Source organism: Niveispirillum irakense DSM 11586 (assembly GCF_000429645.1).
GTDB lineage: Bacteria > Pseudomonadota > Alphaproteobacteria > Azospirillales > Azospirillaceae > Niveispirillum > Niveispirillum irakense.
Map to the genome: position 1 here is coordinate 57,672 of NZ_AUCG01000022.1, position 115,343 is coordinate 173,014.

General features: G+C 61.6%; 97 protein-coding genes and 1 riboswitch (1 of these 98 only partly in view). Of the genes, 53 read left to right on the forward strand and 44 right to left on the reverse strand.

Annotation, left to right across the window (positions count from 1 at the left end):
• Positions 1 to 106: 106 nt before the first annotated feature.
• Complete coding sequence (locus G473_RS0110895; RefSeq protein WP_245580040.1) at positions 107 to 589, reverse strand: flagellar assembly protein FliX; 483 nt, start codon at positions 587 to 589, stop codon at positions 107 to 109.
• 219 nt (positions 590 to 808) lie between these two features.
• Between G473_RS0110895 and G473_RS0110900 the strand changes: the two genes are divergently transcribed.
• The 6 genes from G473_RS0110900 (at position 809) to sciP (ending at position 6,351) form a co-directional block, all read left to right on the forward strand.
• Positions 809 to 1,951 carry a flagellar basal body P-ring protein FlgI gene (locus tag G473_RS0110900; RefSeq protein WP_029013123.1) on the forward strand — a complete coding sequence of 381 codons (1,143 nt, stop codon included), beginning with the start codon at positions 809 to 811 and terminating at the stop codon, positions 1,949 to 1,951.
• Positions 1,951 to 2,301, forward strand: coding sequence for a rod-binding protein (locus G473_RS0110905; RefSeq protein WP_029013124.1), 351 nt, complete (start codon positions 1,951 to 1,953; stop codon positions 2,299 to 2,301). Before G473_RS0110900 ends, G473_RS0110905 begins: the two co-directional genes overlap by 1 nt.
• Positions 2,298 to 2,741 carry a flagellar protein FlgN gene (locus tag G473_RS0110910; protein ID WP_029013125.1) on the forward strand — a complete coding sequence of 148 codons (444 nt, stop codon included), beginning with the start codon at positions 2,298 to 2,300 and terminating at the stop codon, positions 2,739 to 2,741. The genes G473_RS0110905 and G473_RS0110910 overlap by 4 nt, the downstream gene beginning before the upstream one ends.
• A 225-nt stretch (positions 2,742 to 2,966) precedes the next feature.
• Complete coding sequence (locus tag G473_RS0110915; RefSeq protein WP_029013126.1) at positions 2,967 to 5,282, forward strand: flagellar hook-length control protein FliK; 2,316 nt, start codon at positions 2,967 to 2,969, stop codon at positions 5,280 to 5,282.
• A 29-nt stretch (positions 5,283 to 5,311) separates the two neighbouring features.
• Positions 5,312 to 5,980 (forward strand): flagellar hook assembly protein FlgD, encoded by a 669-nt coding sequence (locus G473_RS26380; RefSeq protein ID WP_051330152.1) that lies wholly within the window; start codon positions 5,312 to 5,314, stop codon positions 5,978 to 5,980.
• Between the two features lie 80 nt (positions 5,981 to 6,060).
• On the forward strand, positions 6,061 to 6,351 hold the full coding sequence (gene sciP / locus G473_RS26385) for a CtrA inhibitor SciP (protein ID WP_281169917.1): 291 nt from the start codon (positions 6,061 to 6,063) through the stop codon (positions 6,349 to 6,351).
• On the opposite strand, the gene G473_RS0110930 is transcribed toward sciP, so the two are convergent.
• Positions 6,352 to 7,644, reverse strand: coding sequence for an MFS transporter (locus tag G473_RS0110930; protein ID WP_029013127.1), 1,293 nt, complete (start codon positions 7,642 to 7,644; stop codon positions 6,352 to 6,354).
• A gap of 237 nt (positions 7,645 to 7,881) precedes the next feature.
• Positions 7,882 to 8,068, forward strand: a riboswitch (yybP-ykoY riboswitch).
• 4 nt (positions 8,069 to 8,072) lie between these two features.
• On the opposite strand from G473_RS0110930, the gene G473_RS0110940 reads away from it, so the two are divergent.
• The 3 genes from G473_RS0110940 to G473_RS0110950 all read left to right on the forward strand — a co-directional run bounded on the left by G473_RS0110940 (position 8,073) and on the right by G473_RS0110950 (position 11,863).
• Complete coding sequence (locus G473_RS0110940; RefSeq protein ID WP_029013128.1) at positions 8,073 to 8,645, forward strand: manganese efflux pump MntP; 573 nt, start codon at positions 8,073 to 8,075, stop codon at positions 8,643 to 8,645.
• A 120-nt stretch (positions 8,646 to 8,765) separates the two neighbouring features.
• A complete protein-coding gene (gene glpK, locus G473_RS0110945) occupies positions 8,766 to 10,271 on the forward strand; it encodes a glycerol kinase GlpK (protein ID WP_029013129.1) in 1,506 nt (501 codons plus the stop codon).
• Between the two features lie 26 nt (positions 10,272 to 10,297).
• A complete protein-coding gene (locus tag G473_RS0110950) occupies positions 10,298 to 11,863 on the forward strand; it encodes a glycerol-3-phosphate dehydrogenase/oxidase (RefSeq protein ID WP_051330213.1) in 1,566 nt (521 codons plus the stop codon).
• Positions 11,864 to 11,872: 9 nt separating this feature from the next.
• Here the strand turns inward: G473_RS0110950 and G473_RS0110955 are convergent, their stop codons facing one another.
• Positions 11,873 to 13,288 (reverse strand): purple acid phosphatase family protein, encoded by a 1,416-nt coding sequence (locus tag G473_RS0110955; RefSeq protein ID WP_051330153.1) that lies wholly within the window; start codon positions 13,286 to 13,288, stop codon positions 11,873 to 11,875.
• A gap of 111 nt (positions 13,289 to 13,399) precedes the next feature.
• Positions 13,400 to 14,182: a penicillin-insensitive murein endopeptidase gene (mepA, locus tag G473_RS0110960; RefSeq protein WP_035706865.1), complete on the reverse strand. Its 783-nt coding sequence runs from the start codon at positions 14,180 to 14,182 to the stop codon at positions 13,400 to 13,402.
• Between the two features lie 161 nt (positions 14,183 to 14,343).
• Between mepA and G473_RS30290 the strand changes: the two genes are divergently transcribed.
• The 8 genes from G473_RS30290 to G473_RS0110995 all read left to right on the forward strand — a co-directional run bounded on the left by G473_RS30290 (position 14,344) and on the right by G473_RS0110995 (position 24,326).
• The gene (locus G473_RS30290; RefSeq protein WP_154667367.1) at positions 14,344 to 14,541 is read left to right on the forward strand and encodes a hypothetical protein; all 198 of its coding nucleotides are present in this window, start codon (positions 14,344 to 14,346) and stop codon (positions 14,539 to 14,541) included.
• Positions 14,542 to 14,739: 198 nt separating this feature from the next.
• Positions 14,740 to 15,918, forward strand: a complete 1,179-nt coding sequence (locus tag G473_RS0110965; RefSeq protein WP_245580041.1) for a fumarylacetoacetate hydrolase family protein — start codon at positions 14,740 to 14,742, stop codon at positions 15,916 to 15,918.
• A 60-nt stretch (positions 15,919 to 15,978) separates the two neighbouring features.
• Positions 15,979 to 16,743, forward strand: a complete 765-nt coding sequence (gene xylB / locus G473_RS0110970; RefSeq protein WP_029013134.1) for a D-xylose 1-dehydrogenase — start codon at positions 15,979 to 15,981, stop codon at positions 16,741 to 16,743.
• Positions 16,740 to 17,624, forward strand: coding sequence for an SMP-30/gluconolactonase/LRE family protein (locus tag G473_RS0110975; RefSeq protein WP_035706721.1), 885 nt, complete (start codon positions 16,740 to 16,742; stop codon positions 17,622 to 17,624). Before xylB ends, G473_RS0110975 begins: the two co-directional genes overlap by 4 nt.
• A complete protein-coding gene (locus G473_RS0110980) occupies positions 17,621 to 19,402 on the forward strand; it encodes an IlvD/Edd family dehydratase (protein ID WP_029013136.1) in 1,782 nt (593 codons plus the stop codon). Before G473_RS0110975 ends, G473_RS0110980 begins: the two co-directional genes overlap by 4 nt.
• A gap of 66 nt (positions 19,403 to 19,468) precedes the next feature.
• Positions 19,469 to 20,929, forward strand: coding sequence for a sugar porter family MFS transporter (locus tag G473_RS0110985; protein ID WP_084437968.1), 1,461 nt, complete (start codon positions 19,469 to 19,471; stop codon positions 20,927 to 20,929).
• Between the two features lie 125 nt (positions 20,930 to 21,054).
• A complete protein-coding gene (locus G473_RS26390; RefSeq protein ID WP_051330156.1) occupies positions 21,055 to 22,143 on the forward strand; it encodes a LacI family DNA-binding transcriptional regulator in 1,089 nt (362 codons plus the stop codon).
• 5 nt (positions 22,144 to 22,148) lie between these two features.
• Positions 22,149 to 24,326 carry a SulP family inorganic anion transporter gene (locus tag G473_RS0110995; protein WP_029013138.1) on the forward strand — a complete coding sequence of 726 codons (2,178 nt, stop codon included), beginning with the start codon at positions 22,149 to 22,151 and terminating at the stop codon, positions 24,324 to 24,326.
• Positions 24,327 to 24,391: 65 nt separating this feature from the next.
• Here the strand turns inward: G473_RS0110995 and G473_RS0111000 are convergent, their stop codons facing one another.
• From G473_RS0111000 to G473_RS0111040, 9 genes are all read right to left on the reverse strand, one after another.
• Positions 24,392 to 26,101, reverse strand: a complete 1,710-nt coding sequence (locus G473_RS0111000) for a long-chain-fatty-acid--CoA ligase (protein WP_051330157.1) — start codon at positions 26,099 to 26,101, stop codon at positions 24,392 to 24,394.
• A gap of 97 nt (positions 26,102 to 26,198) precedes the next feature.
• Complete coding sequence (mnhG, locus tag G473_RS29890; protein WP_245580042.1) at positions 26,199 to 26,639, reverse strand: monovalent cation/H(+) antiporter subunit G; 441 nt, start codon at positions 26,637 to 26,639, stop codon at positions 26,199 to 26,201.
• On the reverse strand, positions 26,626 to 26,952 hold the full coding sequence (locus G473_RS0111010; protein ID WP_029013140.1) for an MrpF/PhaF family protein: 327 nt from the start codon (positions 26,950 to 26,952) through the stop codon (positions 26,626 to 26,628). Before G473_RS0111010 ends, mnhG begins: the two co-directional genes overlap by 14 nt.
• Positions 26,949 to 27,422 carry a Na+/H+ antiporter subunit E gene (locus G473_RS0111015; protein WP_029013141.1) on the reverse strand — a complete coding sequence of 158 codons (474 nt, stop codon included), beginning with the start codon at positions 27,420 to 27,422 and terminating at the stop codon, positions 26,949 to 26,951. Before G473_RS0111015 ends, G473_RS0111010 begins: the two co-directional genes overlap by 4 nt.
• Positions 27,419 to 28,987 carry a Na+/H+ antiporter subunit D gene (locus G473_RS26400; protein WP_051330158.1) on the reverse strand — a complete coding sequence of 523 codons (1,569 nt, stop codon included), beginning with the start codon at positions 28,985 to 28,987 and terminating at the stop codon, positions 27,419 to 27,421. Before G473_RS26400 ends, G473_RS0111015 begins: the two co-directional genes overlap by 4 nt.
• Positions 28,984 to 29,346: a Na+/H+ antiporter subunit C gene (locus tag G473_RS0111025; protein ID WP_029013142.1), complete on the reverse strand. Its 363-nt coding sequence runs from the start codon at positions 29,344 to 29,346 to the stop codon at positions 28,984 to 28,986. The genes G473_RS26400 and G473_RS0111025 overlap by 4 nt, the downstream gene beginning before the upstream one ends.
• Complete coding sequence (locus G473_RS0111030; RefSeq protein WP_210163287.1) at positions 29,346 to 29,771, reverse strand: Na+/H+ antiporter subunit B; 426 nt, start codon at positions 29,769 to 29,771, stop codon at positions 29,346 to 29,348. Before G473_RS0111030 ends, G473_RS0111025 begins: the two co-directional genes overlap by 1 nt.
• Positions 29,768 to 32,092 (reverse strand): putative monovalent cation/H+ antiporter subunit A, encoded by a 2,325-nt coding sequence (locus tag G473_RS0111035; RefSeq protein ID WP_029013144.1) that lies wholly within the window; start codon positions 32,090 to 32,092, stop codon positions 29,768 to 29,770. The genes G473_RS0111030 and G473_RS0111035 overlap by 4 nt, the downstream gene beginning before the upstream one ends.
• 132 nt (positions 32,093 to 32,224) lie before the next feature.
• Positions 32,225 to 32,773, reverse strand: coding sequence for a gamma carbonic anhydrase family protein (locus tag G473_RS0111040; protein ID WP_029013145.1), 549 nt, complete (start codon positions 32,771 to 32,773; stop codon positions 32,225 to 32,227).
• A 420-nt stretch (positions 32,774 to 33,193) separates the two neighbouring features.
• Between G473_RS0111040 and G473_RS0111045 the strand changes: the two genes are divergently transcribed.
• From G473_RS0111045 to G473_RS30295, 3 genes are read left to right on the forward strand one after another with little or no spacing between them, the layout of a single operon-like run.
• Positions 33,194 to 33,643, forward strand: coding sequence for a DcrB-related protein (locus G473_RS0111045; protein WP_029013146.1), 450 nt, complete (start codon positions 33,194 to 33,196; stop codon positions 33,641 to 33,643).
• Between the two features lie 49 nt (positions 33,644 to 33,692).
• Positions 33,693 to 38,117 carry an RHS repeat-associated core domain-containing protein gene (locus G473_RS29230; RefSeq protein ID WP_029013147.1) on the forward strand — a complete coding sequence of 1,475 codons (4,425 nt, stop codon included), beginning with the start codon at positions 33,693 to 33,695 and terminating at the stop codon, positions 38,115 to 38,117.
• A 13-nt stretch (positions 38,118 to 38,130) separates the two neighbouring features.
• Positions 38,131 to 38,484, forward strand: coding sequence for a hypothetical protein (locus tag G473_RS30295; protein WP_154667368.1), 354 nt, complete (start codon positions 38,131 to 38,133; stop codon positions 38,482 to 38,484).
• Between the two features lie 363 nt (positions 38,485 to 38,847).
• Here G473_RS30295 and G473_RS0111060 read toward each other — a convergent pair whose 3' ends face one another.
• From G473_RS0111060 to G473_RS0111090, 7 genes are all read right to left on the reverse strand, one after another.
• The gene (locus G473_RS0111060) at positions 38,848 to 40,344 is read right to left on the reverse strand and encodes a PepSY-associated TM helix domain-containing protein (protein ID WP_035706725.1); all 1,497 of its coding nucleotides are present in this window, start codon (positions 40,342 to 40,344) and stop codon (positions 38,848 to 38,850) included.
• Positions 40,341 to 40,919, reverse strand: coding sequence for a hypothetical protein (locus tag G473_RS0111065; protein ID WP_035706728.1), 579 nt, complete (start codon positions 40,917 to 40,919; stop codon positions 40,341 to 40,343). Before G473_RS0111065 ends, G473_RS0111060 begins: the two co-directional genes overlap by 4 nt.
• Positions 40,916 to 43,090 carry a TonB-dependent receptor gene (locus G473_RS0111070; RefSeq protein ID WP_210163288.1) on the reverse strand — a complete coding sequence of 725 codons (2,175 nt, stop codon included), beginning with the start codon at positions 43,088 to 43,090 and terminating at the stop codon, positions 40,916 to 40,918. Before G473_RS0111070 ends, G473_RS0111065 begins: the two co-directional genes overlap by 4 nt.
• A gap of 189 nt (positions 43,091 to 43,279) precedes the next feature.
• On the reverse strand, positions 43,280 to 44,368 hold the full coding sequence (locus G473_RS26410) for an ABC transporter ATP-binding protein (protein ID WP_245580043.1): 1,089 nt from the start codon (positions 44,366 to 44,368) through the stop codon (positions 43,280 to 43,282).
• Position 44,369: 1 nt separating this feature from the next.
• On the reverse strand, positions 44,370 to 45,209 hold the full coding sequence (locus tag G473_RS0111080; RefSeq protein WP_051330159.1) for a carbohydrate ABC transporter permease: 840 nt from the start codon (positions 45,207 to 45,209) through the stop codon (positions 44,370 to 44,372).
• Positions 45,210 to 45,211: 2 nt separating this feature from the next.
• On the reverse strand, positions 45,212 to 46,081 hold the full coding sequence (locus tag G473_RS0111085; protein WP_029013153.1) for a carbohydrate ABC transporter permease: 870 nt from the start codon (positions 46,079 to 46,081) through the stop codon (positions 45,212 to 45,214).
• A 44-nt stretch (positions 46,082 to 46,125) separates the two neighbouring features.
• Positions 46,126 to 47,271, reverse strand: coding sequence for an ABC transporter substrate-binding protein (locus tag G473_RS0111090; protein WP_245580044.1), 1,146 nt, complete (start codon positions 47,269 to 47,271; stop codon positions 46,126 to 46,128).
• Between the two features lie 287 nt (positions 47,272 to 47,558).
• Between G473_RS0111090 and G473_RS0111095 the strand changes: the two genes are divergently transcribed.
• On the forward strand, positions 47,559 to 48,911 hold the full coding sequence (locus G473_RS0111095) for a GH1 family beta-glucosidase (protein WP_210163290.1): 1,353 nt from the start codon (positions 47,559 to 47,561) through the stop codon (positions 48,909 to 48,911).
• The gene (locus G473_RS26415) at positions 48,880 to 50,013 is read left to right on the forward strand and encodes a LacI family DNA-binding transcriptional regulator (protein WP_245580045.1); all 1,134 of its coding nucleotides are present in this window, start codon (positions 48,880 to 48,882) and stop codon (positions 50,011 to 50,013) included. The genes G473_RS0111095 and G473_RS26415 overlap by 32 nt, the downstream gene beginning before the upstream one ends.
• A 118-nt stretch (positions 50,014 to 50,131) precedes the next feature.
• On the opposite strand, the gene G473_RS0111105 is transcribed toward G473_RS26415, so the two are convergent.
• Genes G473_RS0111105 through G473_RS0111120 form a run of 4 tightly spaced genes read right to left on the reverse strand, consistent with a single transcriptional unit; the run spans position 50,132 to position 54,377 of the window.
• On the reverse strand, positions 50,132 to 51,055 hold the full coding sequence (locus tag G473_RS0111105) for an ROK family protein (protein WP_154667369.1): 924 nt from the start codon (positions 51,053 to 51,055) through the stop codon (positions 50,132 to 50,134).
• A 16-nt stretch (positions 51,056 to 51,071) separates the two neighbouring features.
• Positions 51,072 to 51,938 (reverse strand): ABC transporter permease, encoded by an 867-nt coding sequence (locus tag G473_RS0111110; RefSeq protein ID WP_029013157.1) that lies wholly within the window; start codon positions 51,936 to 51,938, stop codon positions 51,072 to 51,074.
• 8 nt (positions 51,939 to 51,946) lie between these two features.
• Positions 51,947 to 52,867 (reverse strand): ABC transporter permease, encoded by a 921-nt coding sequence (locus tag G473_RS0111115; protein ID WP_029013158.1) that lies wholly within the window; start codon positions 52,865 to 52,867, stop codon positions 51,947 to 51,949.
• A gap of 1 nt (position 52,868) precedes the next feature.
• Positions 52,869 to 54,377, reverse strand: a complete 1,509-nt coding sequence (locus tag G473_RS0111120) for an ABC transporter substrate-binding protein (protein ID WP_210163291.1) — start codon at positions 54,375 to 54,377, stop codon at positions 52,869 to 52,871.
• Positions 54,378 to 54,541: 164 nt separating this feature from the next.
• Here G473_RS0111120 and G473_RS0111125 point away from each other — a divergent pair, with 164 nt between their 5' ends.
• From G473_RS0111125 to G473_RS0111140, 4 genes are read left to right on the forward strand one after another with little or no spacing between them, the layout of a single operon-like run.
• Complete coding sequence (locus G473_RS0111125) at positions 54,542 to 55,678, forward strand: ROK family transcriptional regulator (RefSeq protein ID WP_029013160.1); 1,137 nt, start codon at positions 54,542 to 54,544, stop codon at positions 55,676 to 55,678.
• Between the two features lie 13 nt (positions 55,679 to 55,691).
• Positions 55,692 to 57,125, forward strand: a complete 1,434-nt coding sequence (locus G473_RS0111130; protein ID WP_029013161.1) for a M81 family metallopeptidase — start codon at positions 55,692 to 55,694, stop codon at positions 57,123 to 57,125.
• Entirely contained in the window at positions 57,125 to 58,150 is a 1,026-nt protein-coding gene (locus tag G473_RS0111135; RefSeq protein ID WP_035706731.1) for an ABC transporter ATP-binding protein, read from the forward strand. The genes G473_RS0111130 and G473_RS0111135 overlap by 1 nt, the downstream gene beginning before the upstream one ends.
• Positions 58,147 to 59,121, forward strand: coding sequence for an ABC transporter ATP-binding protein (locus tag G473_RS0111140; RefSeq protein ID WP_029013163.1), 975 nt, complete (start codon positions 58,147 to 58,149; stop codon positions 59,119 to 59,121). Before G473_RS0111135 ends, G473_RS0111140 begins: the two co-directional genes overlap by 4 nt.
• Positions 59,122 to 59,163: 42 nt before the next feature.
• Here G473_RS0111140 and mog read toward each other — a convergent pair whose 3' ends face one another.
• From mog to G473_RS0111160, 3 genes are all read right to left on the reverse strand, one after another.
• Complete coding sequence (mog, locus tag G473_RS0111145; RefSeq protein ID WP_029013164.1) at positions 59,164 to 59,688, reverse strand: molybdopterin adenylyltransferase; 525 nt, start codon at positions 59,686 to 59,688, stop codon at positions 59,164 to 59,166.
• Between the two features lie 109 nt (positions 59,689 to 59,797).
• Complete coding sequence (locus G473_RS0111150) at positions 59,798 to 61,831, reverse strand: TonB-dependent receptor (RefSeq protein ID WP_210163292.1); 2,034 nt, start codon at positions 61,829 to 61,831, stop codon at positions 59,798 to 59,800.
• Between the two features lie 665 nt (positions 61,832 to 62,496).
• The gene (locus G473_RS0111160) at positions 62,497 to 63,210 is read right to left on the reverse strand and encodes a cyclic nucleotide-binding domain-containing protein (RefSeq protein WP_029013167.1); all 714 of its coding nucleotides are present in this window, start codon (positions 63,208 to 63,210) and stop codon (positions 62,497 to 62,499) included.
• Positions 63,211 to 63,515: 305 nt separating this feature from the next.
• On the opposite strand from G473_RS0111160, the gene napE reads away from it, so the two are divergent.
• From napE to G473_RS0111190, 6 genes are read left to right on the forward strand one after another with little or no spacing between them, the layout of a single operon-like run.
• The gene (gene napE, locus G473_RS29895; RefSeq protein WP_084437974.1) at positions 63,516 to 63,674 is read left to right on the forward strand and encodes a periplasmic nitrate reductase, NapE protein; all 159 of its coding nucleotides are present in this window, start codon (positions 63,516 to 63,518) and stop codon (positions 63,672 to 63,674) included.
• Between the two features lie 13 nt (positions 63,675 to 63,687).
• The gene (locus G473_RS26420; RefSeq protein WP_051330160.1) at positions 63,688 to 63,996 is read left to right on the forward strand and encodes a 4Fe-4S dicluster domain-containing protein; all 309 of its coding nucleotides are present in this window, start codon (positions 63,688 to 63,690) and stop codon (positions 63,994 to 63,996) included.
• A complete protein-coding gene (locus tag G473_RS0111175) occupies positions 63,993 to 64,262 on the forward strand; it encodes a chaperone NapD (protein WP_029013168.1) in 270 nt (89 codons plus the stop codon). The genes G473_RS26420 and G473_RS0111175 overlap by 4 nt, the downstream gene beginning before the upstream one ends.
• The gene (napA, locus tag G473_RS0111180) at positions 64,259 to 66,760 is read left to right on the forward strand and encodes a nitrate reductase catalytic subunit NapA (RefSeq protein ID WP_029013169.1); all 2,502 of its coding nucleotides are present in this window, start codon (positions 64,259 to 64,261) and stop codon (positions 66,758 to 66,760) included. Before G473_RS0111175 ends, napA begins: the two co-directional genes overlap by 4 nt.
• A gap of 2 nt (positions 66,761 to 66,762) precedes the next feature.
• Complete coding sequence (locus G473_RS0111185) at positions 66,763 to 67,293, forward strand: nitrate reductase cytochrome c-type subunit (protein WP_029013170.1); 531 nt, start codon at positions 66,763 to 66,765, stop codon at positions 67,291 to 67,293.
• Entirely contained in the window at positions 67,293 to 67,928 is a 636-nt protein-coding gene (locus G473_RS0111190; protein ID WP_029013171.1) for a NapC/NirT family cytochrome c, read from the forward strand. The genes G473_RS0111185 and G473_RS0111190 overlap by 1 nt, the downstream gene beginning before the upstream one ends.
• 83 nt (positions 67,929 to 68,011) lie before the next feature.
• Here the strand turns inward: G473_RS0111190 and G473_RS0111195 are convergent, their stop codons facing one another.
• The gene (locus G473_RS0111195; protein ID WP_029013172.1) at positions 68,012 to 68,494 is read right to left on the reverse strand and encodes a DUF3237 family protein; all 483 of its coding nucleotides are present in this window, start codon (positions 68,492 to 68,494) and stop codon (positions 68,012 to 68,014) included.
• Positions 68,495 to 68,540: 46 nt separating this feature from the next.
• A complete protein-coding gene (locus G473_RS26425; protein WP_051330161.1) occupies positions 68,541 to 70,205 on the reverse strand; it encodes a CocE/NonD family hydrolase in 1,665 nt (554 codons plus the stop codon).
• A gap of 300 nt (positions 70,206 to 70,505) precedes the next feature.
• On the opposite strand from G473_RS26425, the gene G473_RS26430 reads away from it, so the two are divergent.
• From G473_RS26430 to G473_RS0111235, 7 genes are all read left to right on the forward strand, one after another.
• Complete coding sequence (locus tag G473_RS26430; protein WP_051330162.1) at positions 70,506 to 70,994, forward strand: DUF3237 domain-containing protein; 489 nt, start codon at positions 70,506 to 70,508, stop codon at positions 70,992 to 70,994.
• Positions 70,995 to 71,016: 22 nt separating this feature from the next.
• Entirely contained in the window at positions 71,017 to 71,409 is a 393-nt protein-coding gene (locus G473_RS0111210; RefSeq protein WP_029013173.1) for a nuclear transport factor 2 family protein, read from the forward strand.
• Positions 71,406 to 71,837 (forward strand): nuclear transport factor 2 family protein, encoded by a 432-nt coding sequence (locus G473_RS0111215; protein ID WP_029013174.1) that lies wholly within the window; start codon positions 71,406 to 71,408, stop codon positions 71,835 to 71,837. Before G473_RS0111210 ends, G473_RS0111215 begins: the two co-directional genes overlap by 4 nt.
• A 41-nt stretch (positions 71,838 to 71,878) precedes the next feature.
• Positions 71,879 to 73,609, forward strand: coding sequence for an acyl-CoA dehydrogenase family protein (locus G473_RS26435; RefSeq protein WP_084438045.1), 1,731 nt, complete (start codon positions 71,879 to 71,881; stop codon positions 73,607 to 73,609).
• Between the two features lie 105 nt (positions 73,610 to 73,714).
• Positions 73,715 to 75,313: an FAD-dependent oxidoreductase gene (locus G473_RS0111225; protein ID WP_029013175.1), complete on the forward strand. Its 1,599-nt coding sequence runs from the start codon at positions 73,715 to 73,717 to the stop codon at positions 75,311 to 75,313.
• Between the two features lie 15 nt (positions 75,314 to 75,328).
• Positions 75,329 to 75,505, forward strand: coding sequence for a DUF2783 domain-containing protein (locus G473_RS29900; RefSeq protein ID WP_084437977.1), 177 nt, complete (start codon positions 75,329 to 75,331; stop codon positions 75,503 to 75,505).
• Positions 75,502 to 76,452, forward strand: a complete 951-nt coding sequence (locus G473_RS0111235; protein WP_029013176.1) for an MBL fold metallo-hydrolase — start codon at positions 75,502 to 75,504, stop codon at positions 76,450 to 76,452. The genes G473_RS29900 and G473_RS0111235 overlap by 4 nt, the downstream gene beginning before the upstream one ends.
• 13 nt (positions 76,453 to 76,465) lie before the next feature.
• On the opposite strand, the gene G473_RS0111240 is transcribed toward G473_RS0111235, so the two are convergent.
• Positions 76,466 to 77,272: a helix-turn-helix transcriptional regulator gene (locus G473_RS0111240; RefSeq protein WP_029013177.1), complete on the reverse strand. Its 807-nt coding sequence runs from the start codon at positions 77,270 to 77,272 to the stop codon at positions 76,466 to 76,468.
• Positions 77,273 to 77,328: 56 nt separating this feature from the next.
• Here G473_RS0111240 and G473_RS0111245 point away from each other — a divergent pair, with 56 nt between their 5' ends.
• The gene (locus G473_RS0111245) at positions 77,329 to 78,447 is read left to right on the forward strand and encodes an alpha/beta hydrolase (protein ID WP_035706734.1); all 1,119 of its coding nucleotides are present in this window, start codon (positions 77,329 to 77,331) and stop codon (positions 78,445 to 78,447) included.
• 15 nt (positions 78,448 to 78,462) lie between these two features.
• Complete coding sequence (locus G473_RS26440) at positions 78,463 to 79,011, forward strand: VOC family protein (protein ID WP_051330164.1); 549 nt, start codon at positions 78,463 to 78,465, stop codon at positions 79,009 to 79,011.
• Here the strand turns inward: G473_RS26440 and G473_RS26445 are convergent.
• The 3 genes from G473_RS26445 to G473_RS29235 form a co-directional block, all read right to left on the reverse strand.
• Complete coding sequence (locus G473_RS26445; protein WP_210163293.1) at positions 78,967 to 79,845, reverse strand: alpha/beta hydrolase; 879 nt, start codon at positions 79,843 to 79,845, stop codon at positions 78,967 to 78,969. The genes G473_RS26440 and G473_RS26445 overlap by 45 nt on opposite strands.
• Positions 79,845 to 80,399 carry a nuclear transport factor 2 family protein gene (locus tag G473_RS0111260; RefSeq protein ID WP_029013179.1) on the reverse strand — a complete coding sequence of 185 codons (555 nt, stop codon included), beginning with the start codon at positions 80,397 to 80,399 and terminating at the stop codon, positions 79,845 to 79,847. Before G473_RS0111260 ends, G473_RS26445 begins: the two co-directional genes overlap by 1 nt.
• 143 nt (positions 80,400 to 80,542) lie before the next feature.
• On the reverse strand, positions 80,543 to 81,100 hold the full coding sequence (locus G473_RS29235) for a MarR family winged helix-turn-helix transcriptional regulator (protein ID WP_051330165.1): 558 nt from the start codon (positions 81,098 to 81,100) through the stop codon (positions 80,543 to 80,545).
• Between the two features lie 296 nt (positions 81,101 to 81,396).
• Between G473_RS29235 and G473_RS0111270 the strand changes: the two genes are divergently transcribed.
• On the forward strand, positions 81,397 to 82,743 hold the full coding sequence (locus tag G473_RS0111270) for an MFS transporter (protein ID WP_029013180.1): 1,347 nt from the start codon (positions 81,397 to 81,399) through the stop codon (positions 82,741 to 82,743).
• Between the two features lie 60 nt (positions 82,744 to 82,803).
• Here G473_RS0111270 and G473_RS0111275 read toward each other — a convergent pair whose 3' ends face one another.
• On the reverse strand, positions 82,804 to 84,249 hold the full coding sequence (locus G473_RS0111275) for a carotenoid oxygenase family protein (RefSeq protein WP_029013181.1): 1,446 nt from the start codon (positions 84,247 to 84,249) through the stop codon (positions 82,804 to 82,806).
• A gap of 537 nt (positions 84,250 to 84,786) precedes the next feature.
• Here G473_RS0111275 and G473_RS0111280 point away from each other — a divergent pair.
• From G473_RS0111280 to G473_RS0111300, 5 genes are read left to right on the forward strand one after another with little or no spacing between them, the layout of a single operon-like run.
• A complete protein-coding gene (locus G473_RS0111280; protein WP_051330166.1) occupies positions 84,787 to 87,702 on the forward strand; it encodes a TonB-dependent receptor domain-containing protein in 2,916 nt (971 codons plus the stop codon).
• A 56-nt stretch (positions 87,703 to 87,758) separates the two neighbouring features.
• Positions 87,759 to 89,123 carry a spinster family MFS transporter gene (locus G473_RS0111285; RefSeq protein ID WP_029013183.1) on the forward strand — a complete coding sequence of 455 codons (1,365 nt, stop codon included), beginning with the start codon at positions 87,759 to 87,761 and terminating at the stop codon, positions 89,121 to 89,123.
• 37 nt (positions 89,124 to 89,160) lie between these two features.
• The gene (locus tag G473_RS0111290) at positions 89,161 to 90,621 is read left to right on the forward strand and encodes a carotenoid oxygenase family protein (protein WP_035706741.1); all 1,461 of its coding nucleotides are present in this window, start codon (positions 89,161 to 89,163) and stop codon (positions 90,619 to 90,621) included.
• A gap of 33 nt (positions 90,622 to 90,654) precedes the next feature.
• Positions 90,655 to 92,097 (forward strand): NAD-dependent succinate-semialdehyde dehydrogenase, encoded by a 1,443-nt coding sequence (locus tag G473_RS0111295; protein ID WP_245580046.1) that lies wholly within the window; start codon positions 90,655 to 90,657, stop codon positions 92,095 to 92,097.
• 17 nt (positions 92,098 to 92,114) lie between these two features.
• Positions 92,115 to 93,179, forward strand: a complete 1,065-nt coding sequence (locus G473_RS0111300; RefSeq protein ID WP_029013186.1) for an amidohydrolase family protein — start codon at positions 92,115 to 92,117, stop codon at positions 93,177 to 93,179.
• A 149-nt stretch (positions 93,180 to 93,328) separates the two neighbouring features.
• Here the strand turns inward: G473_RS0111300 and G473_RS0111305 are convergent, their stop codons facing one another.
• The 7 genes from G473_RS0111305 to G473_RS0111335 all read right to left on the reverse strand — a co-directional run bounded on the left by G473_RS0111305 (position 93,329) and on the right by G473_RS0111335 (position 102,124).
• Positions 93,329 to 95,020, reverse strand: a complete 1,692-nt coding sequence (locus G473_RS0111305; protein WP_029013187.1) for an FAD-dependent oxidoreductase — start codon at positions 95,018 to 95,020, stop codon at positions 93,329 to 93,331.
• Positions 95,021 to 95,025: 5 nt separating this feature from the next.
• The gene (locus G473_RS0111310; protein WP_029013188.1) at positions 95,026 to 95,577 is read right to left on the reverse strand and encodes a gluconate 2-dehydrogenase subunit 3 family protein; all 552 of its coding nucleotides are present in this window, start codon (positions 95,575 to 95,577) and stop codon (positions 95,026 to 95,028) included.
• 12 nt (positions 95,578 to 95,589) lie between these two features.
• On the reverse strand, positions 95,590 to 96,741 hold the full coding sequence (locus tag G473_RS0111315; RefSeq protein ID WP_245580047.1) for an MFS transporter: 1,152 nt from the start codon (positions 96,739 to 96,741) through the stop codon (positions 95,590 to 95,592).
• A gap of 210 nt (positions 96,742 to 96,951) precedes the next feature.
• Positions 96,952 to 98,193: an FAD-dependent oxidoreductase gene (locus G473_RS26455; RefSeq protein ID WP_051330167.1), complete on the reverse strand. Its 1,242-nt coding sequence runs from the start codon at positions 98,191 to 98,193 to the stop codon at positions 96,952 to 96,954.
• A gap of 155 nt (positions 98,194 to 98,348) precedes the next feature.
• A complete protein-coding gene (locus G473_RS0111325) occupies positions 98,349 to 100,685 on the reverse strand; it encodes a TonB-dependent receptor (RefSeq protein WP_161630973.1) in 2,337 nt (778 codons plus the stop codon).
• A gap of 91 nt (positions 100,686 to 100,776) precedes the next feature.
• Positions 100,777 to 101,181 carry a C-glycoside deglycosidase beta subunit domain-containing protein gene (locus G473_RS0111330; RefSeq protein ID WP_029013191.1) on the reverse strand — a complete coding sequence of 135 codons (405 nt, stop codon included), beginning with the start codon at positions 101,179 to 101,181 and terminating at the stop codon, positions 100,777 to 100,779.
• Positions 101,174 to 102,124, reverse strand: coding sequence for a sugar phosphate isomerase/epimerase family protein (locus G473_RS0111335; RefSeq protein ID WP_210163294.1), 951 nt, complete (start codon positions 102,122 to 102,124; stop codon positions 101,174 to 101,176). The genes G473_RS0111330 and G473_RS0111335 overlap by 8 nt, the downstream gene beginning before the upstream one ends.
• A gap of 308 nt (positions 102,125 to 102,432) precedes the next feature.
• Here G473_RS0111335 and G473_RS0111340 point away from each other — a divergent pair, with 308 nt between their 5' ends.
• A complete protein-coding gene (locus G473_RS0111340; protein ID WP_029013193.1) occupies positions 102,433 to 103,059 on the forward strand; it encodes a TetR/AcrR family transcriptional regulator in 627 nt (208 codons plus the stop codon).
• A 72-nt stretch (positions 103,060 to 103,131) separates the two neighbouring features.
• Here the strand turns inward: G473_RS0111340 and G473_RS0111345 are convergent, their stop codons facing one another.
• The 3 genes from G473_RS0111345 to G473_RS0111355 form a co-directional block, all read right to left on the reverse strand.
• Positions 103,132 to 104,754 (reverse strand): ABC-F family ATP-binding cassette domain-containing protein, encoded by a 1,623-nt coding sequence (locus tag G473_RS0111345; RefSeq protein WP_029013194.1) that lies wholly within the window; start codon positions 104,752 to 104,754, stop codon positions 103,132 to 103,134.
• 469 nt (positions 104,755 to 105,223) lie between these two features.
• Positions 105,224 to 105,883, reverse strand: coding sequence for a response regulator (locus tag G473_RS0111350; RefSeq protein WP_029013195.1), 660 nt, complete (start codon positions 105,881 to 105,883; stop codon positions 105,224 to 105,226).
• Complete coding sequence (locus G473_RS0111355; protein WP_029013196.1) at positions 105,883 to 107,328, reverse strand: sensor histidine kinase; 1,446 nt, start codon at positions 107,326 to 107,328, stop codon at positions 105,883 to 105,885. The genes G473_RS0111350 and G473_RS0111355 overlap by 1 nt, the downstream gene beginning before the upstream one ends.
• A 191-nt stretch (positions 107,329 to 107,519) precedes the next feature.
• Here G473_RS0111355 and G473_RS26460 point away from each other — a divergent pair, with 191 nt between their 5' ends.
• The 5 genes from G473_RS26460 to G473_RS0111380 form a co-directional block, all read left to right on the forward strand.
• On the forward strand, positions 107,520 to 108,428 hold the full coding sequence (locus G473_RS26460) for a MipA/OmpV family protein (protein WP_161630974.1): 909 nt from the start codon (positions 107,520 to 107,522) through the stop codon (positions 108,426 to 108,428).
• A gap of 215 nt (positions 108,429 to 108,643) precedes the next feature.
• Positions 108,644 to 109,681: a LacI family DNA-binding transcriptional regulator gene (locus tag G473_RS0111365; protein WP_035706745.1), complete on the forward strand. Its 1,038-nt coding sequence runs from the start codon at positions 108,644 to 108,646 to the stop codon at positions 109,679 to 109,681.
• Between the two features lie 208 nt (positions 109,682 to 109,889).
• A complete protein-coding gene (locus tag G473_RS0111370; RefSeq protein ID WP_029013198.1) occupies positions 109,890 to 112,730 on the forward strand; it encodes a TonB-dependent receptor in 2,841 nt (946 codons plus the stop codon).
• Positions 112,731 to 112,806: 76 nt separating this feature from the next.
• Positions 112,807 to 114,312 carry a tryptophan halogenase family protein gene (locus G473_RS0111375; protein WP_029013199.1) on the forward strand — a complete coding sequence of 502 codons (1,506 nt, stop codon included), beginning with the start codon at positions 112,807 to 112,809 and terminating at the stop codon, positions 114,310 to 114,312.
• 231 nt (positions 114,313 to 114,543) lie between these two features.
• Positions 114,544 to 115,343, forward strand: partial view of a beta-glucosidase gene (locus G473_RS0111380; RefSeq protein ID WP_029013200.1) — the 5' portion only. The gene runs 1,489 nt beyond the window's last position; only the first 800 of its 2,289 coding nucleotides appear in the window; it begins with the start codon at positions 114,544 to 114,546; the stop codon falls past the right edge of the window.

A 115,343-nucleotide genomic window follows, 5' to 3' on the forward strand; every position in this document is an offset into this window, starting at 1 on the left:
CAAAAAACAAGGGCTTATGTCCGATGGCCGCACGGCTAAGACGAATGGCCGCAAAGGCGCGGTAGAAACATCCCGCACCGCTGCATGATTTTGTTCTGGGGACCGGTCAGGGGCCCGGCGTGAGCTTCGCGATTTCCACCTGCGCCCGCAGGTCGATTTCATCCAGCAATTCCTGAAGGCGGGGATCTTCGACATTTTCCCGCCGTGCCTGGATGGTGCGCACGAGTTCATGCAGCTTTTCCACAGGGAAGCTGCCGGTCAGCAGGCCGAGGCGCAATTCCTCGAGCCGGTCCAGGATATCTTCCGCCCGGGCCGTGGCACGACGGCGCTTGCCGGAAAGTGCATCATCCACCTCCTGCAAGGCGAATAACGGGTTGATCCCGCCGGCCGTCTGGGAGCCGGAGACACGGGCGCCGCCCTCTTCCTCACCATCCTGCAGGTGGCGCATGAATTCGCCGCTGCCGCTACGCTGCGTCGTCTTGCGTACCTGTCCGGGGCGGGTGGAACCTGGACCCTCAATCTTCATGGCCGTGGCAACAATCCCATCACGGAAAACATGCCTTTCCAACCGATAAGGAAAGGCTGACATGCTGCCATCATTGGTACCATCCGCCAGAGCCCGATACCTAGGGCAATTTTTGCCCCTATCCGCTCGCACCGGGTAAAAGGCGGCGTTCCCTGCCCTGCCCTGCCAGGCCAACTGGCGGAAAAGCGCCATTGGCATGAAACTCGCATACCATAATTCCGCATAAAGGGCGCAAAATGCCCGTTGAACCGGAAGACTTGTTGTAGAATCGGATCGACCGCCATGGTGACGACTCCCGCCCCCCGCCTTATCCGTTCCGTCCGCCTTCTGGCGCTGCTGCTGGCCGCTTTGCTGATGCTGGCACCACAGGCCGCCCAGGCCCAAAGCCGGATCAAGGACATCGCCGATGTCGAAGGGGTGCGAGACAATATGCTGATCGGCTACGGTCTTGTGGTCGGCTTGAACGGCACGGGCGATACGATCAACAATTCGCCTTTCACCGAACAGAGCCTGATCGGCATGCTGGAGCGGCTGGGCGTCAATATCCGTGGGCAGACCCTTCGTACCAAGAATGTGGCGGCTGTCATGGTCACGGCCACCCTTCCGCCGTTCAGCGCCCAGGGCACCCGGATTGATGTGAGCGTCGCCGCCATGGCCGACGCCAAGAACCTGTTGGGCGGCACCTTGCTGGTGACACCGCTGCTGGGTGCGGACGGGGAGGTTTATGCCGTTGCCCAGGGTGCGGTTGCGGTCGGTGGCTTCTCTGCTCAGGGTGCGGCGGCCTCTGTCACGCGGGGTGTTCCCACCAATGGCCGTATCGCCGGTGGGGCCATCGTTGAACGGGAAATAGATTTCCGGCTGGCCGACATGCCCTATCTGCGGCTTGCCCTGCGCAACCCGGACTTCACAACGGCCATGCGTATGGCGGAAGCCATCAACAAGCAATTCGGTGCCCGTGCCGCCCGTGCCATCGATCCGGCAGCGGTGATGATTGATGTTCCCGCCGCTCGCAAGGCCGATCTGGTCAGTTTCATCCGGGACGTGGAGCAGCTTCCCGTCGTGCCCGACCAGCCGGCGCGCGTGGTGATCGACGAGGCGTCCGGCGTCATTGTGATGGGTGAGAATGTGCGGATCAGCACCGTCGCCATTGCCCAGGGCAACCTGACCATCCGCATCACTGAAACCCCGCAAGTTTCCCAGCCCGGCCCGCTGAGCCAGGGTGGACAGACTGCTGTAGTGCCGCGTACCGACATCCAGGTTGATGAAGGGGCTGATCGTAAGCTGGCCGTCATGCCCTCCGGCGTGTCCCTTCAGGAACTGGTGCATAACCTGAATGCCCTGGGTATCGGGCCGCGTGATATGATCTCCATCCTGCAATCCATCAAGGCCGCAGGCGCCCTGCAAGCCGAGATCGAGGTGATGTGATGAGCGATTTCAAGCTGCCCCCTCCCGGCTTTGACACCCAGGCCCTGGCCCAGGCCGGTGGCTTCCCCCGCCGCAATGCCAGCGGGGGCAATGTTGACCCCCACCAGTTGGACAAATCCGCCCAGGATTTCGAGGCTGTCTTCATCTCCCAGATGCTGTCCCATATGTGGCAGGGCGTGGAGACGGACAGCACGTTTGGCGGTGGCCAGGCGGAAGATACTTGGCGTGGGATGATGGTCGAAGAATATGGCAAGCAGGTCGCCCGTGCGGGCGGGCTGGGCATTGCCGACGAAATCAAGCGCGAGATGCTGCGTATGCAGGAAGATGCGCAGAAAAAGGAGGGGGCATGACAGCAGAAAACCGGACGGATGCGCTGATCGAAGCCATGGAACGCCTGACCAGTCTCTATGAGGTGGAGAACAAGGCGATCCTGGACCATAACATCCCGGCCTTGGGACATGTGGCGGAACAGAAGCCCCTTCTCGTGCGCACTTACGAGGATTGTGTAAGATCGATACGCGCCGACCCCACCGCCCTGACGGCGCTGGATGAGGCAGGGCGACAGCGCCTGCGTGAACGGTCAGATGCTTTTGTCGACGCCACCCTTGTCCATGCCCGGCTGGTCCGCGCTGCGACCCAGGTTACCCAATCCATGGTCAACACCATGGTCGGGGCGGTGAACCGGGCCAGGGCCGAGGATGGAGCTTATACAAGACGCGGCGGTACAGTGATGCCCGCCGCCTATGCCCGCAAGACAGCGCCCAGCACATCTGTGAATTACAAGCTCTAACGGGCCCTAGCGGTCCTGTGAAAAGGCGCGGCCTGTTGGTCGCGCCTTTTGCTTTCCGCCCCTTCTGCCGTCACCCCGGCAAGGCTTGCCGGGGTGACGGCAGGAACTGCCAGGGGGCAGGAACTGCAACAGGGCCAATGGACAGAAATCCCCGGAAAATCATGCGCTTTTCTTGGCACGGACGATGCATCAGCCGGACAGGCTTCAAGTGCAGGATTTCCCGCCATGGACATTGCAAACCTCCTCTCCCAGCGAAATGGGGCGACACAGGCCGGTAACGGTGCGACCAAGGGTTTGCCTCTCCTGGCGGAGATGGAGGGAGGCGAGGCCGGCGAGAAATTCGACCGGCTGCTGACCAATTTCCTGACCCTGGATGCTGGCCGCACCGCTGCCAAGGCCGGCGGGGATGGTGCCCGACAGGACAAGGCACAGATGGGCGGGCGGGAACAGCGTTGGGGCCTGATGGGCATCAATCTGCTGCCGCAGACAGAACAGGCGGGAACACCGGCCCTGACCTCTGAAGTCGCTGCCTTTCTCGACGAATTATCGACCATGATGGGCCAGACGGGCAATCTGGCCGGAGCTCTGAGTGATGATGGCGAAGGGAACGCCGAAGGCGCGACCGGTGAAGCGGCGGGTCCGGACAGTGATGATGCGGCCATAGTCGCCGCTCCCCTCCCTGAAGCCGTTGCCATGCCCGTTGAAGCCGCACCCCTGACGCGGTTCGGGCTTCCTTCGGGTGGGGATGCGACGGAGGCATCCTCCTTGGCGATGTCCCTGGGCATGAATGAAGATCTGCCCACAGCCGGAACAATGGCTACGCCGTCTACCCCGACGATGGCACCCAGCCGGCCCGCCCCGGTGATCCCCCTTGCCCTCCCCCTGGCGGGAGAAGGGCCGCAAGGGGGGCAGGCCGGCAGCATGATGCCGCCAATGCCGATTATCCGCGATTTTCCCGGAAGCAGTGGCCGGACAGCCGGGGAAACGCCAGCCGCTGAGTGGAACGGTGCCACAGGACGCGGACAACCGGGTGCCATAACCTTGCCTGCGGGCATGGTGCCGGTCAGTGATGTCAAGGCGCAGGCGATGCAGGCCGTCTCCACCCTGGCTTTGAATGCGCAGGCGGGTACGGATATAGCGTCGGATGCTGTTGCCGTTACCAAGTCTGACACCCTTATGACCGCCGCGACCATGGCGGCCGATGTGTCCGCCAAACAAGGTGGAGCGACAGCCGTGACGGTGGAAACTCCGCCGCGCCAGACAATGGTTGCGGCCGGGGACGCCGTAAAAGTGGACGGGACCGCGCAGATAGCCGACCATCCGGCTGCTAAAGGAGCGCCTGTTGAAAAGCAGAACGCTAATGGTCCCATGGCCAACGTGGCGACACCAGCCGCTCCCTCTCCTGCTCCCCAGCCGCAAGCGGGCCTTGCCCCCCAGGTGGCAGTGGAAAAAAAGGCCGGGACTGGAACCGTGCCTTCAAAAGGCATTGAAATGGTATCGGCTGGAATTGGAACCGTGCCGTCGGAAAGCACTGAAGTGGCGCCGCCAGACGATCCGACAGCCCCCGCTGCCTCTACTACGCCATCGGAAATGCCGGTCAAACCAGCCCCCCTTCCCGGTCATGGGCCGGCTGCCAGGGCCGCGAATGTGCCAAGCACAGCTGCCAAAGCGGATGATAGTGCTGCTGACAGCGTAGCCGCGGCTGAAGATTTCTCAGCCCAGGACGCAGTCCAGCCGAGTGAGGATGAAACCAACAAGCGGATGCTGGCCCCCAAACATATAGGCCGTGAGGCCACAAATGCCGAGGATGGAGCGGCACAAATTGCCGGGCAGATGGTGACCCCGTTCCAGGCGCCGCGTCCTGCCCCTGACATGGTGTCTATGGTCCGCACGCCGTCGGTTGCCGACAATCTTCTCTCCCGCGCGGTGGCCGCCACTTCGGGTGGCTCTGGCAGTGAATTGTCCGCCGACAGCCATCCCGACGCCGCGCTGACGACCGGCAATGGCGGTGATCTGGCCGCAACCAGCGGACAGGCGCTGGGGGATACCAAGGTACAGGGGACGGATTTCGCCCAGCATCTGCGCCAGAGTACTGGCACAGGGCGAGCTGGCGCCCCACCTCCGCCGCCGCATCAGATAGCGGTCCAGGTGCAGCGCGCCGTCCAGGAAGGACAAGACCGGCTTTCCATCCAACTTCGCCCGCTGGATCTGGGGCGGATTGACGTTCAGCTTGATTTTGGGTCGGAAGGCAAGCTCCGGGCCAAGGTAACTGCCGATAGCGCCCAGACACTAGAGCTTCTGCAAAAAGATTCGAAGTCGCTGGAGCGGTCCTTGCAGGAAGCCGGATTGGAAATGGATCAGGGCGGTTTGTCCTTCTCTCTGCGCGATCCGGGCGACCAGGCCCAGCGCGGCAATGATCGCCAGCAGGAAGAAGGTCGCTCTGGCACGAAAACTGCTTCTGTTCAGCCAGAAGATGAGACCCCGGCAAGTGCTGCCTATAGACCGGTTCTGGAACCGGGACGGGTGGATGTTCGGATCTGATCAGGCGTATAACAGGGAAGGTCACAGCCATGTCTGTTTCCGGTATCTCCAACACCAGCAATACCCAGACGGGCAGCGGCACCGGGTCTATCAATTCCCTTGCTGATCTGTCGCAGAATTACGAAACCTTCCTGCGGCTGCTGACGGCCCAGTTGAAGAACCAGGACCCTCTCCAGCCGCAGGATTCGGCGGAGTTCACCAATCAGCTCGTCCAGTTCTCCCAGGTCGAACAGCAGATATCATCCAACAAGAAGCTGGATGACCTGATTGCGTCGGTGAATAACGGGCAGCCCAACCAGGCGCTGGGTTACCTGGGCAAAACAGTGGAAATTCAAAGCAACGGTATCCCGCTTCAGGATGGCAGTGCCGAGATGACCGTGTCGCTGGACATGGCACCAACCGAAGCTGTGGTGGAAATCACCGATGCCAAAACCAACAAGGTTATCCGCACTCTGGCCCTGCCAAAGTCAGCCGGGACGCATGAATTGAAATGGGACGGGACGGACGACGCCGGCAAGAAGGTGGAGGACGGCACTTATGTTGCCAACGTCAAGGCGACCGATGCGAATGGTGAAAAGCTGAACAGCGTTGTGCTGGCTTTCGGCAAGGTGACGGGCGTCGATCTGACGGCAAGCGAGCCCTACCTCATGATCGGCAATCTTCCCATCACCATGGGGAATGTGTTGTCGATCAAATGACCGGTTGGTCCTTCATCACTTTTTAACGGCAGGCCCTTAACGATAGAGGTAATCTTATCGTATGGGAGCGCCTTCCGATCATGACGTCCTTTCCTGCCAGCGCGAGCCGCCAGCCGGAACCCACCACAGGCCGCAACCGCCCAAAGCCGGCAAAGATGACCCTGGCCGACCTTCCGCCTGCTGATACCCAGCGCTGGGTTATGCGCCGCAAGGCAGAGGTGGTGGCAGGCGTCCGTGCTGGCCTGTTGAGTGCCGAGGAAGCCTGCCGACGGTATAACCTGTCACAGGAGGAATTTTCCTCCTGGCAGAACATGGTGGAACGTCACGGGGTACGCGGCCTGCGGGTAACCAAGCTGCAGGATTATCGCTGATCAATCCTGCCCCCCTGCCCGGGCCTCGTGATGCTTGCGGCCGAGGAGGTACAGCCCCACCCCAAATCCGGCCGCACTGAACGCCATGACATAATATGCTGGCGCCAAGGGGCTGAGCTGCAGCAGCAGCGTCACGGCGATCGGGGTCAGGCCGCCGAACACCGCATAAGCGACATTGTAGGAGAAGGACAGGCCCGTGAAGCGGATGGCAGCCGGAAATGCCTGGACCATCACGAAGGGCACCGCACCGACAATGCCCACGCTCAACCCGGACAATGCCGACAATGGGTAGAGCCAGGAAGGGTCTGCCGCTACGCCCGTGAAAAGCAAAAAGGCGGTTCCGCCCAGCAGCGGGCTGGCCAGCGCGAAGAAGCGCCCGCCTCCCAGCCGGTCGATACTATAGCCCGCCAACACACAGCCGATTGTCAGGAACAGGGTCGCCACGCTGTTTGCCTGCAGGGCCACGGCGGCGGTAAATCCATAGAACTTTTGCAGGATGGAAGGGGTCATCAAGACAATGACGATGATCCCCGCCGACAAAAGCCCCGTCAGCACCATGGACAGGATAATTGCTGCCCGATGGTCGCGCGCCACGATGCGTAATGGCAATTCGGCTGATAATTCCTTACGTTGCTGCAGGGAGCGGAAGACGGGTGTCTCCTCCAGCCAGCGCCGCAGATAAACCGAGAACAGGCCGAATATTCCGCCGGCCAGGAACGGGATGCGCCATGCCCAATCCAGCACTTCCTGTGGGGTGAAGATCAGGTTCAGGCCGGTCGCCATCAGGGAGCCCAGCAGGATGCCCAGGGTCAAGCCGGCCGTAACCGTGCCGCAAGCCAGACCGATCCGGTTGGCCGGGACATGTTCGGACACGAAGACCCAGGCGCCCGGCACCTCGCCGCCAATCGCCGCACCCTGTAGAACGCGCAGCAGAAGCAGCAATATCGGCGCCGCCAGACCGATATTGGCATAGGTGGGCAGCATGCCCATCCCCAGGGTGGAGAGCGCCATCAGCAGGATGGAAAAGGTGAACATGCGCTTGCGACCCAGCCGGTCACCGAAATGGGCCATGACAATCCCACCCAGCGGTCGTGCCAGATACCCCGCTGCGAACACCCCGAAGGTCTGAAGCTGCTTCATCCAATCCGGCAGTTCAGGCGGAAAGAACAGCGCACCGACAACCGTGGCGAAATAGACGAAAATAATGAAATCATAAAATTCCAGCGCACCCCCAAGGGCCGCCAGCGACAAGGTGCGGGCGTCCTGCCGGGACATCCCCTGCGATGATCTCATGGGCCGATCCGCCCCTTTCCGATGCGTCCTGTCGGCCGATGCGGCCGGTAAATAATTGTGACGGATACAATCTTGCCCTCATCCGGGCAAGGGGATGCGGGAACTTTCCTTCGCATGATGCTTCAGGACAGGATCTGCCTGGTCTTGCACCTTCGCTTCCAGAAAGAGTTGCAGGAAAAATCATGGGGATTTAAAACCTATATTCCTTACTTGACGCAGCGCAGCATCCGGTTTATCCAGCCGCCCGTTGGGGAGTAGCTTCCGGCGCCTGACCGGGATCGTGTCAACATACTTGTCTCTTATGGCTTCAAGGGACATGGCACGGTCAGCAGTTCTTGTGATCTGCCTAGCAAGACCAGCGTGCTTCATCGTCCGTACCGGCCGGACGTGTGAGGGCGCTGTTTTTGTGTGTCCGGCGGATATTTGTGATGACCCCCGCATCCATCGCCATCCTGTCGCTCAGCATGTCCGCTGATGCCTTCGCCGCTGCCATCGGGCGTGGCGCGGTGCAAAAACCCAAATTCGCTGCCGCCGTTAAAGGCGGCCTTGTCTTCGGGATTATTGAAGCGATTACGCCACTGGTTGGTTGGTCCCTGGGCTTGATCGCCGCCGATCTGGTGGAAGAGGTCGATCACTGGATCGCCTTCTGCCTGCTGGTCATTGTCGGGGGCCGTATGGTGTGGGAAGCCGCCACCCGGGGAGAAGAGGAAGAGGACCAGCCAAGTGGAAAACGCGGCATCCTGGCCCTGATCGCCACTGCCGTGGGTACCAGCATTGATGCCGCTGCCGTTGGTGTTGGCCTTGCCTTCCTGGAGGTTGATATCCTGGTCATCGCCCTTTCCATCGGTTTCGCCACCTTCATCATGGCCACCACCGGTATGATGATCGGTCGCATGGTCGGGGTGCGCTTTGGCAGTGTGGTAGAAATTTTGGGGGGCGTTGCCCTGATCGGTCTTGGGACTATGATCCTCATTGAGCATCTGGGGTTGATGGCTGGCTGACCGGGATTGAGACCGCCGGGACGGAAAATTCCCCTGTCATGCCTGTCGGGCCAGCGGGTAAGCTCTCCCCCATCACCGGTAATCATCCGGGACGGGGAAAATCCGCAAGGGATTGCAGGCATGAGCGATCATATCCTGGCCATCGACCAGGGCACGACCGGCACAACCGTCATCATCTTCGACCGGGAAACCCATATTGCCGGTCGCGCCTATGCGGAATTCCCCCAATATTATCCGCAGGCCGGCTGGGTGGAACATGATGGGCTGGAAATCTGGCGGGTAACGCTGGAAACAGTGGCCCAGGCCCTGCGCGCCGCCAAGCTGCGGCCAGAATCACTCCGGGCCATCGGCATTACCAACCAGCGCGAAACCGTGATGGCCTGGAATCGCCACACGGGACAGCCGGTTCACCGCGCCATTGTTTGGCAGGACCGGCGCACGGCGGCCTTTTGCGATACGTTGCGCGCAGACCCCGCCATTACCGCCATGATCCGGGAAAAGACGGGGCTTGTCGTCGATCCCTATTTTTCCGCCACAAAAATGCGCTGGCTGCTGGAGAATGTGCCTGGCCTGCGCGAGGGCGCGGAAAAGGGAGACATCCTGTTCGGCACCATTGATAGCTGGCTGATCTGGAACCTGACCGGCGGCGCCCTTCATGTGACCGATCCATCCAACGCCGCCCGCACCCAGCTCTTCGATATCCATACTGGCTGCTGGGATGATACGTTGTTGGCGATGATGGGCGTGCCGGCCTGTGCCCTGCCCCAAATCGCCAGTTCTTCCGGCATCCTGGGTTATACAGTGGAATCGGGCTTTTTAGGCGTTGCCGGCATTCCCATCGCCGGGGTGGCGGGGGATCAGCAGGCGGCTTTGTTCGGCCAAGCCTGCCACGGGCCGGGTCTGGCGAAGAATACCTATGGCACCGGCTCCTTCCTGCTGATGCATACGGGGACACAGACCCTGCGCGATCCGGGGCCGCTTTTGTCGACCGTGGCCTGGCGGATTGGGGATCAGCCGCTGGAACATGCGCTGGAAGGCGCGATCTTTGTGACCGGTGCGGCCGTGCAATGGCTGCGCGACGGGCTGGGGCTGATCGCCTCGGCAGCGGAAACAGAGGCGCTGGCCCGTTCGCTTTCCGATAATGATGGCGTCTATTTCGTCCCTGCCCTGACCGGCCTGGGGGCCCCGCACTGGGATCCATATGCCCGCGGCATGATTGCCGGGCTGACGCGCGGCACCAGTCGGGCCCATCTGGCCCGCGCCGCCTTGGAGGCCATGGCCTATCAGACCCGCGATGTCGTGCGCGCGATTGAGGCCCAGACCGGCATCGCCCTGACGGAGCTGCGGGCCGATGGTGGGGCGGTGGGCAATGATTTTCTGATGCAGTTCCAGGCCGATCTGCTGGATGTCCCGGTAGAGGTGCCGCAGATCGCGGAGACGACGGCGCTGGGCGCCGCTTATCTGGCTGGGCTGGCCACCGGCTTCTGGCAAAGCCGGGCGGAAATCCGCAGCACCTGGAAGCTTGCCAAACGGTTTGAACCTAGCATGGCGCCAGCCGAACGTGACCGGCTTTACCAACGCTGGACCCGTGCGCTGGAACAGGCACGCGGCTGGGCGCTGGATTGATGGAAAGAACCGCACGGGATGAAAGCATGAAGCTGCTGGATCGCGCCACCGGGCTGGACCGGCTGGAAAAGACAGCGGAATGGGACCTGCTGGTGATTGGCGGCGGCGCCACCGGGTTGGGGATTGCCCTGGATGCAGCGGCACGCGGCTATCGTACCCTGCTGCTGGAGGGGCATGATTTCGCCAAGGGTACCTCCTCCCGCTCTACCAAGCTGGTCCATGGCGGGGTGCGCTATCTGGCGCAGGGCAATATCCATCTGGTGCGCCATGCCCTGCATGAGCGGGGGCGCCTGCTGGGCAATGCGCCGCAGGTCACGCACCGCCAGGGCTTCATCGTTCCCTGCTATCGCTGGTGGGAACTGGGTTTCTATGGCGTGGGGCTGCTGGCATACGATCTGCTGGCCGGGCGGCTGGGGTTGGGCCGGTCCCGCCTTCTGTCCAAGGCGGCGGTCAAGCAGCGCCTGCCCACCATCAATGACCAGGGGCTGTGCGGGGGCATCCTTTATTATGATGGGCAGTTCGATGATAGCCGGCTGGCGCTGGCCATCGCCCAAAGTGCAGCCGCCCAAGGCGCCACCCTGCTGAACTATCTGCGGGTGACCGGTCTGGTGAAGCGGGACGGCAAGGTGAAAGGCGCCCATGCCACCGATATGGAAAGTGGGCGCACCTATGAAATCCAAGCCCGCGCCGTGATCAATGCCACCGGCATTTTCACTGACGATATTCGCCATATGGACCGGCCAGACCAACCGGATGGCTTGTCCCTGTCCCAGGGCGTGCATCTGGTGCTGGACCGGTCTTTCCTGGCGGGCGACGATGCCATCCTGATCCCGAAAACCAGGGATGGCCGCGTGCTGTTCATCCTGCCCTGGCTGGGGCGCACGCTGGTGGGCACCACGGATACGGCGATTGACGTCGCCAGCCTGGAGCCCAAGGCCCAGGAACAGGAAATCGACTTTCTGCTGGCCCATGCCGCCCATTATCTGCGTCGGGCGCCGGTGAGGGCCGATATCCTGTCCATCTTCACCGGTATAAGGCCGCTGGTGCGCAGCAGCGATGAACAGGCGACCGCAGCACTGGCGCGCGACCATACGCTGCTGATCGCGGAAAGCGGGCTGGTCACTATTACGGGCGGCAAGTGGACAACATATCGGGAAATGGCGGAACAGACGGTGGATGCCGCCGCTGCCATTGCCGGTCTGGCATCCGTCCCCTGCCCGACCCAACCGCTGCACCTGCATGGCTGGGTGGATAAGGCCGATCCCGCCGATCCCCTGGGCGCTTATGGCGCGGACGCAGACGCCGTGCGCGCCGTTCTGGCCGAACAGCCCGGTTGGGCGCAGCCAATGCACCCCAACCTGCCTTATGCGCTGGGGGAGGCCGCCTATGCGGCACGGCACCTGATGGCCCGGACGGTGGAAGATGTATTGTCCCGCCGGACCCGCGCCCTGCTGCTGGATGCCAGGGCAGCGGCGGAGGCTGCACCGGCGGTCGCCACCATCCTGGCTGCCGAATTGGGAAGGGACACTGAATGGATTGCGGATCAAGTGGCAGACTTCCGCCAATTGGCGGCGAATAGCCTGCCCTCCTGACCCCTGCCCTTATTTGCCGCGCGCCGAACAGGGCCGGTTGTCCGGACCGTTCTTGCCATCGCATTTCCGCGTCGGCAGCAGCGGCTCGCGGCTCTCCTCCAACCGATTGCGCCCATCCTGGCCGCGCACGATGGCAAACGCATCATAGAGGTTGCCGGTGGCGGTATAAGCCCGCACGGCCAGACGATCGGCACTGACATCAACCATCTGGTAAAGCTCGGTATTTTCTGCCACCCGAACCGGCTGGGTGCTGGCACGGTCGTTCAGCCCATACATTTTGGAACCGACGACGGAAACCATATAGACAGGACCAATGGGGCTTCCGGCCTTGGTGGCGGCATGGGAAGCAGCCGCCCCGTCGGGATGGGAGATGCGGCTATAGCAATGATCATGGCCTTGCAGCACCAGATCGACCTTGTATTTGCTGAAGATCGGCGTCCAGGTGCTTTTCACCGGTTCGATATCGTCCGGGCGGGCGCAGGTATAGGCGGGCTGATGCATGACGATGATGTTCCAGCGCGCCTTGCTGGCGGCCAGGGTCTGTTCCAGCCAGCGCGTCTGATCCTCCAGCGTCCCCAGATCAATGGCGGATGTGCCGTCCAGCACGACGAAACGCACATCCTGATAATCCACGAAATAGGTCGTGCGCTTCACCGACGGCGCGCCGTTGCCGGGCAGGGTATAATGCGCCCACAAGGTGCTGAGGACCCGGCTTTCCTTGCCGTCCGGCGTGGTAGCATCCTGATATTCATGGTTACCGGCGGCGACAAGCTGCGGGATCATCCGGAAAGCGGGTCCCCCGGCTTCCGCCCATTCCCCATATTCATCATCATGGGCCTTCTTCTCCCGCTGGGAGACCTGATCCCCGGCATGGACGGCCAGCGCCACAGGGCCGGCGGCCTGGAAAGCGGACCGGATCACGCGGGAACCGATCTCCAGAATATCGTCCTGGGTGTCGCCGAAATAAACGAAGCGGAATGGTGCCGGCTGGCTGGCGGCCGTGGTGAAGGGGACCCACTCGCTCCACCCATCCACGCCCTTGACGCGATAGACATAGCGGGTGGCCGGCGACAGGCCGGTAAAGGTGACATGATGGTGATGCGCCGCACCATTTTCCGCCGTCACCGTCTCCGTCGTGCCTGTCACGCGGCGGGCACCATGGGCCAGCAGGGGGCCGTCAATATCCTGTACGATTTCGGCCACGGCTTCCGTCTGGCGTGTATCGGTGCGCCAGGCAACGCCCATCTCGGTCGCGGCATTGGCCCCCGGCGCCAGGACAATCCGATCAGCCCAGCCCTTCGGCGCATAACGTCCGCCGGGTGCTGGCGCTGCGGCCTTCGTCGCGGCGGCCTGGGCGGGCACTATCGACAATGCAATGAGGGAGGTTGCCAGGCCACAGAAGGCAAGCGTCACGATTTTGCGCATCACATGATACCCACTTAACGGAAAGACCTGTGTGGGTTAAGCCGCCCTCATGTCATTTTCATTAAGGGGAGATGACAATTTGCGCGCCCTGCCCGCCGGGGCGCGCCTTGGTCACTCCGCAAAAAGCGCCAGACAGGCCGCAGGCGGCGGGGGTGGTGCCGGCGGGGGCTGGTTGCTGGCGGGTGGTGGCGGATCGAACCAACTCATCAACTCGGCGTCACAACCATCGCCCGGTGGCGGTGCCTCTTGCGGGATGCAGGCGGGCGCATCCGCCGGACAGGCCAGACGGACATGGAGATGGGCAGCATGGCCGAACCAGGGGCGCACCTTGCGCAACCATTCCCGATCGCCCTGCCCCTCTGCCTGACATAAAGCCAGCTTGATGGCGGGGTTGACGAAGATTCGCGTCACCCGTTGGTCCTGCGCGGCCAGCTTCACCAGCCGCACCTGGGCCGGGCCGAAGCGGTCAGGATACACGCGCCGGGTGGTGGGATTGACCATGGTGGCGAAATCTTCCCGCTCCCGCGCCGCATGGGGCAGATCGGGCAGGTCCAGTACAAACCAGATATCAGCATCCAGGCCGGATTGATGGCTGGCATGGCCGGTCACCATGCGCCCACCGCGCACCATGCCAAGATCACCAATCGCGATCCGCCCCAACCCTTCTGATTGGACGCTGGTGGCAAGGCTACTGAGATAATTCAAGAGATCGGGATGGCCGAAATTACGCCGACGCGACAGGTTCATCACCTGGAAGCCCGGTCCTTCCGCCGGCAAGGCCTGTGCCCCCCGGATACAGCCATTGGCATAGCTGCCAATTGGTTCCGCCTCTCCCGGCGCCGGCGTCAAGGCCATGGCAGCGGGATCAGCGGCAACGACCGCAGGCGACATCATGGCACCAAGGCCAAGCAGAATGGGGAGAAGGAGGCGCTGTATCATAGGGCAAAGGATAGAACCGTCACCCAACGCCGTCCACCAGACAAAAAATCGCCACCGGCGCAAACCGGTGGCGGCAGTTTCCCTTGGGGAATGGGCGATGCGGATCAGTTGGGAAAATGACCGACATCGCCATCATGGCGGTTAAAAGTGAACCGCCATGGGTAAAACACTGCAGAGAAGTTCAAGTCGAAGGTCAGCTCGATCTTCGGAAAACCATCGACAAAATCATTAAACGGATAAACAACCGAACAGTCAATAAAAATGTTAGGGCTACCATAACATCAAAATCACTGATTTGTGCAATGCAGCAATAAAGATGGTCTTTTTTGCGGGTTCCTGTGGGCGATATATCCTTCCCATACTTAACCCACCTGTCTGGAATGAGGGATGGATGCCAGGCTGATCGGAGGCGTTGTGTGCAAAACATATCTTTTCAAACAAAACATCTCCTGTTACCGCTATCAAATTCGTGATATTACGCTGAACAAAATACCCCCTGGGAGATGCCGAACGTGCAGACCACCGCCACCGAAACCCCCGCCCCGCCCGCTTTCCTGCCCGATGATTGGCGCCAGGGCGCTTTCCTGGGCCGTATGGATTTCGGGGATGGTCCGACGCCGGTCCTGATCCATGATGGCCGTCTGTTTGATCTGTCGGCTGTGGCGCCCACGATTTCCGATCTGTTGAACCAATTGACGCCGGGCACCTTGCCCGAAGGTGGTCGCGATCTGGGGCCGGTGGAAGCTGTCAGCGTGGATCTGCAATGGGCTGCGGATAAACGGGACGGCCTGCCCCGCCTGCTCTCCCCCATTGATCTGCATTGTATCAAGGCGGCTGGCGTCACCTTCGCGGTCTCCGCCCTGGAACGGGTGATTGAGGAACGGGCGCGTGGCGATGCGGCCAAAGCAAACGAGATTCGCGCCACCCTGTCCGAGCGGATCGGCACCGATCTGCGTGCCGTGAAGCCGGGATCGGAACAGGCTGCCTTATTGAAACAGGCCCTGATGGCGGACGGGCTCTGGTCGCAATATCTGGAAGTGGCGATCGGGCCGGATGCGGAAATCTTCACCAAAGGCCCGACCCTGTCGGCCGTAGGCTGGGGCGCTTATATCGGCGTGCGTTCCGACAGTGCCTGGAACAATCCGGAACCGGAAGTGGCCCTGGTCTGTGACGGGCGGGGCCGCGTCCATGGCGCCACGCTGGGTAATGATGTCAATCTTCGTGACTTTGAAGGGCGTTCGGCGCTGCTGCTGTCCAAGGCCAAGGACAATAATGCCTCCACCGCGCTGGGCCCCTTCATCCGCCTGTTCGATGCCACGTTCAGCCTGGATGATGTCCGCAATGCCGAAGTGGGGCTGACAGTCACGGGCGAGGACGGTTTTGTCCTGAATGGCCGGTCCAACATGGCGTTGATCAGCCGTGATCCGCTGGATCTGGTGGGTCAGACCATTGGCAAGCATCACCAATACCCAGATGGGTTCGCCCTGTTCATGGGCACGCTGTTCGCCCCGATTGAAGATCGCGATGCGCCCGGTCAGGGCTTCACCCACAAGAAGGGTGACATTGTGACCATCACCAGCCCGCGCCTGGGGACCTTGACCAACAAGGTTGTCGGCTGTGATGAGGCGCCAGCCTGGAATTTCGGCCTGTCGGACCTGATGCGCAATCTGGCGCGTCGCGGCTTGATCTGACCGCTGCCTTTTTCTGCGATCCCCCCTTTCATACAGCCCTTAGCGAATAGTGATCCGAACATGAGCCACGCCATTTATCCCAGCCTGAAGGACAAGCGGGTGCTGATCACCGGCGGCGGGTCCGGTATCGGTGCCGGTTTCGTCGAAGCCTTCGTCCGCCAGGGGGCGAAGGTGCATCTGATTGATATCGCCGATGCCGATGCGGCCGAGTTGCTCGCGACGCTGAAAGGCACCACGGGGACGCTCCCCACCTATCACCATTGCGACCTGACCGATCTGAATGCCCTGCGCGCGACCATCGACAAGATCATCGAACTGGAAGGCGGCGTCGATATCCTGGTCAATAATGCCGCCAATGATGACCGGCATGTGGTTGAGGACGTGACGCCGGAATATTGGGACAACCGGATGGCCGTCAATCTGCGCCATCTTTATTTCGCGGCCCAGGCCGTGATCCCGTCCATGAAGGCCAATGGCGGCGGCGCCATCATCAATCTCGGCTCCATTTCCTGGCATCTGGCCTTGCCGGATATCGCGCTTTACCAGACCGCCAAAGCCGGGATCGAGGGCATGACCCGCGCCATGGCGCGGGATCTGGGTGCGGATAATATCCGCGTCACTTGCATTGTGCCCGGCGGCGTGAAGACGCCGCGCCAGATGCGGCTCTGGCACAATCCGGAGGAAGAGGCGCGCATGCTGGGCCAGCAATGCCTGAAATACCGGGTGGAGCCGAAGGATATTGCCGCCATGGCCCTGTTCCTGGCCTCTGACGATGCCCGCCTCTGCACGGGGCACAATTACTTCGTCGATGCAGGCTGGCGATGAGCGCGCTGTCGGATATCGCCCCCGAATGCCTGTGGGATGTTGGTGCCACGCTGGGTGAAGGTGCCTGTTGGGATGCGCCGGCGGGCTGTGTCTGGTTCACTGACATCAAAGGCTGCCGCATCCACCGTTATGACCCGGTTACAAACAGCCGTGAAAGCTGGGACGCGCCGGGCCAACCCGGTTTCGCCCTGCCCCGCACCAGTGGTGGATTGGTGGTGGGCATGCCGCACGGGCTCCATCATTTTGATCCCGAAACAGGTTCTTTTACCCTGCTTCGCACGGTGGAGGCAGATCGTTCCGGTAACCGGATGAATGACGGATTTGCCGATCCGCAAGGCCGGCTCTGGTTCGGTTCCATGGATGATGCAGAGGAAAGCTCCACTGGCGCGCTTTACCGCTGGGATGGTGAGGACGATCCGGCACGGCTGGAAGATGGCATCATCATCACCAACGGCCCGGCCCATAGCCCGGATGGCACCACGCTTTACCATACCGATACGCTGGATCGCAGCACCTGGGCCTATCGGCTGGCGGCGGATGGCAGCATCGCCGATAAACGCCTGTTCGCCCGGATTGAGGATGGCGCCGGGTATCCCGACGGTATGGCCGTGGACAGTGAAGGTTGTGTCTGGATTGCCCTGTTTGCGGGCTGGGGCATCCGCCGTTATGCCCCGGATGGAACGCTGCTGGGCAAGGTGCCCTTCCCCGTCGCCAATGTCACCAAGCTGGCCTTTGGCGGGGATGATTTGCGTACTGTCTATGCCACCACCGCCGCCAAAGGCTTGAGCGATGCCGAGCGCGCCGCCCAGCCGCTGGGCGGCGGCCTGTTCACCTTCCGCAGCCCGGTTGCGGGCCTGCCCTCCTATCGGGTGCGCGCATGAGTGAGATGAAGCCCCGCCGGTTCCGGTCCCGTGAATGGTTTGACGCGCCAGGGCGCGTCGATATGACGGCGCTCTATCTGGAGCGCTTCATGAATTACGGGCTGACGCCGAAGGAACTGCGGTCCGGGAAGCCGATCATCGGCATCGCCCAGACCGGCAGCGACCTGTCGCCCTGCAACCGCATCCATGTGGAACTGGCAAAGCGCGTCCGCGACGGCATCCGCGATGCCGGCGGTATCCCGTTTGAATTTCCCGTCCATCCGATCTTCGAGAATTGCCGCCGCCCGACGGCGGCGCTGGACCGCAACCTTGCCTATCTGGGCCTGGTGGAGGTGCTGCACGGCTACCCGATCGACGCCGTGGTGCTGACCACCGGCTGCGACAAGACCACGCCGGCCTGTGTCATGGCCGCGTCTACCGTCGATATCCCGGCCATTGTTCTGTCTGGCGGGCCGATGCTGGATGGCTGGTTCGAGGGGGAACTGGTCGGGTCGGGCACGGTGATCTGGAAGGGCCGCCGCCGTCTGGCCGCCGGCCAGATCGACGAGGAACAGTTCCTGGACCTTGCCGCCGCCTCGGCGCCTTCTGCCGGCCATTGCAACACGATGGGCACGGCCAGCACGATGAATGCCGTCGCCGAAGTGCTGGGCCTGTCCCTGCCCGGCTGTGCCGCCATCCCGGCACCGTACCGGGAGCGTGGGCAGATGGCCTATGCGACGGGCGAGCGTATCGTGCAGATGGCGTATGAGGATTTGCGCCCGTCAAAAATCCTCACCCGCGCCTCCTTCATCAATGCCATTGTCGCAACGGCTGCCATCGGCGGGTCCACTAATGCCCAGCCGCATATCGTCGCCATGGCCCGGCATGCCGGGATCGAGATCACGCACGAGGATTGGCGCCGCTACGGCTATGATGTGCCACTGATCGTCAATATGCAGCCCGCCGGCAAATATCTGGGCGAGCGATTCCATCGTGCCGGCGGCGTGCCCGCCGTTCTCTGTGAACTGGCGGCAACCGGCAAGATCGACACAAGCTGTCAAACCGTTACCGGCAAAAGCATCGGTGAGAATATCCAGGGCCGGGAAACGACCGACCGCGAGGTGATTTTCACCTGCGACAAGCCCTTGATCGACCGGGCCGGTTTCCTGGTACTTCAGGGCAATCTGTTCGATTTCGCCATCATGAAGACCTCCGTCATCTCCGACGAGTTCCGCCGCCGCTATCTCAGCGAGCCGGGCAAGGAAGGTGTATTTGAGGGCCGCGCCATCGTGTTCGACGGGCCGGACGATTATCATGAGCGCATCAATGATCCGGCGCTGAATATCGATGAGCGCTGCATCCTGGTGGTGCGCGGTGCCGGGCCGCTCGGCTTCCCCGGCTCAGCCGAAGTGGTGAATATGCAGCCGCCGGATGCCCTGCTGAAGCGCGGCATTACCAGCCTGCCCACCATCGGCGATGGCCGCCAGTCCGGCACGTCGGACAGCCCGTCAATCCTGAATGCCAGCCCGGAATCAGCGGCCGGCGGTGGGCTTTCCCTGCTGCGGACCGGCGATATCATCCGTCTGGACATCAATATCGGCCGTTGCGATATGCTGGTGGATCAGGCTGAACTGGACCGCCGGCGCATTGATGAACCCGCCCCGCCGATCCCTGCCTCCAAAACCCCCTGGCAGGAACTGTATCGCGACCATGTCGGCCAGTTGGACAGCGGTGGCTGCCTGGATATGGCCGTGAAATATCGCGGTGTGGCGGATGAGACGCCCCGACACAACCATTGAGCCAGGAAAGGCCGGCGGCGGGGTCACCTGCCGGCCTTATTCGCCCTTTCACGAACCGGGTGCTTGATGGAAACTGTCAAGGCTACGGGAAACAAAGAATCCAACAAGGAGACAGAGATGAGCGGTTCCGGGGAGGAACAGACCAATATGGGATTTGTCGCCGCCATTGTGGCGGTGGCGACCATTGGCGGTTTCATGTTCGGCTATGATAGCGGCGTTATCAATGGCACGGTGGAGGGGCTGAAGCAGGCCTTCAACTCCGACAGTGTCGATACCGGCTTCAATGTCGCCTCCATCCTGCTCGGCTGTGCTGCCGGTGCGTTTGGTGCTGCACGGCTGGCCGATATCATGGGCCGGCGCAAGGTGATGATGATCGCAGCCTGCCTGTTCATCCTCAGCGCCCTTATCACGGGCTTTGCCCACAGTTCCGCCATCTTCGTCTTCGGGCGTCTGATCGGCGGTCTGGGCGTTGGCGCGGCCTCGGTTCTGGCCCCGGCCTATATCAGCGAGGTCACCCCCGCTTCCATCCGTGGCCGTCTGGCCTCGGTCCAGCAGATCATGATTATTTCCGGCCTGACCGGCGCCTTCCTGGGCAATTACCTGATCGCTGCTGCTGCCGGTGGTTCAACCGAACCGTTCTGGCTGGGCTATGAAGCCTGGCGCTGGATGTTCCTGGCCCAGATCGTGCCCGCCGGCCTGTTCCTGGCAGCTTTGCTGACCATCCCGGAAAGCCCGCGCTATCTGGTGGTGAAGGGCAGGATTGAAGAGGCGCAGGCTGTGCTGTCCCGGCTGTTCGGCCCGGCAGCCGGCGCCCGGAAAGTTGTGGAAATCCGCGACAGTCTGGCCCAGGACCATCACCGTCCGAAATTGTCCGACCTGCTGGACAAGGTGACGGGCAAGGTCCGCCCCATCGTCTGGGTTGGTATCGGTCTGGCCGTTTTCCAGCAACTCGTCGGCATCAATGTCGTGTTTTATTACGGCGCGGTGCTGTGGCAGGCGGTCGGCTTCAGTGAGCATGACGCACTGCGCATCAACATTCTGTCCGGCACCCTATCCATCATGGGCTGCCTGGCGTCGATGGCGCTGGTGGACAAGCTGGGCCGCAAGCCGCTGCTGATCATCGGGTCCGCCGGCATGGCGGTGACGTTGGGTATCATGGCCTTTTGCTTTGGTTCCGGCTCGCTGGTGGATGGCAAGCTGCACCTGTCTGACAATGCCGGCCTGATCGCGCTGATCGCCGCCAATGCCTATGTGGTGCTGTTCAATTTCTCCTGGGGCCCTGTCATGTGGGTCATGCTGGGCGAAATGTTCCCCAACCAGATCCGGGGTTCGGGCCTGGCAGTCAGCGGCTTTGCCCAATGGACAGCCAATTTCGGCATCACCATGACCTTCCCCATCCTGCTGACCAGCATCGGCCTGACGGGGGCCTATGGTTTCTATGCCCTGTTCGCGGCCATTTCCTTCTTCTTCGTTCGCTCCCTGGTGCATGAAACCAAGGGCCGGGAACTGGAGAATATGGAGGGCTGAGATACTCTGCCGCCCCGCCATTGATCCATCATAGAAGGGCGTAACTGATCCAGAGATGGAAGAGGTTGCGCCCTTCCCCCGACAAAGCGGATAAAGAGATCATAAAAGGGGATCAGGGGCGTAAGATGGAAAAACAAAGGCGGCGCGGTACACAGGCGGTCACCATCCGTGAGGTGGCGGCCCGCGCCGGGGTCTCTTCCATGACGGTATCGCGGGTGATCAACAAGGACGAAAAGGTCCATGAGACCACCCGCGCCCTGGTTGAAGTCGCGATCAAGGAACTGAACTACGTTCCCAACCCCGCTGCCCGGCGTCTGGCCGGTTCCGACGCATTGCGTATCGGCCTGCTCTATTCCAACCCTTCCAGCGCTTATCTGTCGGAATTGCTGGTCGGTGCGTTGGATGAGACCAGCCGCGAAGGCCACCAGCTTATCGTGGAACGCTGCGCCGGCACGGCGAAGGCCCAGGCGGCAGTAACCCGGCTGCTGGCCGGCGGAGTCAATGCCTTCATCCTGCCGCCGCCCTTGTGCGAGGCAAAGCCCATCCTGGACCAGCTTGAACAGGCGAACGTGATCGCCGTCGTCGTCGCCCCGGGCCGACCAAACGCCAAGCTGCCCACAATCCGGATCGACAATTACCTTGCCGCCCGGCAGATGACAGAACATCTGCTGTCACTGGGCCATCGCCGGCTGGGCTTCATCAAGGGCCCGCGCAACCAGTCCGCGTCGGAGATGCGGCGGCGCGGCTTCATGGACGCCGTAACGGATGCCGGCCTGGACCCTGATAATATCCTGGTGGAGCAGGGCCAGTTTGATTATGCGTCCGGCTTGGGAGCTGCGGAGAAGCTGCTGTCCAATGCCAACCGGCCAACCGCCATTTTCGCCGCCAATGATGATATGGCGGCGGCCACCATCTCCGTCGCGCACCGGATGCGGCTGGATGTGCCGGGTGATCTGACGGTTGCCGGATTCGATGATACGTTGATCGCAACCACTGTCTGGCCGCCCTTGACCACCATCCGTCAGCCCATCGCCGCCATGGGCAAGGCGGCGGTCAGCCTGCTGGACAGTGCCATGCGCGCGCGCTGGTCAACCAGCGGCCGGCGGGAAGCGCCAGAACAAAGGCTGCTGGCCCATAAGCTGGTGAAACGTGAATCGACGGTTCCGCCACCCGACACAGTCAAACCCGCCAAACCGGCCATCAGCCAGCGATAAGGCCGATGCGGAAGCTTCTGGCGCCGGCCATGATGGGGATCATTGCCGGTATTGATAATCTGGGCGCTGGCGTTGCCTTCGCCGCCTTGATGTTCCCTGGCGCCATGGCGGGCGGCTTGGGGATGGGCGTCGGTGTCATCCTGTTGGGCGGGGCCCTGCTCTCCTTGTTGATCGCCCTGCGCAGTCAGCAGCCCAACAGCATCGCCCTGGTGCAGGAAACCAGTATTGCCATCCTGGCCGCCGCCATCGCCGGCATCACCCTGTCCATGACCGACCGGTCGGAAGAAACGCGGCTGGCAACGGCCTTTGCGATCCTGGGGACCAGCACCATTGCCACTGGTGGGTTATTCTGGCTGTTTGGCCGACTGCGTTTGGGAACGCTGGTCCGCTTCCTGCCCTATCCTGTTGTTGCCGGTTTTCTGGCCGGATCGGGCTGGCTGCTGATTGATGGCGGCCTGATGATGGTGACGGGGGAACAGGGGCTAGGCGCCATGGTAACCCGTCTGGCCGAGCCGCTGATCCTGGGCAAGTTGCTGCCTTCCTTCCTGTTCGCTGGCCTGATGATGTTGGCGCTGCGCCGTTCAACCAACCCGATGACGACATCGCTGGTGCTGATCGGTGCCGGGGGCCTGTTCTATCTAGCCATCAGCATCAGCGGCATATCCACGGATCAGGCGCGGGCTTGGCAATGGCTGCCGGATATGCCGGCGGGTGGGGGTGGGATCGCACTTCCCTCCCCGCTCTGGATTGTCACCGCAGCAGACTGGTCGGCGGTGATGTTGGCGGGGCCGGCCATTCTTTCCGCCGCCCTGCTCAGCATGATGGGATTGCTGCTGAATACCAGCGGGCTGGAAGTGGCGATTGGGCGCGAGATCGATGCCAATGCGGAGTTGCGGTCCAGCGGGGTTGCCAATCTGGCGGCGGGCTGTATCGGCGGCGCATCGGGCTTTACCGGCCTGGGCATTACCCTGCTGGCGGAAAGGATGGGGGCCAAAGGCCGCGGGGCCGGTATTGCTACAGCCATTGTGCTTCTGCTGGGGATGATCTGGGCGCCACAACTGGCGGCATCCATGCCCACATTCCTGGCCGCCGGTCTGATGATCTTCCTCGGCGTGGAACTGCTGCATGACTGGGCTGTACGGTCCCGCCGGCAATTACCGCTGGCGGAATGGCTGATCGTGCTGGCTATTCTGGCCACCATCATGGCCACAGGTTTCCTTGCCGGGCTGGCTGTAGGGCTTGGCGTATCAGTAATCACTTTTGTTTACAATTATGCCCGGCTGCCGGTGATCCGGCGCAGCGCCAGCGGGCGGGAAATTCGCAGCAGCGTGGATCGGTCCGCCACAGCCCTCCATCGGTTGGACAGTCAGGGACACCTTATTCAGGTTGTTGAACTGCAGGGCTATCTGTTCTTTGGCACCGTGGAACAAGTGGTCGGCTGTGTCCGCGCCCGACTGCATGGGGCAGGCCAACCGCCTTTACGTTTCCTGCTGCTGGATTTCCGCAGTGTCAGTGGCGTTGATTCCGCCGGCAGTTCCGGCTTCGTGAAGATCTGTAATATGGCCGCGACCGAGGGGGTGCAGGTGATTTTCTGCCATCTTCCCCCTTCCGTGCAGGACCTGTTTTGCCGGGCCGGTGTCGCATTCAACACAGGCGCCGACTGCTGCACCAGCCCCGATCTGGACCATGCGCTGGAACGGTGTGAAGAACAGATATTGGCAGAAGATGCAGAATTCCATGAGACGGGTGATGTCTTGCGGCATCTGGAGGCGATTTTAGGTCCCCATCCCCGCTTGCCGGATATTGTATCCGGTATGGAGCGGCTGATCCTGCCTGCGGGAGAGCGGCTGATCCAAGCCGGCGATGCCGCCGACGATATTTTCCTGGTTGGCGATGGCCGGGTGAAGGTGCAGGTGACCCTGCCCAATGGGCGGGTGCTGCGCCTGCGCACCATGACGGCTGGGGCCATTGTCGGCGAAATCACCCTGTATCTGGGGGGCAGCCGCACTGCCGATGTAATTGTGGAGCAGCAGGCGACCCTGTTCCGCCTGGGCCGTGCGGATTTACGGCGAATGGAACAGCAGGATAGCGATTTGGCCCTGTTGGTCCATCGGCTGCTGGCAACCACCCTGGCGGAGAGGCTGGCATTGGCGAACCGGCTGCTGCAACGCTCCCAGAATTAAAGAGGCGGCGAACATAATGCCGTTCGCCGCCTCTGCTTTCACCCAGTTTGACTGGCACTCATAAATCAGCCGGCCTTTTTACGCTCGGCCTCCAACTCATCCAGCAACGCCTTGCGGGACAGTTTGCCGATCATGGTCTTCGGCAATTCGTCGCGGAACTCATACATTTTCGGCTGTTCGATGGTGGACAGCTTGTCTTCGAGGAAGCGTTTCAGCTCTTCCGTGGTCAGTTCAGCCCCATCGCGTGCCTTGATATAGGCCTTCACGGTCTGGCCGCGATAGGGGTCCGGCACGCCCAGAACAATACATTCCGCCACCTGAGGATGCTGGTACAGCGCCTCTTCCACATTGCGCGGATAGACATTGTAGCCGCCGGCCAGGATCATATCCTTGATGCGGTCGACGATGAAAATATAGCCCTCTTCATCCATATAGCCGACATCGCCGGTATGGAGCATGTCGCCATCCAGCGTCTCCGCCGTTTCCTTTTCCTTTTTCCAATAGCCCTTCATCACCTGCGGGCCGATGATACAGATCTCGCCCCGCTCCCCGCGCGCCACTTCCGTGCGCCGGTCTTCCAGGCTGACAATGCGGATCTGGGTCTGCGGCACCGGCAGGCCGATGGAACCGGGACGGCTGGCATGGGGCGGGTTGATGGTGGCGATGGGGGAGGATTCCGACAGGCCGTACCCTTCCACCAGAGAGCAACCGGTCAGCCGCTCAAACTCCGCCTTCACCTCCACCGGCAGCGGCGCACCGCCGGAATTACACATATTGATGGAGGAAAGGTCGTACTTGGCCACATCCTTGAAATTATTGATGGCGGTATAGATGGTCGGTACCGCCGGGAACAGGGTGGGCTTTTTCTTATCAATGACCTGCAGCACCTGCTCCAGTTCAAACCGGGGCAGCAGGATCATCTCCCCGCCCTTCAGCAGGGTCAGGTTCATCACGCAGGTCATGGCGAAGACATGGAACAGGGGCAATACGCCCAGCATCCGCTCTTCACCATCGCGGGCATCGCGGAACCATAAGGTCGCCTGCAGCGCATTGGCGGCGATATTATGGTGGGTCAGCATCGCGCCCTTTGGCACGCCCGTGGTGCCACCGGTATATTGCAGCACGGCGACATCGTTGACCGGGTCGAATGTCACCGGCGCGGGGCGGCCATCATTGGCGATGATCTGCTTGAACCAGACATGCCGGTCATCGCGCGGAATATTTGCCAGCTCCTTCTTCTTCACGAAGGGGAATAGCAGGTTCTTCGGGAAGGGCAGCACGCCGGCCATCGGCACGACGATGATCTTCTTCAGCCGCGTCTGGCCGAACATGCGGGCCAGCTTGTCGTAAGTGACTTTCAGATCAAGGCTGATCATCCAATCAGCCTCGCTGTCATTGATCATGTGGCAGATTTCCCGCTCGGCATAGAGCGGGTTGAAATTCACCACGATGCCGCCGGCCTTCAGGATGCCGAAATAGCAGATGACGGCGTAAGGCGTATTGGGCAGGAACAGGCCAACCTTCTGACCCCGCTGCAAGCCCATTTCCTGCAGGCCCTTGGCGAAGCGATCCACCAGGGCGCCGATTTCGCTATAGGTGTATTTCTTGTCCAGGAAATCGACACAGGGGCGATTACCATAACGCGCCACCGACTGGGCCAGCATATCCGGCATGGACCGCACAGGGATCTGTGCATCCCACGATACGCCCGGCGGATAGGCACCTTCCCACAGAAAGGGGGTCCTGCCTTGGGTTTCCAACGCCACTTCGGCCATTTCTTCCTCCCGGACGTGCTTTGTGGCGCCTTCCAGCGCAGCGCCTTGATTCACCTATATCGGCAGGTAAAACCGAACCTCAAGTGATTATTCCGCCTTACGTTACGTCACCCGTACGGATTTTTGCGGATGGCGGCTGTGCTGCGTGTTTCTCCGCTCCTTTTGCATGGGCTTGCCGCATACGAACCGCCGGATCATCTGCACTGCCCCGCAATTCGTCATAAGGGGCGATGACACTGTCCGGCGGCTCGCTGGCATAAATGGCACGGCCAATCATGTGCGCGGCGACCGGAGTCGAAAGCAGCAGGAACAGGATCGCGGCAATCGCACGCGCCAAAACGTCGATGCCGGGAAAGAACAGGGCAACGGCCACCAGAACCATGCCGCACCCCAAAGCCCCGGCCTTGGAACTGGCATGCATGCGGGTCAGCGCGTCAGGCAGACGGACCACACCCAGCGCGGCGACCAGACAGAAAAAAGCGCCCCCCACAGCCAACAGGCCGACAAGGGCCTGATGCAGATGTTCAGCCATGTTCATTTTCTGCCTCCCGCGTGGGTGCCAGCTTTTCCGCTGCCTGCTTCTCCATCAAACGCGCATAGGCAACCGTGCCGAAGAAGGCCACCAGGGCCAGGGCAATAGCGGCATCCAGAAACACGATCCGGCTTTGATACAGGGTGAACAGGGCGATGAAGGCGACTGCCAGCACCCCGAAAAGATCAATGGCAACGATCCTGTCCCCCTTGGTCGGCCCACGCAGCACGCGCAGGACGGTCAGGGCGAAGGCCATGAACAGCATGATCAGGGCCAGAACCAGGCACCAGGACAGGAAGGGGCTGATTTCTCCGCTCATCGCAGCAGCTCCAGAATGCGGCGTTCCATTGCCAGTTTGATGTCGTCGCGCACGGTCGCCGCATCCTCACCAAACATGGTGTGGACATAAAGCGTGCGGCGGTCAGGCGACACATCCAGCGACAGGGTACCGGGTGTGAGGGTGACGGAACTGGCCAGCAGCGTGATTTCCATATCGGTGCGCACATCCAGCGGCACCGCCACCACGGCCGGGCGCACAGCCGGGCCGAAACCCAGCACCGACCGCGCCACCTTCCAGGAGGAAACCCAGATTTCCTTCACCAGCCACAGGATGTAGCCGAAAGAGCCCCATAGGACATGGAAGTAGCGCTGCCCCGGATATAAGGGCCGCGCCAGCCACAAGACCAGATGCCCCAAGGCAAAACCGGCGACAAAACCGGTCAGGCTGAAATCGGCATTGAAGGCCATCCAGGCGATGGCAAGCAAGAAGTTGAATAAGAACAGGGTCATGGCGTCACTCCTTCACCCATTCCGTCAACTTCTGCCGATCCCAGCATGGTGGGTATGGTGGAAGGGGCGCCCAGCACCGCTTCCACATAGGCGTCAGTGTCGATCAGGCTGGAGGCTGCGGCATCGGCCAGACGCATCAATGGTTCCGCATTCAAACCGATGGTCACGGTAATGGCGGACAAAAGCACCAGGGGGGCCAGCAGGGTGAGGCGTGTACCCCCCGTCAGGGCAACGGTTCCGGCCAGCTTTCCTGCTGGGTTCTCCTTCCAGATCATTTCCGCCCAAAGCCGCCCGACCAGCCAGAAGGTCAACAAGCCCGTCACCAGCGCGGCGGCGACAATCGCCCAGTTATCCACCGCTAAGCCGGCCCGGACCAGCATCAGCTTGGACCAGAAGCCAGACAGTGGCGGGAAGCCGGCCAGCGAGGCCAGCGGCACGAACAGCACAATGCACAGGACCGGTGCCGCTGTGAACAGGCCGCCCAGGCTGCGATAGGACGTATCGCCGCCCGACAGTCGCCGCACCACGCCGGCGCCCAGGAACAGGTTCGTCTTCACCACGATGTCATGCACCAGATAGAAGACGGTCCCGGCAATGGCCAGCGGGGTATAAAGCGCCAGCCCCATGATCATGTAGCCGATATGGGCGACCACCTGCCAGGACAGGGCGCGCCGCAGATCACGCACAGCCAGGGAGCCAAGGGCCCCCACCACCATGGTGGCACCGGCGATCCAGAGCAGCATGCCATGGGTCCATTCCGTATCGCCGATAAAAATCAGGGTGAAGCAGCGCAGCAGGGCATAGACGCCCACCTTGGTCAGCAAACCAGCGAAGATTGCCTGAACCGCCACGGACGGGGTGTGGTACGCGGCCGGCAGCCAGAAGAAGAGCGGGAATACCGCCGCCTTCATCCCGAACGCGATGATGAACAGCACGGCAATGGTGGTTACCAGCCCCTTATTCTCCACCATCGGCACCCGGATGGCGAGATCGGCCATGTTCAACGTGCCGGTGATCCCATATAGCAGCGCGACAGCCAGCAGGAAGCAGGCCGTTGCGATCAGGTTGATACCGGCATATTTCAAGGCGCCGTCAATCTGCTCCTTGGTGCCGCCAAGCGAAAGCAGCACGAAGGAAGAGATCAGCATCACCTCAAACCAGACATACAGGTTGAACAGGTCACCGGTGATGAAGCTGCCGCAGACCCCGACCATCAGCACCTGGAAGACGGTGTGATAACCGCCCCTCTCCCGCACCGGGTCAATATCGCCCAAGGCATAAACGGCAACCGCAAGCGCCATGATGGCCGAAACCAGGACCATCAGGGCCGATAGCGGATCAGCGACAAGGGTGATGCCGAAGGGGGCCGCCCAGCCGCCCATCTGTGCGGCCTGAATACCGTGCGCCATGACCTGCCGCAGCAGCAATGCCGCCAGAACCAGCAGGATGGCGCTGCCTGCAAGGGACAACAGCCTTTGCACGGCAGGACGATGCCAGAACAGGGCGCACAGCGCTGCTGTGGAAAGCGGGACCAGGATCGGCGATGCGACCAGCCAGCCGATCATGGCGCGTCCTCCTTCGGTTCTGCGGTGCGCATGTCACGGCTATCCAGGGTGCCCAGTTCCTGATACGCGCGATAGGCCAGGGCCAGGGCGAAGGACAACAGACCGAACCCGATGACGATGGCCGTCAGGATCAGGGCCTGGGGCAGCGGATTGGACAGCCCCTGCCCCAACCCATCCTGTCCCGCCGCGATCAGCGGCGGTTGGCCAACCGTCAGCCGGCCAACCAGCAGGATGGAGACATTGACCGCGTTGGACAGCAGGATCACGCCGAACAACACCCGCAATATCTGCCGCGACAAGAACAGATAGACGGCGCCGGCAACCATGCCACCGACCGCAAAAGCCATGATGGTTTCCATCACAGATCCTCTTCCATCAGGCTTTGGATCATGGCCATCAGGCCGCCCACGACGACCAGATAGACCCCGATATCGAACAGCACGGGCGTGCCCAGCGCCAAGCCCTTGGCCCCATTCTCATCCGTGAAGATGATCCAGCGCGCGGTCATGAAAGTGTCGCCACCGGGGGCGGCGAACAGGCCGGATACGATGCCCATCGCCAGCCCGGCGGCCAGGATGGTACGCGGGTCCAGCACCAGCACCTTGCGCATTTCCGCCACGCCAAAGGCCAGCGCATGCAGGGCGAACGCGACCGCACAGACCAGACCGCCGACAAACCCGCCGCCCGGCTCATTATGGCCGCGCCAGAGGATAAAGACAGAGAACAGCACCATCAGGGCCAGCAGCAGGCGTGTGGCGGTACGCAGGATCAGACTGTCCATCATGGCGCTTCTCCCTGCCGGACCTTGGGTTTGGGGACGCGCGCCTTGAGCAGGGCCAGCACGCCAAGCCCCGCTGTTGCTACCACCGTGATTTCACCCAGCGTATCGAAGCCGCGGAAATCAACCAGGATCACATTCACCACATTGCGGCCATAGGCTTCCAGATAGGAAGCATCGCCGAAGAAGCGTGACAGTTCCAGCGACAGGGGCGATGCGATGATCGCCAGCAGGATCGCCGTCACCGTTCCGCCCAGGCCGACGGCCAGCACGCCATGGAACAGCTTTGTCGCCATGCCCCGATCGGTAACGGCCGGCAATGTCGGCAAGCGGGACAGGACCAGCACCAGGATGATGGCGGTCAGCGTTTCCACCATCAATTGGGTGATGCCAACATCAGGCGCGCCATAGACCAGGAAAAACAGGGCGATGGACAGGCCGGTGACCGAGAGAGAGGTGATCGCCGCCAATCGCGACCGGCCGATCAGGGCACCGATGGTACCCACGACCATCATCGTTGCCAGTGGCAGCGCCAGCCATTCCCCTTCATGGAAGGTAAAAGCCGGCATCCTGATCGCACTGCGCAGCCACAGGGTGCCGCCCACCATTGCCAGCATGGCGGTAAAGATGATGGCCGTGTAACGGACCATCTCTCCCCCTTGCAGCAGGTGCGTCACCCGCCGGGCAAACCTGTCCAGCCCGTTCAGGATATGGTCCCAGCCCTTGTCGGCATCGAACCGCGTGATCCGCTGCAGCCCAGCCAGGATGGACTTGACCGGAACCAGCGCCAGGAACAGAAGCACCCCCAGGGCGACGGTCAACACCGAAAGCCCCAGGGCCGGCGTGATGCCGTGCCAGAGATGCAGTTCAACCGGCAGCGGCGCGCCCTGCAGGCTGCCCGCCACCTGCGTCAGCAACCCATCCAGGGCGGCCGGATAAAGACCCAGCCCCAGGCCAAGGGACGCCAGAACCGCCGGCCCCAGCCACAATTCCGGCCCGCCTTCATGGGCATGGGAGGCAGCCTTGCTGGGGGCGCCCAGGAAGGGCTTCACAAAGACAAGACCGGCGGCCCCCAGCATGGTGGCATTGGCCAGAATGGCAGCGGCCATGGCGGCCCAGGCATTCGGCCCGGCCCCCAGCAGCCCTTCATAAATCAGTTCCTTGCCGATAAAGCCCAGGAAGGGCGGCAGGCCGGACATGGAAAGGGCCGCGAGCGCGATGAACAGCGCCGTCACCGGCATTACCCGGCGCAGGCCCCCCAGTTCCGATACTTCGCGCGTGCCGGTGCCATGGTCGATGGCGCCCACCCCCATGAACAGCGCACCCTTGTAAAGCGCATGCGCCAGCAGGAAGACAGCAAAGCTACGCAACGCATATTCCGTGCCCAGCCCCACAAGCATCACCAGGGTGCCGAGCGCCATCAGGGTGGTATAGGCCAGCACCTTTTTCAGGTCGGTAGCCCGCAGCGCCATCAAGCCGCCCCACATGGCCGTCAGCGCCCCTGCGGAAACCAGGGTCCAGAACCAGAGATCGGTACCACCCAGAATGGGTGACAGGCGGGCCAGCAGATAGACACCAGCCTTCACCATGGTGGCGGAATGGAGATAGGCGCTGACCGGTGTCGGCGCGTCCATGGCATTGGGCAGCCAGAAATGGAACGGCACCTGTGCCGACTTGGTGAAGGCCGCCAGCACCAGCAGGATGAAGATCGGCAGATACAGCGCATGCGCCGTCATATCCGCGCCTGACGCGATGATGGCACCCAGCTCCGTTTGCCCGGATGCCAGGCCCAGCAGGATCAGGCCCGCCAGCAACGCCATGCCGCCCCCGCCCGTGACCAGCAAAGCCTGGATGGCGGACCGGCGCGACCGTGAGTCGGTATGATTGAAACCGATCAGCAGGAAGGAGGTGACAGAAGTCAGTTCCCAGAAAACGAACAGTGCAATCAGGTCATCCGCAAGGACCAGCCCCAGCATCGCGGCCATGAAGGACATGATGAAGAGATGGAACCGGCCTTCCTGCGGATGTCCCCGCAGATAGCCGCCCGCATAAAGCACGATAAAGGCGCCGATGCCACAGACCAGCAGGGCAAACAGAAGCGACAGCCCATCCAGCCGGAAAGACAGTGCCACACCCATGGCTGGCACCCAATCCACCGATTGGGTGATAACGGCACCACCGGCGACCGCCGGCACCTGGAGGCCAAACCAGACAGCCGCCCCCGCCGGCACCAGGGCCAGAAGCCAGTGAGACCAGGCGGGGAAAAGCCGGTTGAGGGCAGGCGCCAACATCGCCGCCAGGAAGATTGCCAATATCGCTGTCAGCATTGAGCGGGCAGCCTCTTTTTATCGTTTTCGCTGCCTGCAATATAGGGGGTATCTCCCCTCCATCAACCAGAACCGGACATGGGCATGTCGAAAAACGGCTTTTTCGGATCAAAGACTTGATGGCGGAGGGGGTCAGCCGGGGCCGCCGCCCACCTCTGCCAGATAAATTTCTGCCATATCAGCATAAGAAGGGGTGATGCGCGTTTGCATCAACCGGTCCTCGTCTGTCAGGGGGCGGAGAAAGCGGGCTGGGCTACCGCCCCATAACTCCCCTGCCTTCACCCTTTTGCCGGGGGTTACCAAAGCACCTGCGGCAACCATGGCACCGCTTTCCACCACCACGCCATCCATGACGCAGGCTTTCATGCCGATGAAGGCATTATCCTCCACCACGCACCCATGCAGCAGCGCCATATGCCCGACCGTGACATGATCACCAATGATGGTGCTGAACCGGTCCCTGGTACAATGGACGACGGAACCGTCCTGGATATTGGTGCCCTTTCCGATCCGGATGGAATGGACGTCCCCCCGGATGGTGACGCCAAACCAGATGCTGCTTCTGGCCCCGATCTCCACATCCCCGATCACCACGGCGTTCGCCAGAAAAGCACTGGGGTCGATCCGGGGCCGGATGCCGTTGAAGGGTAGGATCAGCGGCTGCAATTGATTGGATGACATGGGGCTTTCTCGACACTCACCTGTCTTGGACAGGGGCAGTATGCCCGCATTCCTCCCCAATTTCACTCTTCACGCGCCGGCAGGGCAGATGGGGTGGGGGCTTCAGTCGTGAAGGTTCGGCCAGCGCGCAGATGGTAAGATTCTCTTGGCTTCGAAATTAAAAACCAAACCACCTAAATATGTAGGAAATTATGAATAATAGAGAATTATAATAATAGAGTATTTGCGCAAAAAATAAACATTATCAATGCCTTGCTTTGAGATAAAAAATTAATTCATTTCAGAAGATAATTATCTTCTTAATTTTAATGAGACATATGCATAATTTTCTGAAGTGTTTTTATACGAAAGGCAAAACCCCACTTAAGGCCTGCTTTTCGTGGAGTAAGTTAAGCACATCCAACCGTTTCAGGATTGGCTATGCCGCAGACCTGCCACACGCGCGATTTCTCTTTCCAAGTGGCGGATGACTGGGTGGACCGGTCAATGATCGCCTGGTCGGCGCCTATTGATGGGCGCGGGCCGACTGCTCCAAATCTGATGATCGCCTATGATCGACCACCGCCAGAAGAAACGGTCGGTGCTTATGTGAACCGGCAACTACAGGATCTTTCCACCCGTGCCCAAGGCTTCCAACTGGAACTGCGGCGCGATGCGATGCTGGCTGGGCAAGCAGCGGTGGAAATCATGTTCCAGTGGAATTCCGGCAGCGGGATAATCCGGCAACGCCAGATTTATAGCCTGCTTCCGGACGGGCGTTGCATCTGCATCGTCAATACAGCCCCCGCTGATCGGTTTGCCGACAGCGACAAGCAATTCCTGGCCATTCTGGACAGTTTTGTTTGGTCGGGACCAAAGAGACCGACCTGAGGGAACGCCCGACCACCAATGGCAAATCACTCCAACCCGATAGATTGAGATGGACGGCGAATACAACGCCGCCCGCGTGGGCGACCCGATCAGCCATAGTAGTGCGATGATGGGATTCATCATCGGGGCCGGGATTGGCTTGGCTGTTGGCTTGGCTGTTGGCGCGGCAACTATCGCTTTGGTGGTCGGAACAGGGGGGATAGGGCTCACCGTGGCCGGGGCGGTATTGGGGGCTGTGGCAGGAGCAGGCGAAGGTGCCCTGCGTGGAAAAGAATTTGGGTCAACCTTCACCCATTCCGCCGGGCATATCGGTCCGACCTGCTCACCCAATGTCATCATCAACGGCAAGGCCGCAGCGCGTGCCATCATGGATGTCGGGCTCTGCTCCGACCATCACCGCAGACCCCAGCGCATCGCCCAAGGCAGTCAGTCCGTCATTATAAATAAACGTCCAGCAGCGCGCGTAAGCGATCAATTGGAATGCGCAGGGGTCATTGCCGCCGGTTCACCCAATGTCTTCATCGGCGGACAGGCTGGGGATTATCTGCCCATCTCGGGCGAAGTGCCCGCCTGGATGGTGACAATGGCCGAATATATGGTCATTACCGGAACCGCCCTTGGACTGGTCGTTGGGGCGGGTGCGGCGATCATTGCCGGCGGGCTCTGCGGGTTGATTATATTCACCGGGCGCGTTATCGGCGCAAAAATCGGCAGCGAGTTGATGACTCCCGTTCTGGGCAAGGTTGGTGAAGCCATTGGGGGAGAGCGTGGCCGGCTGGTAGGTGAACTGGTCGGTGACAAAATAGGTGGCTTTGTCGGCGGCAAGCTCGGCAACCGTCTGACGGCGGGTCATCCTGTAGACGTTGCGACGGGCGAGCTTTTCACCGAGGCGCTGGATTTTGAGATTGCCGGCCCAGTGCCGCTGGTCTGGTCACGGGTCTGGATATCCAACTCGACCCATCGGGGGGAATTGGGGGCAGGCTGGCATCATCCGTTTGACATGGCGCTTTATCGTTGGGTTGAAGGTGGCGGTTGGGCCGTACGGCTGGGCGATGGGCGGCTGGCTTTCTTTACCGATCCAATACCGGGGCAGCCGGCCCTGAACAGCGTCGAGCGGTTGATGCTGCTGACCGACGGGCAGCATCACTGGGTAAGCGACTATCTCGGCACCCGCTTCGCCTTTGGCGACCGTGATGGGGAAACCGGTCTGCACCATCTGCTGGCCGTCGGTGATGCCAATGGTAATGAAATCCGCCTGTCACGCGGCCCCGGCGGTCGGCTGCTAGGCATCCGTGACAGCGCCGGTCGCGATTACGGGGTGGAAACCGACCGGGCCGGTCGCCTTCTCACCATTGATGTGCCCCATCCGGACGGGGTGGATGAGCGCGGTCAGCCCCGCCGACTTCGGCTGGTGACATATCGCTATGACGCGGCCGGCGACCTGGTGGAAGCCTCTGACGCCCGCGGCCATAGCTGGCACTACCGATATGAAAACCACCTGCTGGTGGAGGAGACGCAGCGGGGCGGCCTTGCCTTCCATTTCGTCTGGGACGATGTCGCGCGTGGGCGGGCTGCCCGCTGTGTGCAGACCTGGGGCACCAACGGGCTCTATCAAGCCAAGCTCACCTACGATACTGAGGCACGCACCACCGATGTCGTCACTGGCCGGGGCGCGCGGACCCGCTATCACTGGAACCCGGACGGGCAGGTGGAGGCAGAAACCGACCCGGTGGGCGGGGTAACGACGCGAAGCTATGACCACGCCGGCCATCTACTGGCCATCACCGGCCCCGATGGTGCCACGCTGCGCTTCTCATATGATGGGCTGGGCCGGGTGGTAGAGCGGGTCGATCCCGATGGCGCGACACTGAAACTCACCTATGGCAGCGAGGACGCGGATGACCCCATCCGCCCAGACCTGGGCCGCCCGGTACAGGTGGTGGAGGCCGATGGCGCCACCCACCGCTTCACCTATGATATGCGGGGGAATCTGGCCCAACATATCCCCCCTTCTGGCCAGCCGCGAACCTATCTGCGCGACGAACGCGGCCTGCCGCTGATCCTGCGCGATGTGCTTGGCACTATCCAACGCCTCACATGGTCCGCCAGCGGCGACCTCCTAACGGAAGCGACCGAGAAAGGCCCCTGTCGCCAGTATGAGCATGATGCGCTGGGCCGGGTGATCTCCGTCCAGCGCGGCACCGATGCGCCCCTGCGTCTCAGCCGCGACGAAAATGGCAATCCCGTCACCATCCACCGCCCCGATGGTGGCACGGTGGAACTGGACTATGACGCCGAAGATCATGTCACCAAACACAAGGACCCGCTGGGGCGGGTGACGCGCTGGCGCTATGACGGGCTGCCCTATCCGCTGGAACGCATCGCTGCCGATGGTTCCCGCTTCCAGTATCATTACGACAGCGAACTGAACCTGGTCGGTCTGACCAACGCGAAGGGGGAGCGCTATCGGCTGGATTACGACCCCGCCGGGCGGCTGGTGGCGGAAACCGGGTTCGACGGGCGGCTGATCCAGTATCGGCGCGATGCCGCCGGCTTCGTGGTGGAAAGCACTGACCAGGGCCGCCCCACCCGTTTCAGCCGCGATATCCAGGGCCGGCTGGTGGCGGCGCGGTTCGCCGATGGCCGCGCCCACCGCTATCGCTATGATCTGGTGGGAAGGCTGCTGGCGGCGGAAACGCCGAACCATGCCAGCCTGTTCGGCTATGATGCCGATGGCAGGCTATCGGTGGAGCGCCAGGGGGCGCTGGAAATCCGCCATCTGCATGATGCGCGCGGTCGCCGCACCGGCACGCTGTTGCCCGATGGGCGGCGGCTGGACCTGGCCTGGGGCGAGGATGGGTTGCCGGCGGCGGTGTCCTGTGACAGGCGTGAGATTGCCCGTTTCCAGCGCGATGCGGCGGGGCGGGAGATCGGCCGGCAGGTCGGCAGCATTTTCCAGCGCCAGGATTTCGACCCGCAGGGGCGGCTGATCCGGCAGGAAGGCATCCGCCGCGGCGGGGCCGTCAGTTTCAGCCGTGCCTATGGCTATGATGGCGCCGACGCGCTGGTGGCGATCGAGGATGCCAAGCGCGGGGTTCGTCGCTATCGCTATGATGCCTGCGACCGATTGCTGGCGGTGGAAGGCAGCAGCCCGGAAAGTTTCGTTCCCGATCCGGCCGGCAATATCCTGGCATCTGGCGCCGATGCTGGTTTCGGGAGTAGGGAGGCCAAAGGCGACCGGCTGCTGGTGCATGGCGATGCCAAGTTCCAGTATGATGAATGGGGCAACCGGGTACGGGAATGGCGAGGCGCCGGCGGGGTAGTATCGTTAACTTACCGATATGATGCCAGCAACCGGCTGGTGGCGGTGGATCGGCAGGACCGGCGCGGTCGCACGCTGGCTCGCTATGGCTATGATGCCTTCGGGCGGCGGCTGTGGAAACAGACCGCCCACCTGCCCCCGGCCAGCGCGAATGATGATACCCCCTCCCCTGGCACGGACGCCGCTACCGATCCCGTCTGGCAGCGCACGGATTTCCTCTGGGATGGCGATGTGCTGCTGGCCGAAAGCACCCCGCACAGCCCGGATGCTGCCGCCCCCGATCCGCTTTCGGTCGTCTACCTGCATGAACCCGGCAGCTTCCGCCCACTGGCACAGCTCCGCCGCAGGGGCGGACCTGACCAACCGCCGCAGGTCTATCACTACCATCTGGACCATCTCGGCACGCCGCAGGAACTGACCAACGATAATGGCGACTTGGTCTGGCAGGCCGAATATCGCGCCTGGGGCGCGCTGGCAAAGCTACATGTGGCGGATGTCGATAACCCGCTGCGCTTCCAGGGCCAGTATCATGACCCTGAAACCGGCTTGCATTATAACCGCCATCGTTACTACGCCCCCAACGAGGGCTGCTTCACCAGCCAGGACCCAATCCGGCTGGCCGGCGGCAGCAACCTTGCGGCTTACGCGCCGAACCCAGTAGGATGGGTCGATCCGCTAGGGCTGAGTTGTAATACCTGGAACGAGTTTCAGAAAGCCCATAAGGGTCAGTTTAAAAATTCGACTGATGCATCTAAATCCTATCGCAACCTCGTAAACCATGAGTCTCCTTGGCCTGAGGGCTTCACTCCCACAGCCGACGTTCTAAAGCCGGGTACGCAGTTCAACATGGCGCTGAGCCCGACTCAGCCCTCCACAAGACCCGGGGCATTTGGCTCACCAGATAATATCCCCAACGTGGCTTATGTGAGAAATGAACTGGCAGTTAAAGAAGGTTGGAAACCATCTGTTGATCGGGTCGTCACTTATGAGGTTACTAACGACTTGCCCATCCTGAAGGGATCCGTAGGACCACAAATTGACAAAGGAACGAACACGTATCTACCTGGCGGCGGCAATCAGTACCAACTGAACGTTCCCGGCGCGGATCGTATGAATTATTTAAAGATTGTGAACGAAAACCTAATTAACTAAAATGGTGATATAAATGAACGAAAAATCAAAATATTTATCGATATTGATAGCAAAAAATAACAAAGATATTTCGTTAAATGAAATAATACAGGCTGAATTAGACGATATATCCAAAATTATATTTGCGATTGTCAAAAATAATGAGGAAAATTCACATAATTACATCTTTCTTTTCGACGAAAAAGGAAATAAGTTAAGTAAAAATTTATCAGCGCCAAAAGGTTATATCATATATTATCTCGAAAAAAACTCAGGCATTGTTAATATAATATGCAATGAAATAAATCCAAGTACGCATTGGCAGGACTGGCGGTTTCAATTGCGTGGCGTCGATCATGAATTCGTCAAATTAGGCCCTTCATATTAGGGTGCAGAGATTACAGATACGGCAATCCCCTGACAGTGGCCGCTAGGCCGGGAGCCTTTTCCAACGTAACGGTTTCAACCTTCAGGGTCGCCTGATCCGCCAGGAAGGCATCCGCCGCCGCGGGTCCGTCAGCTTCAGCCGCGCCTATGGCTATGATGGCCCCGATGCGCTGGTAGCGATCGAGGATGGCAAGCGCGGGGTGCGGCGCTATCGCTATGAAGCCTGCGACCTGGGACCAGAAAGACCGTCCTGACCGACTACTGCCCCTACGGACATGCCGCCTTCCGACGGAAATTAGAACGGGGCAGTTTGGCCCACACCGCATCCCTGTGAGGAACAGGTGTGGGTCAAGCGGACGGACCATTACTCAACCAGCGCGGTTTTTCGCCGACGCAGGCTGGCGAGGATCAGCAGGCCCATGGCCAGCAGCGCTGCATTCACTGCCCAACCCATAGGGTCGGCCCCTTCCCCCATCCGCAGCAACGCATGCAGCAGGGGCAAGAGCACCAGTGAGCCGCCAGAGAGCAGCCGGCCAAAGCGGGACAGCATCTCGGCTGGCCACAAGAAGGCGGCGGCCAGCGCCACCAGCGTCAGCGCCCCCCAGACGACAAGAACGAGACCCGGTGTCACCGATGGCATTGCCACGGCGAGGATGGCAGAGCCTGCCAGTGCCAGCGGCTGTCCCCAGACCGTGGCGGCCCAGACGCGTTCCCAGCGGGGGGCCGGGCGCCCTTTGTCGCGCCGACGGGCAAGCCAGATCGTAACCCCGTTCAGCGCCATATAGGTGAGCCCCAGCCCCAGTAAGCCGTACGCGATCTTCACCAACCCGCCACCAAACCAGCCGAAATGCAGTTGGCCGAGTGAGCCGATGATCGCCTCACCCATGTTGTTCTCTGCCGCGCGCTTGCTGAAGAACAGTTTGCCTTCCCGGTCAAACGTGTAGGAATCCCGGTGGGCGACACGATCTGATCCGTCATCGAGATTGAATTGCGCCGCCCCGCCCATTTCCGTCGGATGTTCCAGGAAGATGGTGGTGACCCGCCCGTCTGTCTGCCGCGACAGTTCCGCGAACATGGGGCGCAGGTCCAGCAAAGGCGCCGGCCGCGGATCATCTGCTGGGTGCGGCGGCACGAACAGGGCATAAACCTTCTCCGTATCGCCCTGGAACACGGCCAAGCCCAGGACCCCGACAATCAAGGTGGTCAAACCCAGCAAGGCGCCGGTCAGGGAAATCGTGAAATGGAACGGCAAGGCCCAGACGCCGATCCGGTTATGCAGGTCCGCTTCCTGCAAACGACGGGCACCGCCCAGACGCAGGTGAAAAGCGTCACGGAAGATCCGGGGATGCGCCAAAATGCCTGAAATAAGGGAGGAAAGCAGCGCCACGCCGGTCAGGCCGACCAGAAAGGCGCCCCAGCTTCGTGGCAGGTGAAGCTGGATATGCAGTTCTGTCAGGAATTCCGTCCAGGGGCTGGCTCCGCCTTCGACAAGTGTGCCATCGGCGGTGCCGATCCAGTGCCGGTCAACCCCAGCCGCATCGGTGGTGATTTTCAGCCAGGGAAACTCCTTGCCCGGCAGGGTGATGAAGACATGCTCCAGCCCCTCACCACTGGCTGCAACCGCCGCTTCCAGCGCTGTTTGTACCACCTCGGGTGAAACAACCTGCTGGCGGGGAGCGGTGGCATTCTCCCACCGCTCCAATTCATGGACAAAAACGGCGATGGTGCCGGTCAGACAGACCAGATAGAGGATGGCGGCAAAGGCCAGACCCAGTCCGCTATGCCCTTTCAGGACGGCGGCGACGAAACCCGGCGGCAGCAGGGGCTGGCGCTTCGGCTTGGCGGCGGAAACGTCCGTCATGCGAACCCCTTCAGGATGGAGGCGGTGAAACCGACAAGGGCCGTCCCGACAAGGACGGCCGTGGCGCGGATAATGCGGTTATCGGCCAGGGTCCAGGCCATCGCCCCACCCCAGACCAGCGGTACCAGCAATCCCCCGACAACCAGCCTTGTCTGCGCCGCCCCCGGCATCCACACAGCGTAGGCAATGCCAATGGCGAGGGCGGCCACCATGCCAATGGGACCGGCCAGCAACCAGCGCAGCACAGTACGCCATGTGGTGCTGGCCCGCTCTGACGGTTCCGGCGCCAGGCTCTCCCGCCCCGTGGCCCGACCGGCCCGCGCCATCCGCACCTGAAAGCCCGACGCCACAAGAAACAGGGCTGCCACCGGCACCAGGGCAAGGGCGATGAAAGGCCCGCGCACAGTTCCCAGCACCCAGGCTGGGATCAGCAAACTGGCGATCAAAAGCACCCAGCCGGACAGAAGCCAGGGCAGCCGCCCGCCCCCACCGCCCTGGCGCCACGACCGCCGCAAGGCCCAGGCGCCGGCCGAACCGCCCGCCAGGATCAGCAATGAGGGCAGCAATTCGTTCACAGCCGGGCCTCCAGCATCACGCCCAGCACGCGCGGCTGGCCCAACAGGGCTTGGTTTGCCGCCGCATAATCGTACTGCTTGTATTTTTCGTCGAACAGATTGTTGGCAAATACGGAAACAGTCCAATTCTCGTAATCATAGGCCAGCTTGGTATTTATCAGCGTACGACCATCAAGGCGCATGTTTTCCTGCGGGCGCGAAACGTCACCAAAAACGGCACTGCGATAGCTGCCATTGACGTTCCAGGCGAAGCCGTCGCCGAACCGGACATTCATCCCTGCCGCCAGCGTCCAGCGCGGTGCATAGGGAAATTCCAGTCCCGACAGGTCGGTAACCGATCCGACATCCGTGCGGAAATCGTCAAACTTCGTGCGCGTATGGCCAACCGATGCATACCAGTCGATATCGGTGCTGATCCTGTGGGTCACCTCAAGCTCGCCGCCATAGACATGCGATTTGCCGGCATTGACCGTATTTATATCATACAGGTTCAGGCCGAAATTGACGGCCGTCTGCTGGTCCTTCCAGTCAATATAATAGGCATTGGCATTCACGGTCAGGCGACCATCGAACCATTGCGAGCGCAAGGAAAGCTCATAATTCCAGGTGAATTCCGGATCATAGGCGAAAGCCTGTGAGCGCGCCGTATTGGCCGAGGTGCCGCCGGAACGATAGCCCCGTTGCACCAGGAAGGTGGTCGACAGGTCTGGCGTCCAGGCCCATTCCGCCCCCAGCTTGGGCAGCCAGGCGTTGAACTTGCGCGTTGTTTCCGGGGCCGAACCGGAAGCCTGGCTGACCAGCCCGGCGACACCGCTATTGATGGCGGTGATCAGCGGCGCATAGGGCCCAAAGGAAGCAGGATCGGGATAGGTGCCCGCAAAGGCGGCCGTCTGGGTCACGGCCACGTTGTTGCGTTCATGATCATAGCGCAAGCCCGCCAGCAGGGATAATTGCTCGCCCAACACCACACGGCCATCCGTAAACAGCGCCATGGTTTCCACCGTCATCGGGATGTCGGAGCTATATTGGACGGGAATATTGGGCAAGGCTGCGGTATAAAGGCTGGCAATCTGCCCCGCCGTTGCGGCATTAAAGCCCGCCCCCTGGAGCAGCAGCGACACCTGATTGGCCGGCGTTGGCACCAGGGTGCGGCTCTGCGTCTGGGTCCGCTGATCACGGTGGTAATAGTAGGCCCCCACCAGCCCCTTCAGCCAGTCCGCATCATGGTTCAGGCGCACTTCCTGAGAGAAGGTTTCGTACCGGACCGGGTTGTTGCCATAGCTGATCGGCTGGGCGGTATAGTCGCCATCATAGGTGCGGTAGAGATCAACATCGCTGTAATTGCTGACCGCGCTTAAGGACGTGCGGTCAGATAGGGCATAATCCAGTTCCAGATTGATGATATCGGCCTGGGTATCGGTGCTGTTGGGGTAATCGCCATAGGCAACCCGGTTATCGTAAAAGTCGGGCGATGCCGTGCTGGCATAGGTGAAGCTGTAGCCGGCTTCCTTTTTGAAATGGGTATAGCCCAGCCGCGCCACCAGATCGGGCAAGGCGTCGGGGGTCCAGAGCAGCTTGGTCCGCACATTGGTGCTGTCCAGCGGCTCCTCCGGCGTGTCGCGGGTGACGTTATGGATGAAATTGTCACTGTTGCGTTTTTCCGCCGCGATGCGGAATGCCAGTTCATCCGCCACCAGCGGCCCGCCACCGGCCAGGGCAAAGCTGGTCGTATCCTTCTGGGAAAGGATGGCCCTGCCCTTCAGATCCCAATGGAAGGTTGGGTCCTGCGAGCGCAAGACGATTGCGCCCGCCAGGGCATTCAACCCTTGAAGGGTGGATTGGGGGCCGCGGAAAATTTCCACCTGCGACAGGTCCCAGGTGTCGGTCGGACCGGTGCCGGTGATCCCATCCGGCAAGGCGGCGCCATCCAGATAGATCGTCGCCAAGGGCGCGTCGCCGCCGCCCGATACGCCCCGGTTGGCGATGCCGCGAATGGTAAAGCCCGCGGTGCCGTAAGTCTCGGCTATATTGGCCGTGCGCTGGAAGACCTCCTGAAGGGTCTGAATATTCTCTTTCTCCAGCTTGGCGGCCGTGGTTACGGCCACAGAGGCTGCGGTATCCTGCAGAGACCGGGCCACCTTTTCACCCGTTACGATGATTTCAGCTTCCATCGCCGGCCCACCGGCTTGCGCGAAAGCGGCTGGTGACAAGGCCAATAAGGCCAATACACTGACGGATAATTTCTTTGACCCGAACATCGTTCCCCCAAACCCAATCGGTTCAAGGGCACATGTATCGGACGCCAACAATGCGAGTCAATCTCATTATCGGCGCGGTTCCCGTCGGAAACCTCTGCCTGGTCAATTCAAACGATGCCCCTCGCCGGTATCAAACAGACTGGCCGACGCCCCATCCAGACGGAGATGGATGGTCTGCCCGGGGGTGACGGCGACACCGGGCGGCATCCGGGCTGTGACCTCCTGGCCGGCCAGCCGGATCAGCACATACGTATCGGGGCCTGTCGGTTCGGTCATCAGGACCTGTCCCTGGCAGGTTCCAGATTCCGCGGTCGGCGCCAGCACCAGATGTTCCGGCCGCAGGCCGAGCACGACGGGCTGGTCGGCGGTGACACCGGCACCGGCCACCAGCCCCGGCAGCGGCAGAACCGCTTCCCCCAAAAGCAGGCCCGGCAGGGCGCCTGCCATCGTCAGTCGCCCTTCCAGGAAATTCATCGTCGGGGCGCCAACGAAGCCAGCCACAAAGCGGTTGGCCGGCTTTGCATAAACCACCTCTGGCCGGTCGCATTGCTGCACCCTTCCCTTGTTCATCACCACAATCCGATGGGCCAGGGTCATCGCCTCCACCTGATCGTGGGTGACATAGAGGGTGGTGCGGCGGGCGCGCTCGTGCAGGCGCTTCAATTCCACCCGCATATCGGCGCGCAGCTTGGCGTCGAGATTGCTCAACGGTTCATCCAGCAGGAATACCTGCGGCTCACGCACCAGTGCCCGGCCGATGGCGACACGCTGCTGCTGCCCGCCCGATAGTTGCGCGGGTTTGCGGTCCAACAGGTGCTCTATCTGTAAAAGCCGCGCGACCTCCGCCACTTTCGCCTCGACCTTGGCAGCTTGCATGCCGCGCATTTTTAGCCCGAAGCCGATATTCCGCCGGACCGACATGGTCGGGTAAAGCGCATAGGACTGGAACACCATGGCGATGTCGCGGGCATCGGGTTCCAGGGCCGTCACGTCGCGGTCGCCGAAATGGATGCGCCCGCCGCTGGGTTCCTCAAGGCCCGCCACGATATTCAGCAGGGTGGATTTGCCGCAGCCGGACGCGCCCAGCAGCACGAGGAACTCACCGGGTTCGATATCCAGGTCGATTTTTTCAAGCACTGTGGTGGTGCCGAAATCCTTGGCGATCCCCTCAAGACGCACGCCTTGCATCATCTTATCCCTTCACGGCCCCGGCCGCGATCCCGCGCACGAACAGCCGTCCGGACAAGAGATAGACCAGGATGGTGGGCAAGGCGGCGATCATGGTCGCCGCCATGTTGACATTATATTCCTGCGGGCCGAACTGTGACCCGGCCAGCACGTTCAGTGCCACGGTCACCGGCTGCTGCCCCGGTCCCGCGAAGGTCAGGCCCAGGATGAAATCGTTCCAGATATAGGTGAATTGCAGCACCAGGGCGACGGCGCAGACCGGCAGCGACAAAGGCAGCATGACATACCAGAAGGTGGCCAGAAACCCGGCCCCATCGATACGCGCCGCCTTCAGCAGATCCTTCGGTACCGACAGGAAAAAATTGCGGAACAGCAGCGTGACGAAGGCCATGCCCCAGACCGTATGGACAAAGACCAGCCCGCCGCGCGTGCCGAACAGGCCCATTTCCCGCACCAGCACGATCATCGGATAGAGCGTGACCTGCGGCGGAATGAACAGGCCGATCAGCAATGCGGCAAAAAGGTAATCCACCCACCGCGCTGTGCGCAGGCTGAGCGCATACCCGGTCAAAGCCCCCAGCCCCAGGGAGCAGAACAGGGCCGGCACCACGATGGCGAAGGAATTGCCGAACCAGACCGACAGGCCCCGGCAATCCCCGGAAATACAGGCCCCGCCCCATGCCTTGGCCCAGGCGACAAGCGTCGGCTCCCGCGGCAGGGCGAACAGGCTGCCATTATTGATCTCGTCCAACGGCTTCAGCGAGGTGGCCAGCATCACCAGAAGGGGGAACAGCACAGTGAGCGCCGCCAGTGACAGCATCAGATAGAGCGTAGCCCGGCGCATGGTCAGGCCCCCTTCTTCTGCCGGATTTCGGCATAGAGATAGGGGCCGACAACGGCAATGATGGTGGCCAGCATCATGCAGGCGCCCGCCGCCCCAAGCCCCAGTTCCTGCCGGTTCAATATATGCTCCATCACGAAGCGCGCCGGCAGGTCGGAGGAAAAGCCGGGACCGCCACCCGTCAGCGCCACCACCAGATCAAACGACTTCACCACCAGTGAGAACAGCAGGATGGAGGCGGTGAAGAAGACCGGTCGCAGCATCGGCGTGATGATGGCGGCATAAACCCGCCAGGTGGGGATGCCGTCGATCCGCGCCGCTTTCCAGATATTTGGGTCCACCCCGCGCAGGCCCGCCAGGAACAGCGCCATGCACAGGCCCGATTGCTGCCAGATGCCGGCAAGCGCCACCGTATAGATGGAGCGGTCGGCACGCACCAGCCAGTTGAAGGCAAATTCCTCCCACCCCAGCCCCCGGACCGCCTGCTGGATGCCGAGGCCAGGATTGAGCATCCATTGCCAGATGATGCCGGTGACGATGAAGGACATGGATAAGGGCAGCATGAAGACAGTGCGGTAAAGCCCTTCTGCCCGCACACCCCGGTCAATCAGGATCGCCAGCAGATATCCCAAGGTCAGACACCCGGTGATGAACAGGGCGCCATAGACCACCATGTTGCCCAGTGCCGTCCACCAACGCGCCGAGGCGAACAGCCGCTGATATTGAAGCAGACCGACAAAATCCCAACTGGGCAGCAATTGCGAGCCGGTGAGGGAGATGGCGAAGGTCCAGGCAATGAACAGGTAAAAACAGACGAACGTGATCAGCCCCGCCGGCAGCAGGGCGATGGCTGGTGCCCGGTGCGATGCCTTCATCCCATCCTCCCTTGGCATTATCGTTACCGCGGTTTCCGGTGGGCTCAGCGAAAGGCGAGAATGGATCGGCGCAACAAGTCCCGCCCCTGCTCTGGCGTCATCCGCGGGTCGTTCCAGAAATGCGAAATGGCATCATCCAGGGCACCGGCCATCCCGCCGGGAAGGCCCATACCTGTGGATGCCAGAGTGGTGGCCGGGTCACGGATCAGGACCATGGCCTGTTTTGCGCAAGTATCGAAGCCATCGTCCGGTATATCCGTGCGCACGGGGATGGAGCCCTTGGCTTGGTTCAGCCCGGCCTGTACATCCTTGTCCATCATCACCGAAACGAAGCGCGCCTGCGCCTGTGCCGTGGCCTCGTCCAGCGGTTGGGTGAAGGCGAAGGCGTCCACCACCATGATGTAGGCCGGTTCGGGCGCCGGGGCCAACGCACAGCCGATCTCCACCCCCGGTTCCAGCCCGGCGGCCTTGATGTCCCCCTTGGCCCAATCGCCCATGAACTGAAAAGCGGCATCACCCCGGATCAGCATCGCCGTTGCCTGATTCCAGCGCCGTCCGGGACTGCCTTCATCCACGAATGGTCGCAGGGCGGCGAAGACACGGAAGGCTTCCAGCATGGTGGCGCTTGCCAGGGCGGCCGGGTCGCGCTCTTCATAGATCTGCCGGTAAAAATCGCGCCCGCCGACCCCCAGCACAACCGCATTGAACAGCAACCGTTCCTGCCAGGGCTGTCCCCCCAACGCGATAGGAATGATGCCCATTGCCTTCAAGCGGGTCGCCGCATCCAGAAATTCCGCCCAGGTCCGCGGCACGGCCAGACCGGCCTGCTGCAACAGACTGGCATTATAGAACATCCAGTTCTCACCATGGATGTTCAACGGTGCGCCCCTGTACTGCCCGTCATACTTGGCCGAACGCGCCAGCAGCGGTGGCAATACACGATCCCATTCCGGCCCCGCACCCGGTACCGGGGTGACAAGGCCATGCGCCGACAATTCCGTCAGTTGCGTGCCTAAGGAAAACAGGAAAACCGGCGGCGGATTGCCGCCCAGGATGCGGTTGACGGCCGCAGCACGGGCCGCAGAGCCGCCGGGAACCGGCGCATCCCGCCAGCCCCCACCCTGGTCCTGATAGGCCCGGCGCACAACCCCGAGCGAAGCGGATTCGCCGCCCGAGGTGAGCCAGTGCATCACTTCCAGTTCCGTCGCCTTTGCCGCATTGCCCCCAAATGGCAACCAGGAAACCACCGCCAAACCTGCGGCGGCGCAGCATGATTTTACCATGTCCTTCATCGCGCCGCACAATTCAAAACGTTTCGATTAACCTGAAGTATGGGCCGGTATCACGGGATGTCAATTGCCTATATCCGCTTTTATTGTCTGTGTTCCGACTGGACAGAAAAAATTCAAAACGTTACGATTTTCGTGAAACCTTGATTGCGGGCGTCTGGTCCCGCCCGATTTCTGACAGGCCACCAATGACGACGATGCGTTTCCCCGAAGGGTTCCGGTGGGGTGTCTCCACCTCCAGCTATCAGATCGAAGGGGGCGCTGCGGACGACGGACGGGGCGCCAGCATCTGGGACACCTATTGCGCCACCCCCGGCCGGGTGACCAATGGCGATACCGGTACAGTTGCCTGCGATCATTACCATCGCTGGGCGGAGGATCTGGACCTGATCCGCGACCTGGGCGCCCAGCAATATCGCTTCTCCATCATGTGGGGCCGGGTATTGCCGGGGGGAGCGGGTGCCATCAACCCGAAGGGCCTGGATTTCTATGACCGGCTGGTGGATGGGATGCTGGAACGGGGGCTGGAGCCCTGGCCCTGCCTTTACCATTGGGATCTGCCGCAGGCCTTGCAGGACCAGGGCGGATGGGTCAACCGCGACAGTGCTGATTGGTTTGCCGATTATGCGGCGCTGATGGTCCGCCGGCTGGGTGATCGTGCCCGCGCCTGGGTCACCTTCAACGAGCCATCTGTCTGTGCCTGGGTCGGGAACGAGGAAGGGCGGCACGCCCCCGGCCTGACCGACCCGCGTGCCGCCGTGCGGGTGGCCCATCATCTGAACCTTGCCCATGGCCGGGCTGTGCAGGTGGTGCGCGACCTGGCACCCGGCGTTCCGGTCGGTTTTGTCCTGCCCGTGCATAAGGGCCGCCCCCTGCCCCAATTTGCCGAGCGTGACCAGCATCTGGTCTCGCTGTTTGAGGATAAGTGGAACGGCGTGTTCCTGGGGCCTGTCCACCATGGCCGCTATCCCGACAGCGTGCTGGACCGGTTCGCCCCCCATATCCGGGCGGGTGACATGGAGGAGATCCACCGGCCCGTCGATTTCCAGGGGGTGAACCATTATTTCCCGACATATCTGTCCCCGGCAGAAGGAGCGGCCTGGCCCTTCCGTATCGTGGAACCACCCAAATATCTGCGCCGGACAGAAATGAACTGGGGCATTGACGGCCACGCCTTTTACGAAATCCTGGACGGGCTGCGCCGGGATTACGGCAATCCACCGGTTTTTGTGACGGAGAATGGCGCCGCCTTCCTGGATATTCCCGACCCGGATGGGCGCATCGATGATCAGGACCGCATCGCCTATTACCGGGATTATCTGGCCGGCATGCACCGCGCCATCCAGGAAGGGGCCAATGTGCAGGGCTACATGCCCTGGTCTCTGCTGGATAATTTTGAATGGGCCCATGGCTATAATAAGCGGTTCGGGCTGGTGCATGTCGATTACCGCACCCTGAAACGCACACCCAAGGCATCATTCGATTTCATGCGCCGGGTGATGCACGAGAATGAGGTGCCGCCGGCTGGCGATTGCCCGTAATGTCGCGGGCTTTGAAAAGGCAAATGACGAGCCCTCTGCCATGCAATCCAGCCCGCGCATCAACCTGAAGACCCTGGCCGAGCATCTGGGCCTGTCGATCACGACCGTGTCGCGGGCCTTGAAGGATGGGCCGGAAGTGAAGCCGGAAACGGTGGCGCGGGTGAAGCAGGCGGCAGCAGCGCTGGGCTATCAACCCGATGCCGGCGGGGTTTATCTGCGTACCGGGCGGACCATGAAAATCTGCTCGGTCTTTTTTGCGCCCGAGGTGACAGATTACGGTGATGCCGGCTTTCTGGCCCAGGTGGATGGGGTATCCCGCACCCTGGAAGGCGACAATTATAATCTGATCGTTCTGGCGCAGACGGCCAGCCAGTCACCCCTGGACACGGTGCGCCGGGTGTTCCAGCAGCGGCTGGCCGATGGCGTCATCTTCTCCCGCACCATGCCCATGGATGAAAGGGTGCGGTTTTGCCTGGAATATAAATTTCCCTTCGTCAGTTTCGGGCGCACCGAACTGCAAACATCCCATGCTTTCGTTGATCATGATGACGAGGGCGGGGTCTATGATGCCGTGATCAAGCTGGCGGGTGAAGGGCATCGGCGCATCGCCCTGTTCAACCCCACCGGTGGCCTCACCTATGCCGGGTTGCGCCTGCGCGGCTATCAACGGGCCCTGGCGGAGGTTGGGCTGCCATGGGACCCATCCCTGCTGGTCAGCGCCGATTTATCGGTCTGGGCCAGCCAGGCGGCCCTTTTGGCGTTGCTGCAGCGGGATCGGGGTGTCAGTGCCATCCTGTGCGCCAACCAGCTATCGATGTTTGGCGCCATGGAGGCCGCCCTTGAGCATGGCATGGACCCGACCCGCGACGGGCTGCGCATCGTCGGTTTCGGCGGCATGCCGTTCCGCATGCCGTTTGAGCAGGGGGTGACCTATTATTATCAGCCGCAGCGTCGTGATGGCGAGGAACTGGCCCGTCATATGCTGGCACTGCTGGCAGGATCGGCGCCGGAAAGCCTGCAGACGGTGCTGCCCTATCAGCGGATTGATGATCTGCAGCGGTTCCGCCTGGAACTGCGTGAACAGGCCGCCGGCAGCGTTTGAGGGTTCTTATGCCTGTGTCAGTAAATTCTGACTCGCCAGAATTTACTGACTTCGACGGCATGGGCCGCCGCCGCGCCAGTCGGCGCGGATATCATGGTCAAGATTTTTGACCATGATATTACTGCCCCTCATCCTGAAGCGCCAGCACCGCCGCCCCGATCAGCCCGGCATTGGACCCCAGCTCCGCCGGGACCAGCAGGGGTTCATCAGTCCGGCGCAAAATCTGCCCACGAACAGCCATATCCAAGGCTGCCACCAGCGGGGCCGATGATCCCAGCCCCCCGCCTACCGGTACCAGGTGCGGGCCGATGGCATTGACCAGCAGGGCCAGCGGCTCCGCCACCAGTTCCAGGAAGATGGCGATGGTGCGACCGGCGGTGGCATCGCCAGCCTGCCAGCCATCGACAATGGCGCGGCTGTCCGCCGTCAGCCCCGTTAAATACCGGTGCAGGCGTTCCAGCCCGCGGGCACTGCCCACGGTCTCAATACAGCCCATTCTGCCGCAACCGCATTCCAGCCGGGGAATCGTGATGGGGGGCGAACCGGCCATGGTTTTAACGATGGCGCCATGGCCCCATTCCCCGGTGATGCCGGCAGCACCGGAAACCAGCCGGCCCCCCACCACCAGCCCGCCACCGATGCCGGTGCCAATGATAATGCCGAACACCACCCGCCGGCCCCGTCCGGCACCGACACTGGCCTCTGCCAGGGCGAAGCAATCGGCATCATTGGCGACCCGCACCGGACGGCCCAACGCCACCGTCAGTTCCGCCGCAAGCTGATGGCCGACCAGCCCCGGCAGATTGGAAGCCGTGGTCAGGATACCGCTGTCGGGATCGACGATACCGGCCATGGAGATGGCGAGCGGCGCGTCATCCGGCTGCCCCTCGCCATGGCGGGCGCAGAGGGCGGCCAGCGCCGCTACGAAATCCGCCCAGCTATGAGCCGGTGTGGGCACTTGATCAACCTGCCGCACCGCCTCGCCGCTGCGGGCAAGGCCGAATTTCATGAAGGAACCGCCGATATCGACGCAGAAAGCCACGGCAGACACCCGTTCGTCAGCTTCTCGGGTCAAGCAGGTCGCGCAGACCGTCGCCGAGGATGTTGAAACCAAGCACGGTCAGCATGATCGCCAGACCGGGAAACAGGGACATATAGATATTCACGCCCAGATAGTTGCGCCCATCGCTCATCATCGCCCCCCATTCCGGCATGGGCGGCTGTGCCCCCATACCCAGGAAGGACAGGCTGGCCGCTGACAAAACCACCGTGCCCGCCGTCAGGGTGGATTGCACGATGACGGGGCCAAGGGCGTTGCGCAGGATATGGTCGAACATGATGCGCGGGGTGGATGCCCCCAGGGCGCGTGCCGCCTCCACATAATCCATGCTTTTCAGGCCCAAAGCCACGTTGCGCATCAACCGCGCATAGACCGGTACGGAGAAAATGGCGATGGCGATCAACAGGTTGAACAGGCCCGGCCCCAGGATGGAGACGATCAGGATGGCCAGCACCACGCCGGGAAAGGCGAACAGCACATCCATAGTCCACATGATCACCTGATCGACCAGCCCGCCAATGGTGCCGGCGGCCAGCCCCAGCGGCACGCCCACCAAAACCGCCAACCCGACGCCCACCACCACTTCCAGCAGGGACAACCGCGCGCCATAGAGCACACGGGCCAGCAGGTCGCGGCCATTATCATCGGTGCCGAACGGATGTTCCCAACTGGGCGGCAGCAAAGCGTCCGACAGCACCTGTTCATAAGGATCGGCGGGCGACAGCAGCGGGGCCAGGATGGCGGCCAGCAGCACCAGCCCCACCAGCAAGCCGCCGATGAAGATGCTGCGGCGACGGGACAACCAGCGCCGGCGGCGACGCGCCTTGCTGTCCGTGGGGGCCAGGGCGGCAGTGATCTCGGTCATGTCGGCCCTCAATCAAACCGGATGCGGGGATTGATGGCCGCGATCAGCATCTCGGCCAGGAAATTCATCATGACGACGGCAGTGACGGCCACCAGGGTGACGCCCTGCACCGTCGGGTAATCGCGGAACCGTACAGAGTCCACCAGCAGCCGGCCCAGGCCGGGCCAGTTGAACACGGATTCCGTCACCACGGCCCCGCCCAACATGCTGCCGAAATTCAGCCCGATGATGGTGACGATGGGCACCAGGGCATTGCGCAGCGCGTGCTTGCGCATCACCACCCGTTCCGGCAGGCCCTTGGCGCGGGCGGTGCGGATATAATCCTGGCCCACCACCTCAATCATCGAGGCGCGCGTCATGCGGGCAATCACCGCCGTGGGCATCACGGCCAGGGTGATGGCCGGCATGATATAGTGCTTCCAGCTTCCCGACCCCATCAGCGGCAGCCAGCCCAGTTCCACCGCGAAATAATTCATCGCCAGCAGGGCCAGCCAGAAATTGGCGATGGAGGCGCCGGCAATGGCGAACAGCATGGTCAGCTGATCGGGCCAGCGGTTGCGGTTGATCGCCGCCGCCATGCCCGCCGACAGGCCGACGGAAATGGCGATGCCATAGGCAACCAGGGCCAGCGAGATGGTCTTGGGCAGCCGTTCGGCGATTTCCACTGTCACCGGTCGGCCCGACCGGATGGAAGTGCCGAGATCGCCGCCCAAAGCCGACCCAGCAAAGCGCAGATATTGCAGCGGCAGGGGATCATCCAGCCCCAGGCGGACACGCATGGCATCGACCGCCTCCTGCGGTGCCTCTGGTCCTGCCATCAGGCGCGCGGGATCGCCCGGCAGGGCCCGCAGCGCCACGAAGACCAGCAGCGAAACCCCCAGCAGGATCAGCGGCAGGGTGACGAGTTTTTTCAGCAGATATGTGGGCATGTTAAGGCTTCACCGCATCGCGCACGGCGATGCCGCCGCCCGGTTCCGTCCACAGGTTCTGGATGTTGGCCTGCGCGGCGAACAGATCCTTCTTATAATAAAGCAGCACATGCGGCGCGTCGGTATTGATCAGCTTCTGCGCCTCCCCATAGAGCGCGTTGCGCGCCGCCTCGTCCGCTGTCGCCGACGCCTTGTCCAGCAAGCCATCCAAAGCGGGCGATGAATAGAAGCCCAGATTGGCCCCAGTCGGCACGAAGCTGGCCGTGTGGTAGAGCGGGCGCAACTGCATATCCGCCCCATTCACCCCCGATGACCAGGATGTGAGGATGGCGCCCGTACCTTCCTTGGCCTTTTGATCCGGGTTAGCGAAGGCAGCATTGGACCAGACGCCGCTTTCCATCTTGCGAACCTCCAGCTTCACGCCGATCTTGGCCCACATGCCTTGCAGCACCTCGGCAATGCGCGCCTCTGGTTCCTGCACAGCGACCGACAGGCTGAACCCGTCCGGCAAGCCGGCCTGGACCAGCAGTTCCTTGGCCTTGACGGGGTCGAACGGATAGGGGTTCAGGCTGGCATCATAGCCGGGCGTGACGGGGGAGAGCGGGGAATTGGCCGGGCGGCCAAAGCCGAACATGATCGCCTTCACCAGGGCCGCCCTGTCGGTGGCCAGGTTCAGGGCCTGGCGCACCCGCACATCATCCAGCGGCTTCTGTTTCAGGTTCAGCGCCACGAAGAACACCACCGCCCCGTCGCTTTCATGCAGCGTCAGGGCGGTATTGGCCTTGACCATGCGGGCAAAAACCGGCGGCAGCGGGTTGACAATATCCACCTCCCCCGCCTGGATCGCCATGTTCAGCACGGATTGTTCGGCGGTCCAGGTCCATTTGATCCGTTCCGTCCCGCCCGGCTTGCCCCAATAACCGGGAAAGCGTTCTTCCAGCACATATTCGCCGGAACGATATTCCACCAGCCGGTAAGGCCCGGTGCCCACGGCCAAGCGGGACAGGGTGCCGGCAGCATCGGCCTTGGGGCTGACCATCAGGGCAGGCCCGGTGGTCAGCAGCGACAGAAAGGCCGGGTACGGCCCCTTCAGGGTGAACTGTACATTCATCTCATCCAGCGCCACCACGCTGGCCAGCACCTGCCGGATGCGGCCGGATGCCGCCAAGCCGCGCTTGCTATCCAGATGGCGCTGGAAATTCTTTACCACCACATCGGCGTTGAACGGCGTGCCGTCATGGAAGCCGACGCCGGGCCGCAGCTTGAAGGTCCAGACCAGCCCGGCGGCATCGCTGGACCATTCGGTGGCCAGCGCCGGCTCCAGCTGCAACTGCTTGTTCCGGCGGACCAGCCCTTCATAAAGCGGTTCCAGCACCGTGTAGGTGAAGGTCGCTGTCTGGTCGCCAGGGTCCATGCTGCGCGGCGCCTCATTCTGCAACACGTTCAACGTCGCCGCAGGGGCCGCCAAAGGCAGCCCCGCCAGCAGCCCGGCTAACAGGGTGGCAGCCACAAAGGCACCCGTCCTGACAATTGGCAACCCATGCGCCTTCATCGGTTTGAAACCCCTGCCCAGCAGCAAACTTTACCAACCCTACCAAAAGACTCTTCACTTTTGAACTAATTATGCGTACTAATTTTACGAATTGAACTTAACCCTCAGGGCCAAAGCCGCCAATGCTCACCCCCACCCAACGTCAGGCCCTGCGCACCATCGCGGAAGGCGGGCCGCTCAGCCGCAGCGATCTGGCCGACCGGCTGGATCTCAGCAAGGCGGCGATGACGACGCTGGTGCGTGACCTGATTCAGGGCGGCGTCCTGCGGGAGACGGAGACGGTGCGCGGCCTGGGTCGGCCTTCCATCCTGCTGGGCATCAACCCGGCTTCCGCCTATTTCGTCGGTATCTCGCTGATTGACGATCCGATGATGATGGTGATGACGGACCTGAATGGCGATATTGCCGCCCAGGCCGCATTGCCCCGGTCGCGTGACCCGCTGGCCGTCGTGCAGGACATCGCAGCCGGCATCAGCCTGCTTCTGGAAGGCAAGCCGGTACGGCGGGACCAGTTGGCCGGCATTGGCATTACGCTGTCCGGTCTGGTGGACCCATCGCAGGGCATTTGCCTGCAATCCACCCTGCTGGGCTGGCAGGATGTGCCGCTTGCAACCATGGTAGAAGGGGCAACCGGCCTGCCCACCTATATGGAAAATGATGCCAAGGCTGTCGCCATCAGCCAGCATCTCTATGGTCCTGCCCGTGATGTGCGGTCTTTCTGTCTGGTGTCCGTCGGGGCCGGCATTGGTTCTGCCCATGTGATTGACGGGCAGCTTTACCGGGGCCGCCGGGGTGGTGCGGGGGAAATTGCCCATTGCACCATTGAAATCGGCGGCCGGCCCTGCCGCTGCGGCAAACGCGGCTGCCTGGATACCATCGCCTCGGTCAGTGCCATTCTGGGTGAGGCGGCTTCATCCGGCCTGCCCTGCCAAAGCGTGGCGGAACTGGAAGCCCTGGCTGCCACCGGTGAAGCCCGCGCCGTGCGCATCCTGCACCATGCCGGTGAGGCGCTGGGGCTGGCCATCGCTCATATCATCCAGATCAACGACCCCGAACTGATCCTGATCACCCAGGATGAGGCGCCGCTGGACGGGCTGATCGGCCGGGCCATGCGGCAGGCCATTGATGCCCATGTGCTGCCCCTTTCGGCTGGGCAAACCCCCATCCACATCGTTCCCACCCAGCCCGATCATTGGGCGCGCGGGGCGGCTGGTCTGGTGGCACACAAATTCTTCCACGATCCCGATTTCTTCCAATAAAGGCACCTGGACCATGCGCATCGCTGTCGGCGGCATCCATATTGAATGTTCGACCTACAACCCCGTGCTGAACCGGGCAGAGGATTTCATGGTCGTGCGCGGTGACGCGCTGCTGGCGGCCCCCCGCTTTGCCTTTCTGGAAGATTATCCGGCCCAGTTCCTGCCCACCATCCATGCCCGCGCCATTGCCGGCGGGCCGGTAGCGCGGGAAACCTATGAAGCGTTCAAGGCCGAATTCCTGGAACGGCTGGGCGCCACCCTGCCCATCGACGGCCTGTATCTGGCCATGCATGGCGCCATGTTCGTGGAAGGGATGGAGGATGCGGAGGGCGACTGGATCAGTGCCGCCCGCGCCCTGGTCGGCCCTGACTGCCCGATTAGCGTCAGCTATGACCTGCATGGCAATGTCTCGCAGCGGATCATCGATGCGATCGACATGTATTCCACCTACCGCACCGCCCCGCATATTGATGTGGAAGAGACGATGCGCCGCGCCGTCACCATGCTGGTGCGCACGCTGGCAACGGGGGTGAAGCCTACCCTGCTTTGGGCCCCTATCCCCGTGGTGCTGCCGGGCGAGCGCACCTCCACCGTCGATGAACCGGCCAAAAGCCTCTATGCCATGCTGCCGGAGATTGATGCCATTCCCGGTATCTGGGATGCGTCGCTGATGGTGGGCTATGTCTGGGCGGATGAGCCGCGCGCCACCGCCGCCGCCATTCTGACCGGCACCGACCGTGATGTGCTGGAACGGGAAGCTAAGCGCATTGCCCAGGCCTATTGGGATGCGCGTGACCAGTTCGTGTTCGGCACCGATACCGGCAGCATCGAAGAATGCGTCGCCAAGGCCATGGCCAGCCCCACCCACCCGCTGGTGCTGGCCGACAGCGGTGACAACCCCACCGGTGGCGGGGTGGGCGACCGGGCGGATGTGCTGGGTGAGTTGATCCGCCAGGGGGCCGATGGGGTGATCATCGCCGCCATCACCGACCTGCCGGCCCTGGAAGCGGCGTTTGCTGCTGGCGAAGGTGCGGAAATCACGGTGAGTGTGGGGGCAACGCTGGACCCCGCCAGCCCACGCGTGACGGTGACGGCGCAGGTGACGCGCCTCATCAACCATGAGGTGCCGGCGGAACGCGAAGCGGTGCTGACGCTGGGCGGTATCACCCTGGCGCTGGCGGCCCGCCGCCGCCCCTATCACAATATCGCCGACTTCACCCGCCTGGGGCTGGACCCGCTGGCGGCCAAGATCGTCGTTGTCAAATCGGGCTATCTGTCGCCCGAACTGGCCCCCATCGCCAACCCGGCGCTGATGGCGCTGTCGCCCGGCGTGGTGGACCAGTTTGTGGAGCGGCTGCCCCGCAACCGTAAAGTGACACCAACCTATCCGTGGGACCGTGATCTCAGCTTCACGCCCGTGGCCACGCTGTCGGCCCGGTCGCGCTGATGATCCGCATCGAAGCCCCGCCGGTTCTGGAGGTTCGTGACCTGCAAACCTGGTTCGATACCGAACGCGGGCTGGTGCGGTCGGTGGATGGTGTCAGTTTTTCCGCCCGGCCCGGTGAAACCGTGGCCATTGTGGGCGAAAGTGGATCAGGCAAAAGTGTCACCAGCCTTTCGGTGATGCGCCTGATTGCGGCCCCGGCAGGAAAGATCATGGGGGGATCGATCCTGTTCCGGGGCCGCGACGGAGGTTTGCGCGATCTGGTGACCGCCGATGCGGCAACCATGCGCACCCTGCGCGGCAATGAAATCTCGATGATTTTTCAGGAGCCGATGACCTCCCTCAACCCGGTCTATCCGGTGGGGGACCAGATTGCCGAAGCCATTGCCCTGCATCGCAACCTGGGTCGGAAACAGGCGTGGGCGGAGGCGGTGCGGATGCTGGAATTGGTGGGAATTCCAGCATCCGCCACACGCGCCAAGGATTATCCGCACCAGATGTCGGGCGGGATGCGCCAGCGGGTGATGATCGCCATGGCGCTGGCCTGCCGCCCGCTGCTGCTGATCGCCGATGAACCGACGACCGCCCTGGATGTCACCATCCAGGCGCAGATTCTGGAGCTGATGCGCCAGGCGCAGCGCGAGATGGGCATGGCGATCCTGTTCATCACCCATAATCTGGGTGTGGTGGCGGAAATGGCCGACCGGGTGGTGGTGATGTATGGCGGGCGGGTGGTGGAATCCGGCCCGATTGATCAGGTGTTCCGCACCCCGCTGCATCCCTATACGCGCGGGCTGATGGCCAGCGTGCCGGGATCGCCCTTCCGTTTCCGCGATGCACGCGGGCGGCTGCGGCTGCAGGCAATCCCCGGCAATGTGCCGGACCCGCGCCACCTGCCGCCCGGCTGCGCCTTTGCCAGCCGCTGCGCCGATGCGACCGACGCCTGCACCGCCGCGATGCCTGTGTTGGAAGCTGTGGCGGCTGACCATCAGGTGCGTTGCCTGCGCTGGAAGGAACTGCTGCCATGAACGCCCCGTTGCTGGATGTGCGTGACCTGACGACGACCTTCCCGGTCGGCAGCAATCTGCTGGGCCGTCCGAAGGCGAAGGTTCATGCGGTGGATCAGGTCAGTTTCTCCGTCGCGCGCGGGGAAATGGTGGGGCTGGTGGGGGAATCCGGTTCCGGCAAGACGACGGTGGGCCGGTCCATCCTGCGGCTGACGCAACCCACATCCGGTGCCGTCAGTTTCGACGGCACCGATATATTGAGCCTGAAACCCTCCGCTTTTCAGGCTTACCGCCGGCGGATGCAACTGATCTTCCAGGACCCGTTTGCCAGCCTGGACCCGCGCAAGAATATTGAAGGCATCATCGCTGAACCGCTTTCCATCCACCGGCTGCTGCCGCGTGCCCAGTGGCGCGACCGCATCGCCGAACTGCTGGGGATGGTGGGGCTGACGCCCGAGGCGATGAAACGGTATCCGCATGAATTTTCCGGCGGCCAGCGCCAGCGCATCGGCATTGCCCGCGCCCTGGCGGTGAAACCGGATTTCATCGTCGCCGATGAACCGGTCTCCGCGCTCGACGTTTCCATCCAGGCGCAGGTCTTGAACCTGTTGCAGGATTTGCAGGCCGATCTGGGCCTGACCATGCTGTTCATCTCCCACGATCTGGCCGTGGTGGAACATGCTTGTGACCGCATCGTGGTGATGTATATGGGCCGGATCATGGAGACGGCCAACACCGCCGATCTTTATGCCAATCCCCGCCACCCCTATACCCGCGCCCTGCTGTCGGCCGTGCCCTCGCTTGATCTGGACCGGCGGCGGGAGAAGATCATCCTGAAAGGCGATATCCCCAGCCCGATCAACCCGCCCAGCGGCTGCGTCTTCCGCACCCGCTGTCCGCACGCGACAGAGATTTGCGCGCGAGAGAGGCCAGTGCTGGCGGAAGCCAGCCCCGGCCATGCGGTTGCCTGCCTGCGGGCGGGAGAGATTTGAGGATAGGGTAGAAAGCCGGGGCCTTGACCCACCTATATCGCCTTATCCCGGTCGAAAGGCCCGACAGATTGCGGAATTGGTTTCCAACCTCGCCGCCCCGATCAGGTCCAGGCAATAGGGGATGGCCGGAAACACCGCCTTCAGGCACAGGTCGATGGCCGATGGTTTACCGGGAAGATTGACGATCAGCGACCGACCGCGCAGGCCGGCTGTCTGGCGTGACAGGATGGCGGTTGGCACCTGTTTCAGGCTTTCCATCCGCATCAATTCCCCAAAACCTGGCAACATCCGGTCGCATACTGTTTCCGTGGCCTCCGGCGTTACATCGCGCGGGGCCGGGCCGGTGCCGCCGGTGGTGACGACAAGACAGCAGCCATCATCACACAATGCGGCCAAAGCCGCCTCGATCATCGGGCGATCATCCGGGACGCAGCGCCGCAGCGCCTCGAACGGTGTTGCCAGAATGGCCCGCAAGCTCGCCTCCACCGCAGGCCCTCCCTTATCCTCATAGATGCCCTGGCTGGCTCGGTCGGAGATGGTGAGGATACCGATACGGGGGAGGTTCATGTCTCAAGCTTCCTGGATCGAAGGCAACCGGCTTTACCCAACTGCGAGACTGCAACCATGACAGCATCAACCCGCCGCAACATTGCGTCGGGTCAATACCGGCCCATAATCAGAAGCGCAGGTTCACCGTGCCATAGACGGCGCGGCCATCGCCCGGCGAATGCAGGCTCTGCGCCCCATCCCACCAGACATATTCATAATCCGTGTCGGTCAGGTTCTTGACCTGCAAGGACAGATCGACATTGTCATTGAGACGATAGGTGATTTCAGCGGCCAGCAGCACATAATCCCCGAATTTGCCGGTGCTGTTGGTCTGTTCCAGATAATAACGGCTCTGGCCATTGGCGGAGAGGGACAGGGTGATATCGTCTGCCGCCTGCACATCAATCCCACCGGAGAACAGGCGCGCCGGGATATGGTCGATGCGCTTGCCCCGGCTGGCGGGGTTGGCCGGGTCCGGCGTTTCGATCACCGCCCGCTGCCAGGCCATGGCCATCCAGACTTCCAGCCAGCCCAGCGGGCGGAGATTGACCTGGGCATCCACCCCTTCCCGCTTGGTGCCGCCCAGATTGTCGAAATCGCCCAGCGGGTCGTTCAGCTTGCGCTTCACCTCCCCCGTCGCCGTCTGCTCCCAATAGGCCAGCCGGCTTTCCAGCCAGCGGGCTGGGGCATATTTCACCCCTGTTTCCCAACCTTCATTGGTGGAAGGCGCCAGATCGGTCACGCGCGGCGGGATTTTATAGGCACCCGATCCGGCGCCAATCTGGAAGGTGCGGCCCCAATTGGCATAAAGCGTCACCCCGCCGCCGGCCGCCAGGGCGGCGCTGATTTTCGGCTGCTTGATGTTGCCATAATCATTGATGCTGTAATCGCGCCCGGTCAGCCCGTCATGGAAATCGCCTTCCACCTTGTCCACCCGATAGGCTGGCACGATGGTCAGATAGTCGGTGGGCTGGATCACCGCCTGCACATAGGCGCCATAGACATCCAGATCGAATGTCTGGTCACGGGTCTGGCGCACCCGCCGGCGCTGCTGCGTCTGGAACCGCAGGCTTTCATTATCCTGAATCTGGAAATCGCCGCCGGCTTCCAGCATCACGCTGTGCAGGCCGAAATCCGGCAGATGATAATGGAGGGCGGCGATGCCACCCCATTGCCATTCATCGGCCACCCGCTCCTGCTGGGCGACATTGGCAGAAAACTGCACCCAGCGCTCATCCTTCAGCCGGTTGACGTAAGCCTTGGCGGTGGCCCCCAGATGGTCGCCCAGATCCAGGTCCAGATGCAGGCTGGCCTGTGTCGTCTCCCGCTCCCCCTCGTCACTGTCGGAGAAGCGGTAGGATTGGGAGGGATTGCTGGCCGCGTCCGCCCGCGTCAGATAGCCCGGCTCCTGCGCATCATGGCGGCCATAGCGGATGCTGGCGCCGATGCGGCTGTCGCCATCGCCCAGGCGGTAGAACCATTTCGCTGATGCCGCCCCGCGCTCAGCCTTGCCATGGTCGCGGTAACCATCGGTATGGCGGAAGGCGGCCATATAGTTCTGGCTCAGCCGGTCACCCTCAAAACCGGCCACGCTTTGCAGGTCGATGGTGCCGAAACTGCCGACAGTGGCGCGGGCGCGACGGTAATTGCCACCGGTCAGGGTGCGCATGTCGGCACTGCCGGCGATGGCGTTCAGGCCCCAGCGCGGATCATTGGTGCCGCGCACGGTTTCAATGGATGCCAGTTCAAGCGGGAAGACGGCATCAATGAAGGGCATATTGCCATCATTGCTATTGCTGGGAATGCCATCGATCAAAAGCTTGACGGCATTGATCTCCCCTTCCCCATTAAACCCGCGGAAGGAGAATTTGCCCGACGACGTGCCCTGGTTGAAATCCGTCAACAACACGCCGGGCATGCGGCCCAGCAACTCCCAGCTATTATCGACAACCTGCCGCTCCAACTGGTCGGCCCCCAGCAGATCGACGGAACTGTAAAGATTGCTGCTGGACCGCACCATACGCTGGGCGGTGACCACAACCTCACCAATGGTGAAGCTGGAATCAGCACTCTGCGCGGTGGCATCGCCAAAGGCTGCCAGAGACAGGGCAAACAGCGAACCACAGCCCAGCAGGAAGGTGCGGGTGGACAGTTTTTTCATGATTACTACTCAAGGCGGAAACAGGCGCAGTCGCACGCCTGCGCAACCCGGCATTGACCGGGCGCATGAAGAGGATAAACGCGATGGAGAGGTTTCAGGCCGTCTGGCCGAGGGGCGGTCCGCGCGCCAGACGCATCCGCGACGAAATGGGCCGCGCTGTCAGCGACGGCTTGGCGACCAGCAGATCAACTGTTTGGTCCAGACCGGGGGTGACGACCAAAAAATCAGCAGATGGTATCGGGACAATCTGACTGAAGACGAGCGCAAAGGGGCACGGATCCACCCTGTCCCTGTCCGTACCAGACTGGCCGTCAGGGGATTTGGCCACCCCGCTGCAAATGACCAGCACGGGCCCGCTTTCCGCCCATGTCGATACGTCCGGCATGGTCCCCACAGGGATCATCGCCCGTATCAGCATGACAAATAGAAGAAAGCGCAGCATCAGGAACCGGACCAGAAGGGAATATGCCGACCAAATCGGCTCGTATAGCGTGACCAAACAGGGGAACCTATCAAGAATAGGCTCACTGCGTCGCCGTTGTGCGGTCAACACGGATGATTGGTCAAGTAGTGTCAGATAAAGGACACTCGCTTGTTGATCCAGGTCAAGCTCCGCCCCCTTTTGGCAACAGACTTTCCGTCGCTGGCGGACCGATAACTTTTTATCACTCCGCAATGATGGAGAGTGGCCCTTCATCTGCATCAATCAACGGGGCTGGGCGGGAAAAGGCAACCAACCGGTCGCGATCCTGAATGATCAGCCGACCGCCCTGTACTGCCAGCCCATGATCGCGCAGGGCGGAAAAGGCGCGTGATAGATTCTCAGCCGTCATCCCCAGCCGGGATGCCAGGGTGCGCTTGTCAAAAGGCAGCGTCACCTCATCAGCCTCGCCCGCCAGAGCCAGCACATAACATCCCAGGCGCTGTACACCCGTCCGCAGCTTCAAATCCTTGATCTGACGGACCAGCCGGCGGAAATGCTGCGCCAGTTCTGCCATCACCGGGGTGGACAGGTCAGGATCGGCCGCCACCGCCCGGCGAAAGGCGCCGGTTTCCAATAACAATATGCGAGAGGGCACCAAGGTACGGGCGGACATCAGATAGGGGGCGCCCGTCAGGGCTGCTGCAAGGATAAAACTGTCAACCGGGAACAGGATATCCACCACCGCCTCGTTCCCATCCTGATCGCGGGCAAACAGCTCCACCCCGCCTTCCAGCAGCACCATCAGGAAATCGGCCTGCTCCCCCTCGTTGAACAGCAGGGTGCCACGTGGATAGCGTTGCAAAGACCCGCCAGCGACCAAGCCTGATAACTGGTCCTCAGTCACCTTGGCGAATATGGGAATATTGCGCACCAGGATCAGATCATCGGGTTTCATTATCATCGTCATCTGAACAGAGGAGGTCGCCGGATAGGTAGGGCATAGGGCTATCGCCCGTCAACACCACCCGACACAAACTGCCAAGCGACGCTCCACCATAAGGGTCGATATATAGATAATACAGAATAATTGATAATTATCAATTAATGAGATTGAATTAATCAATGTCGATGTATTTTAAAATACATAGCGTTATTGATTACATATTTTTGCCTATACATAGAATTGATCCTGATCAATGCTTGCTTATCACCCTCCGCGCTATTGGTTTTCTGGGCAAACAATAGATCTGGCAGGTCGTAATGGACACCACCCCCACCCGGCACGGCAAACGCTTTGAACTACTGACCTTCGCCTTTCTGGCCTTCGGTCTGATCCCGGTGCTCTCCATCGGGGTGGTGGCTGCCTATGGCTTCGCTGTCTGGATATACCAGATGTTCGCCGGCCCGCCGGGCATGTGACGGGGGACGTGTCATGGAAACAAGGCTATCCCGCCGCGCCCTGTTCGGACGCGGGCCAGACCCTGCCATCCCCCGTCCCGCTGATCTACCCGTCGGCCCGCCGCTCGCTATCATTGCTGCCCATTGTCTGGCGGAAACCGGTGCCTATTGCCGGACCTGCGGCGATGCCTGCCCGGAAGGCGCCATCCGCTTTCTGTTGCAGCCGCGTGGGCGGGCACGGGCGGATGTGGATGGGGACCGCTGCACCGGCTGCGGTGACTGCCTGGGCCCCTGCCCCGTCGGCGCCATCCAGCTTGCCCCCCGCTATGGAGACAGCGCATGAGCGATGAAATCCACATTTCCAGCCTGATCGTCCATGCCCGCCCGGATGCGCTGGCCGGCATCGCCGACCGCATCCAGGCGCTGGGGGGCGAGATCGTGCCCAGTGCCGGCGATGCCAGCCGGCTGATCGTGCTGATCGAACAGCCCAGCGCCCGCGCCACGGCGGACCTGCTGGATGCCATCAATGTCCTTCAGGGCGTCTACAGCGCCCTTCCCGTCTATCACCACGCCGAACCAGCGGTGTGCCTTGCGGAGCCCATGCCATGACACTGACCCGCCGCGATTATCTGAAGGCCCAGGCTGCCGCGACGGCGGCCGCCACCGCCGGCGTCACCCTGCAGGCCGGCGCCACGCAATTACCCACCGGCATGGATGCCAAGGTGAAATGGTCCAAGGCCGCCTGCCGCTTCTGCGGCACCGGTTGCAGTGTCATGGTGGGGGTGAAGGAAGGCCGCATCGTCGCCACCCATGGCGACCAGAAGGCCGAGGTGAACCGGGGCCTGAACTGTGTGAAGGGCTATTTCCTGTCCAAGATCATCTATGGCCAGGACCGGCTGACCACGCCGATGCTGCGCATGAAGAACGGCCAGTACGCCAAGGAGGGGGATTTCACCCCCATCAGCTGGGATCAGGCCTTTGACATCATGGCCGAGAAATGGAAGGCCACGCTGAAGGCCAAGGGGCCGGAAGCCATCGGCATGTTCGGGTCCGGGCAATGGACGGTGCATGAAGGCTATGCCGCCGTCAAACTGATGAAGGCCGGCTTCCGCTCCAACAATATCGATCCCAATGCCCGGCACTGCATGGCGTCGGCCGTGGCCGGTTTCATGCGCACCTTCGGCATTGATGAGCCGATGGGCTGTTACGATGATATCGAAGCCGCCGACGCCTTTGTGCTGTGGGGCAGCAACATGGCGGAGATGCACCCCGTCCTGTGGACCCGCGTCACCGACCGCCGCCTGTCCAACCCGGATGTGAAAGTGGCGGTGCTGTCCACCTTCGAACATCGCTCGTTTGAGTTGGCGGACATCCCCATGGTGTTCACGCCGCAGACCGATCTGGCCATCCTGAACTATATCGCCAACCACATCATCCAGACCGGGCGGGTGAACAAGGATTTCGTCAATAAGCATACGACGTTCGTGAAGGGCCGCACCGATATCGGCTATGGGCTGCGGCCCGACAATCCGCTGGAAAAGGCGGCCAAGAATGCCGGCAACGCCAATGAGTCCGACCCGATCAGTTTTGAGGAATTTGCCGCCTTCGTCGCCCCCTATACGCTGGAGAAGGTGGCCGCCCAGTCCGGCGTGCCAGCAGCTAGGCTGAAGGCGCTGGCGGAGCTTTACGCCGACCCGAAGATCAAGGTCACCAGCTTCTGGACCATGGGCTTCAACCAGCATACGCGCGGCGTCTGGGCCAATAATCTTTGCTATAATATCCATCTGCTGACGGGGAAAATCTCCCAGCCCGGCAACAGCCCCTTCTCGCTCACCGGTCAGCCCAGCGCCTGCGGCACGGCGCGGGAGGTTGGCACCTTCTCCCACCGGCTGCCCGCCGACATGGTGGTGACGAATGCCGAACACCGCGCCCATGCCGAACATCTGTGGAAGCTGCCGGAAGGCACCATCCCGGCCAAACCCGGCTTCCATGCCGTGCAGCAGGACCGGATGCTGAAGGATGGCAAGCTGAACTGCTACTGGGTGCAGGTGAACAACAATATGCAGGCGGCCCCCAATACGGGGAACGAGACCTGGCCCGGCTATCGCAACCCGGACAATTTCATCGTCGTCTCAGACGCTTACCCCACCGTCACCACCATGGCGGCCGATCTGGTGCTGCCCGCCGCCATGTGGGTGGAAAAGGAAGGCGCTTACGGCAATGCCGAGCGCCGCACCCAGGTCTGGCACCAGCTGGTGAACGCGCCAGGCGACGCGCGGTCGGACCTGTGGCAGTTGGTGGAATTCTCCAAACGCTTCAAGGTGGAAGAGGTCTGGCCGGAGGAATTGCTGGCCAAGGCCCCGGAATTCCGCGGCAAGACCCTGTTCGATATCCTTTATCGCAACGGGCAGGTGGACAGGTTCCCCCTCAGCGAATGCGACCCGGCCTATGAAAACCGCGAGTCCAAGGAACTGGGCTTCTATCTGCAAAAGGGGCTGTTTGAGGAATATGCCAGCTTTGGCCGGGGCCATGGCCATGATCTGGCCCCCTATGAGCGCTATCACGAAGAACGCGGCCTGCGCTGGCCGGTGGTGAATGGCCAGGAAACGCGCTGGCGTTTCCGCGAAGGCAGCGACCCCTATGTGCCGGCGGGCGAAGGGATGCGCTTTTACGGGCATAAGGATGGCAAGGCCCGCATCTTCGCCCTGCCCTATGAACCGCCGGCCGAAAGCCCGGACACGGATTATCCGTTCTGGCTGTCCACCGGCCGGGTGCTGGAACATTGGCACTCCGGTTCCATGACACGCCGCGTGCCGGAACTGCACCGCGCCGTGCCGCAGGCGCTCTGCTACATGCATCCCGATGATGCCCAAGCGATGAATGTGCGGCGCGGGCAGGAAGTGCTGGTGGCCTCGCGTCGGGGTCAGGTGCGGGCGCGGGTGGAAACGCGCGGCCGCAACAAGCCGCCGCGCGGGCTGGTCTTCGTGCCCTGGTTTGATGCCGATGTGCTGATCAACCGCGTCACGCTGGATGCCACCGACCCGATCTCCAAACAGACCGACTTCAAGAAATGCGCCGTGCGCATCACGCCGGTCCAGGGGGCATGATCATGAAGAACCTCCGTACCGCCCTGATCCTTTCCCTGCTGGCGGCCTTGCCCGTGCTGGGCGTGCCGGTGGCGCAGAAAGCCTTCGCCACCGATCCGGCCCCCAGCGCCACCATCCGCGACATTACCGCCAGCGGTCGCCCGGCCTTCACCGGGGCCGAGGGGCTGACCGTGCAGGAAGCACCGCCCATCCCGAAGGATGCCACCGACGACCGCCGCCGCCAGCGCAATTATCCTGAACAGCCGCCGGTGATCCCGCATCAGATCGTGGGCTATCAGTTAGACCTGCGCGCCAATAAGTGCCTGACCTGCCATGCGCGGGAATTTACCGGCGACAGTCAGGCGCCGATGATCTCCGTCACCCATTTCCAGGATCGGGATGGGCAGGTGCTGGGGGCTGTGTCGGCGCGGCGCTATTTCTGCCTGCAATGCCATGTGCCGCAGGCCGATGTGCAGCCGCGCGTGCCCAATGACTTCCGCGATGTGGATAGCGTGATCCGCGAAGCCCACCCCACAGCGAAGGGGGGTAAATGATGGGTATCATCCGCCGTGCGCTTGATATGGCCAAATGGGCCTGGACGGTCTTCAACCGCCCTGCCGGCCATCTGGGGATCGGCTTCCTTACCATCGGCGGCTTTGTGGCTGGTGTGCTCTGGTGGGGTGGGTTCAACACTGCATTGGAAATGACCAACAAGGAGGCGTTCTGCATTGGCTGCCATGAGATGAAGGACAATCCCTATGCCGATCTGAAACAGACCATCCATTATTCAAACCGGTCCGGGGTACGCGCTACCTGTCCCGATTGCCATGTGCCCCATAACTGGACCGATAAGATCGCCCGCAAGATGCAGGCCTCCAAAGAGGTCTGGGGCAAGATTTTCGGCACCGTGAACACGCCGGAGAAATTCGAGGCCAAGCGCAAGGAGCTGGCCAGCCACGAATGGGCCCGGTTGAAGGCCAACAATTCCCTGGAATGCCGTAATTGCCATAGCGCCGACAGCATGGATATCACCCGCCAGGGCGCGCGGGGGGCCGAGGCGCACCAGCGCTTCCTGTTCACCGGTCAGGCCACCTGCATCGACTGTCACAAGGGCATCGCCCACCGGCTGCCCGACATGACCGGCGTGCCGATCTGGACAATGCCGCAGCAAGCGGCGGCCCCTCATTAATCAATGGGGCGGTGGATGCAGAGATTTGGACAGACACCCTGCACCCACCGCCCCATAGAGCCCGCCCTTGCACCCTCTCCCGCTTACAGAAGCTTGAAGTAATGAATCCGGTTGGCGCCCGGCGTCTTCTCTGCCACGCCGACAAAGACATGCTTGGCCAGCCAGTCATAAGGGCCAGCCGGAACATCGAATTTCGGGGAGACACGCATATAATAATCGGATGGGTCGACAGGTTCGTTCCGCGACAGCCGCTCCGCCGCCTCCGGCGTATAGGCCCAGCGATAGCCCCGGTTCTGGAGATAGATGATGGTGCCATCCTCCAGTTCCAGCAGATAGCGCGCATCGAAATCGATCACCCCGTCCGGGCGCAGCAGCGGCCAGTCACCACCGCTCATCGGCACGACGCGGCCTTTGATACCCGGTCCCTCAACAGTGCCTTCCGCCGCATAGATGGCGGCACGGGTCGCCCCCATATTGGTTGGGCGCAGCCAATAGGGTTTGGTCAGCGTGATGCCGATTGAAAAAGCGAATTCAAAACGCGGGGCAAAGGGATGCGGTTCAGACATGATGGGTCCTTATCAAACGGAAATTTCTTGGATGCCGACGGGAAATTCAGGCTGGTGGAATGAGGGGCACCAGGAGGTGGGAATCATAGGGGCCACCCGTCTTCACGATATGCTGGCCGCGATTGCGTAAATCCTCATGCCGGGCGAAGGCCAGCCCATAGCGGTCATGATCGTAGATGTCGCGCCCCTGCACGGTCAGACGCAGCCCCTCCCCCGCGGCAAAATGGACGGAAGTCGGCCAGATCTCGATCTCCACCGGCACCGGGGCGTCAGCGGGCAGCGGCACTTCCCGGTCATGGCGATGTACCGGCTGCCAGGGGGTGGATGCCGCCTCGTCCAACGCACGGTGTGAGGCCCGCAACCAGCCCAGGGCCAGCGGCCCATCATCATATAGCGCATAGAAGGTGAAGGGGACGCGGTCGCCCGACCGGTCAAGCTTATCCAGCCCGACGAACAGATCCATATCATCGGCGCCGTCTGCCTGCACCCACAGGCGCAGCTTGAAATGGCCTGTCAGTTCCGTTTCCTTATCGAATACGATGTCAAAGGAAGCGCTTCCCGTCTGCGCGTCGTAACGCGCCTCCGCCGCCTGCGCGACGGGAATGGCACTCATCGTGCTTTGGGCAGCGTCAAGATAGAGCGGTTGATATTCGGTACGGGCCAGGGGCCAGGCCGCTTCATCCCGGAAATCTCCCTCGCTGCCGGTTTCGCGTACCTGGATGCGCACGCGCGGCCAGTCCGCCACGCCGGTCTCCTGTCCCTTCAGGAACTGGTCGAAGAACTGGCGCTGCAGCGCGACATTTTCCGGCATGTAATAATGCCGCCATTTCTTCTGGCCATGCACCAGCAGCCATTTCTGGTCCGACACCATGCGCTTATATGCTTCCAGCGTGCCGCGCGTGTGCAGGCCATGATCGGACCAACTGGCGACGATGAAGGTCGGCAGATCAATGGCATCCAGGTCCAAAGCCTTGCTTTGCCAATATTCATCAATCAAAGGATGGGCCCGCACATTGCCGGCCGTATCTTCCGTGCGTGTGGTAGACCAGTTCAGACTCATCGTCGCGCGGTCGACAAAATTGGTCTCCCGGATGCCGCCATGATAGGCGAACTCCCGGTACCAGTCGGAAAAGCCCTCCCAAGGGTTCAGCGCGGCTAGATGCGGCGGCTTCAGCGGCGCCACCAGATACTGGATGCAGGCCAGATAGGAAACGCCGGTCATGCCGACCTTGCCATTACACCAGGGCTGAACGCCCAGCCATTCAATCAGATCGTAACAATCTTCCGCTTCGCCAATCCCGTTGTGCCGCAACTCACCTTCGGAGAGCCAGGCGCCGCGCGGGTCGGGATAGCAGATGGCATAGCCATGGCGGCACCAATAGGCCGGGTCCGGCGCCTCGAACGCCGTATGGCGAGAGTTCCAGCCGTCCTCTATACCGGCCGGTGGCCAGAGATTGGCGGCCTTGCCATGCTTGCCATAAGGGCTCCAGCCCAGCAGGACCGGCAGGTCACGCTCCCCCGCCGCCCCTTCCGGGCGGTAGATGTCCACATAGATCGTGACGCCGTCACGCATCACCACTGGCAGGTTACGCTCAAAAACCAGCCCATCTTCCACGATACGGGCATAATCCTTTGGCGGTAGCGGGGGCTTATAGGGGTTTGTCGCCGGGTCACGGCCCGCAATCATCTTCAACTCGAAAGCGCCGGCCATGGCCGTCTCCGTCCCTTGTTTTTGGTTTTATACCAACCTCCCTTGATCGTGACCGATCAAGGGAGGTTTTGTTGTCCCTCAGTCGCCGGGCGCTGCCATCCGGCAGCTTGGCTTCACGGCGCACGAGCGCCGGGCTGGCGGTCGCCAGCCTCTAACCTGCCAAGGGGCAAGCCCTCAGCAGGTCGGCATTAGCTGTGCGCGCCTCTCATTGATTAATCATCATAATTGAAAATCACCCCCTTGCAAGCGCCCATCGATGATAATATTGATTTCTCAACGAATGACGGGAGGATAAATATCATGACCACCGAAAACCCGCTGGCCCTGCGGCATGAGCATGTCTTCGATATCCGCATCAATTTCGACCGCCGCTGGGTGACGGGCGCCATCCACCAGGGCGGTCCCAACCATGGTTACACCTCTGTCGGGGAAGGATGCACGGTCAGCGGCCCGCGCCTGAATGGCAAGCTGGTTGACCATAGCGGTGCTGACTGGCCGGTGATCCGTACCGATGGCGTGGTGGAACTGAACGCCCATTACATGATCCAGGCCGATGATGGTGCCTTGATCTATATCCGCAACATGGGCTATGTGCATGGCCCCCTGCAGCGACCCGGTTACCCCCAGCTTACCCCTTATTTCCGCTGCACCCCCTATTTCCGGGCGCCGGATGGGCCTCATGAATGGCTAAACCGCACGGTGATTGTCGGCGTGGGCCAGCGCCGACCGAAACTGACGGCGGAGGATGAACCCGATCATTCGCTGTTCCGCTATTACGCCGTGCTTTGATCCCCGTACGGGAACTTTGGTCATGGTTCAGTCCAACCAGCGCCAGTGGTTTGATGATTATATTGCCGCGCTCAACCGCGATGATCTGGAAGCTGTGGCCGCCTTCTATGCACCCGACCTGCACCTGACGGACGGCATGATCGAGTGCCAGTCGGCTGGGGCGGCGATGGAAAGCCATCGCCGTTTGCGGGGCCGTGTGATGCAGCGACTGGAAGTGGTGAGCTATATTGACCGACCGGGACGGATCGCGGCGGAAATCAGGAAGACGGAACAGGCGCAGCAGGATGTGCCGGACTTTCCGGGTGCCCCGCTTGCAAAGGGGGAACAGCGCACCAGCATCGGCTTTGTCATGTACGATATCGCCGATGGCTGTTTCATCCGCATCCGTGCCGCCCCTTACAAGGCAGCCCCATGACACAGATCCCCCCTTTCGCATCGGATGCCAGCGCCGCTTTTGCCCGCTATATCGCCGCGTTCAACGCAGGTGATTTTGAAACCGCCTGTTCCTACTATGCCGACGATATAAGGCTGACCATCGGCAATGGGCGGGTCTTGTGCGGGCGGGGAGAAATTGTCCGCTTTTATACTGGGGTGCGTCAGGTGACGCGGCGCACCATCAAGGTGCTGGATTGTTTTGCCAGCAACGTGATGCTGGCCGCTGAACTGGAATCTGAATTCCTGGCCGTCACGGATGTGCCAGATTTCACTTCCGGTCCCCTGCGCCAGGGTGACAGAATGTATATTAACAGTTTCGCCTTTTACGATATTGACCAGGGTCGCTTCAGCCGCATTCGCGCCGCCGTGTTCCACCGGATATGGAAGCGCTGTCCCGATCCGGCGTGATAAACAACAGGGGGGAGCCCGTGTTGATCACGGGCGTAATCATGACCGACAAAACAGGCTTCCAGATCGCGCAGCAGGACATGCTGTTTGCCCTGCAGGTCGCAGGCGCCCCCGCCGATGCCCAGGAGATCCTGGCCGACCTTATTGCGCCGGCCGCCCGGCTGGCGGAAGCGGAACTTGCCCCGCTTGACCCCATAGGGGACCGGGTGGGCGCCCGGTACGCGGATGGTGCGGTGACGATGCCACCGGGCTTCGCCCCCTTCTACCGCCAATGGGTTGAAGGCGGCTGGAACAATGTCGACGTGCCGGAAGCCTGGGGCGGGATGGGCTTGCCGGTAACGGTGGCAGCCCCCCTGATGGAAGGGTGGACATCGGCCTGTATGGCTTTCGGGCTGGCGCCTGTGCTGACGCAGGGCGCGATGGAGGTGCTACTGGTCCATGGCGATGATGACATGCGGCAACGCTGGATGCCGCCCCTGGTCGCCGGCACCTGCATGACCACCATGGCCCTGACCGAGCCGATGGCCGGGTCCGATCTCAACCTGATCCGTACCCGCGCGGAACGGGCGGGCGAAGGGCACTACCGCCTGTTCGGGCAGAAAATCTTCATCACCTATGGCGACCATGACCTGACGGCAAACATCATCCATCTGGTGCTGGCCCGGCTGCCCGATGCCCCGCCCGGCAGCAAGGGCCTGTCCCTGTTCCTGGTGCCGAAATACCTGCCCGATGATACCGGCAACCCCGGACCACGCAACGATGTGCAGTGTCTGGGGATTGAGCATAAGCTGGGGCTGCATGCCTCCCCCACCTGCACCATGGGATTTGGGGAGGATGGGGGCGCGGTCGGCTGGATCATCGGCGGGGAGCATCAGGGGCTTGCCTGCATGTTCACCATGATGAACCGGGCCCGGCTGGCCACCGGCCTGCAGGCCGTGGCTGTGGCAGAGAAAGCGACACAGGCCGCCTTTTCCTATGCAAGGCAACGCCATCAGGGAAGCGCGCAAAGGGGCGCCCCGCCTGCCCCTATCATCGCCCATGCAGATGTCCGCCGTATGCTGACGGATATGCGCGCCCGGACCATGGCCATCCGGATGATCGCCTATGCCGCCGCCGTGGCCATTGATCACGCACATAGCGCACAAGACCCGGCAGCACGGCACGCAGCGTCGGAACGCGCGTCATTGCTGACCCCCATCGTGAAGGCATTTTGCAGCGATACGGCCATTGCCGTCGCCTCCACCTGTATCCAGGTCCATGGCGGGGCCGGCTATGTGGAGGAAACGGGCGTAGCGCAATATCTGCGCGATGTTCGCATCACCGCGATTTATGAAGGGACCAACGGCATCCAGGCCATCGACCTTGTTCAGCGCAAGATCGTCCAGCCCGGCGGGGGCGCCCTGCTGTCCCTGCTGGACGAGATGCGGGCGGATGCGGAGATGGTCACAAACTCGGGCGATGCGATGCTGCGCGCCTGCGCGCCCCTGCTGCTGGCCGCACTGGATAGCGTGGCGACAACTGTTGACTGGCTGCTGACAGCGGAATCTAGCCTGAACGACCGTCTTGCCGGCGCTACGCCGTTCCTGGATATGCTGGGCCGCACCCTGGGTGGTGCCCTGCTGTTGCGTGCCGCTTTACAGGAACCGGGCCCAGCCACCCCGGCCGATATCGGCTGGCTGGCCGCCGCTTATTGCTGGATGCATCTGGCATCGGTTCCGGCATCCGGCCTGCTGGTCCGCCAGGGCGCCAGCCTTCTGCCGCCGGCTGACTGAGACGTCCCCTTTCCGGGGGACAGAGTTTTCCCTTCCCCTGCCGCATAGTTGGCACATCGAACCGGGGCGCAGTTCCCGGACAAGCCAACAAAGGGGGAGGGAAACGTGACCGGGTTGTCACCGGCGGGCTATGACCTGCCCGTTTATGAATATGTTCGCCCGCCGGAAATGACGGGGAAACCCGCGCATCGTCACAAGGTGGCAATTGTGGGTGCCGGGCTGGCGGGCCTGACGCTGGCCTGTGATCTGGCCAGCCGGGGCATTGCCTGCGTCGTTCTGGATGAGGATGATACGGTGGGGGTGCGCGGCGCTTCCAGCCGGGGCATTTGCTACGCCCAAAAAAGCCTGGAGATTTTCAACCGGCTGGGCATCTATCCCCACATCCGGGACAAGGGCGTCACATGGTCGGTGGGCAAGGTATTGCGCGGCCATGACGTGCTGTACCGGTTTGACCTGGCGGATGGCAGCCTGTCCGCCCAGCCGCCTTTCATCAATATCCAGCAATTTTATATCGAATGGTTCCTGGTTGACCGTATCCGGGAGCTGGGGCGTACCGATCTGCGCTGGCGCAGCCGCGTCGTGGATGTCCGCCAGGAGACCGATTTCGTAACCCTGCGGGTGGAAACGCCGGACGGCAGCTATCTGCTGGAAGCCGATTGGGTGGTGGACGCTTCCGGCCATGCCAGCCGCGTGCGGCAATCCCTGGGCCTGTCGACAAAGGGGGAGTTGGGCGAGGATCGCTGGTGCATTTCCGACGTCCGCTTTCAAAAAGACCTGCCGGTTGAGCGCTGGACCTGGGTGGAGGCCCCCTTTAATGAAGGGCGGGGCGTCTGGCAGCATCTGATGGCGGATGGCGTGTGGCGCATCGACTATCAGATGCTGCCCAACACCGATCCGAATGAAGCCAGCCGGCCGGAAACCGCCGCCAGACGGCTGCGCGACCAGTTAGGCCCCGACGTGGCGTTCGAACTGGTCTGGGTTGGCGCCTATTCCTACCGCACCCAGTTGATGGATGATTTCCGCTGTGGCCGTGTCTTCTTCATCGGTGACGCGGCCCATGTGAAAAGCCCTTTTGGCGCGCGTGGCGGCAATAGCGGTATTCAGGACGCCGAGAATCTGGCCTGGAAACTGACCCTGGTGCTGACCGGCAAGGCGCCGCTCGCCCTACTGGACAGTTACCATGCCGAGCGCCACCCCGCGGCAGTGGAGAACATTCGCGTCACACGGCGTTCCGGCCGGTTCATGGCCCCTCGCACGGCGATGGAACGGCTGTTTCGCACGGCACTGCTGGATTTGGCGCCAGATCATGGTTTCGCCCGGCAATTGCTGAATACCGGCCGCATGTGCGTGCCCCATCGCTATGCGCCCTCCCCGCTGACCACCGGCGATGCTGGCATGGCCGTGCCTAACCTGCGCCTGGATGAACAACATCTTGGCGATCTGCTGGCGGGAGAGGGCGCGCATTTCCTGGCGCTTTGGTGCCCACGCAGCCCCGAAGACGGGCTTGGAGCCGACCTGCGGGCACTGGTTCACGAAGGCTGGCCCTTGCGGATGCAGACCATACAGGCCGCCCTGCCCCCGTTGAACCTGTCCCCCGGCGATGTGCTGCTGATCCGCCCGGATATGCATATGGCCGCCCGCCTGACCAAGGCCGGCATTGAGGATGTCCGTACCGCCCTGGCCCGCGCCAGCGGCCATGTTTGATCGGGAAGAACGCCCATGCTCACCGACCCCGATGGCTTCTATGAAGCCCTGCTTGATGCCCATGCCGGTTTGTCGACGGAGGAAAGCCAGGCGCTCAACGCCCGCCTCATCCTGCTTCTGGCCCATCAGATCGGCGACCAGCAGATCCTGACCGCCTGCCTGCGCGCTGCAACCCAGAGGAATGCGCCATGACCCAATCTTTCGCCTCTGCCGCGGACAATGCCCAGCAGACCCCGCGTCTGGTCGAACTGGCCCCGGATGTTTACGGCTATATCAGCGATTTCGACCCGAATTGCGGCTTCGTCGTGGGACCGGATTATGTGGTAGCCATCGACACCCGCGCCACGCCGGCCTTGGCGCGGGAGATGCTGGCCGCCATCCGTACCGTTACCGACAAGCCGGTGCGCTATGTTTTCCTGTCCCATTACCATGCCGTGCGGGTGATGGGAGCATCGGCCTTTGACGGTGCGGCCCTGATCGCCAGTCAGGCGACCTTGGACCTGATCACCGAGCGCGGGCCGGACGATTTTGAATCCGAAGTCCGGCGCTTCCCCCGCCTGTTCCGGGGTGTGGAGGAAATTCCCGGCCTGACCTGGCCCGATCTGGTTTTCGACCAGGGGTTGACCCTGCGTCTGGGCAACCGCGACCTGCATTTCCGCCATTTAGGCCGGGGCCATACGGCAGGGGATACAGTCTGCTGGATACCGGATTGCGGGGTGCTGTTCTCCGGCGATCTGGTGGAAAATCGCTGTGGCGTCTATGCCGGCGATGGCTATGTCGCCGACTGGATCGCCACGCTGGACCGGATGCGTAATCTGCCCGCCACCACCATGGTGCCGGGCCGGGGGGCCGCCCTCACCTCCCGCCAAGCAGTCTTGGACGCTATTGAGGCCACCCAAGGCTTCCTCGCCACCCTGCGCGCGGTGGTGGGCACTGCCCATGCGCAAGGGGCCGACCTGAAAGCCTGCTTCCTGGCGGCAGAGAAAGCCATGGTCCCGCTCTACGGCGACTGGCCGGTCTTCGCCCATGTGCTGCCCTTCGACGTGGCGCGGATGGTGGAGCAGTTGGAGGGCGGGGAGCATCCGACCCCCTGGACCGCAGAGCGTGATCAAGCGCTCTGGACCCTGCTGCGGGGGTGATGCCATGGCCGGATCAGGGGGTGCGCATCAGGCGCGGCAGGTTGCGCAGGCACAGGGCGAACAGTTCGGACTGCGCAGAAATGCCCAGCTTCTGGTAAGCCCGCTTGCGCAGGGTGATCACCGTCGACGGGCGCACGCCCAGATCGGCGGCGATGCCATCTGTCTGATAGCCCAGCACGATCCGGCAACACACGGCCAGTTCCCGCGTGCTCAACGTCTCGTCGGCCAGTTCCACCAGCCGTTCGACGAAAGGCAGGGTCCGGCCGGCATTGATGTCCGACTGTACGATATAATGGGCACAATGCTGGCGGACGATGCTGGTCAGCAGGGGCGTGATGGTGGACAGAAGCGCCACCTCCCCGCCCGTGAACGTGCCGCCCCGCAGGGAGCGGTAGAAGTTCAGGTAGAAAGCCATGTCCGACGTGCGCCAGATATAGGACACCTTATCGACAATGCCGGCGGTCGTATAAAAACGGCGCAGGTAATCCTGCATGGCGACACGGGCCGGATCGTGCCGACGGAAGATCACCTTCCGGCTGCTGGATATCCGCGACAGTTCCGCGAAATTCGGATCGAACGCATGCAGGCCAGCGACATAGTCGCGTCCCAGCGACAAAACCGTTGCCCGGTCCTGCAGGCTGGACCCGCCCACCTGCTTCAGCCCCGCCGCCTGCGAGTAGCAGAGGATGGTGCAATGATCGACCGGGATCAGCCGCGCCACAGCCGCCAGCAACGCATCATCAAAGCGAGGCCTGCCAATGGCGGCCACCGCGTCGGACAAGGCGCAGAGCCTGTCTGCAACGCTGTCCTGAATGGTCATGGCCCGATATCCCGCTGCGTTAAAACCATAAACTGATCAAGAGATTGGGGGAGACGATGAATATGGAGCTGGTCGTTATCGATGTGCGGCCCGGTGCCGCCATGGAAAGCCAGTCGGGGCTGCAGATGCTGCGCCCGCGCATCTATGGCGCCTTCACCCGCCCGCCGGGTGCCCGCACCGCCGCCCTGATCATGCATCCGACCAGCAATTTCATGGGCCATTATCTGCTGGCCCCACTGGCGGCGCGCGGCATTGCCACCCTGGCGCTGAATTCCCGCTATATGGGCAATGATGCGGTGCTGCTGCTGGAACAGGTGATCCAGGATATGGGGGCCGGCGTGGCCTGGCTGCGCCGGCAGGGCTTCGAGCGGGTGGCGCTGATCGGCAATTCCGGGGGGGCGGCCCTGTCCGCGCTTTATCAGGCGCAGGCGGAAAATCTCTCCATCACCGACACGCCGGCGGGCGACCCGGTTGACTTGCGCCCCGACGACCTGCCGCCGGCCGACGGCATCGTCCTGGCCGCTGCCCATCTGGGCCGGTCGCGGCTGATGGAAACCTGGATCGACCCGGCTGTGGTGGATGAACATGATCCGATGCCCACCTGCGCGCAACTGGACATGTTCAACCCGGACAATGGCCCGTCCTACAGTCCCGCCTTTCTGGAGCGCTACCGGACCGCGCAGCGCGCCCGCAATGCCGGGATCGAGGCGTGGGCGCGAGACAGGCTGAGCCAATTGCGGGCGCGCGCCGACGGGATGCGGGATGAGGCCTTCGTCATCCACCGCACCCTGGCTGATCCGCGCTGTCTGGACCCGTCCATCGATCCCAATGACCGCATCCCCGGCACGACGGTCTGGGGGCCGCCGCACGCGCAGAACTACGCCGCCAACAGTATGGGCCGCTACACGTCGCTGACCGGCTATCTCAGCCAATGGTCGCCCAGCAGCCGGGGCGACGGCCCGGCCAATCTGGCGCGCACCCGCGTGCCGGTGCTGCTGCTGGAATATACGGCTGATCCATCGGTTTTCCCGTCCGACAATGCCGCTTGGGCGGAAGCCGCAAAGGGCCGGGTACAGCGTCACGCCATCAAGGGCGGCAACCATTATCTCAGCGGCCAGCCGCATCTGGTGGATCAGGTCGCTGACCATATTGCCGGCTGGTGCAACCGGCTTTGAAACAGGAGACACCCTATGCTGCCCCCCGTTCCCATCCAGGGTCTTCACCATTTCGCCTGGCGCTGCCGCGATGCGGAGGAGACACGGCATTTTTATGAGGATCTGCTGGGCCTGCCGCTGGTGCATCTTGTGCGCAGCGACCATGTGCCCAGCACGGGCGAATATTGCCCCTATGTCCATATCTTCTTCCAGATGCGCGACGGTTCCTACATTGCCTTCTTCGATCTGGGGGATGATGTGGCGGCGGCGCCTTCCCCCAACACACCGGCCTGGGTCAACCATATTGCCCTGCGCGTCGGCACAGTGGCGGAGGTAGAACAGGCCATGGCCCGCCTGCAGGCGGCGGGGGTGGAGGTTGTCGGCATCACCGATCATCACATCATCCAGTCCCTTTATTTCTTCGACCCTAACGGTCTGCGCGTTGAACTGACGGCGCAGACCGTGACGGACGCGTACATGCAGGAAGCGGCAAAGACCGCCCATGGTGAGCTGGCGCGCTGGGTGGTGGAGAAGGCGGCCCTACCCCGTCACCCGCGCCACGAAGCGGGCCAGGACGGGGCCTAGTTCATCGACGGATGAATGGATCTGGTGGACGGGGCTGATATGGTTATGCCCCTCCAGCCAGTGGAAATCTGGCCATTTCCCCCTGGCGGCCACCAGGCGTGAGACCAGCAGGGCCGCCTGGCGCTGGAAATCGGCCGGATCATTCTCCGAAACGGTGAACAGGCAGGGCACGCTGGTGGCGGCCAGCCCGTCGATGCTGGATTGCGCCGCGAACCGGGTCGGGTCCGTGCCGAAATAGGCATCCTGATAGGGATTGCGTGCGGCACTGGGCACATCATAGAGGCCCGACAGCATGATGGCCCCCGCGATGGACGTGGCTGCGCCGCCCGCGAAATCCTGCCCGCCGACATAGGACGCGACATGCGCTGCGCCCGCTGACTGTCCCATCAGCACGATACGGTCGGGATCACCGCCATGCTGTGCGACCTCGAGCTTCAGCCAGGCCACCAGCCGCGCCACATCCTCTGCCCCCGCCGGCCAGGGATGGGCAGGCGCCAGCCGGTACGTGGCGGTGACGCCCAGCCAGCCCTGGGCCGCCGCCCAGGCGCCGATATTGTTATAGAAGGGGGCACCGGGTGCACCCTTGTCCCCACCGATAAAGCCGCCGCCATGCAGGAAGACCAGAACCGGCCGTTTTGCCGCGACGCTTGCCGCGCCAAACAGGTCCAGCCGGTGACGGGGATCGGGTCCGTAGGACAGGTCGCGTTGCACCATCGCCTCATCGACAGGCGGCTGCAATGGGCCGAACAACGCGATGGAACCCTGGATCTGCGCCACCGAAAATTCCGTGCCCAGGGCCCGGATGCGGTCATGGATATGCACACTCTCCCCCATCACCATGGGTCCTGCGACTGCACGCTGAAGGGCCGGCAATCAACCGGGGCTGGGGTATTGAAGGGGCGCGGCACCATGGTCCGTTCCCCCTTCCAGGGGACCTGATCCGCCTTGGTCCAGGCATTGACGAACAGGCGATGGAATTTCCAGCTTCCATTACGTTTCACCAGCCGGTCATCGCGCGTGCCGATGCCGAAGATGAAATTGGTACCGTAATCGGCGTTGAACTGGATAATCTGGAAAAAGCAGCGGACCCGCGCCCCTTCCGGACGTGGGTCCATGATGAAATGGTTGAACAGATGCTGCCGACCGAACCACCAATGCTGCCGATCATACCACAGGCCCCGCAGATGGGCGCGGATCGCGTCCCGCCCCTGCGCCTTGCCCTGCCAGAGATGGTCAAATTCCCCATCCTCGGCAAAGGTATCCAGCACCTGCTCCTCGTCGGCCAAATCCAGGCCCCAGGCATAGCGTGCGAACAGTTCGGTGATTTCGGCGCGATCCTCGGCAGGCATCAAAGCCGGAACACCGTCCGGCCAGCAGACCTCGACCATTGATCTCTCTCCCGGAAACGGCCCGCGCGCGTGCAGGACGACGCCGGGCGGAACAGGGACAGAGCTACCATCGAATTATTGATAGTTCAATGAACTTTCACATTGAACTATCAATGAAGTTTAAAATTTACTTTCCCAACCGCTCACGTCTTCACCAGATGCGCCAGCCGCTCCCCGATACGGGAGAGAAGCTCATCAAGGACAACGCGCTCTTCTGGCGACAGATCAACCAGCAGCGACTCATGGAAAGCCGTCCGCTCCTTCAGCGTGGCTTTATAGAGTTTCATGCCCGCCTTGGTCAGATAGAGGATGGGCGTGCGCAGGTCGTTGGGATTCTCCCGGCGCCTTGTATATCCACGCTCTTCCAGGGATCGGGCGGCACGGCTGACCTCCGCGCGGTCAACCCAGGCCAAGTCAGCGACCTGCCCTACCGTGCCGCCATCCGGCATGGTGCCCAGCCGCGCCAGGATGCGCCATTCCGCATAGGTCAGTTCCCCCCGCTCCGCCAGCCGGCGGATAGTCAGCCGGTCAATGACCTTGGCGATCAAGGTGACGCGAAAGGTGGAAAACTGGAGATGGGGGACGTTCCAGCCCGGCAATTCAAGCTTTGCGCGGGGGGGCGCTGCGTTCTCCACGTCCTGCATCTCGGCCTTCACCTCGCTGCGGGCCGGGCCCGTGTCCGATCTGGCCTGCCGTTTCATATATCTTCTTTCATCCTGATGGCGCCTCAGCGCCGCCTGACCTGATTTCATTGTTAGTTGATTACTCAAGCATATTCCAGCTTTCTGGCAGCCGCCGGGCTGCTCTTTTGGGGACGATCGCCAATTATGCTGGCATGTGACCGCCACACGAGATAATAATGATTCCTCAAAGACCGGCACGACGGGTGGCCCGGCCACCATACGTGCAAAAGCCGGCATATCAGTCACAATGACTTAAATCACAATGACATAGCCGGATACAGATCCGGTACCCTTGAGGGAGGGAGCGCAGCAGCATGTCCGCGTTCGATGTCCAAACATTCATCGACCAGCGCAAGATCGGTCTACCGCAGTGCCTTGTGCTTCTGCTGGCCACGCTGGCGATGTTCATCGATGGGTTCGACATATTCATGGTTGGCAAGATTGCCCCCGCCATTGCCGGGGCTTTCGACACCACGCCGGCCAGCATGACCATCGTCTTCGTGCTACAGCAGATCGGACTGGCCGTCGGCGCTTTCGTCATCAGCCCGCTCGCTGACTATTACGGTCGCAAACGGATGCTGTTGATCGCGTTCATCATCTTTGGTGTGCTGACGGCGGCAACGGTATTTGCCACCTCGCTGATGATGGTGGGCATCCTGCGCGGTCTGTCGGGTCTGTTCCTGGCCAGCGTCGTGCCGACCACCATGGCACTGCTGGCAGAATTCACGCCCAAGCGCTGGCGGTCGCTTTTCATCGCCATCGGGATTGCGGGCTACAGCGCCGGCAGTGCCGCCGGTGCCGCCGTTGCCCTTCTGGTCCCGCATTATGGCTGGGAGAGCGGTTTCTGGCTGGGCGGGTTGATGCCTTTGGCCCTGGTTCCGGTACTGGCGCTGTTCCTGCCGGAATCACTGACCTATCGGGTCGGGCGCAACCCCACTGATCCCGCCATCGCCCGGACCATCCGGTGGATGGACCGGTCCCTGGTGCTGACCGGCGAAGAACGGTTTGTGACGGCGGAAACCGGCGGGAAGAAGGTGAAGGCCCATGTCATCGACGTGTTCCGTGATGGGCGCGCGCGGACCAGCGCCATCATGTTCGCCGCCTGCGTGCTGTCGATGGGCAATATCGCGCTGCTGGCCGCGTGGCTGCCAACCTTCTTCCAGGAAATGGGCGGCATATCGATCCAGCGTTTCGCCATCGTCTCCATGACCGCTTTCATCGGCGGCATGATCGGTACGGTGACCATCGGTTTCCTGATGGACCGCATCGGCCCCACCCGTCTGATCCCCGTCTACTATGTCGGGATCGCGGCGACGCTGATCCTGATGGGCCATGTGCCCTTCGGCACGGTTGGCTTCGTGGCGCTGCTGATATGCTGGAGCTTCTGCCAGTCGGGCGGACAGGCGGGGCTGAACATGCTGCTGACCCAGATCTATCCCACAGCCCTGCGCAGCACGGGCGTGGGTTGGGCCGGCGGTGCAGGGCGGATCGGTGGCATCGTCGCCCCCCTGTTTGGCGGGATGGCGCTGGCCTCCTCCTTCACGCTGGAGGTGACGCTGGCCATGATCGCCGTACCGCCGATCATCGTGGCGCTGCTGGTCCTGCTGCTGAAACCCATCCGCCGCGATGGTGCACCGGCTGCCCGCCCGGCCGTGGCATGACGTACTGAACGCAAAAAAGGGCGGCATCCCACCGGGTGCCGCCCTTTCAGGGAAACAGGGTTAGCCCGCTATGGAAACGGAACGCTCGCGGGTACGCAGGCTTTCCCCCGGCACCCAGGTGCCATGGAAAGTGGTTCGTACCCGCATCGGCATGTAGAGGCGGGCAACCGGCCCGGCTTCCACATCCTGGGCATCAAGGATCGCCAGTTCGCTGAGGTTGGTTTCCAGCCGGTTGACAATCACCAGCAGCCAGCCATCCCCCTCTGGCGCGCCTTGATAGCGGGGCACGAATTGCGGTTCGTGAACAGAAGCACCAGGGCCTGGATGCCAGCGTTTCTGTTCACCGGTGCGCAGGTCGATACGGCCAATGGCCGATGATCCGTCAGCCCCGCGGCCAACGATCAGGAACCCGTGCCGGCATTCCTGCCCCTGGTAGCGGTCGTCCGTGCGCGGCATTTCACCGGGCGTATTGATGATCCGGCGGCGCTGGAAACTGTCACCCTCCCCCGTCAGGTCGAAACTGAGGCGGGACAGGAACGGCGGGCAGCCTTCGACATGCTGTCCTTCGGGCGTGGGGAAAAACGGAAAGCAGTTGCCCTCATAATAACAGGCATCGAGATGAACCGTTCCGCCCTCCTCCCAGGCGTTCATCATATGGCTGAGGCAACCGGCGGGGCCCCGGAACCAGCGGATATCGTCGCGCGTGCCGCCCCGCTTGACCAGGGCGACGACGACCTGTTCATCGGGATGCCACTCATAGAAGGTGCTGCCCCGCTTCAGGCTTTCCACATCCGTGATCAGCGGCATGAAGGGGAAGATCGCCCAGTTTGGCGTCACGGCGAAATCATGGACCAGGGACGCATAGGGCATCTCAAACCAGATCTCATCCAGGATACGGCCCTGATCGTCGATATCGTAGAACACAATATCCCGCGTGCCGTCACCGCGCGCCTGATAGGAATAGGTCAGCAGGCGGCCATCATCCGGATACCATTTCGGGTGCGCCGTCAGGGAGGTGGCCCGGACCTTGCCGCCATAATCATAACGTCCGAGCGGTTCCAGCGTGTCGCGATCCACCTCGAACGGCAGATCGTCCTCCTTCAGCACCAGCAGACGCCCATTATGGAAGATGACATTGGTGTTGGCGGTGCCGCCGCTGACATCCTTCACCGACGGATCATCGGTGAAGCGGTTGCGGTAGAGGCCGAACAAGGACCGGCCGGCCTTGGCCTGCGCCATATAGCGGTCATTGCGGACCCAGCGGCTGCGGTAAGAAACGGCGCCATCCTTGATGCGGAACATGTGGGCCATGCCCTCCCCATCAATGAAGATGTCGGTACCCAGCATGGGCGGATATTGCCGGTCCGGGCCGGCACGGTACCAGGTGCCATCCAGGCCGGGCGGCACCGTTCCCTCAATCAGTTCCAGCGCGTCAACAGTGGATTCCAGCCGCAACGGCTTAGCCCAGCCCTGATAGGCCGGTATGTCGGGGAAACGAACTTCCATTGATTCTCTCCCTGGGGCCATCCGGTCTGGTTCCGGACGGCGTGAATGGCGCAAAATTGGGCGCGGCATTTATCTTTTTATTGATAAATCAACATTAACACGGAAAATCCGCGCGTAAAGGCCAGAATCATGGGAGAGTGAAGAGAGGGTCGCCATAATGGCGCGCCGCTTTCCGGTGAGCGGGGGCCGCTAACCATCAGGCGCGGCGGCAAAAACATTTGCCGATGAAACCAGTAGCTCTGCCCCCGTAAGTGAAATACCATAGAATGCAGACAGGGACGGCACGGAAACTTAAAATTATTAATAAATATAATTAGTTAGCGTGTTTTTTCGATTGAACGGACAATCACCCTTTATACAAGAGCGCGCGCCACCGCCTTATCGGCCCAGCGATCAGAGTGATGGTGAATTTCCGAGATCACCCTATTGCCAAAGACCATATCATTGAGCTATCAATGATCTCATTGATAAATCAACAATGACGGATGCCGCCATCCCAAGGGCAGGTCGGCATACCGCACGGGGAGGAAAATCCAGATGAGAAACCCGCTGGCGCCGTGGCTCACCCGCGTAAGCACCGTGGCTGTCATTGCCGCACTTGCCCATCCCGCCGTCGCGCAGGATGGCACCGTATCTGGTGGCGCGGCCCAGGCCCCCGTCCCTGCTGGAGAGCAGCATCAGGCGCTTGATTCGCTTGAGGAAATTGTCGTCACGGGCACGCGCCTGTCCATGTCTGGATTTGCCGCACCGACGCCAGTGACCGTGGTCGGTGAGGTGGAGCTGCAGCGACAGGGCGTGGCCAATGTCGCTGATATGCTGAACACGCTGCCCTCTTTCCGGCCGCAATCCACCCCGGCAACCGTCGGTATTTTCTCCAGCAATGCCGGCGCCAATCTGGCCGATCTGCGCGGACTGGGCGCTCAGCGCACGCTGGTGCTGGTCAATGGCCGTCGTTTCGTCGCCAGCACGATTGCCGGCAGCGGCAATTCGCCTTCCGGCTCTGTCGACCTGAACCTGATCCCCACCGTGCTGATCGAACGAAGTGAAGTCGTCACCGGCGGCGCCTCGGCAGCCTATGGGTCAGACGCGGTGGCCGGCGTCGTCAACGTGATCTTGAACACCAGTCTCGAAGGCGTGCGCGGCAGCGTGCAATATGGCCTGTCGCAGGAAAGCGATAATCGCGAAATCTATGCGACATTGGCCGGCGGCACCTCTTTCGCTGATGGTCGCGGCCATATCGTGGCCGGTGCGGAATATTCGAACAACAAGGGCGTTGGCGACTGCTACACCCGCGACTGGTGCGCGGAAAGCTACAACACCATCTCCAACCCGACACCGCAGACCAACGGTCTGGCGCGGACGATCCTGCTGCCGAACGCCCGTACGGCAACATCCTCCTTCAACGGTCTCATCACCAGCGGTGTACTGCGCGGGATCGAATTCCGCCCCGATGGCAGCTATTTCAATCATGATTACGGCACCTATTACGGGACCGGCCCCACCTTCTCCAACGGTGGCCTTTTCCAGTCCGGTGGCAGTGCCGATCCGGTCAACGGCTTCTATAACAATTTCCCACTGGTGGCGCCGGTTGAACGTTTCTCCAGCATGACGCACGTTAAATTCCAGGCGACGGACAGCACGGAACTGTTCCTGGAAGCCTCTTACGGTCGTGCCGACGCGGAAACCATCGGCGCCTCGTCGCGCAATACCGGCAATATCACCATCCAGCGTGACAATGCCTATCTGCCGGCAGCCCTGCGCGCGCAATTGCTTGCCGCCGGCCAGGGCAGCTTCTCCTTCGGTCGCGTGTCCAATGATATCGGCCCGCCCGTGGCCGAGGTCAGCCGCGAAACCTATCGCGTCGTGTCCGGCGCGCGCGGCGACCTTGGCGCTGACTGGCAATGGGATGCCTATTACCAGTATGGCCGGACCAATTACGAACAGGAAACGCGCAACACCCAGATCACCGACAATTTCGCCCGTGCGGTGGATGCGGTGGATCAGGGGCTGTTCCAGAATGGTGTCGCCAACGGTAATATCGTCTGCCGCTCCACCCTGACCACGCCGACCAATCCGCTGGTGGCGGGCTGCAAGCCGCTGAACCTGTTCGGCGAGAACCGCTTCTCCCCCGAAGCTGTCGCCTATGCCTATGGAACGGCCTGGCAGAAAACCCACCTGATCCAGCAGGTCGCCTCCGCCAATATCCAGGGTTCGCTGGCAGAACTGCCCGCCGGGCCGCTCTCCTTCGCCACGGGTGCTGAATACCGCGTGGAAAGCGTGGCCGGCAGCGCCGATCCGATTTCATCGGCCCTGCGCTTCATCACCAGTTCCGGTCAATCCATCTCCGGTCCGGATATCAAGGTGAAGGAAGGCTATGCCGAACTGGGCGTGCCGTTGCTGAAATCAGTCCCGTTTGCTGAAAGCCTGTCGGTTAATGGCGGCGTCCGCCTGACCGATTATTCGACCAGCGGTTCGGTCTGGAGCTGGAAGGCCGGCCTGTCCTGGGAGCCCACGGATTTCCTGCGGCTGCGCGGCACCCGGTCCCGCGATATCCGCGCACCCAACTTCTTTGAACTTAACGCCCCGGCCAGCACCAGCTTCCAGTTGCTGACCGACCCCAGCAACGGGGGCAGTGCGCTGACCTCTGTGGTTTTGAGCGGTAATACCAAGCTGCAACCGGAAACCGCCAAGACCTGGACGGCCGGCGCGGTGGTCACGCCCCTCGACAATCTGCAATTCTCCGCCGACTATTTTGATATCAACCTGGACGGTGCCATCACCACGCTGGGCGGTCAGGTCATCATCAACCGTTGCGCCGCCGGTGCCACGGCACTCTGTTCCCTGATCACACGCAACCCGACCACGGGTGCCATCACCAGTGTGAATAATGCCAACCTCAACCTCAACACCCTGATCACACGCGGCGTTGATGTCGAAGCGCGCTATAAGATCGAACTGGGCGAAGGCGATGTCACGTTGCGTGCCCTGGGCACCTACCTGTTTGATCTGATCACCGTCGATGCGACGGGCACCTCGGTCAACCGGGCTGGGATGAACGGTTCGCCCACCTCGCAGCCGTCCGGCCTGCCGACCTTCACCGGCACGCTCAGCGCCACCTATGCGCTGGGTGATTTCACCGGCACGGTGCAGTCGCGCTATGTGTCCAGGGGTGTCTACAATGCCACGCTGATCGGTCCGCACCAGTCCGGCTATGACCCGACCCTGCCGAACAGCATCAGCGACAACCGCGTCAGCGCCTATTGGCTGTTCAATCTGAATGCCCAGTATGATCTGACGATGAATGGCACGAAGGTTCAGTTGTTCGGGGTCGTGAACAACCTGTTCGACCGCGATCCTCCCAATGACGTGCCTTCCAGCTATGGTGTGACCAACCCGGTTCTGTATGACAATGTCGGTCGCGCCTTCAAGGCCGGCTTCCGCTTCTCCTTCTGATCCGCCGCAGGGGGCCGACAGGTCCCCTGCCCTCAAGGGAAAGAAAGTGGGGCCGCATGAATTCCCCCGTTTCCGCGAAAGCTACCGAAGGTCAGGCGCCGGTATCGAAGGGCGATCCCGTCGATACCGAGTATAGCCGCGGCTACCGCGCCATGCTGCTGGTGCTGATCCTGCTGGTAGCGGCGTTTGCCTATGTCGATAGGGTCATCGTCCAGACCCTGGCGGAGCCGATCAAGAAGGATCTGGGCCTCAGCGATTTCCAGTTCGGCCTTTTGGGCGGTCTGGCCTTTGCGCTCCTTTATTCCACGCTGGGCCTGCCCATCGCCCGGCTGGCGGAGCGGCGCGACCGCGTCACCATCATTTCCGTTTCCGTGGCCGTGTTTTCGCTGATGAGCCTGCTATGCGGCATGGCCACCAATATCTGGACATTGTTCCTGTGCCGTATCGGTGTCGGCATCGGTGAGGCGGGGGTGCAGGCGCCCAGCACCTCGCTGATCGGTGACCATTTCCCGCCGCACCGGCGGGGCTTCGCCCTCACCGTCATGCGACTGGGCGCGCCAGTCGGTTCGCTGTTGGGTTCAGTCGTGGCCGCCTGGCTGGCCCGGGATTACGGCTGGCGCGTCGCCCTGATGCTGGTCTGCGCGCCTGGATTGATCGTAGCGGTACTGTTCCGGCTATTGTTGCGCGATCCGCCGCGCGGGCATAGCGACCGGCTGGCCGGTGTCAGTATGCCTAAGGCGGGTACTGCCGCGCCGCGCACTTTGGAAGTGTTCGCGCAGATGTTTCGCCGTCCGGCCTTCCGCCACATGCTAGCGGGGCTGGGGCTGACCAGCATGGCTCTGTTCGCCGGTGGCGCCTTCACGGCCCCGTTCTTCATGCGCGTGCATGAATTGTCGCTGACCACCACCGCTTTCTATGTGGCCATCATCAGCACAACAGCATCGACCGCGGGCATGAGCCTTGGCGGCTTTGGTATCGACTTCATCGCCCGGCGCGGCAAGCGCTGGTACGCGCTGCTCCCCTTCTGGGGCATTGCCATCTCTGTTCCACTCTACCTGACCGGCTATGCGGTGGATAATCATGTCGTCGCCGTGACCCTGATCACCATTGCCGGCATCTTCCTGTTTTTCCATTCCGTGCCCACGCTGGTCGCCTTCCAGAACATGGTCGCCCCTCAGCAACGCACGACGGCGGCCTTCGTCTATTTCTTCGTCTCCACCATGGTCGGGGTGGGTTTCGGGCCTCCGCTGTTGGGCCTGCTCAGCGATTTCTTTGCTTCCACCGCCGGCGTGACGGATCCGGCCGAAGCCTCGGCGATTGGCATCCGCAGCGCCCTGCTGACCAGCATCGGCCTCTATGCCTGGGCCGCCCTTCATTATGGGCTCGCCTCCCGCGCCATGGCGGCGGAGGAGCGCCCATGACCATCCGTTCCGAAATTTTCTGTGCAAGGGGCAGATCATGAAGTTTCCCAACACGCCCAACTTCACCGGCTTTTTCGCCCCGTCAGGTGTGGAGGCGGATGTCCATGACCTGCCCGTGCTGGATGGTGCCGTTCCCGCCGACCTGGATGGCAGCTTCTACCGCGTGGCGCCGGACCCGCAATTCCCGCCGCTGGCCGGCGACGATATCTGGTTCAACGGCGATGGCATGGTGACGCGGTTCCGGTTCAAGGACGGCAATGTCGCCCTGCAGCAGCGCTGGGTCCGCACCGAGAAATTCACCCGCGAACGCGACGCGGGCCGCGCCCTGTTCGGCGCCTACCGCAACCCCCTGACCGATGATGAAAGCGTGCAGGGGGAGGTGCGCGGCACTGCCAACACCAACGTTGTCGTCCATGCCGGCAAGCTGTTTGCCCTGAAGGAGGACAGCCCGCCCGTCATCATGGACCCGGAAACGCTGGAGACGCTGGACCCGACCTATGATTTCGGCGGGGCGATGACATCGCAGACCTTCTCCGCCCATCCCAAGATCGACCCGCGCACGGGGGAGATGCTGAGCTTCGGCTATGCCGCCAAGGGCCTGTGCACCCGCGACATGGTCTATTACACGATCAACGCGGAAGGGCAGATCACGAACGAGGTTTGGTTCGAGATTCCCTATTACTGCATGATGCACGATTTCGGCTTTACCGAGAATTATGTCGTCTTCCATGTGGTGCCCATCGTCGGGTCTTGGGAACGGCTGAAGGCCGGCCTGCCGCATTTCGGTTTCGACCGGGGGCGGCCCGTGCATCTGGGTGTGTTGCCGCGCAAGGGCGGGGCAGAGGATATCCGCTGGTTCTCCGCCCCCACCTGCTTTGCCAGCCACGTCATGAATGCGCATGAAGATGGCACCAAGGTGCATTTCGATGTGCCCATGGCCAAGGGCAACATGTTCCCCTTCTTCCCCGATACCGAGGGGGCACCGTTCCAGCCGCACGAAGCCGCCGCGACCATGACGCGCTGGACCGTGGATATGAGCGCCAACAGCGACGATATCCAGATGGCGCCGCTGGCCGGTCTGGTGGGGGAGTTCCCCCGCATCGACGACCGGTTCGCCGGGGTGAAGAACCGTTATGGCTGGCAGCTTGTGCAGGACATGACCAAGCCCGTGGACCTGCCGGGCGGGCGCAGCGCCTCTGGCCTGATGATGAACACACTGGGCCGCATCGACCTGGAAACGGGGGAGACCGATACTTATTGGGTCGGCTCCACCTCCTCCTTCCAGGAACCGGCCTTCATTCCGCGCCCCGGCTCCACAGCCGAAGGCGACGGTTACATTGTGGTGATCGAGAACCGGCTGGTGGAGCATACCTCCCGCCTGCTGCTGTTCAACGCGCTCAATCTGGCGGCCGGTCCCATTGCGACCATCGGCCTGCCCTTCCGCATCCGTCAGGGACTGCATGGCAACTGGGCACCGGCCCAGACCAACGCCGCCTGACCTTCCCCCTTCGTGCGACCGAAAGGATCAATTTTGGTTGACCAGACTTCCGCCGATTATCCCAAACTCGGCATGTATATTGATGGTGAATGGATCATGCGGGCCGACCGCAGCCATACCGTCATCAACCCGGCCAATGGTGAGACGCTGGGCGAGTTGCCGCTGGCCGGTGCCGCCGACCTTGACCGGGCGCTGGCCGCCGCCGACCGTGGCTTCCGGACCTGGAGCAAGACATCCGTTGATGAACGGGCCCGCGTGCTGCGCGATGCTGCCCGCCTGCTGCGCGAACGGGCCGACCTGATCGCCCGCAACGCCACGCGGGAGGAAGGCAAGACCCTGGCCGAAACCCGGATCGAAACCTTCGCCTGCGCCGGCCTGTTTGATTTCTATGCCGAGGAAGCGCGAAGGGTCTATGGCCGCGTGCTGGTGCGGCCGGCCGGCCAGCGCTCGCTGGTGATGAAGGTGCCGGTGGGTCCGGTGGCCGCCTTCGCGCCCTGGAACTTCCCCATCCATAATCCGGGCCGCAAGCTGGGCGCGCCCATTGCCGCTGGCTGCTCCGTCATCCTGAAACCGGCAGAGGAGGCCCCGGCCTCGGCCATGGCCGTAGTCCAGGCCTTGATCGATGCGGGCTGTCCGTCCGATGTGGTGCAGCTTGTCTTCGGCGTGCCGGACGAGGTGTCGCGCCATCTGCTGGCCAGCCCCATCATCCGCAAGCTGAGCTTCACCGGATCAACCACCGTCGGCAAGCATCTGATGCGGCTCTGCGCCGACACGATGAAGGTCACCACCCTTGAACTGGGCGGACACGCGCCCGTGATCATCTTTGATGATTGCGATTTCGACCGGACGGTGGAGATGCTGGCAACCAGCAAAGTGCGCAATGCCGGTCAGGTCTGCGTCTCCCCCACCCGGTTCTATGTCCAGGAGGGCATCTATGACCGGTTCGTGGAAGCCTACGCCAAGCGCATGTCGCAGATGAAGGTCGGCGACGGTCTGGCGCCCGACACCCATATGGGGCCGATGGCCAACCCACGCCGCCCCGCCGCCATCAGCGACCTTGTGCAGGATGCCGTCCGCCATGGCGCCCGCATCCGCACGGGCGGCGAAGCGATTGAAGGCAAGGGCTTCTTCTGGCAGCCGACGGTTTTGTCAGATGTCCCCAGCAATGCCCGCATCATGAATGAGGAGCCGTTTGGCCCCGTGGTCGTCGCCACCCCCTTCGCCACACTGGATGAAGCGGTGGAGCAGGCCAACCGTCTGCCCTATGGCCTGGCGTCCTTCGCCTTCACGGAGAATGCGCGCCGGGCCAACCTGATCGGCGATGCGATTGAAGCGGGCATGGTGGCCATCAACACCACGGCACTGGCCGCCGCCGACGCGCCGTTTGGCGGGGTCAAGGAAAGCGGCCACGGGTCAGAGGATGGGCCGGAGGGTCTGGCCGCCTGCCTTGTCACCAAGACCATTCATCAACATTGAAAACAGGGAGGCGACCCATGACCACGCCCAAGACCGGCGGCGCCCAAGGTTATCTGCGCATCGCGACCGAGGAAGCCTTCACCACGCCCGAACTGATCGCGGCCTTCCGGGAAGAACTGGCGGCGCCCGATGTCGATCCGGGCTTCCTCAGCCTGATCGGCTATTACCTGGACCATCCGGCGGAACGGCCGCGCTTTGTTGCCAACGCCCTGATGGATCTGGGCGAACAGCGCATCGCCCATATGGATGAACGCGGCATTGACCGCCAGATTCTGGGCTTGACGGCGCCCGGCACCAACGTCATCCGCAATCCTGACCGGGCCACCATGGTGGCGGAAACTGCCAATGACCGGCTGGCCGAAGCCATCGCCAAATACCCCACCCGTTTCAGTGGCATGGCCGCCTGCGCGCCCCAGAATCCCAAGGCAGCGGCGCGGGAAATCGAACGCGCCATCGGCAAGCTGGGCCTGTCCGGCGTACTGATCAACAGCCACATCCTGGGCGAATATCTGGATAATCCCAAGTTCAACGAGGTGCTGGAAGCCATCGAGGCGATGGATGTCCCCCTCTATATCCACCCCAATACCCCGCCGGCCTCCATGATCGGCCCCCTGCTGGAAGCGGGCCTGGATGGCGCCATCTTCGGCTTCGGCGTGGAAACCGGCATGCATGCGCTGCGCATGATCACATCCGGCGCCCTGGACCGTTTCCCCAAATTGCAGATCGTGATCGGCCATATGGGCGAGGCCCTGCCCTTCTGGCTTTATCGCCTGGATTTCATGCATGGCGCTGGCGTGCGCACCGGCCGGTATGAAAGCATGAAGGCGTTGAAAAAGGGCAAAGTCTCGACATATCTGCGCGAACATTTCCACATCACCAATTCCGGCGTCGCCTGGGAAGAGGCGATCAAGTTCACGCAGAAGGTGATGGGCGAAGATCGTGTCCTCTACGCCATGGACTATCCCTATCAGTGCCCGATAGCGGAAGTGGAAGCACTGGACGCAATGGACATGCCCCTGGAAGTAAAACGCAAATTCTTCCAGACCAACGCGGAGAGACTGTTCAAGATCAAGTCAGCATAAAACCCTTTATGGCCGCTCCGTTTGCACTGACCACTACCGCCCCGTTCTGACGGCGGCTGTTGATCCGTAATGGGCATATCCCGTCCTGGTAATAAAAGCGATTACCAGGACGGGTTCTGAAAACCTTAAAATATCAATTTAATCAGCGACTAGATCGAGCCTTGCTTCAACAGGGAAACCGCATGGTGACAGGCACGGGCCGTCAGCGCCATGTAGGTCAGTGACGGATTTTGACAGGCGGATGAACTCATCTGCGCCCCGTCGGTGACGAACAGGTTCGGCACGTCATGGGCACGGCTGAAGCGGTCGAGAACAGATGTCTTCGGGTCCCATCCCATACGGGCACCGCCCATCTCGTGGATCGAAGAGCCACCCAGGCCCGGCTCCGTGATCGAAATGACAACCTGCCCGCCCGCCGCCGTCAACATTGCTTTTGCTTCAGCGGCAGCATCGGCCAGGGCTGTCCGCTCATTCTCTCCATGTTGGAAGGCAATCTGAAGAACCGGCATGCCATGCTTATCCTTCCGGTTTGGATCCAGTGTCAGCCGGTTGGATGCAAGAGGCAGGCTTTCAGCATAGGTCACCAGGACCATCCGCCAGGCCTGTGGCGTCCTTAACCGGGCCTTGAAGTCTGCGCCCACGCCCGGCATGCGCTTGCCACCGGTCCAGCCGCCCTGAAAGGCACCGCCCTGGTAGGAATAGCCCCGTGTAAACCGGGGCGCATCGTTCCGGTCAAGGTTTCGGAAGCGCGGAATAACGATGCCCGTCGGGCGGTTTCCATAGGTCGTGTGCTGGTCGAAGCCCGGTATGATGGCAACCGCAGACACCGCGTTGGCATGGTCCATGATGTGGGTGCCCAGCACACCGGAACTGTTGGCCAGACCGTTCGGGAAGGCTGCCGACCGGGACCGCAGAAGCAGATGCGTGCTGTTGAACGCCCCGGCATTGAGAAAGATCAGGCGGGCGGTGTGACGGCGGCGGGCTCCGGTATTGGCATCAACGACAAGCACTCCCGTGGCCTTGCCCGTAGCCGGATCATGTTCCACCGCCTCCACAATGGTATCGGTGACCAGTGTCAGCCGGCCCGTGGCCTGGGCCGCCGGCAGGGTGGAACTCTGCGTGGAGAAATAGGCCCCGTAGGAACAACCGCGTGCGCAGATATTGCGGTTCTGACACGTGGCACGGCCTTCCTTTTCCTGGGTCAGATTGGCCGTGCGCCCGATGATCAGGCGCCGGTCGGGAAAGTTGCCCTCGATAGCGGATTTAACATGTTGCTCAACGATATTCAGGGCCATAGGGGGCTGGAACCGGCCATCGGGAAGTGCAGCGATGCATTCAACGGAACCTGAAACACCAATAAATTCTTCAACATGATCATACCAGGGCGCCAGATCCGCATAGCGGATCGGCCAATCGGTCCCGTGACCATCGCGTTTGTTGGCCTCGAAATCATAGTCCGACCAGCGATAGGTCTGGCGCCCCCATGTCAGGGAGCGACCGCCCAACTGGTAGCTGCGCAGCCAGAGGAACGCTTCGCTGCCCGCCGCCGTCGAATAAGGATTGTCGATGTCGTTGATGAAATGCCCCTGCGTCCATTCATCAAAGGCCCGGTTCCGGCGCTGGACCGGATATTTCTCGTCATACAGGGCCGCGTCACCAGCCCCGTGGAAAGGAAGCTCCCAAGGCGGCGTGGTTTCGGTAGCATAATCCTGACCATGGGTGATCTGGCGTCCCCGCTCAATCAGCAGGACCTTGAGGCCGGCTTCCGTCAGTTCCTTCGCCGCCCAGCCGCCGGTGATCCCGGACCCGACGACGATGGCGTCAAATTCATAATTGCTCATCGTCTTCATCCAAAGGTTAAGGCTGTCCAATCGCTTGACCAGGCGCGGTTATCACCAGATACCGGCACATCAGGATCCCAGTGCCCCGGCACCAGCTCGTAGCGCAATTCCTGTGTCGCCCCGGCTTCAGACATGTAATAGCCAAGCAGGATCAATGATTTGATCCTTGTCCATGGCGTAGGTGGCGATGCAGGGCCGGCAGCGAAGGCGGCCTGGTCGACAATAGCGACCGCCCTTGCGATATCCTTTTCTCCCGTCTGCCGCAGGTGGGCGGCCAGCCAGTCCAGATGGTCCCGCCCTTTCGGTCCCGGCAGCGACGGATCGCGTGAGCCTTCCAGCCCATGTTCCAACGCCATGACCAGGAACCGGTGCACGCCCACGTCGCTGGCACCCGGTGTATCGGTGCGCGGGATCACTGCATCGACGACATCAACAAGCAGCCTTGATTGGCTTGGCGTTATGAGTTCTGCCGCCTGGGCCACAGGCAGGTTCGACAAGGCACCCCAGGCCAGCGCCGCCCCCATCAGGCGACGGCGATCCACAAATGTCGGTTCCATTCCCCGTCTCCATCAATGCTGAGCATCCGCGACCGGCGCGGGCCGGTACTTGAGAAGGCAAAGAAATGTGACGACGGCGCCAAGCAGGGCGACCACCCCCAACAGGGTGAAAGCCCCCTGCATATCGCCGGCAAAATCGCGCGCAGCCGTTACAAATAACGGGCTGGTGAACTGCCCCATGAAGAAGCAGGCAGACCAGATGCCCATACCGCGTCCACGGTGCTCTGCTGGTATCTTGGATACCGCCCACAAGACCAGGGCCGGAATGGCGATGCCCGCGCCTAGCTGTTGAACGAACGCAAAACCTGTCATGATCTTCTGGTCAGCCGCCAGGCCGATGCCAACCAGACCGCCCCCCAGCAGCAGCAGATAGATGCATACCATCTGCGGGCCTGTGAACCGGCCGGACAGCCACTGGAACAGGGCCGCACCCAGAAAGACGCCTATGCTGGCGACCGAGATCAGCAATCCGATGGTTTGCGGCGAGGAAACGCCAATTTCAGTGAAGGCGAGCCCGACCTGCACGATATAGACATAATACAGCGTTGCGGAAAACAGTGTCACCCCGCTGGTCAGAAGGACAGGCCCCCAGGGGAACTGCTGTGCTTCCTCCCGCCGTGCCTCCTTCTGTTCAGCAATGGCGGGTTCGTAAATATAGAACAGCATGGCCAGGAAAATCGGGAAGGCAACAGCATAGATCAGGAATGAGGCGTTCCAGGAAACGGCCGTGATATATCCAGACAGCGCCACAACGGAGGTGCCAAAGATCGGTCCCACCAGCCCCTGAACCGTCAGCCAGGTTCGGCGCTGATTATGAGCGAAATAGTCGCCGATCAGCGTATTTGTCACCGTCAATATGCCCGCTTCCGCGATCCCGAGGGCAAGCCGCGAGGCGATGATCAGTGTCAAATCCTGAAGGAAATAGGGAGCAACGCCGACGATACCGTATAGCAATGTCGCCGCAAGCAGCAGCCGGCGACGACCGTACCGGTCAATAGCCCAGCCCATCAGGGGGGAAGTCAGCGCAATCATCAGGCCCGGCGCCGTGACCAGAAGCGGTACCAGCGTTGCCGCCCCCGGCACATCAGCAAATTGGGCCATGATGCGCGGCACTGCCGGCGCCAAGGCCACAATGGCCAGGATCGGCAAGAACCCCGCCAGCACAACCAGGATTCCCTGACCTATGCCCGCCTGCTGTGGCATCGGGCCACGTTGGTGTAAACTGGCACACGCCATGTCAACTCCTCCCCAATTTGTTATTGTCGCTTTCCGGGCTGGAACGGCCCGGCCCGTCAGGCAATGATCGCCGCGATCCGCGTATCGCCCATCAAGGCGGGCCGGAATTGGTCGCATCAGGGGGCCAACCCTGGCCCCTCAGGTGCCCACGCTCTCCTGGCGGAGGGGGGATGCAGGCCGGAACGGCGGGGAATCCTCTATTTCAGCCAGTTGGGACAGGATGTGGCCGGGCATCGCGTCGCCAACGAATTTCTGGAGCATCGGCGTATTGTCGAAAACCCAATCCCTCAAAGGACGCAAAACCTTCGGCATGTGATGGAACATCCGCCCGGTATGGAAGGCCCCCTGGCTGACCTGGGCCGTATGGGGCTTGCGCCGGTCCTCGAACCGCTGAAGCGCACCACGAACGGCATCCGCTTCCGATAGAGAAACTTCGTTCAGTTCCCGGGCGAGGAAATATCCATCCTCAATGGACATGCCCGCGCCATAGGCGGCGTAGGGCGATGTGGGATGTGCCGCATCGCCGACAAGGGTCGTGCGCCCCTTGGACCATTGCTTCAGCGGGGGACGGTCGCGGATTTCCCAGCGCTGGAGATGCTTCACCGGCGTTGCGTCGATCAGTTCCCTTACTTTCTGCGTGAAGCCTGCAGCGCGTTCGCGGCTGAACGCCAGCAGATCGGCAGGGGGCGGCTGGTTGGGGTCACATGCTTCCAGCACCCACCATTCATATCCCCATTTCCCTTCATGCCGGATAGGGGTGTAGCTGACCTGGGTAGTTCTGTTATGGGCAATGACCCCTTTTCCTTCCGGTGCCGCGTCCAGAAAAAGGTAGCCACCGACAAGATGCAGACGCTGGTGACGGATCGGCTCCTCTCCCCACAGAGACTTGCGGACAAAAGAATTGATGCCATCCGCGCCGACAAGAACGTCAGCCACAAACTCCGGCTTGTTGGCGAATTTCAGCCTGACATGTCTGCCGTCATCGTCGATGCCGGTCAGATTATGACCAAGACGCAGGACGCCGGGAGGCAGCGCATCAAGCATCCTTTTATAAAGGCCCCATCGCAGCAGGCCGATGAACCCACCGCCATATTCCTTCACTACCTCATCCGGCAGGATGACTTCCGCCCGTCTTTTACCGTCATAGCGTTCGAAGAATGTTTGGCAAGGCGCGCCGAGATCATCGGTATCAACACCAATAATCTTGAGTATTTTTTGCGGTGGTGGCCACAGGTTCAAGATATTGCCCGCGGCCTTCACCTCTTCCGCGCGCTCGAACAATACAACTTGAAATCCAAGCCTGATCGCGGCAAGCGCGGTGGCCATACCACCCGGCCCGGCGCCAACGATAGCGATGGTTCCCTTGATGCCCTTGCTCATCAAGCTTTCCTTTATTTTCGATGGTTTTGGTAGGGGCGAAATACATTGTCCAGGGGCGGCAACCAGCGCCGGCCCGCCCGGCCTGGCCGCTCATCGGCCCCACCTTCCTGTCATCATTCCTGGAAAGGACGCGCCGGGCGAGCCCGGCGCCCCCATCAGAAGGTAAGGCCCAACTGGACACCGACCGTCCGCACGGAATTGAACCCGAACTGCTGAACGTAGGAGGCCAGGCCCGCAATGCTGTCGCCAGACTCCAGGTCAATATAATTGGGATAGACCTCGTTCGTGCAGTTCTTGCAGAACAGGGCGACACGCCAATTATCACCCTTCACGCCGATATTGGCGCCCAGCACATCGATGGCGCCAACATGCGCCCCCGGTGCCTGACTGATGAGGAAATTGATCGAGGACCGGTGATACCAGTCGGCACCGATGAAACCCGTCAGATCATTGCTGACAGCAGTTTCGTAAGAAACATTGGTTGTGGTGGTGAATTTAGGCGAGGACGGGCTACGCAGCCCGCCAGCATTGAAGCTCTCATTCGTGGCGCAGCTTGGCGTCGTCTGCCCCGGATAGCACTGGGCACCGGGGAAATCATCGAACTTGGAATTCAGGATGGTGGTGGAGTTGCCGATTGTCAGGCCGTGCAGCGGTTTGGCATTGATGGACAGTTCAATGCCCTTGCTGGTCAGGCTGGCGCCATTGGCAACAACGAAGGTACGGACCACCGGATCGAAGGACTGGGTCTGGTAATTGCTGAATTTGGTGTGGAAGGCGCTGACATTCAGCATCAGCCGGCGATCAAGCAGGGTGCTTTTCACACCCGCCTCAAAACTCTTGGAGGTTTCCGGCCGGATTGACAGATCAAAATCAGGCGACGTGCCGACATCGTTGAAACCGGGCCCTTTGTAACCGCGGGCATAGGTGCCATATGCCATCACGTTCGGCGTGAATTCATACTGCAAACCGGCCTTATAGCTGAAATCGGTATTATCCAGGCTCTGGTTATAGAGTTGTTTGGATGCGAACGGCGCGAAGTAGTTACGGAGCTGGTTTTGGCCCAGATCGATTGAAAGCTCGTCGCGGGTGACCCGGGCGCCGGCAATCAGCTTTAATTGATCGGTCACCGCATAGGTAAGCTGCCCAAAGGCGGCATAGCTGTCGGTGGACTGGACGATGGTTTTGTCGATGCCCAGGAAAAAATCGTTGGACACACTGCAATTTGGCGGCCCGCCCGGGGTAACCATTGCGCCAACGCAGAACGGAAATCCGGCCAGCATTGCCGGCGGGAAGAAATTATCGCCACCGATCTCCAGGAACGTGTCGATCTTGGAATGGAAATAGTAAAGCCCGGCCTGCCCGGTCAGCTTTTCATCCTGCGGCAGAACAAGGCGCAGTTCATTGGAGAACTGATCGTAGCGGGTATTGTTATGGTTCAGGTTAGCAGCGTTCTGGCCTGTCGTATCGCCATCGATCTGCTGGTCCATCTTGAAGAAACGCCAGGCGGCGATGTTGTTGATGGACCAGCCATTGGCAAATTCATAGCCCAGGGACGCCTGTGCCCCGCCATTACGCAGGTTGCGATAGGCAGGCGCATCGGCGGCAGCCACCAAATTGTCTTTCCCCGGCACCACCCCGTCAGCCGCCAGTGGCCCCGTATTCACGCTGCCAGCAGCCATGGACCGGAAAGTACCATCATAGAAACCGGAAATACCGGCCGATTTATTATAATCACCCTGCAGACGCAGGCTGAAACCATTGTCCGGCATGTAATCATACTTGGCGCGGATACCAGACTGGCTGAGATCATCCTCATATTTTGCGCCCTTGCCACCCACATGCCGGGTCAGCGCGTCCTGGCTGGAATGGAAAGCGGCGATGCGCAACGCAGAATCCGACGTTACCGGCACGTTCAGTGCCGCACGCGCGATCAGCCCCTTGCCATTGCTGCCCGGACGCGACCGCGACACGCCCTCCAGATCAACCGAACCCGACGTTTCACCCAGAACCGGCATGGCCGTGCCGATATTCACCAGGCCCGCCGATGCGTTCTTGCCGAACAGCAAACCCTGGGGCCCGTTCAGCACTTCCACCTGGGCGATATCGTAGAAGACCGGTGGCGCCGCCAGGGACCGGCCGATATTCACTTCGTCAATCGCCTGCGCGACGCTGGGGTCGATGGTCCCGGCAAAGGCCAGGGTGCCGATGCCACGAACCGTGAAGTTGTTTTCCTTGCCCAGTTGCAAGCTGGGCGCGGCCAGCGTGATCTGAGTCTGGTCGTTCAGGCCACGCTCGATCAGGCTGTCGGCGCTCAACGCCGTGACGCTGACGGGCACAGTCTGCAACCGTTCGGGCCGGCGCTGCGCGGTGACCACGATCTCATCCAAAGTATCGCCGGATGCCAGGGAAGGCGCCGTGCCGCCTGCTGACTGGGCCAGGGCGCTGGTCGCACTGCCAAGGGTAAATGCCAGGATAGAGGCGGATTGGAGCAACCAAGATTTCTTTAAGCTGATCATTCTGATCTTACCTCCCATTTCGTTATTATTTCTGACGATGCGTTTTCGCCGTCAGTTAGTGACTTGATCAGGGAACGATGATCGTCGCGTGCCTTTCACTGCGGACGAAAACAGGCTGGAACTGCGGCGGAAAATAGGGGTGGCGGAAGCGGATGCTGCTGGCCACATGGTGGACGCCGGGCGCCAAACCACCAGATTTGGGCACGATCACCGTGAAGAAGGTGCCCACGTAAAGCCGGGCCTCGGTTTCCTCTGCCATTTCCGCGTGCGAATATTCGTGCCCGCCTACCCGGATGCGGTTTTGTTCCGCCGGGTAGCTGATCCCATCTACGACCAGATCGACCCCTTCGATCAGGCTGAGGCGAGAGCTGCGATAGTTGGGCTGACGGATGCGCAGCTCGAACCCTGTGCGGGCGCCCGCAGGACCGACATTCTGGAAACCGCTGCTCTGGATATGGCTGCGCTCAAGCATGAGCCTTCTCCCCATGCGTGGCGTCATACTCAGCCTCCAGCTTGCGGATCAGCGCATGCTGACGGCGCACCTGCTCAATCGCGACCCATGGGTCGCGGGCCCCCTCATATTCGCTGGAGAGATAACCGTCATAACCCAGCTTCTTCAGCATGGGGACGATACGCTCCCAGGGAATATGGTGGTCGTGCAGATGCTCGTCGATATGGTGAAATTTGGCCTGAATGAACGGCACATATTTAATCACATCAACCAGATGCTCAACCGGCACCTTGATGCCGTTAAGAAAGCTGAGCGCTCCCTTGCGGATCTCCTCCGTTTCCCCGCCGCCCCATTTATTGAGCGGACGGTCCTGGAAGATGCCGGTATCAATCAGCAGGCCGAAATTCTTCGTGCCGGTCCGTTCAATGAAGGCGATATAGGCGTCGGTGACCGGATGGCGGATCGGCGTCGGCGCATGTATCTCCGGCATGATCACGATGCCAAGCTGATGCGCAAGATCAAGATTCCGCTCAATCGCCGGTTCCCAAATCGGATCGGGCGTCAGCTCGTCATCAATCACCCCGAACTTGGGTCGCATGAATTTGAAACCCAGCCGGTGGGCTAACCGCAGATCACATGCGATCTGGGCTACACCTTCCTGCACGCTCATGTTGCGGCCGATGGTCAGACGGGTATCGACCCAGGCGGCAAAATTTGTCGGTTCCAGTTGATAACGGTCAAGCAGAGCGAACCACGTATCAAGCCACGAAGCCGTCGGCTCCGGATATGTCGGGATGCTGGTCTCACCCAGTATCTCTATACCGGTGGCGCCCGCACTCGCGACATGGTCGAACCCGTCCTCCAGTGTCATGACCGTGCCGAGATCGTCGGTGTAGCTATATAGCGACACCCCATATTTGAACGCATTCAAAGCGTTACCCTCTCCCAAGCTGATATGGCGCACCTTATTAAGCACAGCTTATTTTGTTCTTTATTAAGCACTGATTATTCACAATGCAACAAGTTTGTTGGCCTGAGCGCAACGAAGCTGCGCACCAAGCGGGAGAAATGGATGAATGCGTTGAGAAAGAGGATGCCCCACAGGAACTGGGGGTCTGTCGCGAGCCGCGACGGAAGCTGATAAAGCCCTTCACCCTCACCCCAAACTCACGTAAAGGGTAGAACCTGTAAGGATCAAACTGATCGTGAATCCATTCATTGCAAGCCGGATGCGCCCTGCAAACCGGGCTCACGGGCAACACCATTAAGATAATGACCAGCCAGAAGAAAAACCGAGAACGGCGCGGCCGGCCTTCCCACAGAGATGATCTTCGAGGTCAACTGATTGCCGCGGCCTGCACCTTCGTCGCGCGTGAGGGACACGAGGGGTTGTCCATGCGCAGGTTAGCCGAGGAAGTGGGAGTGAGTTCGGCTGCGCCGTATCATCATTTCCCAGATCGCCGGGCGCTGCTCATCGAAGTAGCGCTCGAAGGCTATCGGACCATGTTCGCCGGTACGGAGCAGGAGAGCGTCTCTCCCACCGAACCACGGGCGCGCCTGTTCCAGACATTGCGGCATTTCATCCGGTTCGCTGTCCAGAACCCGCACATGTTCACGCTCATGTACGAGAGTGAGCTTGTCCGTCCGAATCTCGCGCCGGAAATACAGGAAGCGCATGAATCCGGCTTTCAGAGGCTGGATGCTGAAGTGGGCGCACCGCTTTCAGGCTTATCGGACCGGGATCGCAGCATTCGTATCTCCACGATGTGGAGCGCTACCTTCGGCTTTGCGCTTCAGTCCAACAGGGCAATGATCCGCACCCCCAGCCATGAGCCGGCCCCGGACGAACTCGCCGATGAAATCGTCCGGCTGGCCATAAAGCTGATTGATCTCAAGTAGGGGGCGGGAGGAGCCTCCCCGCCCCCAGGCATCTGGTCGGTCGATATTGTCGATATTCAGGAACCAACCTGCTCAGCTATGCAGGCCGGGCGCTTCCTGCCCGGTCCGCGCGACATATTCAGTATAGCCACCGCCATATTGATGGATGCCGTCCGGCGTCAGCTCCAGCACCCGGTTGGACAGTGCTGCCAGGAAATGCCGGTCGTGCGAGACGAACAGCATGGTTCCCTCATAAGCGGCCAGTGCAGTGATCAGCATCTGCTTGGTGTCGAGATCGAGATGGTTTGTCGGTTCGTCCAGCACCAGGAAATTCGGTGGATTGTACAGCATGATCGCCATGACCAGCCGCGCCTTCTCCCCACCAGACAGCACCCGGCAGCGCTTTTCCACATCATCGCCGGAGAAGCCGAAACAGCCGGCCAGCGCCCGCAGCGACCCCTGGCCCGCCTGCGGGAAGGCGCTCTCCAACGCCTCGAACACGGTCTGCTCCCCATCCAGCAATTCCATCGCGTGCTGGGAGAAATAGCCCATCTTCACGCTGGCACCGACATTGACGGTTCCGGTGTCGGGCTGGTCCACGCCCGCGATCAGCTTCAGCAGGGTTGATTTACCCGCACCATTGACGCCCATGACGCACCAGCGTTCCTTGCGGCGGATGGTGAAATCGAAGTCCTGATAGATGGACCGGCTGCCATAACCCTTATGGACGTTGCGCAAAACCGCGACATCCTCGCCTGAGCGCGGGGCCGGCGGGAAATCGAACGTCACGATCTGACGGCGTCTCGGCGGCTCAACGCGTTCGATCTTGTCCAGTTTCTTGACCCGGCTTTGCACCTGACTGGCGTGCGAAGCGCGCGCCTTGAAGCGCTCGATAAACTTGATCTCCTTGGCCAGCATGGCCTGCTGGCGTTCAAACTGCGCCTGCTGCTGTTTTTCGTTCAACGCCCGCTGCTGCTCATAGAACGCATAATCACCGGAATAGCTGGTCAGCGATCCGCCATCAATCTCGATGATCTTGTTGACGATCCGGTTCATGAATTCCCGGTCGTGGGAGGTCATCAGCAGGGCCCCCTCATAGCCCTTCAGAAAGCCTTCCAGCCAGATCAGGCTCTCGATATCCAGATGGTTGCTGGGCTCATCCAGCAGCATGGCGTCGGGCTTCATCAGCAGGATACGGCCCAGCGCCACACGCATCTTCCAGCCGCCGGACAGGGCACCGACATCCTTGTCCATCATCTCCTGGCTGAAGCTGAGGCCGGCCAGCACTTCCCGCGCCCGCCCCTCCAACTCATAGCCGCCTAACTCGTCAAAACGGGCCTGTACCTCGCCATAACGCTCGATGTTTTCGTCCATCCGATCAGCCTGATCGGGATCGGCCATGGCGTGTTCCAGGCTCGCCAGTTCCTTGGCGATCTCGCTGACCGGCCCGGCCCCGTCCATCACTTCCTGAACCGCGCTGCGGCCGGACATCTCCCCGACATCCTGATTGAAATAACCGATGGAGACCTGCTTCTCCACCGACACCTGACCCGTATCCGGCTGTTCTTCGCCCGTGATCATGCGGAACAAGGTGGTCTTACCGGCGCCATTGGGGCCAACAAGCCCCACCTTCTCCCCCCGGTTCAGCGCTGCTGAGGATTCCAGAAAGAGAATCCGATGACCATTATGTTTGCTGATATTTTCAAGGCGGATCATGAGGGGACCGGGTTCCAGGACTTGAAGAGGCCCCCTTATGCCACAAGATGTGCGCCGTGCCAGTGTTCTGATAGGCCCCAATGCCAACTTACCGCGCGGTTCGGCCCAATCCCCCTTCCTGATTTGGCCACTGAAATGAACGCTTATCCCCAGTCGAACGCTGCCGGGGGACAGGTGCCCGCCGGCGCTACGCCATCCGCTTTCGATATCTTCTCTGATGGATCGTCGGGCTGGTTCTTGTCGCTTCTCCACGGGGCAAATCGTGGGCCCTCCGGCCAAGCGGTGTTGGCAAGTTTTTCAGGCATAGCGCACCGGGACGGGGCAAGCGGGGGCGGAAAGTCAGGCATCTGATCCCTCTCAAGGACCTGTTGGCGATAATCACCATCTGTTTGGAGATGGGTCATTGCTTCACCAGGTCAGTCTAGCGGGGTGCCAGGAAGCCACATCGGTCTTGAGGATGACCGTATCGCTATTCTTTGACGATGCCTTCGCGCCAGGCGTAGACGGCCGCCTGCGTGCGATCATTGAGGTAGAGCTTGCTCAAAATATTGCTGACATGGGACTTGACGGTCTTATCCGATATCGACAGACGCGCGGCGATGTCCATATTGGACAATCCCCCGGCGATACAGTGCAGCACTTCCATCTCTCGCTCGGTCAGGTCAGCGTGAAGCTGATCTTCCTGCACCCTGCCATCGCGCGTGCGGGACATGATTGTCACCAGGGCTTTGGCGATACGGGGGCTCAGCATGCTTTCGCCAGCCGCCGCCTTGCGTACGGCATGGATAAGATCTTCCGGTGTTGTGTCCTTCAGGATGTAGGAGATGGCGCCCGCCTGTGTGGTGGGCACGACATATTCCTCCCCCTCATGGGACGTCACCATGATGATCTGGCTGCGCGGGCTTACCCGCTTGATCTGGCGAACAGTATCGACGGCTGGCCGGTCCGGCATGAACAGGTCAAGCAGCACCACATCGGGTGCATGCCGCCGCGCTGCGGTGACCGCCTCCACCCCGCAGGTGGCAACAGCCATCACCTGGATATCGGGCGCAGTAGCCAGAAAGGCCGTCAGCCCACGGCGAACCATGGCATGATCATCGGCGATGATAAGTGTGATCTGGTCGGTCATTATTCGCTTTTCCAGGAAATCGTCAGTCGGGTTCCCTTGCCCTCAGCACTTTCAATATCAAGCCGACCATCCGGTAGATCACGTGCCCGATCGCGCATGGAGATGATACCGAATCCTTTTGTGACCGTGGAAATCTCGAACCCGATGCCATTATCGGCAATCACCAGCATTGCGACGCTTCCGTTAGTCGCCGCGGATACGGTCACCCTGGACGCCCTGCCATGGCGCACGGCGTTCATCAACGCCTCATGCAAAATGCGCAGCACCTGATGCTCCACATGCCCGTTGGGCTGGATAACTTCCATATCTTCCAGGTGGATATCGACATCAAAGCGTCGCCTGAAATCCTCAGCGATCATGCCAACCCGGTTGTGAAGTGTGCTGTCGCCGGTGCCGGTCGGGCGCAACTGCGTGATGATTTCCATCAAATCATGCTGCGCTTCCCGGTTAATGGTCTCCGCTTCCAGGATTGGCTCGCGGGCCGCCTCCAGCACTGTGGGATTGGCCTTGGCCGTCGCCAGTTGCAAGCCCAGTGCGAACAGTTTCTGCTTCACCGTGTCGTGCAGTTCACGCGCCACGCGGTTGCGTTCGTCGCTGACGGCGAGATTCTGTTTCAGCCGTAAATAGAGTTCCAGGTCATCCGCCATGTCGTTCAGATGCTGGCTATGCTTGATCAGAACATCGTCATTGGGAAGGGCGATGCGGGCAGTGAAATCACCCCGCCGCCAGCTTTCGGTCACATAATTCATCCGCCCCAGATGCCGGGTGACGTAATGGGCCGCCCACACACCGCACGCAACACCAATGGGAAGAGAAAAAAGAATGAAGTAACCCCATGCGCCCTGCAGGAAGGCAACGATGCTTTGTATCTGCCTCCAGACATCAAATTCGGCAATATACAGGATGCGAAGCCGGCCAATCAGTGCGCCTTTGCCATCCTCAATGGGCATGTCCACCCAGATAGGGCCATTTTCAGCTATCCATATGACTTTGTCGGTGGCGTCCCGCTGCTGTTTCAGCGCCGTAAAAAGGGGCGCCAGATCGGCCGGAAGATTAACGGGATCAGATACGACAAGCCGATTATCTGCATCCTCTATTTGAATATAGACTTCGGGTCGGCTGGAGTTCGTGATCCGATAGATGGACCCGTCGCTGACCTGTTCGATATTTTCGAGCTTCTCCCGAATGTTCTCGCACGCTTTCTGACGCCACCTGACATCGGTAGCATCCAGGATCGCCTGTGCGACGGTAAGCTTCTCTCTGGAAATCACCTCCCTGACATGGTCCGGGGTGACTGCCCGGTGAAAGTCACCATAATCCTCCGCACTGAACTTGCTGGCACCGATCAAGGTCAGCGCGCAGAACCCCAGCAGCGTGTAGATCACGGCAAATTGGAACCAAAGCCGGTTGACGAACGCTGGGCAATGGCTGAGCCAATTCTTCATTTTTCCGTGACGCTCCGTTCCCGCCCACCACCCTGCCCACAATCGATCGATCCGGGGCGGTCGGATATTGCTTACTGATCTTGATCCAGCATAAGGACTTTTCCTGAACGCGCATCCGCCTTGAGACCGATGTGCGTTCAGGAAAAGTCCCTAGGATGCGGACGATCAGCACCCCGCTCCCGGAGCATTCGATGAATTATCCAAACATCTTCAAGACCGTAGCAACGTTCAAGGTCTTGTGTTCTGTGTCGCTTGCGGCTTCCCTCGCCCTAACCGTCCCCGTCCATGTGAACGCACAGGAGAACAGGCATCAACAGCGGCAGGGGGACTTCATCTCTCCCGCGCCCGGCACCGGGGTGAAACCCGACTGGAAACTTAGCGCCAGCCTTGCCACCCTGTACATGCCGGCCTTCACCGGCTCCAAGGATGATCAGGCACTGGTCGTCCCCGACATCAAGGTGGAATATCAGGATGTGTTCTTCGCCTCGCTCTTCGAGGGTATCGGCTACAATATTATCAATAGCGGTGGCTGGCGCGCTGGACCGATCGTGAAGCTGGATATCGGCCGTGACGAGGATGACGACAACCCGTTCCGCATTGCCGGCAACAAGACCAGGGCGCTAAGGGGGCTGGGCGATGTGAGCGCGACGCCGGAACTGGGTGGCTTCGTGGAATATAGTATCGACCGGTTCAGTTATTCAATTGAGGTGCGCCAGGGTGTCAGTGGCCACAAAGGTTTGATCGCTGATATCAGCGCGCACTATATGGACATGATCAAGCCGTCCGGCCAGCCGGTGACTTACCTGATCGGCCCCCACGTGACCCTTGCCAGCGGGAAATACAATAATACCTATTTCGGTATTGATGAAAGCCAGTCTGCAAACACCGGGCTTCAGCGGTACAAGGCCGATGCCGGCCTGGTTTCCTACGGCGTGAGCGCTTTTGTAATGACACCGGTCACGGATGCCCTGTCCTTGGGCCTGATCGCCCGGTACGACCGGCTGGGTTCTGAAGCCGCCGACAGCCCGCTTATCCAGGAACGCGGGCGGAAAAACCAGTTCATCGCCGGTGTACGCCTGACATATGAGTTCGGTCTCTGACACGCACGGGCCACCGATGTTGGTGGAGAGAGCTGAGTGCGTTCATCCACATGGATGCTATATGTGCAGCGGCGGACAATGGGCTTTGTCCGCCGCTGTATTTTGAGCATGTACAGAGACAAGGTGCTGTTTCCGTAGCTGCATCATTGGGAAAATGTGTCTTCTATGATACATCGCCTTGCTAACCATAATGACAAAGCCTGGGAGAGGCGGGGTTGAACGGTAAGAAGCCGACCATCGACGATGTTGCCCGCCTGTCCGGCGTGGCCCGTGTTACCGTGTCGCGCGTGTTGAATGGCGGCCCCAATGTGCGCCCCGCCGTACGCGCCAAGGTGATGGAAGCCGTCAAAACACTTGACTACAAGGTGAACCCGCAAGCGCGCAGCCTGGCCGGCGGGGCCAGCCGGACCGTGGGCTTTGTCTTCAATTCCGATCCGGAGAGCGAACCCAACTCCTATTACGAGGCTGCGTTGGAGTTAGGGGCCCTCAGGGCGTGCGTGACCCTTGGCTATCAGTTGCTGATCCATCAGATCCCAACGGATTCGGCCGGTCAGCAACAGCGCATCCTGGAACTGATCGATGACCAGCGCTGCGAGGGGCTGATCCTCTGCCCTCCTTTCAGTGACGACCTTTTGCTGGTGGAAACCGTTCTGACGCGCGGCTGCAAGGTGGTGGCTGTATCCCCCGGCCCGTCCGCCCGCACCCTGATTGACGGGGTCGGGGTGGATGATGAAGCGGCGGGGTATGACCTGACCTGTGCGCTGATAAAGCTGGGCCATCATCGCTTTGGCTTTATTGCGGGGCTGGAGACACATCTTTCTGCTGAACGCCGGCTTGAAGGGTTCCGCCGCGCGCTGGCCGACCATGGGCTGGGCGATGATGCCTGCCTGATCCGGCGCGGTGATTTCACCTTCCGGTCCGGCACACGGCTGACACCGGAAATGCTGGATGTTCCCCATCCACCCAGCGTGCTGGTCTGTGCCAATGATGATATGGCGGCGGGCGCGCTGGCGGCGGCGCATGCGCGCGGGCTGGATATACCCGGCGATATCGCCATCACCGGATTCGATGATGCGCCCGTCGCATCCATCGTCTGGCCACCGCTGACAACGGTACATCAGCCGGTGAAGCTGCTGGGTCAGCGGGCTGTAGAAATGCTGGTCAGCCGCCTGACAGGGGCCATGGTGGATGGCCCCAGCTTTCAGCAATTAGACCATGGCCTGGTCTGGCGTCAGACGACCAAGGCGTTTTAACAGCCCAACCGACGGGGCCTGTCTTCCCCCGTCCTCTCTGTTGCAAAAATCAAACATACGCACGTCACCCTTTCTCGGTGGCTTGACAAAGCTCTTGGGCTGCGCGCAGATTGGAAGCGCTTTCAATGCCGGAAAACAGGGCATTTCAGCAGCAACAAAAAACAGAGCCGCCTTTGCCGCGGCCTGGGGTCGTGTGGGAGGAGAAGTTATGGCGAACCGCGTTTCCAGCGGAGGCTGGACGCTGTCTGGCGTGCTGTATCGTACCGTGTCCGGTCTGGCGATCAGCCTGGCCTTGGCCGGTGGCGCAGCCGCCCAGCAACAGGCTGGCGGGGCTGAGGATACGATTGACGAAATAGTCGTCACCGGTATCCGCGCCGGCATTCAAAATTCGATCAATATCAAAAAGAATGAAACCTCCATCGTGGAGGCCATCTCGGCAGAGGATATCGGCAAGTTGCCCGATGTCTCCATCGCCGAGAGCATCGCCCGCCTGCCCGGCTTGGCTGCCCAGCGCGTCAATGGCCGCGCCCAGGTGATTTCCATCCGTGGTCTGGCGCCCGACTTCACCACCACGCTGTTGAACGGTCGTCAACAGGCCAGTTCCGGCGACAACCGCGCTGTGGAGTTTGACCAGTATCCGTCGGAACTTCTCTCCTCGGTGGTCATCTACAAGACACCGGATGCGCAAGTTTCCGGCATGGGCCTGTCCGGTACTGCCGACCTGCGCACCGTCCGCCCGCTGGAATTCGGCAAACGGGCCGCATCGGTGAATGTGCGTGGGGAAAAACTGTCCGGCGGCAAGCTGAACAGCGATGTGAATACTTGGGGCAGCCGCGCCAGCGCGTCCTATATCGATCAGTTTTATGATGGCAAACTGGGTGTGGCTATCGGCTATGCCCACCTGGACAGCCCGTCACAGGTGAAGCATTACAAGGCCTATGGGTACGAGGCATTCCCCGATGCGGTGGCTGCCCCCGCCGCCAAGAATGCCCTGATCCTGAATGGCCAGGAAGTATTCGCCACATCGCGCAACAATACGCGCGATGCCGTGATCGGTATTCTCGAATTTCAACCGAATGAGGCGATCCACAGCACGCTGGATCTCTATTATTCAAAGTTCAAGCAGGAGGAGACGACGCGCGGCGCGCAGTGGTTCGCCAACGGTTACGCGGACAATGCCACCTTCACCAACCTGAAAACGGAAAGCGTCGGCGGTTCAAATTTTGCCCGCAGCGGCAGGCTGAACAATGGTGTCCCGCAATTACGCAATGATTTCAACACCCGCAATGATGCGCTGTTTTCCGCCGGTCTGAACAACGAGTTCGAGTTGACCGAGAGCACCCGTCTGGTCGCCGATCTTTCCTATTCGCGCAACAAGCGCAAGGAACAGATCATGGAAACCTATGCCGGCTACGGGCTGGGCGTCGGTGGGGTGACCAGCAGCACGCCGAATGTGGGCCGCACGTTTGACACCATTGATTTTACCGTCAATGATAATGGCTTCTCCCAGTACAAAACCGGACTGAACTATGCCGACGCAACCAAGGTGTCGCTGGGTGACCATGCGCCGTGGGGCGGCTGGGGCCATGATGGCGCCGTGCGTTACCCGAATGTGAAGGAAGAGGTAAAAACCGCTGAAATGCGGGTGGATCAGGACATTGACAGCTTCATCAACAAGCTGTCCGTCGGCATCAATTACACCAACCGCGAAAAGAGCAAGCGGGTGGTGGAATATGATCTGTTCCTGAAAAATGGCGGCCAGCAGGTCTATGTCGATCCCGCCGATCTGGTGGACCCCACCTCCCTGGGCTTTGCCGGGCTGGGCGATGTTCTGAGCGTCGATATCGGCAATGTCTGGCGGAAATATTATGATCAGCGGACGCTGCAGGACGCCAATAATTACGACAAGAACTGGGATATTTCGGAGAAGGTTACGAGCTTTTTCGCCCGTGGCAACTATGAGTTTGGTGACCTGACCGGTAATTTCGGCGTGCAGGTTGTCCATCAGGAACAGGCGTCCGACGGCGTTATCATCAATGGCACAAGTGGCAGTGTAGTCCCGACCGCCATCAGCGCCAAGAACAGCTATACTGACGTTCTGCCCAGCCTGAACGCCATCTATGACCTGGGCGACGGACACCGGCTGCGTATGGGCTTGTCGCGCACCATGGCTCGGCCGCGGATGGATGACATGCGGGCCAATGTCACGCCTTCCTTCAATTCCACCATCTGTTCCGGCCAGCCCTGCGCACCGGGCAGCACGATTAACCCCTGGTCGGCATCAGGCGGTAACCCCAACCTGAAACCCTGGAAGGCGGATGCCGCCGATCTGGCTTATGAATGGTATGTGGCCCCCACCACTTATCTGTCGGTCGCCGGCTTCTACAAGAAGCTGAAGACCTATATCTACAATCGGACAGAAGTGTTCGATTTCAGCGGCCTGCCGCTGCCCACCACAGCGTCGGCCATTCCCAGCAATGTCAATATCAGCTCCATGGGCCAGATCACCCTGCCGGCCAATGGCAATGGCGGCAATCTGAAGGGGCTGGAATTCTCCGGCTCTCTTGATTTCGGCCAACTTTATGAAGCGCTGGAAGGGTTTGGCGTACAGGGCAGCCTGTCGCTGACCTGGTCCAACTTGAACCCGACGGACAGCAATGACCCAAGCGCCGTCACCCGCATTCCCGGCCTGTCCAAGACGGTCTATAACCTGACCGCCTATTATGAACGCGACGGGTTCCAGGCGCGTATCAGCCAGCGCTACCGCTCCGCCTTCAAGGGCGAGGTGGTGCAGCTTTATGCCAACCGGGGGTATACGGAAATCCTGTCCGACAAGCAGGTGGATGCGCAGATCGGCTACACCATCCAGGAAGGCCAGTTTGAAAATATGGGCTTCCTGTTCCAGGTCAACAACCTGACGGACAGCCCCTATCGCACCCGTCTGGGCCTGGATAATGGTGGCACCAAGACCAGCGACGGCGCCAGCCTGCCGGAAACCTATGAGAAATACGGACGGCAGTTCCTGTTTGGCGTCAGCTATCGCTACTGACCGTTCCCATCGGGCCGGCATCCCGCGCATCGGGGATGCCGGCCCCCTTCCCTCTGGCAGTTGGAAGGTTTGGCCTGTGCAGCAACAGATCAAGAAAATCCTGATCGTCGGGGGAGGGTCGGCCGGTTGGATGGTGGCCGCCCTGTTCTCCCGCCTGTTCAAACAGCTTTATGACATCACGCTGGTGGAATCCGATGAAATCGGCACCATCGGCGTGGGTGAGGCGACCATTCCCGCCATCAAGCGATTCAATGAACTGCTGGGGCTGGACGAGGATGATTTCCTGCGCCGCACCCAGGGCAGTTTCAAGCTGGGGATCGAGTTTCGAAACTGGCACCGGCAGGGTGACAGCTATATCCATGGTTTCGGCCCCATCGGCCAGGATCTGGGCTGGCTGCGCTGCCACCATTACTGGCTGCACCAGCAGGCCCGGGGCAAGGCACCGGATTTCGACGGGCTGGCCATTAATACGGCCGCGGCGCGGGCCGGCAAATTCATGCGGGCGCGGCCGGATTTGCCGGACTCGCCCTTGTCCCACATCGCCCATGCCTTCCATTTCGATGCCGGGCTCTATGCCCGCTATCTGCGGGAAATGGCGGAAAAGGCCGGTGTGCAACGGCTGGAAGGCCGCATCGGGGACGTGCATCTGCGGCCCGAGGATGGGTTTGTGCAGTCGGTCACCCTTGCCGATGGCCGGGTGCTGGAAGCCGATTTCTTCATCGATTGTTCCGGCTTCCGGGGCCTGATCATCGAACAGGCGCTGAAAACCGGGTATGAGGATTGGCGCTACTGGCTGCCCTGTGACCGGGCGCTGGCCGTGCCCTGCGCCCGCCAGCCAGGGGAGATCACGCCCTATACAAGCGCCACCGCGCACGGGGCCGGCTGGCAATGGCGCATCCCGCTGCGCCACCGCACCGGCAACGGCCATGTCTATGCCAGCCCCTTCATGGAAGAGGCGGAGGCCGAGCGTATCCTGCTGTCCCACCTGGATGGGCCGGCACTGGCCGAGCCGTTGCGGATACAGTTCACCACCGGCAAGCGCCGGCAGCTCTGGAACCGTAATTGCGTGGCGGTGGGGCTGGCCAGCGGCTTTCTGGAACCGCTGGAAAGCACCAGCCTGCACCTGATCCAGTCCGCCGCCATCCGGCTGGTGCGGTTGATGCCCGATGGCCGTTTTGATCCGGCGGTGATCGCGGAATTCAACCGCCAGAGCGACTTTGAGTATGAACGTATCCGCGACTTCATCATCCTGCATTACAAGGCCACCGCGCGGGATGACACGCCGTTCTGGCGGTATTGCCGGGACATGAACATACCGGAAACGCTGCAGCGCAAGATCGACCTGTTCGCCGCCTGTGGCCGCATCTTCCGCGAGGATGAGGAGCTATTTGCCGAGGAAAGCTGGATTCAGGTGTTCCTGGGCCAGGGCATCATCCCCCGTTCCCCCGACCCGCTGGTGCGGGTGCAGGGGGATGCGGAGATCGCGGAATATCTCGGCAATATCGAAGGCGTCATCGGCAAATGCGTCGCCGTGATGCCGGGCCATGCGGCCTATCTGGAGCGGATTTGTGGGGTGGGGTGACACTCTCCTCCCCGTCATTACTTGTCTGCACCGTCACCCATGCTGCGGCCGGGGTCCAGGGGCCACAGGCGCTTTGCTCTACGAACCTGGACCCCGGCCTTCGCCGGGGTGACGGTGGAAGGGACGGGAAGTGAAGGCCCGATGCCCCCCCCAAAAACAAAAACCCCAGCAATCCCCAACCGCCTTTCACCCCGCCCCGGCGGGCCCCCAACAAGCCTTAGGGAGAGAACCATGCCCCGTTACCGCCAGCCAACGCTGGTCGCGCGCCAGCTTTGCCTGACGACCGCCATCGCCGCCCTGCTGGCCTTCAGCCCGGCGGGTTTCGCCCAGGCCAGCAATCCCCAGCCCACCGCTGACAGCCCTCCGCTGGCCGCCCGCGCGCATGACCCGATCTGGGCGCGGGCGGATGCGTTGGTGCGGCAGATGACGCTGGAGGAGAAGATCACCTATCTGCACGGGCTGTTCCCGCCGCAGACCAAGAACCCGCCGGCAGACATGATCCCGTCCGCTGGCTATGTGCCGGGCGTGCCGCGCCTGGGCATCCCCACTCTGCGGGAAAGCGATGCCAGTCTGGGCGTGGCCAATCAGGTGGAACAGCGCAAGGGCGACACGGCCACCGCCCTGCCGTCCGGCTTGTCGCTGGCCGCGACGTTTGAGCCGGAACTGGCCTTTAAATCCGGTGCCATGATTGGCGCTGAGGCACGGGCCAAGACCTTCAACGTGCTGCTGGCCGGTGGCGTGAACCTGACCCGCGACCCCTGGGCTGGGCGCAATTTTGAATATCTGGGGGAAGACCCGCTGCTGGGCGGTGTGCTGGCCGGGGAGAGCATTCGCGGCGTGCAGTCCAACAACATCATCTCCACCATCAAGCATTTCGCCCTGAATGCGCAGGAAACCGGCCGCCATGTCATGGATGCCCGCATCGGCGAAGCTGACCTTCGGGAAAGCGACCTGCTGGCCTTCCAGATCGCCATTGAGCGCGGCAAGCCTGCCTCTGTCATGTGCGCCTATAACAAGGTGAATGGCGATTG

Excerpts from the sequence above, each read along its gene's own strand:
- G473_RS0110980 (WP_029013136.1), top strand. The coding sequence starts at position 17,621 with ATGAGTGAGATGAAGCCCCGCCGGTTCCGGTCCCGTGAATGGTTTGAC.
- G473_RS0111290 (WP_035706741.1), top strand. The coding sequence starts at position 89,161 with ATGAAGTTTCCCAACACGCCCAACTTCACCGGCTTTTTCGCCCCGTCA.
- G473_RS26435 (WP_084438045.1), top strand. The coding sequence starts at position 71,879 with ATGACCGACAAAACAGGCTTCCAGATCGCGCAGCAGGACATGCTGTTT.
- G473_RS26425 (WP_051330161.1), bottom strand. The coding sequence starts at position 70,205 with ATGGCCGGCGCTTTCGAGTTGAAGATGATTGCGGGCCGTGACCCGGCG.
- G473_RS0111235 (WP_029013176.1), top strand. The coding sequence starts at position 75,502 with ATGACCCAATCTTTCGCCTCTGCCGCGGACAATGCCCAGCAGACCCCG.
- mnhG (WP_245580042.1), bottom strand. The coding sequence starts at position 26,639 with ATGAACATGGCTGAACATCTGCATCAGGCCCTTGTCGGCCTGTTGGCT.
- G473_RS0110915 (WP_029013126.1), top strand. The coding sequence starts at position 2,967 with ATGGACATTGCAAACCTCCTCTCCCAGCGAAATGGGGCGACACAGGCC.
- G473_RS26410 (WP_245580043.1), bottom strand. The coding sequence starts at position 44,368 with ATGATGCAAGGCGTGCGTCTTGAGGGGATCGCCAAGGATTTCGGCACC.
- G473_RS0111245 (WP_035706734.1), top strand. The coding sequence starts at position 77,329 with ATGAATATGGAGCTGGTCGTTATCGATGTGCGGCCCGGTGCCGCCATG.
- G473_RS0111370 (WP_029013198.1), top strand. The coding sequence starts at position 109,890 with ATGGCGAACCGCGTTTCCAGCGGAGGCTGGACGCTGTCTGGCGTGCTG.
- G473_RS26415 (WP_245580045.1), top strand. The coding sequence starts at position 48,880 with ATGAGGTGCCGCCGGCTGGCGATTGCCCGTAATGTCGCGGGCTTTGAA.
- G473_RS0110975 (WP_035706721.1), top strand. The coding sequence starts at position 16,740 with ATGAGCGCGCTGTCGGATATCGCCCCCGAATGCCTGTGGGATGTTGGT.
- G473_RS0111285 (WP_029013183.1), top strand. The coding sequence starts at position 87,759 with ATGAATTCCCCCGTTTCCGCGAAAGCTACCGAAGGTCAGGCGCCGGTA.
- G473_RS0111275 (WP_029013181.1), bottom strand. The coding sequence starts at position 84,249 with ATGGAAGTTCGTTTCCCCGACATACCGGCCTATCAGGGCTGGGCTAAG.
- G473_RS0111260 (WP_029013179.1), bottom strand. The coding sequence starts at position 80,399 with ATGGTCGAGGTCTGCTGGCCGGACGGTGTTCCGGCTTTGATGCCTGCC.
- G473_RS0111080 (WP_051330159.1), bottom strand. The coding sequence starts at position 45,209 with ATGCGCCGGGCTACGCTCTATCTGATGCTGTCACTGGCGGCGCTCACT.
- G473_RS0111340 (WP_029013193.1), top strand. The coding sequence starts at position 102,433 with ATGACCAGCCAGAAGAAAAACCGAGAACGGCGCGGCCGGCCTTCCCAC.
- G473_RS0111160 (WP_029013167.1), bottom strand. The coding sequence starts at position 63,210 with ATGAAACCCGATGATCTGATCCTGGTGCGCAATATTCCCATATTCGCC.
- xylB (WP_029013134.1), top strand. The coding sequence starts at position 15,979 with ATGAGCCACGCCATTTATCCCAGCCTGAAGGACAAGCGGGTGCTGATC.
- mog (WP_029013164.1), bottom strand. The coding sequence starts at position 59,688 with ATGAACCTCCCCCGTATCGGTATCCTCACCATCTCCGACCGAGCCAGC.
- G473_RS0110895 (WP_245580040.1), bottom strand. The coding sequence starts at position 589 with ATGTCAGCCTTTCCTTATCGGTTGGAAAGGCATGTTTTCCGTGATGGG.
- napE (WP_084437974.1), top strand. The coding sequence starts at position 63,516 with ATGGACACCACCCCCACCCGGCACGGCAAACGCTTTGAACTACTGACC.
- G473_RS29900 (WP_084437977.1), top strand. The coding sequence starts at position 75,329 with ATGCTCACCGACCCCGATGGCTTCTATGAAGCCCTGCTTGATGCCCAT.
- G473_RS29230 (WP_029013147.1), top strand. The coding sequence starts at position 33,693 with ATGGACGGCGAATACAACGCCGCCCGCGTGGGCGACCCGATCAGCCAT.
- G473_RS0110985 (WP_084437968.1), top strand. The coding sequence starts at position 19,469 with ATGGAAACTGTCAAGGCTACGGGAAACAAAGAATCCAACAAGGAGACA.
- G473_RS0111040 (WP_029013145.1), bottom strand. The coding sequence starts at position 32,773 with ATGTCATCCAATCAATTGCAGCCGCTGATCCTACCCTTCAACGGCATC.
- G473_RS0111310 (WP_029013188.1), bottom strand. The coding sequence starts at position 95,577 with ATGGAACCGACATTTGTGGATCGCCGTCGCCTGATGGGGGCGGCGCTG.
- G473_RS0111000 (WP_051330157.1), bottom strand. The coding sequence starts at position 26,101 with ATGGCCGAAGTGGCGTTGGAAACCCAAGGCAGGACCCCCTTTCTGTGG.
- G473_RS0111210 (WP_029013173.1), top strand. The coding sequence starts at position 71,017 with ATGGTTCAGTCCAACCAGCGCCAGTGGTTTGATGATTATATTGCCGCG.
- G473_RS0111215 (WP_029013174.1), top strand. The coding sequence starts at position 71,406 with ATGACACAGATCCCCCCTTTCGCATCGGATGCCAGCGCCGCTTTTGCC.
- G473_RS0111090 (WP_245580044.1), bottom strand. The coding sequence starts at position 47,271 with ATGCACTGGCTCACCTCGGGCGGCGAATCCGCTTCGCTCGGGGTTGTG.
- G473_RS0111110 (WP_029013157.1), bottom strand. The coding sequence starts at position 51,938 with ATGACCGAGATCACTGCCGCCCTGGCCCCCACGGACAGCAAGGCGCGT.
- G473_RS26440 (WP_051330164.1), top strand. The coding sequence starts at position 78,463 with ATGCTGCCCCCCGTTCCCATCCAGGGTCTTCACCATTTCGCCTGGCGC.
- napA (WP_029013169.1), top strand. The coding sequence starts at position 64,259 with ATGACACTGACCCGCCGCGATTATCTGAAGGCCCAGGCTGCCGCGACG.
- G473_RS0111030 (WP_210163287.1), bottom strand. The coding sequence starts at position 29,771 with ATGATGGACAGTCTGATCCTGCGTACCGCCACACGCCTGCTGCTGGCC.
- G473_RS0111135 (WP_035706731.1), top strand. The coding sequence starts at position 57,125 with ATGATCCGCATCGAAGCCCCGCCGGTTCTGGAGGTTCGTGACCTGCAA.
- G473_RS26445 (WP_210163293.1), bottom strand. The coding sequence starts at position 79,845 with ATGGGGGAGAGTGTGCATATCCATGACCGCATCCGGGCCCTGGGCACG.
- G473_RS26430 (WP_051330162.1), top strand. The coding sequence starts at position 70,506 with ATGACCACCGAAAACCCGCTGGCCCTGCGGCATGAGCATGTCTTCGAT.
- G473_RS0110930 (WP_029013127.1), bottom strand. The coding sequence starts at position 7,644 with ATGAGATCATCGCAGGGGATGTCCCGGCAGGACGCCCGCACCTTGTCG.
- G473_RS0111010 (WP_029013140.1), bottom strand. The coding sequence starts at position 26,952 with ATGAGCGGAGAAATCAGCCCCTTCCTGTCCTGGTGCCTGGTTCTGGCC.
- G473_RS0111330 (WP_029013191.1), bottom strand. The coding sequence starts at position 101,181 with ATGCTTGAGCGCAGCCATATCCAGAGCAGCGGTTTCCAGAATGTCGGT.
- G473_RS0111175 (WP_029013168.1), top strand. The coding sequence starts at position 63,993 with ATGAGCGATGAAATCCACATTTCCAGCCTGATCGTCCATGCCCGCCCG.
- G473_RS0110995 (WP_029013138.1), top strand. The coding sequence starts at position 22,149 with ATGCGGAAGCTTCTGGCGCCGGCCATGATGGGGATCATTGCCGGTATT.
- G473_RS0111095 (WP_210163290.1), top strand. The coding sequence starts at position 47,559 with ATGACGACGATGCGTTTCCCCGAAGGGTTCCGGTGGGGTGTCTCCACC.
- sciP (WP_281169917.1), top strand. The coding sequence starts at position 6,061 with ATGACGTCCTTTCCTGCCAGCGCGAGCCGCCAGCCGGAACCCACCACA.
- G473_RS0111270 (WP_029013180.1), top strand. The coding sequence starts at position 81,397 with ATGTCCGCGTTCGATGTCCAAACATTCATCGACCAGCGCAAGATCGGT.
- G473_RS0111140 (WP_029013163.1), top strand. The coding sequence starts at position 58,147 with ATGAACGCCCCGTTGCTGGATGTGCGTGACCTGACGACGACCTTCCCG.
- G473_RS0111125 (WP_029013160.1), top strand. The coding sequence starts at position 54,542 with ATGCTCACCCCCACCCAACGTCAGGCCCTGCGCACCATCGCGGAAGGC.
- G473_RS0111070 (WP_210163288.1), bottom strand. The coding sequence starts at position 43,090 with ATGGAAGCTGAAATCATCGTAACGGGTGAAAAGGTGGCCCGGTCTCTG.
- G473_RS0111355 (WP_029013196.1), bottom strand. The coding sequence starts at position 107,328 with ATGAAGAATTGGCTCAGCCATTGCCCAGCGTTCGTCAACCGGCTTTGG.
- G473_RS0111150 (WP_210163292.1), bottom strand. The coding sequence starts at position 61,831 with ATGAAAAAACTGTCCACCCGCACCTTCCTGCTGGGCTGTGGTTCGCTG.
- G473_RS0111280 (WP_051330166.1), top strand. The coding sequence starts at position 84,787 with ATGAGAAACCCGCTGGCGCCGTGGCTCACCCGCGTAAGCACCGTGGCT.
- G473_RS0111190 (WP_029013171.1), top strand. The coding sequence starts at position 67,293 with ATGGGTATCATCCGCCGTGCGCTTGATATGGCCAAATGGGCCTGGACG.
- mepA (WP_035706865.1), bottom strand. The coding sequence starts at position 14,182 with ATGATGTCGCCTGCGGTCGTTGCCGCTGATCCCGCTGCCATGGCCTTG.
- G473_RS30290 (WP_154667367.1), top strand. The coding sequence starts at position 14,344 with ATGACCGACATCGCCATCATGGCGGTTAAAAGTGAACCGCCATGGGTA.
- G473_RS26420 (WP_051330160.1), top strand. The coding sequence starts at position 63,688 with ATGGAAACAAGGCTATCCCGCCGCGCCCTGTTCGGACGCGGGCCAGAC.
- G473_RS0111345 (WP_029013194.1), bottom strand. The coding sequence starts at position 104,754 with ATGATCCGCCTTGAAAATATCAGCAAACATAATGGTCATCGGATTCTC.
- G473_RS0110900 (WP_029013123.1), top strand. The coding sequence starts at position 809 with ATGGTGACGACTCCCGCCCCCCGCCTTATCCGTTCCGTCCGCCTTCTG.
- G473_RS0111240 (WP_029013177.1), bottom strand. The coding sequence starts at position 77,272 with ATGACCATTCAGGACAGCGTTGCAGACAGGCTCTGCGCCTTGTCCGAC.
- G473_RS0111035 (WP_029013144.1), bottom strand. The coding sequence starts at position 32,092 with ATGCTGACAGCGATATTGGCAATCTTCCTGGCGGCGATGTTGGCGCCT.
- G473_RS26380 (WP_051330152.1), top strand. The coding sequence starts at position 5,312 with ATGTCTGTTTCCGGTATCTCCAACACCAGCAATACCCAGACGGGCAGC.
- G473_RS0111195 (WP_029013172.1), bottom strand. The coding sequence starts at position 68,494 with ATGTCTGAACCGCATCCCTTTGCCCCGCGTTTTGAATTCGCTTTTTCA.
- G473_RS26400 (WP_051330158.1), bottom strand. The coding sequence starts at position 28,987 with ATGATCGGCTGGCTGGTCGCATCGCCGATCCTGGTCCCGCTTTCCACA.
- G473_RS0111300 (WP_029013186.1), top strand. The coding sequence starts at position 92,115 with ATGACCACGCCCAAGACCGGCGGCGCCCAAGGTTATCTGCGCATCGCG.
- G473_RS0110910 (WP_029013125.1), top strand. The coding sequence starts at position 2,298 with ATGACAGCAGAAAACCGGACGGATGCGCTGATCGAAGCCATGGAACGC.
- G473_RS0110940 (WP_029013128.1), top strand. The coding sequence starts at position 8,073 with ATGACCCCCGCATCCATCGCCATCCTGTCGCTCAGCATGTCCGCTGAT.
- G473_RS0110950 (WP_051330213.1), top strand. The coding sequence starts at position 10,298 with ATGAAGCTGCTGGATCGCGCCACCGGGCTGGACCGGCTGGAAAAGACA.
- G473_RS0110955 (WP_051330153.1), bottom strand. The coding sequence starts at position 13,288 with ATGCGCAAAATCGTGACGCTTGCCTTCTGTGGCCTGGCAACCTCCCTC.
- G473_RS0111305 (WP_029013187.1), bottom strand. The coding sequence starts at position 95,020 with ATGAGCAATTATGAATTTGACGCCATCGTCGTCGGGTCCGGGATCACC.
- G473_RS0111185 (WP_029013170.1), top strand. The coding sequence starts at position 66,763 with ATGAAGAACCTCCGTACCGCCCTGATCCTTTCCCTGCTGGCGGCCTTG.
- G473_RS0111025 (WP_029013142.1), bottom strand. The coding sequence starts at position 29,346 with ATGGAAACCATCATGGCTTTTGCGGTCGGTGGCATGGTTGCCGGCGCC.
- G473_RS26460 (WP_161630974.1), top strand. The coding sequence starts at position 107,520 with ATGAATTATCCAAACATCTTCAAGACCGTAGCAACGTTCAAGGTCTTG.
- G473_RS30295 (WP_154667368.1), top strand. The coding sequence starts at position 38,131 with ATGAACGAAAAATCAAAATATTTATCGATATTGATAGCAAAAAATAAC.
- G473_RS0111045 (WP_029013146.1), top strand. The coding sequence starts at position 33,194 with ATGCCGCAGACCTGCCACACGCGCGATTTCTCTTTCCAAGTGGCGGAT.
- G473_RS26390 (WP_051330156.1), top strand. The coding sequence starts at position 21,055 with ATGGAAAAACAAAGGCGGCGCGGTACACAGGCGGTCACCATCCGTGAG.
- G473_RS0111085 (WP_029013153.1), bottom strand. The coding sequence starts at position 46,081 with ATGAAGGCATCGCACCGGGCACCAGCCATCGCCCTGCTGCCGGCGGGG.
- G473_RS0111350 (WP_029013195.1), bottom strand. The coding sequence starts at position 105,883 with ATGACCGACCAGATCACACTTATCATCGCCGATGATCATGCCATGGTT.
- G473_RS0111115 (WP_029013158.1), bottom strand. The coding sequence starts at position 52,867 with ATGCCCACATATCTGCTGAAAAAACTCGTCACCCTGCCGCTGATCCTG.
- glpK (WP_029013129.1), top strand. The coding sequence starts at position 8,766 with ATGAGCGATCATATCCTGGCCATCGACCAGGGCACGACCGGCACAACC.
- G473_RS0110905 (WP_029013124.1), top strand. The coding sequence starts at position 1,951 with ATGAGCGATTTCAAGCTGCCCCCTCCCGGCTTTGACACCCAGGCCCTG.
- G473_RS0111015 (WP_029013141.1), bottom strand. The coding sequence starts at position 27,422 with ATGACCCTGTTCTTATTCAACTTCTTGCTTGCCATCGCCTGGATGGCC.
- G473_RS29235 (WP_051330165.1), bottom strand. The coding sequence starts at position 81,100 with ATGAAACGGCAGGCCAGATCGGACACGGGCCCGGCCCGCAGCGAGGTG.
- G473_RS0111130 (WP_029013161.1), top strand. The coding sequence starts at position 55,692 with ATGCGCATCGCTGTCGGCGGCATCCATATTGAATGTTCGACCTACAAC.
- G473_RS0111060 (WP_035706725.1), bottom strand. The coding sequence starts at position 40,344 with ATGACGGACGTTTCCGCCGCCAAGCCGAAGCGCCAGCCCCTGCTGCCG.
- G473_RS26455 (WP_051330167.1), bottom strand. The coding sequence starts at position 98,193 with ATGAGCAAGGGCATCAAGGGAACCATCGCTATCGTTGGCGCCGGGCCG.